At 38.6% G+C, this 115,343-nt stretch carries 110 protein-coding genes (1 of these 110 running past the window's edge); 44 read left to right on the forward strand and 66 right to left on the reverse strand.

The window, feature by feature from the left end; genetic code table 11:
- Window positions 1-47 precede the first annotated feature (47 nt).
- The 19 genes from AC1DDK_RS16780 to AC1DDK_RS16870 form a co-directional block, all read right to left on the reverse strand.
- Window positions 48-1,421, reverse strand: a complete 1,374-nt coding sequence (locus tag AC1DDK_RS16780; protein ID WP_337716214.1) for an ATP-binding protein — start codon at window positions 1,419-1,421, stop codon at window positions 48-50.
- Window positions 1,415-2,896, reverse strand: a complete 1,482-nt coding sequence (locus tag AC1DDK_RS16785; protein WP_337716212.1) for a contractile injection system tape measure protein — start codon at window positions 2,894-2,896, stop codon at window positions 1,415-1,417. The genes AC1DDK_RS16780 and AC1DDK_RS16785 overlap by 7 nt, the downstream gene beginning before the upstream one ends.
- A gap of 2 nt (window positions 2,897-2,898) precedes the next feature.
- Entirely contained in the window at window positions 2,899-5,748 is a 2,850-nt protein-coding gene (locus tag AC1DDK_RS16790) for a hypothetical protein (RefSeq protein WP_288879316.1), read from the reverse strand.
- 6 nt (window positions 5,749-5,754) lie between these two features.
- Entirely contained in the window at window positions 5,755-8,385 is a 2,631-nt protein-coding gene (locus AC1DDK_RS16795; protein WP_477633973.1) for a hypothetical protein, read from the reverse strand.
- A 23-nt stretch (window positions 8,386-8,408) separates the two neighbouring features.
- Window positions 8,409-11,627 (reverse strand): hypothetical protein, encoded by a 3,219-nt coding sequence (locus AC1DDK_RS16800; RefSeq protein ID WP_477633974.1) that lies wholly within the window; start codon window positions 11,625-11,627, stop codon window positions 8,409-8,411.
- Complete coding sequence (locus tag AC1DDK_RS16805; protein ID WP_172662901.1) at window positions 11,624-12,055, reverse strand: GPW/gp25 family protein; 432 nt, start codon at window positions 12,053-12,055, stop codon at window positions 11,624-11,626. The genes AC1DDK_RS16800 and AC1DDK_RS16805 overlap by 4 nt, the downstream gene beginning before the upstream one ends.
- A gap of 38 nt (window positions 12,056-12,093) precedes the next feature.
- A complete protein-coding gene (locus AC1DDK_RS16810; protein ID WP_172662900.1) occupies window positions 12,094-12,345 on the reverse strand; it encodes a hypothetical protein in 252 nt (83 codons plus the stop codon).
- Window positions 12,346-12,347: 2 nt separating this feature from the next.
- Window positions 12,348-14,225 carry a type VI secretion system tip protein VgrG gene (gene vgrG, locus AC1DDK_RS16815; RefSeq protein ID WP_172662899.1) on the reverse strand — a complete coding sequence of 626 codons (1,878 nt, stop codon included), beginning with the start codon at window positions 14,223-14,225 and terminating at the stop codon, window positions 12,348-12,350.
- 4 nt (window positions 14,226-14,229) lie between these two features.
- Window positions 14,230-14,949, reverse strand: a complete 720-nt coding sequence (locus AC1DDK_RS16820; protein ID WP_477633975.1) for a CIS tube protein — start codon at window positions 14,947-14,949, stop codon at window positions 14,230-14,232.
- A 2-nt stretch (window positions 14,950-14,951) separates the two neighbouring features.
- On the reverse strand, window positions 14,952-15,113 hold the full coding sequence (locus AC1DDK_RS16825) for a DUF5908 family protein (protein WP_172662897.1): 162 nt from the start codon (window positions 15,111-15,113) through the stop codon (window positions 14,952-14,954).
- A gap of 3 nt (window positions 15,114-15,116) precedes the next feature.
- Entirely contained in the window at window positions 15,117-15,662 is a 546-nt protein-coding gene (locus tag AC1DDK_RS16830) for a phage tail protein (protein WP_172662896.1), read from the reverse strand.
- An 11-nt stretch (window positions 15,663-15,673) separates the two neighbouring features.
- Entirely contained in the window at window positions 15,674-16,108 is a 435-nt protein-coding gene (locus tag AC1DDK_RS16835) for a phage tail protein (protein WP_048905512.1), read from the reverse strand.
- 37 nt (window positions 16,109-16,145) lie between these two features.
- Window positions 16,146-17,720 carry a phage tail sheath family protein gene (locus AC1DDK_RS16840; RefSeq protein ID WP_172662895.1) on the reverse strand — a complete coding sequence of 525 codons (1,575 nt, stop codon included), beginning with the start codon at window positions 17,718-17,720 and terminating at the stop codon, window positions 16,146-16,148.
- 16 nt (window positions 17,721-17,736) lie between these two features.
- Window positions 17,737-18,777 carry a hypothetical protein gene (locus tag AC1DDK_RS16845; protein ID WP_337716206.1) on the reverse strand — a complete coding sequence of 347 codons (1,041 nt, stop codon included), beginning with the start codon at window positions 18,775-18,777 and terminating at the stop codon, window positions 17,737-17,739.
- 22 nt (window positions 18,778-18,799) lie between these two features.
- Complete coding sequence (locus tag AC1DDK_RS16850; RefSeq protein WP_337716204.1) at window positions 18,800-19,411, reverse strand: Pvc16 family protein; 612 nt, start codon at window positions 19,409-19,411, stop codon at window positions 18,800-18,802.
- A gap of 21 nt (window positions 19,412-19,432) precedes the next feature.
- On the reverse strand, window positions 19,433-20,083 hold the full coding sequence (locus AC1DDK_RS16855) for an FkbM family methyltransferase (protein WP_337716202.1): 651 nt from the start codon (window positions 20,081-20,083) through the stop codon (window positions 19,433-19,435).
- Window positions 20,084-20,090: 7 nt separating this feature from the next.
- Window positions 20,091-20,840, reverse strand: coding sequence for a capsular polysaccharide synthesis protein (locus AC1DDK_RS16860; RefSeq protein WP_288879311.1), 750 nt, complete (start codon window positions 20,838-20,840; stop codon window positions 20,091-20,093).
- Window positions 20,841-20,855: 15 nt separating this feature from the next.
- A complete protein-coding gene (locus tag AC1DDK_RS16865) occupies window positions 20,856-23,039 on the reverse strand; it encodes a glycosyltransferase (RefSeq protein WP_477633976.1) in 2,184 nt (727 codons plus the stop codon).
- Window positions 23,040-23,192: 153 nt separating this feature from the next.
- Window positions 23,193-23,711 (reverse strand): UpxY family transcription antiterminator, encoded by a 519-nt coding sequence (locus AC1DDK_RS16870; protein ID WP_172662889.1) that lies wholly within the window; start codon window positions 23,709-23,711, stop codon window positions 23,193-23,195.
- 325 nt (window positions 23,712-24,036) lie between these two features.
- Here AC1DDK_RS16870 and AC1DDK_RS16875 point away from each other — a divergent pair, with 325 nt between their 5' ends.
- Entirely contained in the window at window positions 24,037-24,396 is a 360-nt protein-coding gene (locus tag AC1DDK_RS16875; protein WP_172662888.1) for a hypothetical protein, read from the forward strand.
- A 129-nt stretch (window positions 24,397-24,525) separates the two neighbouring features.
- Here AC1DDK_RS16875 and AC1DDK_RS16880 read toward each other — a convergent pair whose 3' ends face one another.
- From AC1DDK_RS16880 to ku, 3 genes are all read right to left on the reverse strand, one after another.
- On the reverse strand, window positions 24,526-25,068 hold the full coding sequence (locus AC1DDK_RS16880; protein WP_337716200.1) for a CHRD domain-containing protein: 543 nt from the start codon (window positions 25,066-25,068) through the stop codon (window positions 24,526-24,528).
- 156 nt (window positions 25,069-25,224) lie between these two features.
- The gene (locus tag AC1DDK_RS16885) at window positions 25,225-26,271 is read right to left on the reverse strand and encodes a DNA topoisomerase IB (protein ID WP_477633977.1); all 1,047 of its coding nucleotides are present in this window, start codon (window positions 26,269-26,271) and stop codon (window positions 25,225-25,227) included.
- Between the two features lie 13 nt (window positions 26,272-26,284).
- Window positions 26,285-27,055 carry a non-homologous end joining protein Ku gene (ku, locus tag AC1DDK_RS16890; protein ID WP_172662885.1) on the reverse strand — a complete coding sequence of 257 codons (771 nt, stop codon included), beginning with the start codon at window positions 27,053-27,055 and terminating at the stop codon, window positions 26,285-26,287.
- A 295-nt stretch (window positions 27,056-27,350) separates the two neighbouring features.
- Here ku and AC1DDK_RS16895 point away from each other — a divergent pair, with 295 nt between their 5' ends.
- Window positions 27,351-27,701, forward strand: coding sequence for a helix-turn-helix transcriptional regulator (locus AC1DDK_RS16895; RefSeq protein ID WP_172662884.1), 351 nt, complete (start codon window positions 27,351-27,353; stop codon window positions 27,699-27,701).
- A 58-nt stretch (window positions 27,702-27,759) separates the two neighbouring features.
- Here AC1DDK_RS16895 and AC1DDK_RS16900 read toward each other — a convergent pair whose 3' ends face one another.
- From AC1DDK_RS16900 to AC1DDK_RS16910, 3 genes are read right to left on the reverse strand one after another with little or no spacing between them, the layout of a single operon-like run.
- Window positions 27,760-28,437 (reverse strand): DUF3823 domain-containing protein, encoded by a 678-nt coding sequence (locus AC1DDK_RS16900; protein ID WP_477633978.1) that lies wholly within the window; start codon window positions 28,435-28,437, stop codon window positions 27,760-27,762.
- 13 nt (window positions 28,438-28,450) lie between these two features.
- Window positions 28,451-30,331: a RagB/SusD family nutrient uptake outer membrane protein gene (locus AC1DDK_RS16905; RefSeq protein ID WP_172662882.1), complete on the reverse strand. Its 1,881-nt coding sequence runs from the start codon at window positions 30,329-30,331 to the stop codon at window positions 28,451-28,453.
- Window positions 30,332-30,335: 4 nt separating this feature from the next.
- Complete coding sequence (locus AC1DDK_RS16910; RefSeq protein ID WP_477633979.1) at window positions 30,336-33,608, reverse strand: SusC/RagA family TonB-linked outer membrane protein; 3,273 nt, start codon at window positions 33,606-33,608, stop codon at window positions 30,336-30,338.
- A gap of 462 nt (window positions 33,609-34,070) precedes the next feature.
- Here AC1DDK_RS16910 and AC1DDK_RS16915 point away from each other — a divergent pair, with 462 nt between their 5' ends.
- A complete protein-coding gene (locus tag AC1DDK_RS16915) occupies window positions 34,071-34,295 on the forward strand; it encodes a hypothetical protein (RefSeq protein ID WP_337716199.1) in 225 nt (74 codons plus the stop codon).
- A 106-nt stretch (window positions 34,296-34,401) separates the two neighbouring features.
- Here the strand turns inward: AC1DDK_RS16915 and AC1DDK_RS16920 are convergent, their stop codons facing one another.
- On the reverse strand, window positions 34,402-35,025 hold the full coding sequence (locus AC1DDK_RS16920) for a GNAT family N-acetyltransferase (RefSeq protein ID WP_288879307.1): 624 nt from the start codon (window positions 35,023-35,025) through the stop codon (window positions 34,402-34,404).
- A gap of 15 nt (window positions 35,026-35,040) precedes the next feature.
- Entirely contained in the window at window positions 35,041-35,439 is a 399-nt protein-coding gene (locus AC1DDK_RS16925; protein ID WP_172662878.1) for a GNAT family N-acetyltransferase, read from the reverse strand.
- Between the two features lie 80 nt (window positions 35,440-35,519).
- Here AC1DDK_RS16925 and AC1DDK_RS16930 point away from each other — a divergent pair, with 80 nt between their 5' ends.
- The 4 genes from AC1DDK_RS16930 to AC1DDK_RS16945 all read left to right on the forward strand — a co-directional run bounded on the left by AC1DDK_RS16930 (window position 35,520) and on the right by AC1DDK_RS16945 (window position 40,135).
- Window positions 35,520-37,013, forward strand: a complete 1,494-nt coding sequence (locus AC1DDK_RS16930; protein ID WP_288879306.1) for an aminotransferase-like domain-containing protein — start codon at window positions 35,520-35,522, stop codon at window positions 37,011-37,013.
- A 90-nt stretch (window positions 37,014-37,103) separates the two neighbouring features.
- Window positions 37,104-38,135 carry an SDR family oxidoreductase gene (locus AC1DDK_RS16935; protein ID WP_288879305.1) on the forward strand — a complete coding sequence of 344 codons (1,032 nt, stop codon included), beginning with the start codon at window positions 37,104-37,106 and terminating at the stop codon, window positions 38,133-38,135.
- A 44-nt stretch (window positions 38,136-38,179) separates the two neighbouring features.
- Window positions 38,180-39,310, forward strand: coding sequence for an MBL fold metallo-hydrolase (locus AC1DDK_RS16940; protein WP_337716197.1), 1,131 nt, complete (start codon window positions 38,180-38,182; stop codon window positions 39,308-39,310).
- Window positions 39,311-39,331: 21 nt separating this feature from the next.
- Entirely contained in the window at window positions 39,332-40,135 is an 804-nt protein-coding gene (locus AC1DDK_RS16945) for a helix-turn-helix domain-containing protein (RefSeq protein WP_477633980.1), read from the forward strand.
- Window positions 40,136-40,140: 5 nt separating this feature from the next.
- Here AC1DDK_RS16945 and AC1DDK_RS16950 read toward each other — a convergent pair whose 3' ends face one another.
- From AC1DDK_RS16950 to AC1DDK_RS16960, 3 genes are all read right to left on the reverse strand, one after another.
- Complete coding sequence (locus AC1DDK_RS16950; protein WP_246269702.1) at window positions 40,141-40,473, reverse strand: DUF6686 family protein; 333 nt, start codon at window positions 40,471-40,473, stop codon at window positions 40,141-40,143.
- A 345-nt stretch (window positions 40,474-40,818) separates the two neighbouring features.
- Window positions 40,819-41,721 carry an alkaline phosphatase family protein gene (locus AC1DDK_RS16955; RefSeq protein WP_337716193.1) on the reverse strand — a complete coding sequence of 301 codons (903 nt, stop codon included), beginning with the start codon at window positions 41,719-41,721 and terminating at the stop codon, window positions 40,819-40,821.
- A 162-nt stretch (window positions 41,722-41,883) separates the two neighbouring features.
- A complete protein-coding gene (locus tag AC1DDK_RS16960; protein WP_288879303.1) occupies window positions 41,884-43,179 on the reverse strand; it encodes a hypothetical protein in 1,296 nt (431 codons plus the stop codon).
- 267 nt (window positions 43,180-43,446) lie between these two features.
- Here AC1DDK_RS16960 and AC1DDK_RS16965 point away from each other — a divergent pair, with 267 nt between their 5' ends.
- Window positions 43,447-45,597: an alpha-galactosidase gene (locus AC1DDK_RS16965; RefSeq protein ID WP_337716191.1), complete on the forward strand. Its 2,151-nt coding sequence runs from the start codon at window positions 43,447-43,449 to the stop codon at window positions 45,595-45,597.
- A gap of 103 nt (window positions 45,598-45,700) precedes the next feature.
- The gene (locus AC1DDK_RS16970) at window positions 45,701-46,777 is read left to right on the forward strand and encodes a zinc-binding dehydrogenase (protein ID WP_477633981.1); all 1,077 of its coding nucleotides are present in this window, start codon (window positions 45,701-45,703) and stop codon (window positions 46,775-46,777) included.
- 200 nt (window positions 46,778-46,977) lie between these two features.
- Here AC1DDK_RS16970 and AC1DDK_RS16975 read toward each other — a convergent pair whose 3' ends face one another.
- From AC1DDK_RS16975 to AC1DDK_RS16995, 5 genes are all read right to left on the reverse strand, one after another.
- On the reverse strand, window positions 46,978-47,868 hold the full coding sequence (locus tag AC1DDK_RS16975; protein ID WP_288879300.1) for an AraC family transcriptional regulator: 891 nt from the start codon (window positions 47,866-47,868) through the stop codon (window positions 46,978-46,980).
- 102 nt (window positions 47,869-47,970) lie between these two features.
- Window positions 47,971-49,212, reverse strand: a complete 1,242-nt coding sequence (locus AC1DDK_RS16980) for an NAD(P)/FAD-dependent oxidoreductase (protein ID WP_477633982.1) — start codon at window positions 49,210-49,212, stop codon at window positions 47,971-47,973.
- A gap of 14 nt (window positions 49,213-49,226) precedes the next feature.
- Window positions 49,227-50,228, reverse strand: a complete 1,002-nt coding sequence (locus AC1DDK_RS16985) for a 4-hydroxyproline epimerase (protein WP_172662869.1) — start codon at window positions 50,226-50,228, stop codon at window positions 49,227-49,229.
- A 2-nt stretch (window positions 50,229-50,230) separates the two neighbouring features.
- A complete protein-coding gene (locus AC1DDK_RS16990) occupies window positions 50,231-51,802 on the reverse strand; it encodes an aldehyde dehydrogenase (NADP(+)) (RefSeq protein WP_337716187.1) in 1,572 nt (523 codons plus the stop codon).
- Window positions 51,799-52,734 (reverse strand): dihydrodipicolinate synthase family protein, encoded by a 936-nt coding sequence (locus AC1DDK_RS16995; RefSeq protein ID WP_337716185.1) that lies wholly within the window; start codon window positions 52,732-52,734, stop codon window positions 51,799-51,801. The genes AC1DDK_RS16990 and AC1DDK_RS16995 overlap by 4 nt, the downstream gene beginning before the upstream one ends.
- Before the next feature lie 250 nt (window positions 52,735-52,984).
- Here AC1DDK_RS16995 and AC1DDK_RS17000 point away from each other — a divergent pair, with 250 nt between their 5' ends.
- A complete protein-coding gene (locus AC1DDK_RS17000) occupies window positions 52,985-53,233 on the forward strand; it encodes a hypothetical protein (protein ID WP_172662866.1) in 249 nt (82 codons plus the stop codon).
- On the forward strand, window positions 53,230-53,751 hold the full coding sequence (locus AC1DDK_RS17005) for a hypothetical protein (protein WP_288879296.1): 522 nt from the start codon (window positions 53,230-53,232) through the stop codon (window positions 53,749-53,751). The genes AC1DDK_RS17000 and AC1DDK_RS17005 overlap by 4 nt, the downstream gene beginning before the upstream one ends.
- A 9-nt stretch (window positions 53,752-53,760) precedes the next feature.
- Here the strand turns inward: AC1DDK_RS17005 and AC1DDK_RS17010 are convergent, their stop codons facing one another.
- The 3 genes from AC1DDK_RS17010 to AC1DDK_RS17020 form a co-directional block, all read right to left on the reverse strand.
- Window positions 53,761-55,782, reverse strand: a complete 2,022-nt coding sequence (locus AC1DDK_RS17010) for a plastocyanin/azurin family copper-binding protein (RefSeq protein WP_337716183.1) — start codon at window positions 55,780-55,782, stop codon at window positions 53,761-53,763.
- 7 nt (window positions 55,783-55,789) lie between these two features.
- Window positions 55,790-56,497, reverse strand: coding sequence for a hypothetical protein (locus AC1DDK_RS17015; RefSeq protein ID WP_477622081.1), 708 nt, complete (start codon window positions 56,495-56,497; stop codon window positions 55,790-55,792).
- A 126-nt stretch (window positions 56,498-56,623) separates the two neighbouring features.
- Window positions 56,624-57,976: an alpha-L-fucosidase gene (locus tag AC1DDK_RS17020; RefSeq protein WP_477633983.1), complete on the reverse strand. Its 1,353-nt coding sequence runs from the start codon at window positions 57,974-57,976 to the stop codon at window positions 56,624-56,626.
- Between the two features lie 227 nt (window positions 57,977-58,203).
- On the opposite strand from AC1DDK_RS17020, the gene AC1DDK_RS17025 reads away from it, so the two are divergent.
- Both AC1DDK_RS17025 and AC1DDK_RS17030 read left to right on the forward strand, forming a co-directional pair.
- Window positions 58,204-58,959 (forward strand): SDR family oxidoreductase, encoded by a 756-nt coding sequence (locus tag AC1DDK_RS17025; protein ID WP_337716179.1) that lies wholly within the window; start codon window positions 58,204-58,206, stop codon window positions 58,957-58,959.
- Between the two features lie 190 nt (window positions 58,960-59,149).
- On the forward strand, window positions 59,150-59,599 hold the full coding sequence (locus tag AC1DDK_RS17030; protein WP_172662860.1) for a DoxX family protein: 450 nt from the start codon (window positions 59,150-59,152) through the stop codon (window positions 59,597-59,599).
- On the opposite strand, the gene AC1DDK_RS17035 is transcribed toward AC1DDK_RS17030, so the two are convergent.
- Entirely contained in the window at window positions 59,596-60,828 is a 1,233-nt protein-coding gene (locus AC1DDK_RS17035; protein ID WP_337716177.1) for an RNA polymerase sigma factor, read from the reverse strand. The genes AC1DDK_RS17030 and AC1DDK_RS17035 overlap by 4 nt on opposite strands.
- 13 nt (window positions 60,829-60,841) lie before the next feature.
- A complete protein-coding gene (locus AC1DDK_RS17040) occupies window positions 60,842-61,192 on the reverse strand; it encodes a YciI family protein (protein ID WP_172662858.1) in 351 nt (116 codons plus the stop codon).
- A 205-nt stretch (window positions 61,193-61,397) separates the two neighbouring features.
- Here AC1DDK_RS17040 and AC1DDK_RS17045 point away from each other — a divergent pair, with 205 nt between their 5' ends.
- Window positions 61,398-61,916 carry a protease gene (locus tag AC1DDK_RS17045; protein WP_288879291.1) on the forward strand — a complete coding sequence of 173 codons (519 nt, stop codon included), beginning with the start codon at window positions 61,398-61,400 and terminating at the stop codon, window positions 61,914-61,916.
- A gap of 24 nt (window positions 61,917-61,940) precedes the next feature.
- Here AC1DDK_RS17045 and AC1DDK_RS17050 read toward each other — a convergent pair whose 3' ends face one another.
- Window positions 61,941-63,098, reverse strand: coding sequence for a sensor histidine kinase (locus tag AC1DDK_RS17050; protein ID WP_288879290.1), 1,158 nt, complete (start codon window positions 63,096-63,098; stop codon window positions 61,941-61,943).
- 314 nt (window positions 63,099-63,412) lie between these two features.
- Between AC1DDK_RS17050 and AC1DDK_RS17055 the strand changes: the two genes are divergently transcribed.
- The 3 genes from AC1DDK_RS17055 to AC1DDK_RS17065 all read left to right on the forward strand — a co-directional run bounded on the left by AC1DDK_RS17055 (window position 63,413) and on the right by AC1DDK_RS17065 (window position 64,655).
- Window positions 63,413-63,604 (forward strand): cold-shock protein, encoded by a 192-nt coding sequence (locus tag AC1DDK_RS17055; protein ID WP_048905563.1) that lies wholly within the window; start codon window positions 63,413-63,415, stop codon window positions 63,602-63,604.
- A gap of 149 nt (window positions 63,605-63,753) precedes the next feature.
- Window positions 63,754-64,425 carry a DUF6766 family protein gene (locus AC1DDK_RS17060; RefSeq protein ID WP_172662855.1) on the forward strand — a complete coding sequence of 224 codons (672 nt, stop codon included), beginning with the start codon at window positions 63,754-63,756 and terminating at the stop codon, window positions 64,423-64,425.
- A 26-nt stretch (window positions 64,426-64,451) separates the two neighbouring features.
- Window positions 64,452-64,655: a KTSC domain-containing protein gene (locus tag AC1DDK_RS17065; protein WP_288879289.1), complete on the forward strand. Its 204-nt coding sequence runs from the start codon at window positions 64,452-64,454 to the stop codon at window positions 64,653-64,655.
- Window positions 64,656-64,695: 40 nt separating this feature from the next.
- Here the strand turns inward: AC1DDK_RS17065 and AC1DDK_RS17070 are convergent, their stop codons facing one another.
- From AC1DDK_RS17070 to AC1DDK_RS17080, 3 genes are all read right to left on the reverse strand, one after another.
- Window positions 64,696-65,370, reverse strand: a complete 675-nt coding sequence (locus tag AC1DDK_RS17070; RefSeq protein WP_172662853.1) for a competence protein CoiA family protein — start codon at window positions 65,368-65,370, stop codon at window positions 64,696-64,698.
- A 137-nt stretch (window positions 65,371-65,507) separates the two neighbouring features.
- Complete coding sequence (gene ligD, locus AC1DDK_RS17075) at window positions 65,508-68,141, reverse strand: DNA ligase D (protein WP_337716175.1); 2,634 nt, start codon at window positions 68,139-68,141, stop codon at window positions 65,508-65,510.
- A gap of 76 nt (window positions 68,142-68,217) precedes the next feature.
- Window positions 68,218-71,004 (reverse strand): glycosyl hydrolase, encoded by a 2,787-nt coding sequence (locus AC1DDK_RS17080; protein WP_477633984.1) that lies wholly within the window; start codon window positions 71,002-71,004, stop codon window positions 68,218-68,220.
- 174 nt (window positions 71,005-71,178) lie between these two features.
- Between AC1DDK_RS17080 and AC1DDK_RS17085 the strand changes: the two genes are divergently transcribed.
- Window positions 71,179-71,577 (forward strand): VOC family protein, encoded by a 399-nt coding sequence (locus tag AC1DDK_RS17085; RefSeq protein ID WP_216854477.1) that lies wholly within the window; start codon window positions 71,179-71,181, stop codon window positions 71,575-71,577.
- A gap of 231 nt (window positions 71,578-71,808) precedes the next feature.
- On the opposite strand, the gene AC1DDK_RS17090 is transcribed toward AC1DDK_RS17085, so the two are convergent.
- The 3 genes from AC1DDK_RS17090 to AC1DDK_RS17100 form a co-directional block, all read right to left on the reverse strand.
- Window positions 71,809-71,937 carry a hypothetical protein gene (locus AC1DDK_RS17090; RefSeq protein ID WP_288879286.1) on the reverse strand — a complete coding sequence of 43 codons (129 nt, stop codon included), beginning with the start codon at window positions 71,935-71,937 and terminating at the stop codon, window positions 71,809-71,811.
- The gene (locus AC1DDK_RS17095; protein WP_477633985.1) at window positions 71,934-73,061 is read right to left on the reverse strand and encodes a redoxin domain-containing protein; all 1,128 of its coding nucleotides are present in this window, start codon (window positions 73,059-73,061) and stop codon (window positions 71,934-71,936) included. Before AC1DDK_RS17095 ends, AC1DDK_RS17090 begins: the two co-directional genes overlap by 4 nt.
- A gap of 115 nt (window positions 73,062-73,176) precedes the next feature.
- Complete coding sequence (locus AC1DDK_RS17100) at window positions 73,177-73,917, reverse strand: PRC-barrel domain-containing protein (RefSeq protein WP_172662848.1); 741 nt, start codon at window positions 73,915-73,917, stop codon at window positions 73,177-73,179.
- A gap of 119 nt (window positions 73,918-74,036) precedes the next feature.
- Between AC1DDK_RS17100 and AC1DDK_RS17105 the strand changes: the two genes are divergently transcribed.
- The 4 genes from AC1DDK_RS17105 to AC1DDK_RS17120 are packed head-to-tail and all read left to right on the forward strand — an operon-like array spanning window position 74,037 to window position 76,757.
- Window positions 74,037-74,876, forward strand: coding sequence for a 3-keto-disaccharide hydrolase (locus AC1DDK_RS17105; protein WP_477633986.1), 840 nt, complete (start codon window positions 74,037-74,039; stop codon window positions 74,874-74,876).
- A 32-nt stretch (window positions 74,877-74,908) separates the two neighbouring features.
- Window positions 74,909-75,508, forward strand: coding sequence for a Crp/Fnr family transcriptional regulator (locus AC1DDK_RS17110; protein WP_477633987.1), 600 nt, complete (start codon window positions 74,909-74,911; stop codon window positions 75,506-75,508).
- Window positions 75,509-75,561: 53 nt separating this feature from the next.
- Window positions 75,562-76,011, forward strand: a complete 450-nt coding sequence (locus tag AC1DDK_RS17115) for a DMT family transporter (RefSeq protein WP_172662846.1) — start codon at window positions 75,562-75,564, stop codon at window positions 76,009-76,011.
- Window positions 76,012-76,016: 5 nt separating this feature from the next.
- Window positions 76,017-76,757, forward strand: coding sequence for a GNAT family N-acetyltransferase (locus AC1DDK_RS17120; RefSeq protein ID WP_172662845.1), 741 nt, complete (start codon window positions 76,017-76,019; stop codon window positions 76,755-76,757).
- A gap of 15 nt (window positions 76,758-76,772) precedes the next feature.
- Here the strand turns inward: AC1DDK_RS17120 and AC1DDK_RS17125 are convergent, their stop codons facing one another.
- A complete protein-coding gene (locus AC1DDK_RS17125) occupies window positions 76,773-77,126 on the reverse strand; it encodes an META domain-containing protein (protein ID WP_246269700.1) in 354 nt (117 codons plus the stop codon).
- 265 nt (window positions 77,127-77,391) lie between these two features.
- Between AC1DDK_RS17125 and AC1DDK_RS17130 the strand changes: the two genes are divergently transcribed.
- The 3 genes from AC1DDK_RS17130 (at window position 77,392) to AC1DDK_RS17140 (ending at window position 79,725) form a co-directional block, all read left to right on the forward strand.
- Window positions 77,392-77,892: a GNAT family N-acetyltransferase gene (locus AC1DDK_RS17130; RefSeq protein ID WP_288879282.1), complete on the forward strand. Its 501-nt coding sequence runs from the start codon at window positions 77,392-77,394 to the stop codon at window positions 77,890-77,892.
- 91 nt (window positions 77,893-77,983) lie between these two features.
- Complete coding sequence (locus AC1DDK_RS17135) at window positions 77,984-78,748, forward strand: DNA alkylation repair protein (protein WP_288879281.1); 765 nt, start codon at window positions 77,984-77,986, stop codon at window positions 78,746-78,748.
- Between the two features lie 107 nt (window positions 78,749-78,855).
- Window positions 78,856-79,725, forward strand: coding sequence for a DUF808 domain-containing protein (locus AC1DDK_RS17140; RefSeq protein WP_172662841.1), 870 nt, complete (start codon window positions 78,856-78,858; stop codon window positions 79,723-79,725).
- Window positions 79,726-79,742: 17 nt separating this feature from the next.
- On the opposite strand, the gene AC1DDK_RS17145 is transcribed toward AC1DDK_RS17140, so the two are convergent.
- Window positions 79,743-80,372: a class I SAM-dependent methyltransferase gene (locus AC1DDK_RS17145; RefSeq protein ID WP_337716166.1), complete on the reverse strand. Its 630-nt coding sequence runs from the start codon at window positions 80,370-80,372 to the stop codon at window positions 79,743-79,745.
- A 143-nt stretch (window positions 80,373-80,515) separates the two neighbouring features.
- Between AC1DDK_RS17145 and AC1DDK_RS17150 the strand changes: the two genes are divergently transcribed.
- The 5 genes from AC1DDK_RS17150 to AC1DDK_RS17170 all read left to right on the forward strand — a co-directional run bounded on the left by AC1DDK_RS17150 (window position 80,516) and on the right by AC1DDK_RS17170 (window position 85,845).
- The gene (locus AC1DDK_RS17150; protein WP_477633988.1) at window positions 80,516-82,231 is read left to right on the forward strand and encodes a hypothetical protein; all 1,716 of its coding nucleotides are present in this window, start codon (window positions 80,516-80,518) and stop codon (window positions 82,229-82,231) included.
- Between the two features lie 77 nt (window positions 82,232-82,308).
- Window positions 82,309-82,488, forward strand: coding sequence for a hypothetical protein (locus AC1DDK_RS17155; RefSeq protein WP_172662838.1), 180 nt, complete (start codon window positions 82,309-82,311; stop codon window positions 82,486-82,488).
- 119 nt (window positions 82,489-82,607) lie between these two features.
- Window positions 82,608-82,835: a hypothetical protein gene (locus AC1DDK_RS17160; RefSeq protein ID WP_172662837.1), complete on the forward strand. Its 228-nt coding sequence runs from the start codon at window positions 82,608-82,610 to the stop codon at window positions 82,833-82,835.
- Between the two features lie 145 nt (window positions 82,836-82,980).
- Complete coding sequence (locus tag AC1DDK_RS17165) at window positions 82,981-83,874, forward strand: PhzF family phenazine biosynthesis protein (protein ID WP_337716161.1); 894 nt, start codon at window positions 82,981-82,983, stop codon at window positions 83,872-83,874.
- 93 nt (window positions 83,875-83,967) lie between these two features.
- Window positions 83,968-85,845, forward strand: coding sequence for a heparinase II/III domain-containing protein (locus AC1DDK_RS17170; RefSeq protein ID WP_477633989.1), 1,878 nt, complete (start codon window positions 83,968-83,970; stop codon window positions 85,843-85,845).
- A 13-nt stretch (window positions 85,846-85,858) separates the two neighbouring features.
- On the opposite strand, the gene AC1DDK_RS17175 is transcribed toward AC1DDK_RS17170, so the two are convergent.
- The 3 genes from AC1DDK_RS17175 to AC1DDK_RS17185 all read right to left on the reverse strand — a co-directional run bounded on the left by AC1DDK_RS17175 (window position 85,859) and on the right by AC1DDK_RS17185 (window position 90,625).
- A complete protein-coding gene (locus AC1DDK_RS17175; RefSeq protein WP_337716158.1) occupies window positions 85,859-87,484 on the reverse strand; it encodes a glycoside hydrolase family 43 protein in 1,626 nt (541 codons plus the stop codon).
- 40 nt (window positions 87,485-87,524) lie between these two features.
- Window positions 87,525-88,172 (reverse strand): carbonic anhydrase family protein, encoded by a 648-nt coding sequence (locus AC1DDK_RS17180; RefSeq protein ID WP_477633990.1) that lies wholly within the window; start codon window positions 88,170-88,172, stop codon window positions 87,525-87,527.
- A 62-nt stretch (window positions 88,173-88,234) separates the two neighbouring features.
- Window positions 88,235-90,625 (reverse strand): TonB-dependent receptor, encoded by a 2,391-nt coding sequence (locus tag AC1DDK_RS17185; protein WP_337716156.1) that lies wholly within the window; start codon window positions 90,623-90,625, stop codon window positions 88,235-88,237.
- Between the two features lie 147 nt (window positions 90,626-90,772).
- On the opposite strand from AC1DDK_RS17185, the gene AC1DDK_RS17190 reads away from it, so the two are divergent.
- Complete coding sequence (locus tag AC1DDK_RS17190; protein WP_337716154.1) at window positions 90,773-92,407, forward strand: histidine kinase; 1,635 nt, start codon at window positions 90,773-90,775, stop codon at window positions 92,405-92,407.
- Window positions 92,407-93,105: a LytR/AlgR family response regulator transcription factor gene (locus tag AC1DDK_RS17195; protein WP_337716152.1), complete on the forward strand. Its 699-nt coding sequence runs from the start codon at window positions 92,407-92,409 to the stop codon at window positions 93,103-93,105. Before AC1DDK_RS17190 ends, AC1DDK_RS17195 begins: the two co-directional genes overlap by 1 nt.
- Window positions 93,106-93,133: 28 nt before the next feature.
- Here AC1DDK_RS17195 and AC1DDK_RS17200 read toward each other — a convergent pair whose 3' ends face one another.
- Window positions 93,134-93,592: a DinB family protein gene (locus AC1DDK_RS17200; RefSeq protein WP_288879270.1), complete on the reverse strand. Its 459-nt coding sequence runs from the start codon at window positions 93,590-93,592 to the stop codon at window positions 93,134-93,136.
- Window positions 93,593-93,763: 171 nt separating this feature from the next.
- Here AC1DDK_RS17200 and AC1DDK_RS17205 point away from each other — a divergent pair, with 171 nt between their 5' ends.
- From AC1DDK_RS17205 to AC1DDK_RS17215, 3 genes are all read left to right on the forward strand, one after another.
- Window positions 93,764-94,735, forward strand: coding sequence for an aldo/keto reductase (locus AC1DDK_RS17205; protein WP_288879269.1), 972 nt, complete (start codon window positions 93,764-93,766; stop codon window positions 94,733-94,735).
- A 44-nt stretch (window positions 94,736-94,779) separates the two neighbouring features.
- Complete coding sequence (locus AC1DDK_RS17210; RefSeq protein WP_337716150.1) at window positions 94,780-95,598, forward strand: helix-turn-helix domain-containing protein; 819 nt, start codon at window positions 94,780-94,782, stop codon at window positions 95,596-95,598.
- Between the two features lie 127 nt (window positions 95,599-95,725).
- Window positions 95,726-96,511, forward strand: coding sequence for a hypothetical protein (locus AC1DDK_RS17215; protein WP_477633991.1), 786 nt, complete (start codon window positions 95,726-95,728; stop codon window positions 96,509-96,511).
- 96 nt (window positions 96,512-96,607) lie between these two features.
- Here AC1DDK_RS17215 and AC1DDK_RS17220 read toward each other — a convergent pair whose 3' ends face one another.
- The 3 genes from AC1DDK_RS17220 to AC1DDK_RS17230 all read right to left on the reverse strand — a co-directional run bounded on the left by AC1DDK_RS17220 (window position 96,608) and on the right by AC1DDK_RS17230 (window position 100,035).
- Window positions 96,608-96,985, reverse strand: coding sequence for a hypothetical protein (locus tag AC1DDK_RS17220; RefSeq protein ID WP_172662826.1), 378 nt, complete (start codon window positions 96,983-96,985; stop codon window positions 96,608-96,610).
- A 556-nt stretch (window positions 96,986-97,541) separates the two neighbouring features.
- Entirely contained in the window at window positions 97,542-98,021 is a 480-nt protein-coding gene (locus AC1DDK_RS17225; protein ID WP_477633992.1) for a hypothetical protein, read from the reverse strand.
- Between the two features lie 151 nt (window positions 98,022-98,172).
- Complete coding sequence (locus tag AC1DDK_RS17230; protein ID WP_477633993.1) at window positions 98,173-100,035, reverse strand: LuxR family transcriptional regulator; 1,863 nt, start codon at window positions 100,033-100,035, stop codon at window positions 98,173-98,175.
- 212 nt (window positions 100,036-100,247) lie between these two features.
- Between AC1DDK_RS17230 and AC1DDK_RS17235 the strand changes: the two genes are divergently transcribed.
- A complete protein-coding gene (locus tag AC1DDK_RS17235; protein WP_172662823.1) occupies window positions 100,248-100,580 on the forward strand; it encodes a magnetosome magnetite crystal formation protein family in 333 nt (110 codons plus the stop codon).
- Between the two features lie 15 nt (window positions 100,581-100,595).
- Here the strand turns inward: AC1DDK_RS17235 and AC1DDK_RS17240 are convergent, their stop codons facing one another.
- Window positions 100,596-101,612 (reverse strand): LLM class flavin-dependent oxidoreductase, encoded by a 1,017-nt coding sequence (locus AC1DDK_RS17240; protein WP_477633994.1) that lies wholly within the window; start codon window positions 101,610-101,612, stop codon window positions 100,596-100,598.
- Window positions 101,613-101,961: 349 nt separating this feature from the next.
- Between AC1DDK_RS17240 and AC1DDK_RS17245 the strand changes: the two genes are divergently transcribed.
- The gene (locus AC1DDK_RS17245) at window positions 101,962-102,864 is read left to right on the forward strand and encodes a DMT family transporter (protein WP_477633995.1); all 903 of its coding nucleotides are present in this window, start codon (window positions 101,962-101,964) and stop codon (window positions 102,862-102,864) included.
- A 45-nt stretch (window positions 102,865-102,909) separates the two neighbouring features.
- On the opposite strand, the gene AC1DDK_RS17250 is transcribed toward AC1DDK_RS17245, so the two are convergent.
- On the reverse strand, window positions 102,910-103,278 hold the full coding sequence (locus AC1DDK_RS17250) for a hypothetical protein (RefSeq protein ID WP_172662820.1): 369 nt from the start codon (window positions 103,276-103,278) through the stop codon (window positions 102,910-102,912).
- A gap of 236 nt (window positions 103,279-103,514) precedes the next feature.
- Here AC1DDK_RS17250 and AC1DDK_RS17255 point away from each other — a divergent pair, with 236 nt between their 5' ends.
- Window positions 103,515-103,892, forward strand: a complete 378-nt coding sequence (locus AC1DDK_RS17255; RefSeq protein WP_477633996.1) for a hypothetical protein — start codon at window positions 103,515-103,517, stop codon at window positions 103,890-103,892.
- A gap of 18 nt (window positions 103,893-103,910) precedes the next feature.
- On the opposite strand, the gene AC1DDK_RS17260 is transcribed toward AC1DDK_RS17255, so the two are convergent.
- The 3 genes from AC1DDK_RS17260 to AC1DDK_RS17270 form a co-directional block, all read right to left on the reverse strand.
- Complete coding sequence (locus tag AC1DDK_RS17260) at window positions 103,911-104,141, reverse strand: hypothetical protein (RefSeq protein ID WP_448104042.1); 231 nt, start codon at window positions 104,139-104,141, stop codon at window positions 103,911-103,913.
- A gap of 468 nt (window positions 104,142-104,609) precedes the next feature.
- Entirely contained in the window at window positions 104,610-105,449 is an 840-nt protein-coding gene (locus AC1DDK_RS17265) for an SDR family NAD(P)-dependent oxidoreductase (RefSeq protein ID WP_337716144.1), read from the reverse strand.
- An 81-nt stretch (window positions 105,450-105,530) separates the two neighbouring features.
- A complete protein-coding gene (locus AC1DDK_RS17270; RefSeq protein WP_172662816.1) occupies window positions 105,531-106,433 on the reverse strand; it encodes a helix-turn-helix domain-containing protein in 903 nt (300 codons plus the stop codon).
- A gap of 339 nt (window positions 106,434-106,772) precedes the next feature.
- Between AC1DDK_RS17270 and AC1DDK_RS17275 the strand changes: the two genes are divergently transcribed.
- Window positions 106,773-108,143, forward strand: a complete 1,371-nt coding sequence (locus AC1DDK_RS17275) for an alpha-L-fucosidase (RefSeq protein WP_288884310.1) — start codon at window positions 106,773-106,775, stop codon at window positions 108,141-108,143.
- A 96-nt stretch (window positions 108,144-108,239) separates the two neighbouring features.
- Here AC1DDK_RS17275 and AC1DDK_RS17280 read toward each other — a convergent pair whose 3' ends face one another.
- Window positions 108,240-109,388 carry a hypothetical protein gene (locus AC1DDK_RS17280; protein ID WP_172662815.1) on the reverse strand — a complete coding sequence of 383 codons (1,149 nt, stop codon included), beginning with the start codon at window positions 109,386-109,388 and terminating at the stop codon, window positions 108,240-108,242.
- 346 nt (window positions 109,389-109,734) lie between these two features.
- Here AC1DDK_RS17280 and AC1DDK_RS17285 point away from each other — a divergent pair, with 346 nt between their 5' ends.
- From AC1DDK_RS17285 to AC1DDK_RS17300, 4 genes are all read left to right on the forward strand, one after another.
- Window positions 109,735-110,643 (forward strand): hypothetical protein, encoded by a 909-nt coding sequence (locus AC1DDK_RS17285; protein WP_172662814.1) that lies wholly within the window; start codon window positions 109,735-109,737, stop codon window positions 110,641-110,643.
- A gap of 128 nt (window positions 110,644-110,771) precedes the next feature.
- A complete protein-coding gene (locus AC1DDK_RS17290; RefSeq protein WP_288884315.1) occupies window positions 110,772-111,308 on the forward strand; it encodes a putative antibiotic biosynthesis monooxygenase in 537 nt (178 codons plus the stop codon).
- Window positions 111,309-111,343: 35 nt separating this feature from the next.
- Window positions 111,344-111,739 carry a hypothetical protein gene (locus tag AC1DDK_RS17295; protein ID WP_172662812.1) on the forward strand — a complete coding sequence of 132 codons (396 nt, stop codon included), beginning with the start codon at window positions 111,344-111,346 and terminating at the stop codon, window positions 111,737-111,739.
- Window positions 111,740-112,014: 275 nt separating this feature from the next.
- Complete coding sequence (locus AC1DDK_RS17300) at window positions 112,015-112,167, forward strand: hypothetical protein (protein ID WP_216854471.1); 153 nt, start codon at window positions 112,015-112,017, stop codon at window positions 112,165-112,167.
- Between the two features lie 46 nt (window positions 112,168-112,213).
- Here AC1DDK_RS17300 and AC1DDK_RS17305 read toward each other — a convergent pair whose 3' ends face one another.
- From AC1DDK_RS17305 to AC1DDK_RS17315, 3 genes are all read right to left on the reverse strand, one after another.
- Window positions 112,214-112,561 carry a hypothetical protein gene (locus AC1DDK_RS17305; protein WP_172662810.1) on the reverse strand — a complete coding sequence of 116 codons (348 nt, stop codon included), beginning with the start codon at window positions 112,559-112,561 and terminating at the stop codon, window positions 112,214-112,216.
- The gene (locus tag AC1DDK_RS17310) at window positions 112,561-112,902 is read right to left on the reverse strand and encodes an immunity protein YezG family protein (RefSeq protein WP_172662809.1); all 342 of its coding nucleotides are present in this window, start codon (window positions 112,900-112,902) and stop codon (window positions 112,561-112,563) included. Before AC1DDK_RS17310 ends, AC1DDK_RS17305 begins: the two co-directional genes overlap by 1 nt.
- Before the next feature lie 184 nt (window positions 112,903-113,086).
- Window positions 113,087-113,605, reverse strand: a complete 519-nt coding sequence (locus AC1DDK_RS17315; RefSeq protein WP_172662808.1) for a hypothetical protein — start codon at window positions 113,603-113,605, stop codon at window positions 113,087-113,089.
- Between the two features lie 253 nt (window positions 113,606-113,858).
- Between AC1DDK_RS17315 and AC1DDK_RS17320 the strand changes: the two genes are divergently transcribed.
- Window positions 113,859-115,307: a rhomboid family intramembrane serine protease gene (locus AC1DDK_RS17320; protein ID WP_337716142.1), complete on the forward strand. Its 1,449-nt coding sequence runs from the start codon at window positions 113,859-113,861 to the stop codon at window positions 115,305-115,307.
- A gap of 34 nt (window positions 115,308-115,341) precedes the next feature.
- On the opposite strand, the gene AC1DDK_RS17325 is transcribed toward AC1DDK_RS17320, so the two are convergent.
- A protein-coding gene (locus AC1DDK_RS17325; protein WP_337716140.1) for a hypothetical protein crosses the window boundary here: on the reverse strand, window positions 115,342-115,343 show a 2-nt sliver of it. The gene runs 463 nt beyond the window's last position; only 2 of the gene's 465 nt are visible here; its start codon lies beyond the right edge, outside the window — the gene reads right to left on this strand; the stop codon is cut by the window's right edge — 2 of its three bases fall inside, at window positions 115,342-115,343.

Genomic DNA, 115,343 nt, shown 5'->3' on the forward strand with positions numbered 1-115,343 from the left:
CTCTGATACGGCAACATCTTTCATAGCCTAATATTTTGGACCTCGATCTAAATAGTTTTTCCCTCTTTTCTGAATTCTTTTTTTATACCTTCTAAAAGGTCTTTTTCCCTAATGATATTTTCTTTGCGGTGAAGTGCCATTAAAGAAGCGTATTGAACAACATTTATTATCGAACCACCAGCGAGTTCATATTTTTCTGCAATGCTATCAATATCCAAGTCCTCTTCAAGCTGTACTTTATTACTAAATGTTTGGCGCCATAATATAGATCGTTCGTTACTTTTGGGCACAGGAAAATAGATAATAGACTGTAACCGCCTACCGAATGCTTCATCCACGTTGTTGCGCATGTTGGAGCTTAAAATTACCAAACCGTTGTAATCTTCAAGTCGCTGTAACAGGTATGCAATCTCTTGATTTGCATATTTATCGTGCGCATCAGAAATTGATGTTCTTTTGCCAAATAGCGAATCGGCTTCATCAAAAAACAAGATCCAGTTTTTGTGTTCAGCTTTTGCGAATACTTTTTCCAGATTTTTCTCGGTTTCTCCTATGTATTTTGAAATAACCATTGATAAATCAACTCGGTATACATCTACACCTGCCAGTTTTCCAAAAAGTCCGGCAGTTAGCGTTTTTCCTGTCCCTGGAGGCCCGTGAAATAATGCTTTATAACCAGGTTTCAGTGTTTTTTTCATCCCCCATTCGTTCATTAACACAGGGCCATGTTCTAACCATATTTTAATTTCACCTAACTGTTGCATTGTGTGCCTGTCTAGCACCAAATTATCCCATTCCAGCTGGGTGTTTATTCTTTTGGCAGGAAATTCCATACTAAAGGAAGGCTTGCGCAACTTGCCACCAGTAAAAAGGTCTATATACTCATCGTTAATTAACAGTTGTCCGCTTAAAATGGGTTCGTTTGCAGGAGATGACCCAAGCCAGAGGATATTATGAATTTTAAATAAGTGATCGGCATCAAAGAACTGTTGTACCCAAAAGCGTTTACTTAAATCACTACCTGCGAGTAAAAAAGAAGCGGTTTCGCCTGTTGGCAGAAAACCGCTGTGAAATGCCCCCCTTAAGCCTCCATACTCTGTTACACCGCGATCTTTTAATGTTGTTTTGATGAAAAAAACATCAAGTAATTGGGGAGCAATATGTGGAAGCAAAGCTAAAACTAAAATTAACCGTTCAGAAAAAGACAGTTGATAGAATTGGATAAATTCAGAGAATACAGAATTTTTATGATCAGATTGAGGTGGTTCTACGTCATAAATAGATTCATACTCACATTCTTCTCCAAAATGTAACTTTAATCTTGTTTGAAGTACTTTTTCAAACCAGTTAATTTCATCAAGCAGATCTAATGCATTTAAATGAAATGCATCTTTTTTTAAAACTTGTTCATCCGTTACCATTCTGTATGTATAATTTCTTTTAACCAGGGAAGTTTAATGGTACCAATGCTCCAGGGCAAACGATCAAGAAGAATATCAACTCCGGTACGTTCAATCTGGATTAGCCAGGAATTATCTTTGGGCGTTATTTTGCCCTGACGCTGGAAAAATGTATTCTGAAGTGCTTCAATACTTGATCCTTTTAAGGCATCCCAGTAGCTTACAACTGTTTGAAGCAGTAGTTTTGATTCTTCCTTTTCTTTTTTTTTGAGTTTAATGCCATTTGGAATTAAGTCGATATGCTGCATGCCACACAGAATTTTGTTCAATGGCATTTCCCATTCATTATATTTTTCGTTTCCGCATTGCAAATAATAGAGCAGAACCGCTGCACGCACATGAGAATCGGGAGATATAAATCGATTTTCATTATTAATGATCTCTAAATCTTTAAAGTAAGCTGGCAGAAATGGATGTAGCAGGATTAATCCTGCATTTTCTATATATACACGCTCTTTAAGTTGATGGTTGTTGACAGATTCTTTTATCTGTTCTTTTTTAGGATCGTCTGCTAAGTTTATTGTATTAGCCTCAATCAAATCATCGTAAACATGTTTTCTTAAGTTGGAGCTGGCTTGGCTAAGCGTAGCATCTTTTAGTCTATTTTTAAGTTCTTCAGTTGAGGCAGGAAAGGATTTTTTTAAATAGATCAGGAAGTTTTTGATGAGATCTGTTTCATCAACGTTTAGTATAGTAAAAGCTAACAGTTGCTTTAAGAATATCTTTTTCGGAATATTAAAAAGCTTCGCTATTTGATTTTTCTCCCATAGAAGTGTGTTGATGTTTATTTTAATAGAATTATCCGGATACAGATTTATAAGATGGTTGATGTAGATCTCAAGATCAGTACTTGTCATATAATCTGTAAACCTGCTGAATGTTCGTTCTGCTTCGAGGATGGATAGTGCTTTGATTTTAGTTAATAACTTAAGAAAGAATTCTTTTTGTTCTTGCTCATCAAAAGCTTTAAGAACTTCGGACGGTGATTTTCTAAGCTGTTTTTCGTACCACCAGGGATAGGTTCCATTTTCAAGAAAATACAATAAGGCAATTTTTTTCTGGTTCTTCTCGCTATTATATTCTATCGAGGATGATGATGTATTGGGTGCAGGATTAAAATTATCATCTACAGAGAAATCTCTATTGTATGGGTTTTCTTCGAACTGTTTTTTAAGCTCGCTAACAATCTTCTCTTCTACAATTTGTACAAATCTGGTTTTGAAGTCGCTTACCTGTAGATTACCTAGATCAACCTGAATTGAGTTAATGCTTACATAACTATCCTGATGTATGTTTTGGTGAAAAATCCGTTCATAAATTTCAGGTAGTTTGCTGGTTATTATTTCATTTAAATATTGTTTGCAATCAAACGCAAGTTTTTCATCACTGGCCTGGAGCCTGATTTTTTGCCTGCGGATAATTACATCACCATTCACAATTAGCGATTAAGTTTAAAACCTCTGGTAATAACATTTGCTTTACCTACAGTAACGGCTCCTTCTTTTCTTATGGCTTCATCTTTAATTAAGCTGATGCCTCCCTGTACTTCTGCTAAGGCAGCATTTACATCTCTGGCGTTTGTTACATCGCCGGTTATTGCCGTATTTCCCAGTTTTTCGGTAATTACATTGGCATTTTTAATGTAATCTTTTTCAGCAGCAATTCTTTCCGGAGTTCCGGCGGCAAGGCGTTCCATCTTATCTTGAGCAGCTCTTAAAGCATCTAAGTCTGCTGTTATTCCTAAATCTTTACCAGGAACTGTAAATTTTGTTGGTGTAAGTACTGTGGTAAATAAAGACGAATTCTCGTTTAAACGTTTATCAAATCCGTCGAGTTTAATATTCAACCCCTTAATGCTTTCCTCTACTCCTTTATTAACCCTTACATTGATCCTATCATCTAAATCTATATCCTTGATATAAGGAACAAGCTTCAGATTAAGGTCTTTAGTGTAATTAGGTATAATTTCGAAAACATGATCTATTGGGAATTTCGGAATTATTGGCGTTCCCGGAGGCAATGGTAAAGGAAGTGGAGTATATATTGGTGGGTTGTTTATCACATCCTTATCAATACTGGCGTAAGGAAGCATAAAATCAGCCACTACTGTCTTATCATCTGCAGTGTAAACAATTACAAATGTTCCCCCCCGTAATACACCACCGGCATGTTCCAAGCCAGGATTTTCTTTCATAAAGTTGCCGAGCATTAACCCGGTTTTCTTTTTGATTATTGTGTTTTGATAGATACTTGAAATAACATCCGTTTTTCTGAGGATGTCGGAATTTAGTATGAAATCGTGTGGAATGGCCGTATTTGAAAACGTAAACTGTTTGGTTTGTGCTTTAACATTGCTGGCTGCAGTAATGATGTTTGATACTGCAGAACGGTACTTTACATAATCAAACCTTGCGTCACCAATGTCTACAGCATTATCATACACATTTTGCCTGGCAGTTTTAAATTCAGTTGCAGGAATTAATGTGGTAGCTGCATCTGTTACTTTTACAAGATCATCGTTAACTGAGTCAGCATCATCCATTCTATCAAAAAATGTGCTCTTTATCGATTTTTCATACATATATAAATGGGGAAAAAACCATGGCCTTGGAGGAATTGTTTCTAATTTCTTCTCAACCTGAACAGATATAATATTTATCGGCAAATTATTTTCCAGAATAATTTTGTTAAGCGAGGCTTCAACATCAGCAAGTTTAAACCCTATGTGCCCTTCTACCCTGAAAAAAGTGTATTTAAGGATGTTATATTTTAAGGGGGTAATTGTAGCGCCAACATTGGAGTATTGATTTGAATTATAAGATAGAATCTGGCTCTCTTTTTTGCGGTTGTTCGCATTAAAATTCCAGTATAGATTTATAGGAAAGCTTGCATTATAACTATAATAGAAAGGTATACTTCGTTCGCCAAGTGGTGCATCTTCAAAAAGACTTGGTATTATTTTAAGGCCAGTATCTACAGAACGGAAATCCTCAGCTTTTGGAACTTTAAAACTGTTTATCATACTATGAATACGCATGAAATTGAATCGTGTTACTTCATCTGAATCATTAGAGCTGTTCAATATCGGCGATTCGTAAAAATGATGGCGATATTCCAAATCTATATGTATTTTATTGAACCGCTTGATCAATATGCCAAAATTGAACCGGATATTACTTGGTTTTAAAATATTTGCGCGAAGCAAACTAGATATTGGTCTGGCTTCGAGTACTGGTCGTTCTCCTATAGGCGGAATTCTTAAATCTGGAAAAATTACTGGTATTGGATTTTTTAAGGTTGCATCCCTAACCAAACCAATCAACACATGTTTAGGAAATAAATCAACATCTGGTGAGGCCAGCATATCATCTGAAAATAAGCTTTCTCTAAGCTCGTTATATGCATAACTAATGTCGCGGGCATAATCATATACATATTGACCGTAAAAGGACTCACTAAGCTTAAATTGTTCCTCCAGTAAGCTTTTCCACTTCTCTGTTGGATCGCCACCTTCAAAATCATCTTCAACCACCAGCTTGCAAACCTGGTAAGCTTTAGTAAGCTTGGCTATAATATCGTCCTTTACAACTAAAGCATTATTAAATGATGCGTTAAGCTCTTTATACGTGTCCAGGTCGGTATTAACCATAACCCTGGGGATGTTGAGGTCGTCAAGTGAAAAATAATCTTTATTCATTGAAGGCATGCTTTGAAGCAAAGCGCCAATATTATTTTTATGGATAAGCAAAATCTTTAGCTCTTTTACGGCGATAACGCCTTTATTGTCACAATCTGTTCCGGTACATAAATCGGGATCATTGTTGTAATCTTCCAGGTATAAAATACCTGCATAATCTTTTAGTGCAGTACCGGTTGTTGCCTCCAGCGTTGCTAAATCTTTTCCTGGTATAGCTCCTACCAACCGGCTATCTCTTAATTCGAACATCGGTAAGGGCTGATCACTATCATTAAGAAAATAAGGATATTTGGCGTTTAGATCTTCAAAAACATCATACTGATCAAACTCCTGATCGTAATCGAAATACAATAGATCGCCATCGGTAGTAATTGCGGCGCCTTTTGAAACTACAAGATGTTTGTTATCTATTACCCCTATTTCCAGTCCATAAATAATCCCGACACCAATTGCTTTGGTTCGTGTTAATTTGTTCTGTACGTCCAGATAGTTGAATAAATCATTCAACTGATCTGCCGTTAATACCTGATCATTTTCGAAAATAGTAAAGCGGGTATTGTCTTTACTAATTTGGTCGAGCACATTACCCATAATATTTTATGTTTTAAGAGTTCCCAATGCGTTTTGATTTAGCATAAAGAGCGTCCGCTCTTCACTACTACTACAATCTTCGAGTCTGGCCACCGGATAAATAGACCTTAATGCGGTTAAAATGGTTACAAACTCGTTTAATTTTGTATTTGTTGTGTCTTCTGTTTTCCCTGATTTTACATCCAGCCATTCTTTGTACGCATTTTCGAATGTGATTAATTGCTCATTGCTTACCCAGCAAATCTTTACAAAAGTGTGTGCCGGGGCTTCCATTCTGATTGTTCTTTCGGCATATTGCCTAAAAGCGATGTTGAGAAAACGCGGCGTATATGCAGGTAAGATAATGCTGATCCGAAATGAATAAGGGTCTTTATCTTCACAGTCTTTACAGCCATCATCAACACAAATTGGCATAAAGCCGGCTTCATCGTCAGGGATTAATTCTGGTGCTTCGGTTGAAGGGTCGTTTATTATTTTGACCTGAGGAGGCAACAAAAGCATGTGTTCTATTAAGAACATACCTTCATCAGCTCTGTTTTTAGTAACCAGTAAAACCAGTTGTTGCAGATCCAAACTTGCATCATTCATGGAGGAATAAAGCTTGGTACTGGTGMCTATTACTTTATTTGCGTTTAAAACCTGATAATAAAATGTACCATCGCCATTATCTATTGTTTTCAAATTCTGAGCGTGGTAAATCAGACTGATCGAATCTTCAAGTGCAAAACGAGCCCCTTCTTCTCCAGGGAATTTCTCGGAACCTTCCAACAGAATAGTTCCATTTTTGAAATCTGTTATCCTGTACCAATATTCGTCATTACCTGATCCGTTAAGCCCATGCTGAATCTCTGTATTCAGGTTAACAAGATTACGCCTATTCAGGTTGTCGAATCCAAGCAAGCGCTGCAATCTTTTTTCAAGACCGCTTATATTATTACTATCCCATAATTGATCCTGTTTAGCATAATTATAGCTGGAGAATCGTTTTGAGCTATATTCAGGATAATTTTTTAAGAAATTGGCCTTATCCTGAACAATATCTTCGGGATTTATGACAGATGGAATAATTACATCTTTAGGGTTTGAGGTAAAGCCCGAATAAAGCACGTTTACATACTCAGAGAATGATTCAGAAAACCTGGAGAGCAAATGATCAAGAAACAAGTTGCGACGCTTGTAGTATGTAATTTTATCCTCTGCAGCAGTCTGTACTTTTGTATCTATAGTAGCATTATCTACAAAAATCTCGTCAGCGTCTTTAAAACTCCTTACCGTATTTGCGAAATAGGTGTTTTTCTGGATGTCAGTGGAGAATAGATTGCCCAGATTTGAAAGTTGTGAGAAAGAATTGGCCAAATGCTGATCAAAAAAGTACAGATATCCTTGCAGTTGTTTTGCCTGGGCAACACGTTCTGCGGTTGCATTTTCTGGTAGGCCCCAGTGGCTTATTCCATAGTTTTTTGGAAAGTGATTTTGAATAGAATAATAGTTCCCTATGTCTTCAAAAGTACCTGTGTMAAATTGTATATCTTCAGTTCTTACCAGATCATTACCAGTAATATAATCGTTCATCGATTTGTCGAACCTGCTCTTTATGATATTCATATCAGGCCTTAATGGAATGCCATTTTTATAAATCAGGACATTTGAATCCAAAATGTTTATGATTGGTTGTTTACCTCGTTTAACTGGAATTATCCATTTGTTGCTGAGTTCTTTAGTTTGATCAGTTGGGTTAAATATAATATCAAGGATATTGCTTACTCCAGATGCATTAAGCATTTGCTGCATAATGTCTGAAAGATGGATTTCCTTTTTCAGATCGGAAGCTAAAAGTTCTTCCTCTTTTATAAAACCATGAATCAGTAACGGTCCTTCAAATATCACATCCGAAGTGTAGCCGCTATCAATGAGATCATTTAACCAATAAAATTTTATAAGCGGTGTCAGGTAGAGCTGAATATTAAAAAATAGTTCTGCAAGGGTCTCAAACGGATCAGCATCAGATTTTATTTCAATCTCACTGCAAAGCCTGAACTCTTGCGTAGTTATTTCATTAATGGTTAAAAAATCTTCACAAAGGTTCCTGTTCTGCATTACCAGTTCCAATACTTCTGTTTTTATCAGTTCTTTACTATCATTAGCAACATTGGTATCAAACTCTATTAGTACATCATAATAGCCCAACACATCAACAGGTTCCCATTTAAGGCTTTCTGGCTGTGTGAATTGAAGTTTTTTAAGGGTAATGTCGGCAAACATACCAAGGCTCCTTTTCTGCAACCAGGCATTTTTTACGCCTTCAATATCGATAATCAGCTTGCGGTAATCGTTAATGGTTACTGCCTTGTTCGGAAATATTTTTGAAGCTGAAAAAAAGTGCTTTAGAATATTTTCCCTTGCATCTTTAGATGTGGCAAGCAGATCAGGAATGGTGTTGTTTGTTCTATAACTTAAATCAGTAATTGCATAGCAAAGCAACTCGAGTATGGTAATGCCCGGATCATGAACATTGTAATCTGTCCAGATATCAGAGCCTGTTTTTTCAATAGATCCAATACCCGTTTTTCGTAGTTCTTCATAATCAAAAGCATCGCTTTGCGGTTTTTTCGACGAAATACTTAGTGCTTCACTCATGTGAATTAGAGGTTTATTTTAGTTCAGATTAATAATTTCATTGTTCTGGGAAGTGCTATAGAAGAACTTGATGAATCGCTTACAATGTTATGCTGAGTATGTGACACCAAAATAGATGCGGGATTAGAGGCTTCTGCAACTTCTACATTTCTTCCGAAGGCTCTTTTATTTGGAGAAAATTTATAAAGAGAAAAATCAGTCAGATAGTCAATGTACTCGAGGTCTTCTAAAAATTTAATGACCATCGACTTTGTAATTTTACCCCCAAAATGAATGTCATTTCCTGTATTGTTCATCCAGGGGGATAAAAATTCCTGTAATTTCAGATTGATTACCTTTTGATAATAGTTAAACTCATAGCCCTTTTTTAATTTTAAACTAACCGATACTTTTACTGGCTCATAACTTGGATTCACCACCTGGTAAGATGCCMAGGCAGATGAATGCTTACTTAAAAAAGTATTGATTTCATCAAGCGTATTTTTATCAACCTTTGGTTTAAAAGGGTCAATAGCATTGTGGTTGGTTAAATCAGGAACTACCACAATTAATGTATTTCCAGGTGAATAAAATGAACCTATAGTTGCATGGTTAATGCATTTAACTTTGTGAATCGTTGGAAAATGCTGCAGAATAAGACGCTCGTAATCCCAAATGGCAACGGTTCTTTCTTTATGGCGCAAACGTTCACTTGCACGAGTATAATACGCAGCATCATTTTCTTTTACCGCACCGCCAAAGGAAGAATAAGGCTGGGTAATTTTTTTAATTGCCGCAGTTTCAATCTTTAGTTTGGTAATTGTATTGGCTGGCAGCGCTTTGGCCAAACGCAATGGATCATTATTCTGATCATCAAAAATGACAATTCCGGCATTTGCCTGCACATCAATCAGGTTGCAAACGCTATCAGTATCTTTTATTATCGCTGCTTTTATCCAAAGTAAATTGCCAGGTAGAATTGTGTTAGATGTTGTAGCTTCTTTTGGTATGACTATTTTTATAACTCCACTGGCAAGTAAGCCGTTAGTGGTATCAAAAATAAAATCATCGTTTGTAAGTGTTTTCCAATAGTTATCGCAGAGCACACTCCATTCTAAAGTTATTTTCGGTTTTTCTGGATTTGCGCTTCCCTCAGCTATCTGGAATAAAATACTTGCGGAATCTTCTGCATATAAATCACTCAAACCAATTAGTAACTCGCCTTCTGTGTTATACTGTGGTACCAGTTTTACTAAAGTATTGTTTAGAAACGAGTGTTTGCTTCGGGTATAAGCATGTTCCCTTGCCTGCCCGAAGGCACCATAATGAAATAATTCAATCTCTTCATCAACATAATCATTTAATGAGGTTCCACTAAAATTAATTTTGGCTGTTGTTGCCGTATAATTTAAAGAAATTGATTGAATTTCAGGCGAGAATGGTTCTGCAGGGAGCTTAAGTTCTCCTCCGCTAAGACTATATCTTAAAATTTCAGCGGTATATTTTTCCCTGTAATCTTTAAACAAAAAACTATTGTCAAGTTTAAGATGTAACTGGCCTTTGCGGATGTCTTTGTAGAGATTAAGAATTAGCTGTAGTGCGGGCTTATATAATTGAAGCGTTTGGGCTGATTTAGCATTTACGAAATTGACCTTTTGCTGAATGTTGGAGAATCCCGGTAACAGATAAGACATTTTACTGCTTACTGTTTGCAATACCGATTGCCCCGGATTAATGTAATATGGGGTATAAAACTGTGGAAGTATAAAAAATGGAAATAAAATGGCGTAATCGGGATTAGTAAATTTCCAACTGGTTTGTAACTGAGCGTTTGATACATTGAAGAGCTTTACCGGTTCGTAACTTTTTTTCCAGGAATAACCATCTTTAAATGCAGCAGACGCACTGAAATAACTATTATTTATGTTTGAATTGCCGTAATTTGCAAAATAAGTTTTAAGGTTGGAATCTGGAATATTTTTCCAATCTACATCAAGGGAAAAGCTTTTTAGGCGCTTTGAGAAGGTTTCTTCATGAAGAATATAAAAATTAGAATTTTMTTCTGATAAAGGCCCGAATGGTTTAAAAGGTTTTTTAGGATTTAATGTTCCAAAATCGTTTTCGAGTTCTATTGAAGAAATACCCTGAACATCAACCTCTATAGTTGCATCTACAAGTTCGGCATTCATGAGATTCTGATAACCGAAATCTGTTTTTTCATTGTTTACAATAATCTGTAATATTGGATTGGTCGTATCAAATTCTCCACCGTGTGCAGCCTTATCGTAAACAATTACTGCAGGCTCATCTTTGCTTATATTTAAAGTAAATTCTATTCTATAATTGAGATTGTCTGATGATGTTATTACTGCTGAAGTAAGTTTTGGTCCTATCCATCCCTTTTCTCCGGTAATACTTACTTTAAAAAGATTGGAGGTGAGTACACTATTTTTTGCAGATGCATCAAGCCCTCTTAGCGTTAGGTATATTTTAATGCTCCTGGTGCCCTCTTTCATTTTCAAGATGCTACTCGACAGGCAAAAGCCAATCTGCGCCAGTGGCATTGAGGAATTACCGAAACCACTCCATTTTGGATTTCCGGGGTCTAGAATAGCGCCTAGCCCATCCTTGGAATTTGCTATTGGAGCGTGAAATACAACATTTCGGTTAACAGGGTTAACATAAAGGGATTTAAGCTGAGCCACCTTTGATGGGTTTACCACCATATCTTGCTCAAGTTTATATCCAATGTCTCTCTTTGTATTGTCTTTACCCGCTAAAAGTAATGTGCCAGCGGTTAATAAAGTATTTTCAGTATTTTTTTTAAGTTCAAAAATTACGTGTGCTTTATCTGCTATTGGTGGCGCTTGGTTTAGTTTTAAAACATCGTGGTAGTAAAAGTCCAGGTGGCGCTGTGTAAGGGTATTCATCAAAGCCTTTGGTTTTTCCATCAGCTCGATAAAAGTGTTCCATAAAGCGAGGTGTGGAGGCAATGATTTGTTGTTTGCCATTGCATTTATCTCTTCGATACTTAAATCGAAAAAGCTATCCCATTGGCCACTTTCTGTTAGGTTTTTGTTAACAGCATCAATATCAAAAAACTTGACATGTTTTGAAACCTCCTGTACAAACTTATAGTAATCTGCTTTTGTACGTTGATCGACGGGCGCAATTGCAGGATCTAATAACGCTGACATTCGTTCTTGTTGCGTTTGCCCGTCGCGTTTAAGAATAACTTTATAATCTATTGCTTTAGCGCTCATGCCAATTTATTATTAGCCTCGTTAAGATAAAACGGATAAACAAGATTGAAACGGGTATTGGTGTTGATTACCTCATAATCAACAGAAATATCGATTCTGCCCTCAGTAATGAAATCATCAAGAAGATTTACAAGTAGTAACTTAATTCTTGGTTCAAACATTAGAATGGCGTTTTTTACAGTTATTTTTATTGAAGTTTCTGTTGAAGTACTCATTGCTTCGAACACATAGTTTTCAAGATTACAACCGTATAAAGGTTGTAGAAATCTTTCTCCAATGGTTGTCGACAATAAAATTTCCAAACTCTTATTTATATCTTCCTCGTCGGAGGTCATTAAAACCCGGTTAGTTTGCTTAGAGAAAGTTGGAGGAAAACTCCATCCTCTTCCAAGAAATGAAAGTTCGGATACATCTTTAAGCTTATCCATAATTTTTTAATATTTGGTACTTGCTTTATGTTTATGGGTCAAATAATTTCAACTACCGCGTTATATAGCGTATCATCATTGAACTTTGTTTTTATTACAAAAGCTTCAGGATGAGCTTTTAAATGATTAATTACCCCTATGGCTACTGCCACACATAAAAGCGTCATCTGTTTATTTGTTTCTGGAGGATTTTTCCCCATTACTTCTGGATAATGCTCATTGAATGCAGCCTGAATTGCTTCTGCCATGCTTCCGGCAAGATCTGAGGGGGTTCCTGGAATTAAGGCCATAATTATCCTGTTTTAACTTTTACTGATAATAGACTTGGTGTAGCTGGTGGCATTGGAGGAACGGGTGGTGCAGGACTCACAGGTAATCCCAGCGCGGTCTCACCAGGGTGCATATGTGTAGCGTATATGTTTACAATTTGGTTTAGGTAAGTAAGTAATTCATCTCCAAATACAAGTGGATGAGAAGCACCGTCAACAAGTTCTATCTGAGGGGCATCCACCACTACTTTTGTATTTCCATGTACTTTTATCAGTCCTCCATTGATATCTATATTTATTTCATTACCGTTGGCATCTTTTACTGTAATAGCCGAAGGCTCAGTAATGATTTTATTTCCACTCTGATCTTCAACACTAAAGCCTTGTTTATCATCGCTAATGAATACTTTGTTTTCTCCAGGGGTTTCAATTTTAATTTCTTTGATGTCATCATCAAAAGTCAATTTCAATTTTTCGCGGGAAGTGTAACCCTTTTTATGGTTGTCATTTGAAGGTTGTATCGGTGGAACTTTATTGGAACTGTGAAGCATGCCCAAAATAACAGGCTGACGAGGGTCATCGTACAAAAAACCAAGAAGCACTTCATCGTCAAGCTCTGGTCTGAAGAACATTCCTCTTTCATTTCCCGCATCTGTTAGGGCTATCCTTGCCCATACTCCATCATCATTCGCATTAATATAAGGCATTTTTACCCTAACACGTTGTTCTCCATCAGGGTCCTCATTATCGGTAACAATGCCGGTATGTAACCCAATTACGCCTGGTAATAATCCGCCGGCTTTTGGTGCAACAATATGGTTTTCTTCCATAAACGAATCAGGACTATGACCAAACTGAACATGTGTTTTCCATCCGTTTGACAGGGTATAATCGTGTCTTACACCGCTTACAAAAGCCTTTCCATTAAATCGTTGGCCTAGCCCATTCAATTCCACCACATCGCCCGGATTAATGTTAGCAATACCTTGAAATTTCACTTTGCCTCTTATTTTCGATAATCTGGATTTCAACAACTCTGCATCGGCCCAGGCTTGAGTTTCCTGTGGATCTATTGAACCCGAATGGTTTAGCGATATTTCAGCGGGGCTGGCAACTGAAGCTAACTCTGTTGTTGTAAAGCTCCCCTGCTCTTCTAAATCAGAAGGGTCGTTGGCTGTGGATTCAGCTATTTCCTGGTTGGCCATATCCCATGCTTTACCAATTACTGAAGTATATTGATTTCTGCTATCCATCTCTGCATCGAGTTCTATAATTGTTGCTCCATGTAAAAGCGAGAGAATGGCCTCGCCGGTAACCGTGGGTTTTTTAATAACGATGTTTTCGTCGTTTGTCAATATGATATTACCATTTGCTTCTGCCCTGCTTAAAATGAAGTCCCAATCAGTAGAATTGTATTGAACCATTTCTTTGTAAGTTACATCGGTAGATTCAACGTTGATATCCGTAAAACCCGCATCTTCTAAAATCTGGGTGATAATATCCGAATCAGGGAGATCATGAAAATAGGCATTCTTACGACCGATCGTTGTTTTTATTGCTTTGTGCCTACATTCTACTGTAAGCAACGGTGCCATACCCGTTCTTATCTTGAGTGATTGTTTAATTATAATTCCTTTGAATATATTTACAGTAGTGTCTGAATCCCCTGCTTCAATTTCTATTTCGTTGCCTGGGCTGAATAAATCTCCATCAGTTAATGGAAATATCCCGTCAGAAGCATCTCCATCCTGAAAAACTAAAATGGCAGAAGATATCTTATTGACCACCTTGGTAACAAAAACAGATTGCTTAGCTACCGATTGAGGTACATCTTCGCCGTTTATTTTGAGTTTGAATTCAGCAACCGACTCAACTTCAGGAATCATTCTTTCTTCAGCCATTGCCTTACGATTTTACATTCTTATCAAAAGGTGGAAAAACCAATTTCTGTCCGGGTATCAAATCCCTGAAATTTTTCAAATTATTAACCTTTGCTATTTCCAGATAATATTTAAAATTGCCGTAAATTTTATGAACCATTGCTGGTAATGTATCCCCCTCTTTTACAATTCGGATATGGGTAAGGTCTGCGGATTTTTTATCTTCTTCGGCTTCAATTTGCTCCTTGGCTCTTTTTTCAATGAAAGTTGCTGTAATAATTGCCCGAAGTGGTTTGCCTCCGTTATTAAATAGTTTGTATTGGATATTTGCTGTTTTTAAGATACAATCAAATGCAAACTGGTTGGCCCTGTACCAAATTAAACCTGGCCAATTTATACGAAGAAATCTAGTCCTATGCCCTTTACCATCATACCCTGTAGTTTGATAAAATTCAATAATCTTATCCTTAACATCCAATGGAACTCCTGTGGCATTTGTACCATCTAAAAAAAACTTTAATGTAACTTCAAATGGTGTAGTGCCAAGAAATGGCCCTGCATTACCTGTTGCTCCACTTGCAGGATTCTGCTCTGATAAAACAGTGTAATTAAKCGTAATTTCATCAGGATTAATAAAAGTAGAAAATGTTTTCTCCGAGTCTCCTGCCCGATCAATTTTCTCCCATGACTCAATTTTAAGCTTATCAGCAGGCTTAAAGGGATTTAAGGCATCAAGAATTCCCATGGTCACCGTTCATTTTTTTGTTTAAGGATTTCCATAACCTGCTCTACGCATTCTTTAATGATGTCTTCTTTTGAAGGAGTATTGCTGCCCTGATGAGCCCCTGAAGAAGAAGCATCATCAGACACAGATACAGCGATTTCGATTTCGTTTATTATAATCGGCATAATCTAAAAACTTACAGATCCAGAGACACCTCCGCTTATTGCGCCCCCAACGGCGCCTACAGCCCCCATTAACAAATCATCGAGCCCCATAGGTTTAAAATACTGGTAGGTTAACTCTAATGTTTCTACTACCATTGTATTTTGCTCTGCATTGAATTCGGAGACGTCAATTTTAGTTGGGTAGGCATTAAAAACATGCCATACGTTTAGCGGAATGTGACTGTCGTTCAATAAACTCACAAGGATGTTTTTGGGCTGAAAATTAAAATTTTCGATACTGTCCCGACACCAGTGACTTACAAAAGACCCTAGAAACAATCCGCGTTTCAGTACCAGTTTGTTGTACTGAGGAACGCCGGGAAACTGGTGTTTAAACCTGTTCTCCCCGCCTTCGGCCACAGTTTCTGTTGTAATACTTGCACTTAATCCGCTTACACTTTGGAAACGCACATCCTGAGGCGTTTGCGGGAACATTTCAAATACAACAAGAAAATGAAAGCCAACAGGTGGATAGATTAATCCATCAATGATACCACTGATTAAACTCATAATATTATAGGTTAATCACCATTTTGTATAGTAAGCCCTTCATGGGCCAGGTCAAGTTGTTCAATAGCAACTTCACTTCCGTCAGCCTTTAGATCTGTACTTTGTATTTTAATTGGAAAGGCGTTCTTAATTTTCCAGGTTACTACAGGTTCATGATTTTCATTAAGTAGTTTTATAACTACATCCCGCCTTTCAACAGTATTAAGGCTTATGGTATTTAACCATTGATAGAACTCATTATCTGCAGCAAAAACCCCTCGTTTTAGTGTGATGTTGCTAAATTCCCTCATACCGGGCATTTTAATTTTACTGAATTCTGGCGATGCTCCGTCACGATATTCAATCAGTTTGTTTTCGATATTTAATCCGCTTACTTCCGTAAAGCCAATTTTGGTTCCGCCCCAGTCAACCTGGAAATGAAACTTTGGTAGTGGATAAGTTGCCATTTTATTTTGTTTTAGATGAGCTTTTAAAGCTGATTAATTAAGATTCCTGAAGTTTATGAGAGAATTTGAGAATGATAAACTCTGCCGGACGTACTACTGCCATGCCAATTTCAATATTCATTCTGCCCTCCAATATGTCAAGCGCGGTCATAGTTACACCTAAACCAACCCTAACAAAGAATGCGTGTTCCGGTTTAGCACCTGCAAGCGCTCCTGCCCTCCATTGTTTAATCAGGAAGTTTTCGATCATGGCCCTTACCCTCACCCAGGTATTGGCGTCGTTTGGCTCAAAAACAACCCATTCGGTTCCTTTTTTGATAGATTCTTCTGCAAAAATGAAGAACCTACGCACTGGGACATAACGCCATTCATTGTCATTTCCGGCCAGTGTCCTGGCTCCCCATACCATCACTCCCTTACCCGTAAAATACCTTATCGCATTTATTGATTTACCTGAAGTTGGATCTACATTTAATGACATTTGATCCTGATGAGAAATTTTTAACGATGCCGCATTTACATAAGATAGTGAGACATTGGCAGGTGCTTTCCAAACACCTCTTGAACTATCAACAGCAGCATAAATACCTGCAACTGCTGATGAAGGTGGCATAACAATCGTTATTTTTTGAAGCTGGAGCTTGATAACATTATATAGCTCCGTATTGCCAGTAACTGCTGGTGGGGTAACAGGTGATGTTGGTACGGTTGCAGGAGGTTTCTGAAGATTCAGACCTGTTTTTATTGATTCTTTTAAAGTAGACAGCGGATTTAGAATACTTGCCAGACTAATATTTCCCGGATCACTAGCAGGAGTTTCGACAGTTTGGGTGGTTGTTACTCCTCCAACAACTGTTTTGTAAATTACGTTTACGTCATTGTCTTCAAATCGATAGTTTAATATAGTTTCCAGATAAGGGAAATAAGCAGCTCCATATTTTATCAAATCCAGGTTGCTACCCAGGGTTGCAGCATTTCTAAAATCATCCGCTGAGCTGTTAATGTCGTTAGGCGTGCCCTTTTGTTGTATTACATCAATAATGGTAAATCTGTCCTGAAGCAGAAAACATTGATTTAGTGCCTGATTAATCAGTGAATAATAGCTTGATGAATCTAAAGAAGGCCCATCCGGGAAAAGCAGTAAGGTAGGCTCATCAACTTTCGCTATTGCAGCTAAACCATCTTGCAGTTTTTGTGATGCAATGTCAGTATCAGAAGGAGCTGAAGAAGGATATTGGCCGACTGACACTATGTAACACGGACCTCCTCCATTGGCGAAATACATCTGCAGCCCATAGTATAGTTTGAACCTTGAACTCGTTGCGGCTGCCTTATCAATTGAGATTGTTCTTGCAACTGAAGAATCACTATTGGTAGTGTCTGTAATGGTTACAGTAAATGCTGTTTCCTTCTGGGCCAGACCAAACAATTGTTCATATTCTAGCAATGAACTAATTCGCTGGGGTAACAGCGTAAGATCTTTACCGTTAAAAGTTGCTTTCTCAGTATAACCGATGAATGCAGGAATAGCAGTTTCCACTTCAGCTACGGAAGGTGGAAACGTTGGGATCTCACGTATATAGACCCCGGGGGTTTTAAATACATCTGCCATGTTGGTAGGTTTTTAATTAGATTGTGATTAAAATATCTGAGAAAGTATCAGAACCTTCTGTTCTTATGAGATTTAAAGGAGGATTTGGTAAATTGGCTATAATCACTTTATTTGTACTGTCTGTCAATTTAATCCCCGCAATTGGATCTTGTTTAAGTGGTAATACATTGTTGGACGTAAAAATAAATTTCCCTGGTGGTGAGCTTCCCAGCAATGTAAAATCTATTGATGAACCATTCGTTTTAGCTACATTTATTGTTGTTATCGACGAGTTAAATTGTTTGGTAATGATATATCTCCATTTTGTTGAGCGATTTGTAAACGGAATTTTATATTTTTTTGTGCTGATCGAATGATCATTATTTTGAAATTGATAGGCTGAACTCAAATTGCTTTTATAAAAAATTTCGATTACTCCAAATACATCAGAAATTTCATGGGGATTGATTGAATAAAAAGATGCCTTCTCGGTTCCTTCAATTAAAAAGCGCGTCCGGCCTCCTGTTGATTTATTAAGATCAAAAGAAAAATTATATACGTTATTGGAGTTATCCAATAGCTGCTGTAAACTCTCTCCGCTGTCTATAAATTCTAGTTTTCCGGTTTGAGTTGCAAGGTTACTGTTATGTGCAAAAGAAAAGGCATTACTTACAAAGGGAATTAAATCTGCCTCAGACACGGTTTTCTTGGTTTTGTTTGCAACAAGCAGTGGCTCGCCCGCTAATAGATTTGAACTCAGGTTATTGAAATAATAACGGCTGCTAGCTGGCTTACTGGTATTTAGATCGGTGATGTTTTCAAAGAAACTGTTTTTCAGCTTGAGTAGAAAAGTAAATTTTGTTCCCTCTGTTAAAGGATTTCTAATTACATCCAGACTATTCACTTTTGCATATAATTTTCCGCCGAAATCACTTGGCAGAAAACGTAATCCCAGTGATTTCATAAGAACGTTACAGTCTTCAGATGGCTGCAAAGCTATATCAGGACATTTACCCGAACTGTAAAATGTATGGGGAAACTCCACTGAAAAAAGTGCTTTATATTTTATTTTTATCATTACAAAAAGATTGGAGGTTAACTTAATTGTCGCTAATGGTAACTTCTGTAATTGGAGGTGCTTCCATTTTAGGTTCAAGATCAATGAAACTCATGGTTCGGATTTTATAAATTACGTTAGGCATGTACTTTGCACCAAGTGCTGCCCAAAGGTTATTTTGTTGTTCAAAAGTGATGGGATGTAAATTGACCAGCAAACGACCCACCTTTTGCCATGGTTTGTCGTTATCAACTTTTGCATTGATCCCAGGATACTTATCGCTATCAAAGACCTGATTGCCTTGAAAGAATGAAATTACGTAAGATAGTAGTCTTAATGCGGTAGAGTAGTTATTAGCAAAGACAGAAAAAATAACAAATACATTCAGGTTAACCGGGGGATTAATTATTTGAATCTTGTCATCTGTTTTCCGATAGTTGTATTGAGCATCAGAAACGCGATCTTCCTCCAGGTTTACCAGCGTTAAAATTATTTTAGATACCTCACCGCCGTCTGATACAACAGCAAATGTTCCATCAGGAGTCATCAGTGAAGAGATCATTACAATATCTTCATTTCCGAAGTTTGTGGCGTCCTTGCGTTTAAGATAAGCGTTGAGCTCATCTGATAAAAATTCAAGTGCTGTGCGTAACATGTGTTTAAATAAAGTGTAATCTTAATTCTTTGAATAAACAAACTGCCTTGCGGCAGAGATATCCGGATTAAATAGTAAATTATACCCGTAGTCTTTTAACTTCTGATGATTAAAATTATCTGTATGTGTTTCAATAATAATCGCATGTATCTTTCTTAGATCCTCTTCTTTTGATGCCTCAATTAGAAATTCTTCGTAACCTTCAATATCTAACTTCAGTATGAAAACGTCCCTGTCAAGTTCGTTGATGAAAGAAAATAACCCAACAGATTCAACAGATAAAAAGTCATTGGAATTTGGTATCGACGTCCATCGCCCACTCCAATCACTTTGATCTGGTGAATAAAGATTTAATGTCCCGTTGGTTACTGAAACTGCCTTGTTCAATGCCTTTATTTTTCCAAACCTTTTAGCGTTTTCATTTAAATACCAGAAGCTATCGGGGTTTGGTTCAAAGGAAATMACATCAACGTTTTTTAGATGCCTGGCACACATTATCGAAAATGCACCAATATGAGCACCACAATCAATCACATAACTTTGAGTTAAAGGTTCAATGTGCGCAAATCGGCTTTTAATACAGTACATGTCCTGGTTAATAACTTCAGGAATAACCCAACGATCATCATCAGTATCTTTCCTGTAAACAATATTTAAAAGATCATTCATCATTTATCTATTAAGCAAAGGTTGATTTGGTCTTCTTATTGGTCTCTGACGTTCTTAATAAGTAGCTAAAAAAAGTATCCTCATCAAGAATATTCGGGTATTGATTTTCCTCTAAATAACCCCTAACCATGTTAGCAGAAACCATATAACAATAGGAATTGGGATTGAGCATTTGTTGATGCACGTCATCACTAGCCTTTTGAAAAAATGCCGCCGGATTGCTCCAGCAAATAGGCTGGATCTGTTCAACCTTTAATTCATACCATGAGGTTTTGCCCTCATTTAAGGTTGCTGTTAAGGCTTGTGAGCCAATTGTTAGCCACTCTATTGGTTGTCCGGACCGTAAAATTTGGCAAACACGATTATAATAACCAGAGGCAATATTACTGTTCAATGATGCTCCCATAAAATTATTTGTAACCTCTCCAGAACGTTCCCGGTACCCCATAAACTCATACATATTCAAAATATCCATCAAGGGCTGGATTGATTTGATAACAACACAATCAGAATCAATCCATAGCCCACCAAATTTTTTAAGCAAAAATGCCCGTATAAAATCTGCCCGATGAGCTACATATAAATCATTAAGTTTGATGTCGAGGTCAGAATCCCGCAATTCATTAAAGCGTTCAGGGGTTAGCAGTTGTACATTTTCTACATGTGCAAATACTGTTTTCTGGCATGCCCGAATCCATTCCGGAAGGTCGCCTTCCCAATATAGCCATACTGGTAAGTTTTTCTTTTTAAGATTAGCCATCTTTGCTGTAATGCTTTAATTCAATTTCTTTAAAACCAGTAGGGAATCTGTTAGCTGGATTTTCTGGTAATTCTTTTTTGAAATAAGTTCATTTGCAAATGCAATTACGTCGGGGAAGTAATCAGCAAAGTCATGGAACGCGAGGTAACCTCCAATTTCTATCCAGGATGCAAACTGTCTGAAGTCATTAGAAATATTTAAATAATCATGTAAGCCATCTAATAACAATAATGATATTGGGTGATTCCATTTTACATTTTTGGATTCATCAACTATTGACATCACTGTTTCAGATAAATTGGCTCTTTCAATATTTTTTTTGAAATGAGCTAAAGATGGTTCAAACTGTTGCAATCCCTGATCTGTAGAACCTAATATTCCATTGTGCGGATCAATTGAATAAACTTTTATCCCATCTGATACCGACTTAGCCAGCTTTCCAAGCAGAATTGTTGCTTTGCCGTGATAGCTGCCAACTTCAACTAAATGTCCATTTGGGAATTGAGTGCATGCTTTTAGTCCAAAAGCAATTAACAATTCGGCTTCTCCTTCACTTAACCACCCATCAATTTGTTTAATTTCATTTAAAACTTGGACAGGTAAAAACAATGACTGTTTATCGTCTTCTTTATGTGTTTCTTCGGGTTTTTGTATGTAGTTATTTAAATGCCTACGGGTATATTTCCTAAGCGTATCGTCGTAATTACGATTTATTGGATGTACCCAAAACGCATTGGGATCATTAAAAGCACAGTCTAATTCTTGTGTTGTATATGCTTTTTTGTATTTAACAAAGTCATGGCAACAGGGATTCAATTCAATATCATAGCCAAGCAAACTCACCATAGTTGGCAATATGATCTCTTCTGTCGCCCATATTTTTGTATGCTTCATTATATTTTGAAGAATATTGTTCGTTTTGAAGAGCTTAACCAGATCCTTTACGGCATCGTAAGTGAATACAGTTGAGGGCCAAAAAGACCAGTGAACAAATTTGCTTTCACCATCTTTAAAAGTTTTAAGCAGTGGTTTCCATAAATCATATTCTTTAAATGCCTGAATGGAGGTAAAAACGTCAGTATTGTTTACAGTTATATGCTCAGGTCGGTTAGATAAAAGTCCGATATTGCTTTTTTGCGAAAAGAAATCCCACATGAAAGTAGAATATGCTGGCTGTAGACTTAATTGATCGGAATCTACAATAGTTAAAATGTCAAAAGAAAAATTATCGAGTGCAAATTGCATACATTCAAGCGCAAAATTGTGCAGGTAGCCATGTGCTACCGGTATAACAGTGGGGTTTACTACAGCTCCAAATTCTTCAAAAGGAAATGAGCAGGAGTTTAATTTAAGATCGGCGTTACTGTTAAAAATAACGATACTTGAGGAAGGGTCTTGAAAATGTAGATTGCGAACCATATCAATTACACAATCTAAGCTTTCATGCACCAGGCAAGCATAAACATTCTTTAACTGTTTTCTAACATTCTTTAAATTCCATTTATCTGAAGCAGTTTGAGCATGTTTAGGATAATATTTTAAATCAAAGTTCATTATCCGCTCTATATCCATTACCGGGTATGGGTGCCACCAATCGCCTGAAGTTTTTTTCAGGCTAATGTTCTGATCATGTATCATGTGGACAGACATCTTTGAATCTGTAAGTGCGGTTACTTTTTCGGGTGAGGCAGCCCAAACAAATAAGCMATMAACACCTACATTTATATCTTTATACTGATTTTTTTCCCAGTAAGATCGCTGATAACAAAGCGAACTTCCCAGCAACCATTTACGCTGATCTGGAGGATATCTATATTGAAAGGCTTCTTTTTTTAGCAGGTCGTAATAAAGTAAATTATTTATCCCACAAATATCAGCATTACGCTCTTTCAACTCCTCTACCTGATATTTTATCCGATAGTTAGCATACCAATCATCATCGTCCCAATTAACTATTATGCTCCCCGAGGCATGCTTACAAGCTATATTAAGTTTTGCACCCAAAGATATTTGATGATCAAGTCTTATGTATTTTATATTATCAACCTCTGGAACCAAGTCCCGGATACAATCAGAACCGTCATCAATTATAATTAGCTCTTTATTTTGGTACTCTTGCCTGTGGAAATATTTAATAGCGTGCGGAATAAAATATCTCCTGTTAAAGGTTGGCATTACACAAGAAACCAGAGGAAGCATATTAAAGAAGTTTTGCAGGCTAACCAGTGTAAATTGTAAAGCTTCGCTAGAGGTTTGTCACAATAACACCCTGATAATAAATTAAGTAAATTCTGAAAATCATTTAATTTATATACTCATAAAGCTAGTCCCTTTGTGAACCAACATCAATAGTTAGTTATAACTATTTTTATTGATCACCTTCCTTAAACTAGTTGAACAAACTTCAATTGAAAGTGATTGGTTTATGGAACTTAAGTGAACGCCAAGACGCTCCTTACCCCTTTTAAAAAATAATTTCCCCTGTAAGCCGGTGAAAGGCCCGTCAACAATAATCACTTCATCACCACTAACAAGATTGGACTCTATTTCAAAAACCATTGTTTCGAACTTCATTATGTTGGATATTTCATCCTCAGATACCATTGCCGGTTTACCTTCAAAAGTTATAAATTTTAATACCCCTCCTATTTTTAATAGTTTGAAGCGCTCCCTTTCTGTTGAATTAATAAAAACATAATTTGGAAACATAGGCACTTTTATTTCTTTTTTACGATCGCTCCATTGCCTTATTACATTTTGTAAAGGCAAATAAGCTTTTATCTTCTTTTTGGTAAGTTCGTTATAGATTTTCTTTTCGAGATTTGGAAAGGTATAAACGATATACCAGTTGCTTTTTAGTACATTTTCCATAGCATAGTATATTAGGGATATATTTTTGATGGTAGAGATAATAATTAACTCATATAATAAAATTGATCATATTTAATTGATGATGAAATAGTTATTTATAATCATTTATAAGGATTACATGAACACTAAAAGTGTTTTTTTGACTACTAGCAGGTCTATATATTTCTTTTTGTTAAATATCTTTGATTAGAAGATGCCTAAAATTTCATGACGCTGCTCCGATTAATTCTAATTCTTCGATTTTATTAACCCTTAAAATACCATATGCTATTATATTGAAACGTCCCTAACGTTCAACCAAATATTATCTAAAACGACTAAAGTTATGGAACATAACGCAGGAGAAATCGTTGAACTAGCTGTTCGACGACAAAATGTGAATATTAGCGAATTATCCAAGCGCTTAAATGTAAACAGAAGGACCTTGTATAATTGGTTTAGACAAAAGAAATTGCATACAGATGTAATTTTAGAAATAGGTAAGGCTATCAATTATGACTTTTCAAGTGATTTTGAAGGAGAATTAAAACAATTAAATCATAATGAGGATCTAAGGTCTTTTAAAAAGGACTCTAATTCTGAACATCCTGATTCCGTCTATTATTGGATGGAAAAATACATAGCCTTACTTGAGGATTATAAACGGTTGGTTAGAAAGGATTCAACCCATAACATGCTATCGTAACAGTGCTATATCTTAAGGAACATATTCAGGGCAGCTGTCTGATGGGATAGATGCCTGATATGAATTAGGGAAAGTTCTTCAATTTTAAAAAAGAAACTGCCCTGATTATGCTCCGGGCAGTTTCTTTTTTTAGTATCCACCTCCACCGCCATTGTTTCCTCCATTGCCCGTACTTGCGGCAACCAGAACAATGTTGCCTCTTATCTCGCCACTTGTAAAATCAGAACTATGGATATTAACATACCATTTTCCTGATAAAAGCTGACTGATCTCTGCAGCGTTCAATACTCTGGTAGTTCCTGTAAGAGTACCTGAGCTGGCAGTGGTAAAGCCAGGTATTTCAATTACAATTGGTGAACTGGTTAAGTTTGATCCATTTTCTGCACCGTGAAAGTGCATTCCTGTCGTTGTTGCAGCAGCAGATCCAAGCTGCCATGTAATGGTATAAGCAATCGTTTTGGACTGTTCATTATAAGTGATGTTTGCCGTGCCTGTTCCAGTTGTTGTAACTACCGGAACTTCATTAGAGCCATTTAACTGGACCATAGCTGTATAAGTTCTGTAGGTAACATCAGGTCCGTTGCTTTTCTTTTTACACCCTGAATAAAGAACCAGCAGGATGACTGCCATAGCAAGTATGGCAGAAAAGAATTTTACAGAATAAGTTTTCATAGTAAGTAATTTAAATGATTAATTAATTACTCCGATTGACAGTACAGCAGAGGGCGATAAGTTTGATGAGCGTTTGGAATTTGTCCTGTCATCATCGCTTCACTATCTAATACGCAACTATTTGTAAATGGTTGCCTGATGTTTTGCTTATTTCAGCTAATTCTGTTCTTTTGAATATTTAAGGAAAGACAATAAAACTTTCTMATCCTTTTCCAATAGCTTATTTGTTGGATTAGCTAATATGCTTACCCGCTTTAACCACTTATGAAGTGCATCATTTTTATGTGCTTCCAGAAGTAAAGGATATACATATGAACTTTTGCAAACAGCTCTGGTGTTTCCCAATTTTTTAGCAACAGAATCTAAAACTTGTATTTCAGTTTTCGCTTTAGAACAACCCTCCTGAGTTTTCAGACAAGTTGCAAACTGCCTCAACGCTTCCAAAGTTCCGCCCCAGGTCCTAAAATCCTTGGCAGTAAAATCATTGCCAGTAATTTCTTTAATGTATTGATTGATTTGGCCCGACTCAATACTTCTACGCATCCCATCGTCAGTATAAAATTGAAAAAGTTCCTGTCCGGGGATATCTCTGCACTTTTTTACAAGCCTTGATAAATGCCGGTCTGTTAAAGCCATTGTATGCCTTACCCCTTTCTTGCCTACAAAACTTAAATGTAATGAGTTCCCTTTAATTTTAACGTGCTTATCTTTCAGGGTACTTAAACCGAAACTGCCATATTTCTGCATATAACTTTTTCCACCCACTCTCAATAATGTCTTTTGTAATAGATCAACACAAATAGCAAGCACTTTTTGTTCATCGAGGTGCTTACGTTTTAAATCTCTTTTAATCTTTTTCCTGGCTTCAGGCAATGCTTTGCCAAATTCCAGCAGCCTAAAATACTTATGTTCAGATCGTCTTTTGGTCCATTTACTATGATACCTATATTGTTTCCTATTAGCTGCATCAATACCCGTAGCCTGCAAATAACCATTAGATTTAGGACTTATCCAAACTGATGTCCAGGCTGGAGGTAAAACAAGTGATTTTATTCGTTGTAATTGATTTTCATCTGTAATTCTGTTGCCGTCCTTATCTTCATAATAAAATTTACCCGACTTCCCTTTTCTATAAATTCCGGGCATGGTATCAATAATGTATACCAGTCCGTTTTCCTTAATTACTTTTTTAGTTTCCTCCATAACTTATTATTAACTAGGCTCTTTTTTTCTTAGTAAGGCTTTCCATTAATTGGCTGTAAAGATCATCGCTACTAGCTGTTTTAGGCTGCATTTTCTTAATAATAGGTTGTTTTCCCTTAGCTTTTGCTTTTATAATAGCTAAAAGTTCAACCCGATGTTCATCCTTAAATGAACTGATGTCAAAGTCACCACTATATTGAGCTATTAAAGCCATACCAATCTCCAACTCTTTGCTGCTTATCGTTTTTTCTCCCTTAAGCTTAACTTCTGTTGTGCTTCTAATTTCTTCCTCGAACCGGATTTTAGTAATAACCAGTACCTCATCCATGGGATGGATAACGCATAGGTTCTCCGTATTTCTGAATACGAAACGGGCTACTCCTACCTTTTTTGATTTAACAAGTGCACGTAGAAGTAAGGCATATGCTTTTTTTCCCTGGTTTTCAGGCTGTGTATAGTATGAGGTTTCGTAATAAATGGGATTGATTTCACTGATATCAACAAAACGCTCCAGCTCAACGACCTTGGTCTTTTCCGGACTAGCCTCCTCAAAATCTTTGTCATTAAGTACAATATATTTTTCATCAAGCTGATACCCCTTTACTATTTTTTCATAAGGAACTTCTTTACCGGTATTTTCATTAACTCGTTTATATTTTATCCTGGCATGATCTCTTTCATCCAGCATATCGAAATCAAGATTGCTGTTCTGTACGGCCGAGTATAGCTTAACAGGGATATTAACCAAGCCAAACCCAATAGCGCCTTTCCAAATAGATTTCATAATGCATGTATTTTAATCTTTAACTTTCTGGTTAACAACTTTGAGATAGGAATGTTTAGATTGTCCACATAAAACAAATAATCCTAATTACTGTTGTGGAAATTTGAACATCAAAAGGGAGTTTTTGACAATCAACAGGTTGCCTGCGTGTCTGTTCATTCGATACTTTTGATTCAAAGATGCCTAATTCTTTCATATTGCCGCTCTAACTATCTCAACCCGTTTCCCAAAACATTTAGGCTCCTTCCATTAAAACGTCCCTAGCGTTTAGTCTGACTTATCTAAAAACGATGTTATGGAACATAATGCAGGAGAAATTATTGAACTCGCAGTACGGAGACAAAATGTAAACATTAGTGACCTTTCCAGACGTATGCACGTTAATAGAAGGACGCTATATAACTGGTTTAAACAACGAAAGTTGCATACCGATGTAATCATCGAGATAGGAAAAGCCATTAATCATGATTTTTCAGCCGATTTTCAAAGTGACTATATGGATTTGGGCGGGTTCTCTGTTTACAAAGATGAATCTTCGTTAAATCACTCAGATTCTGTTTATTACTGGATGGAAAAATACATTTCACTTCTGGAAGATTATAAGAAATTAGTACAAAAGGGAAGTCATCACAAGACATTGTCATAACATAAAGTTGAAGTAAAAAGTAGCGACGTATTAGGACGCTACTTTTTACTAATTATAATTATTTAAGCTGGATTTTTTCTGCCATTGAATAGGCAAGTTCCCCAACTCCTGCTGTTTTTACACCTACCCGAACATATACCGCATCAGCAATTGATAATGAAGCCGGAATCACAATATTCATTGTAAGTGGCTGATTAATATTTGGAATAGCCGAAGCAGCAATTGTAGTAACAGCACTTTKATTAGCATCATCAATAAGGGCTGTTTTGAAGACATATAATTTGACCGATTCGAGCAAATTCGTAGTGTTTACAGTTTGTAAATTTACTGTAGCTGTTACCGTTGTACCAGCTCTCTGATATGAAACGGTTTTAACAAATGTATAAGGCGTTACAGGAACATCAACAATTGTATTGCCGCTTACTTTAACATCAATTGAATCCGTATTGTTAATCCATGGCCCTACTCCTCTTAATCTGGTTAATTTATAATTGCCATCAAAAAGTAAGGCAGAAAAAGTACCATCTTGTGCAACATAAACTGGAATTTTTGTAAAGAAATCATAGCCGTGTTGCCATAATTCCAGCTGTACGCCATTTGATCTGACGCCAATGGCCTGACCTTCATACACCACCCTACCTGTAAGTAATGATTTTGGTGCGGTGTAATTATCTTTCTTACATCCTGCAATCCCTGCTGCAAGGATAAACAACAATGAATATATATATGCTTTCATTTTCATAACCTGATTAATTAAATGGATTTTGAACAATTTTAGGATTGTTGTTTATTACATTCTGATCAAAAGATGAGTAGTAATTAAAAATTTGAAAAAACCTTGGCGATCTAAATCTGGGAGCTGTCATTTTAACAAATATATATTTCCCATCGCGGGCTGCATCTCCAGGACGAATTACGCGGTATGGATATAAGGCTGATACTACTGCATCAGGACTATCTGAATTACCGGTCCAAACTTTATCTGCCTGTCTCCAGCGCTTTAAATCCCATAAACGATGATCCTCAAACGCCAATTCGTTTCTACGCTCATTTCTGATTTTACTAATGGTTAAGGTTGCGCTTGTCAGGCTATTTGCACCGAAACCAGCACGCTGCCGAATTAAATTTGCATAGGTTAAGGCATCGTTTGTTTGTCCGAGTTCAAATGCGGCTTCAGACGCATTCAGATATATCTCTCCTAAACGGAACCATACCCACCAAACGTCACTTTGAATCCCCCTTGTAGAGGCTCCGCCATTTGCATCTATATACTTGCGAAGATAGAAGCCTGTGTTTGATACCTCTTGTATAGACCGATGAGGGCCAGAAGCAGCTATTAGTGGTTTGTTATCTGTATAGTTTGTTCCAAGATCAGGGCCTTCAACTGTTTGATATGAATTTGTTGCAGCATTCCATACCATAACGCCAGCCTGCATATCAACTGTTAAACCTTTAAATGGTGCGCCGGGGAAAATTATTGTTCCATATAGCCTTGCATCTTTACCGGCAAATATATCGGTGGTATGATCATAATAGATATAATCAGTGTTGCCGGCATTTCTGGTTTTAAGTTTCCCCTCGGACCCATCGAGATATTCATAATTTTCCACCAGATTTAATGAAGGCGTAATGTTGGACGAACTTAAGTTGTCTTCTCGTATGCCCCGGGCAATGTTATCGTACGTAAATCCGTGTTTTTTAGCTTTAGTTGTCAGGAAATCACGTACAAAGATCACCTCTGGATTATTTGTTTTCTTTACAACAGCTTCATAAAAGTTCTCGCCCAGATTCGGGTTGCTTGTGTATAAGGCATATGGACCTGCTATGACTTCCTTAGAAGCTTCTAATGATTTTTGAAAGTATTCATCAGCTCTGGATGCTGGTATACCCACCTCTCCTCCGGTTGTAGTTATAGTTGGGGTTAGCAAGGCATTATATTTGGCAATTGAGCCAGCATATAACATGGCTCTGCTTTTCAGTGCCATGCATGTGTATTTATTTGCCCTCCCTTTACTGCCATCATTAGCGATATCATTTTTAACTGCATCAAGCTCAGAAGCAATGAAATCATATACTTCTGCTTCTTTTGCACGGGGTTGTTGCAGGTAGGTAGGATCTCCTTCAAAATTGTAGATTAATTGAGTGGTAATTAATGGTACCCCTCCCATCCTTTTTACCATTTCGAAATAAAGATAAGCTCTGATAAATCTGAATTCTGCTTTCAATTGGGTTCTTTGAACCTCACTAAGCGTTGCAGCACCAAATTTATCTACATTCTCTATAGCTAGATTTAGATCTCGAACAAAGCCATAATCGTATAGCCTCCAACGGCCTCTGTCGTAGCTCACAATATTATTCCGTCCCTCTTCATTGGAAAATCCCGACCACATAGCATCATCATAATCAGCCATATTTCTCCATTGTGAACCTGCCTGATCGGTTAAACCCATGTCAGTAGGAATCCGGTTATAATAATTTGCAAGTAGTCCTATTATTAGTTTTGGATCTTTCCATAATTGATCGTCAGTGACAATCGTAGTTGGCTCCCTTTCCAAGAAATTCTTTTTACAGGAGCTAAAACTTAGCAGGAGAACTAAGCTGAATATTATATATTTTGATATGTTTTTCATGATGCTATAGTGTTAAATTAAGCCCTAGTGTATAGATCTTTTGTTGAGGATAAACCAATCCATTACCCGCTGAAATCTCAGGATCAATTTCATATTCCTTTACATTGTCGAAAGAAAACAGATTTGAGCCATTAACATAGATTCTTAAGGCGGAGATATTTACCTTTTGCAATAGGGTTTTTGAGAAAGAATAACCCAATTCCAGGTTTTTCAGCCTCAGATAACGAATATTGGTCGTCCAGAAATCATTTCGGTTATTGCCACTAAGCGGACTGGTAAACACAGATAGTCCAGTGTTGTCCTTCCTTAATGCAGGATATGTTCCTGGGATCCATTGACTATTAGGGTTATATGGATCTGCTCTGTGCCAGCGATCTGTTAGCATATAAGCAGGTGAGTTTCCATTATTTTGAAATGGAAATTTCAATTCCCAATCTCTAAAGTAGGTCTGCATCCCCGCGCCCATCAGATCAAATGCAAGTGAAATACCTTTCCAGGTAACCCGGCCATTTATGCCGTAATTAAAATAAGGCAAAGCCCCTTCTGCATACCCAATTGGTTTTATGTCCATGGCGTTGATAATTCCATCACCATTTAAATCCTCATAAATTAAATCACCGGGTAAAAGCGTTCTGTTACCTTGTCCGTCTATGTTAACCGGGTAGTCATTAATTTGTTGTTCAGATTGGAACCTTCCTAAAATATGATGGCCCCAGTTCACATTTTGCCAACGGCCAGTTCTATCATTTCTGTACTGATCGTAAGAATTTCCAAAACGTGGTTTGTATATATAATCATCTTTAGTTCTGCCGAATGTTGCATTACCGCCGATTGAAAAATCCACCTTACCAATTGAGCTACTATAGGTAATTAAACCATCAAATCCCTGTGTAACATCTGAATTTAAATTTTCTGGTGGCAAACTATACCCTACCTCGTTTGGCAATACTACATCATAGCGTGGCGCAGGAAAGCCAGAACGTTTACGCCTGAATAGATCAAACTGTCCTGTGAAATGTTTGAATATGGTAAAGTCCACACCTACGTTCGATGTTTTATTGGTTAACCATGAAATAACGGTAGTAGGCAATCCTCTTGGTGCTACACCATTATAAAACGTACCATCAAATACAGCATTTCCGGCATTAACATTATACCCGCCCAAATACGCAAAAGGATTTGGCGAATAATAATTACCACCACCATCTTGTAAAGATGTTCCGGTTTCGCCATAAGAGGCTCTGAATTTTAAGTCATTAATGCTTTTAGAAAAGATCTTCTTAAAAAAACCTTCTTCCGAAATACGCCAGCCTACAGACACGCCAGGAAAAAATCCGAAACGACTGCCAGAACGATAAAGAAATGAACCATCATATCTGCCAACGGCTTCAATAAGGTATTTTTTCTTATAATCGTAATTTAACCTCATGGCATATCCTTCAAAAGCCTCTTCATAATGTGAATCACCTATGTAATCCAAATCAGCAAATACCTGTGTAGGAATAATATTGTTTGGCGGAACAGAGTGTAATGCCAGGTAATCATTAGTAGCATCTTTGCGTTCAAAAGCAACTAAAGCCGCTATGGAATGATCTTTTATTTGCTTGGTATAGTTTAATTGAAACTGTGCAAACGTGGCTACGATATTTCTTTTATGCCTTTCTCTCCATGGGTTTTGGTTGCCATATAATGCACCATTTGGGGCTCTGTCATTGTAGGTATCAGTAGCCGCATCATAAATATATGCAGGATAGGTATATTCAAACCCATCAAAGTCTTCATTACTATAATCATATGAATACAATGCCTTTGCAGTTAAGCCAAAACCAAATTCGTACTGTGCATTTAATTTCGCACCGGCTCCTCGGGTAATGTTGTCAATATAACCGGTTATATCCTTTGAATAAGTTGCCGGGTTAACGTTTACATTGTGCGTTTGGTTAATATACAAAGGGTTGTTGTTAGCATAGGCGGTTTCTGTAGGCCACATACTGCCAATACTAAGTAAAGGGTTAAAGTAATCGTCCAATCCCGGAACCCCTACATTATGCCTGTTTTCTATCCTGCCACTAATTTGGGCACCAACGGTAAAACCTTTTAAGACAGTACTGGAAATATTAGCCTGAAGGTTTGTGCGGTTAAAATTGAAATCTTTAAGTGCAGCTTCCTGATTAATATGACCCAGGGATAAATAATAGGTGGATTTATCAGAGCCGCCTGAAGCATTTGCTGTTATAAATTGTTGCGGAACGTTGTCCCTTACAATAAAAGCATAATAATCGTTATTTTGATAGCCGGGTTCTGTTCCTGCTTCCCATTTGGCCAATTCTTGTGGAGAATAGAGGTCTGCCGGATTACGGCCAAGATTTTGTTCAGATTCTAAACGGCCTCTTACGTATTGTCCTGCATTTCCAGGATATGGATAACGGGAGAAATTTTGAAAACCATAATAGCTGGAAAGTCCGAAGGAAGGCTTATCACCTCTTCTTCCCTTTTTAGTCGTTACCAATACCACACCATTTCCCGCCGCCAAACCATATATAGAAGCAGAGGCATCTTTAAGCACCGTTATGCTCTCAATATCATCTATTCCTAGCTGGTTAAATGCATTAACCCCAGAAATACCTGTATTAAAGCCAAACCCATCGCTACCATTACTGGTGCTATATGCTACTCCATCTATAACATACAAGGGGTTTCCGAGGTTTCTGATCTGTAAATTGGCCCCATTTCCCGGTCGGGCATCTGTGGTACGTGCGGTTACACCAGGAATTTTACCCGCCAAAGCACTTGTAGCGGCTACAGAAGGCGATCGGACAATATCTGAAGCCTGTAACGTGCTGATCGCTCCAGACACAGTTGCTTTCTTTTGTGTACCATAAGCAACAACAACAACTTCATCCAGGTCTTCTCCACCAGCAGCAACCATACGGACATTAATAACTTTGCGATCGTTTACCGTGAATTCCTGATTTTTAAATCCAATGTATCGAAAAATAAGTATTKAACTTGGTGTCGGCGCATTTATAGTATAATTTCCATTAGCGTCGGTCTGGGTACCCGAATTGCCCCCTTTTAAAGTGACCGTTACGGAAACTAAAGGTTTATTTTCATCATCGGTGACCTTACCAGATATCATGATTTGAGAGAAGGCATTTGCCGATGTAAAAAGGGCCATCATTGCCAATAGAAATTTTAATTTTGGTTCAGGGTACCAACGTATACCCTTAGCCTGGATTCCAATTCCATGGAATACCTTAAGTAGTTTTCTGTGCATGATTTTTTTGGTTAGAGATTTATAGATTTAAAGGTTAATTAAATTGCAATGCGTAATTCATTACCCAGAAATAGAATCTTAGCCTTTTGAGGAGTTATTTTGAATGCATTTCTGCCTATTACCCTCGCTTTATTTGAATAATTTTGAAACAGGGTACTACTTAGTACGATTAGGTAAATAATCATTCTCATTTTAGCCGTTCTTATATTTGGTAAGACAAATAAGCCACTTTTTATATCATTATTCTATCTTGATGTTGTCAGTTTCTGAGCTTATTTTGTCATTAAAGCTCTTTTTGTATTTTCACGTCAGAATAAAAATATTTTTGATACTTATTCTTGGTTATCAGTTGATTACTGAGATACCGCGGTCCAGAATGTGTAAAACATAAAGAATGTTTAAAAAATGCACCAAACAATTTCGATCATTTTGGCTTTTAGAATACATTTAAACGTAAGATTTATGCGAAAAACAGAGACCAAAACAGACCTTCAAAAGTTCATAGAAAAATTTGAACCTAATAAATTTAAAATGTTGACCAGAGGGATTGAAATCAGAGGAAATAGTGACCTGCACCGAAGCATTACTTTTGCCAAGGAGCTAATTGAAAGAATGAAATTGAAGCTCACAATTAATCATTCCGCCGAAATGGCGATGTATGGAGGATTTGAAGTAGTATATGCTTAATGAAAATCCTGCATGAGAATAAAATAAAAAGGTCAGCTATCAAAAATAGCTGACCTTTTTATTGGATGTTCTAGAGTCCGGAAATTATTCTTTGATTAATTGCGTGTTAATTATTCATTAACATATATCCTTGGAGCAGCTCCTTTACATCAGGCCATTCGTCCGAGATTATAGAAAAACGAGCAGAATCCCTTATGGTAAAATCTGCTCCCATTCGTTCAGCACGAATTATCCCTTCAAATTTAGCACCCAGACGTTCAATAGCCGCTCTTGATCGTTCATTACGTACATCAGTCGTGAAATTAACCCGCCATACTTTCCAGTGCTCAAAAGCGTATTTGAGCATCAAGAATTTAGCTTCCGTATTTATACCTGTTCTGGTAGCAGACCCGGTGAGCCATGTATACCCTATTTCGCAAACATCGGGAGCAATTCTTCCATATCCACACGTATGTTCAGGCCACTGCCAGTAGGCAATATTCCAAAAACGTGTGGATCCTTTTATAATACCGTCTTCATTGCCGACGATGACAAAAGGCATCGCTGTTCCCCTATCGCGCTGCTCAAGTGCCGTTTTAATATACCTGGTCATTGCATTTTTTTCCTGAGGCACAACAGTCCACTTAAATAGCTGCTCATTTCCTGCTGCGGCCTTAGTTAATCCTTCTAAATGAAAAAGTTCCAGAGGCTCTAACCTCACGTAGTTTCCAACTAGTATGTTGTTTTCCATTTGCCTTTTTCTCGTCTATTTTACGCGGTTAATGATAAAGCCATTGTTCACCACATCCATACCGATTTTTGGATAATACTCAATAGCCGTTGGTGCTGCAAGTAGTAAAAGCATACTCTTATCGCCAATTGTAGCTTTTGTAAGTTTTACCAATTCTTTGCCAATACCCGATTTTTGATAAGTTGCACTTACGGCCAGGTCAGCAAGATAGCAACAGTGACAAAAATCAGTTAATGATCGGGCAATGCCGACTAGCTGATCATCATGCCAGGCCGTAACCACAAGGTTAGAATGTTTATACATCTCTGCTATCCTGTTTTTATCAGCTGTAGGACGGTTGAGACCAGAACTGTCGTATACACTGATGATTTCTTCTAATAATGGTAACACATTTGTTTTGTAGGTAATGTTCATATTTAATAAAATTGATATTCAAAAGTATATTATTAAAGGACTATCTTTATCATCCAGAAACAAGAAGTTAAGTAGTCCAGATGTTGCCATTTGATACCCTTATAACAATCGATAAAACACTAAGCGTGTCCGTTTATCAGCAGATTGCAAACCAAATACTTATGCTGATAAAAAATGGAATTGTAAAGTCAGGGTCTTATCTGCCTGGTACGCGCGAACTGGCTAGAATGGTTGTTGTTCACCGTAAAACAATTATTGCTGCATATAACGAATTAAGCGCTCAGGGATGGATCACTGTGATACCACAGAAAGGGTTTATTGTGGTTCCTAATCTTCCAGAAGTACAGCCACAGCAATGGGACCAGCAGAAAGCAGGTTTTGCATATGAAAGTTCAATGCCCAGCCCCTTTTATAAAACAAACCAATATGGAGTGATTCCTTTGGCTAGTGATACCATGGTGCATGAATTAATAATAGACGATGGCCACCCAGATATGCGGCTAGCGCCAATGGACCTGCTAAACAGGGAATACAGGAGCCGTCTTAAAAAGGTCCAAACATTTAAACGGGTTTCGGCAACGCTGGCCGCAGGCTCGTTTAACCTAAGAGAAACAATGATAAGCCATATGGCGCAAACCAGGGGGTTGCAAGCCCAGGCATCAAACATCATGATGACTCATGGCGCTCAAATGAGTATTTATATAGCAGCAAGCTTATTGTTAAAACCCGGCGATAATGTAATTGTAGGAGAACCGGGCTATTTTGTTGCTAACCAGGTTTTCGAATCTTTAGGAGCCAATGTAATTCGTATGCCTGTAGATCAGGATGGAATAAATACAGATTTGATAGCTACAGCCTGCCAGAAGTTAAACATACGGATGCTGTACCTCGTTCCCCACCATCATCATCCTACCACAGTAACTTTAAGCCCGCAACGGCGTATGCGTATACTGGAATTAGCTGAAGAACATAACTTTACAATTGTAGAGGATGATTACGATTATGATTTTCACTACAGCTCCTCTCCGTACCTGCCCCTTGCCTCCGGAAATCATCAAAATCGGGTGGTTTATATTGGCTCCTTTTCCAAATCTCTTTCCACATCTATACGAATTGGTTTCATGATCGCCTCAGCAGATTTTATTGCCCACGCGGTTCATATCAGAAGACTTATCGATTTGAAAGGAGACCATATTATGGAAGATAGTCTGGCTGCACTTATCGAAAACGGTGATATTAACAGATACCTCAAAAAGAACAATAAGATTTACAAGGAAAGAAGGGATCATTTAATCAAGATGTTGGACACTTACCTGAAAGGTATAGTTAGTTACGAAAAACCCGATGGAGGTATGGCCATTTGGGTTAAATTTGATCCTAACTATCCTATTGAACAGATCTCAATTAAAGCAGCCAAGCAGGGTCTTTATATGAATAATGGGAAGTTATTTGATAACAATGGAGTCAGCTATAATGCCATTCGATTTGGGTTTGCTTCATTAACTTTGCCGGAAATAACCAAAGCTGTTCAAATCATTTCATCCAGTTTGGTACTAACCTTGCAACCAAAATAAACTGAACCTTTAAACAAAGTGAAATTGGACTTTTCAACAAAACAAGATTGCTCTTTAATCTGCAATTTTGTTCTATCAATTTGAAAGCAAATGACAAATTCAATTCATACAGTATTGGTAACAGGCGGATCAGGCTTTGTCGCTGTTCATTGCATCCAGCAATTATTGGATAAAGACTACCTGGTAAGAACCACCCTGCGCGATTTAAATAAACAGGATAAAGTGATAGCCATGCTTAAAAAAGGCGGAATCACTGACTTCAGTAATCTTTCTTTTGTAAAAGCAGATCTCACCAGTGATGACAATTGGAGCACGGCTGTAAAAGATTGTGACTACGTTTTGCATGTAGCTTCTCCCATTTTCTTAAAACTGCCAAGGCATGAAGACGAAATGATACGTCCCGCAGTTGACGGAACTATACGCGTACTTAAAGCAGCAAGAGATGCAGGTGCTAAGCGCGTTGTTATGACGTCGAATTTTGGGGCAGTTGGCTATAGTCATAAGGATAAAACTACTTTGATTACAGAAGAAAGCTGGACAGACCCAAATGAGAAAGGGCTCTCTGCTTATAACAAATCAAAAGTATTGGCCGAAAGAGCAGCCTGGGATTTTATGGAACAGGAAGGTGGTAGTCTTGAATTGTCAGTGATCAATCCGATGGGTATTTTTGGTCCTTCCTTCACTAAAGACCTGTCCAGTGGTTTTGAGTTGCTACAAAAAGTAATAGATGGTAGCATGAAAGCGCTGCCTAACATCAGCCTCGGTATTGTAGACGTGCGTGATGTTGCTGATCTGCACATCCGGGCAATGACCAATCCCCAGGCAAAAGGACAACGATTTTTGGCCTTAAGCGGTGGTACAATGTCACTTTTAGAAATAGCAGATTTCCTTAAAAATGAAATGCCTGAGGCAGCTGCAAACGCATCCACCAAAACAATCCCAAACTGGTCGATCCGCATTGCCGCGTTATTTAATGCACAAGCAAAAGCCATTGCTCCTCTGGTGGGCATTTACCGCAATGCAAGTAATGAAAAGGCCAGAACCCTATTAGGATGGACACCCCGCAGTAACCAGGAAGCCATATTAGCAACGGCCAAAAGTTTGGTGGAATTTGCATCATAAACATTAAAGCCTCATCATTACTTAAACCTAAATCACTAACCCGTATGAAACGGTTTTTAAAAATAATTAAACGAACTATGATTATCCTGCTTAGCACAGCGATGCTTTTATCCATCGCTACTTTTTTTTATATCCGTCAGGCAAAATTTGGGCAGGCTCCTACCGCCCAGCGATTGGAACTGATAAAAAATTCGCCTCGTTATAAGGACGGCAAATTTCAGAATACTCATCATACACCCGACCTTACCGAAGGCTACAGCATTAGCGGTATCCTTTACGACCAGTTGTTCGGCGACCATCCCAGAAGAAGTCCCACTGCAATCATACCTTCTAAAAAAACCGATTTGCACAGCCTTCCTCCCGATTCAAACGTCCTGGTGTGGTTTGGTCACTCCTCTTATTTCATGCAGATAGACGGGAAGCGCTTTCTGGTAGATCCTGTTTTAAGTGGCAGCGCATCTCCAGTGCCATGGACAGTAAAAGCCTATAAAGGTACAGACCGATATACGGTTGATGATCTGCCTCCTATTGACTACCTGCTGATCAGTCATGACCACTATGATCACCTGGACTACGAAACAATTACCAAGCTAAAAGATAAAGTAAAAACAGTTATCTGCGGACTTGGTGTAGGTGCTCATTTCGAACATTGGGGATATGCTGCTGATAAAATCATTGAAAGTGACTGGAACAACAGCATATCATTGGATGTTGGATTTAAAGTACACACCACCCCTGCAAGACATTTTTCGGGCAGAGGTTTTACAAGAAATAATACATTGTGGATGTCTTATGTGCTGCAAACACCAGGCACAAAAATCTATATTGGCGGAGACAGCGGTTATGACACACACTTTGCAGAAATTGGTAAACAGTTTGGGCCAATTGATCTTGCGATATTAGAGAATGGGCAATACAACGTAGCCTGGAAGGCAATCCATATGCTGCCAGAACAGGTGCTGCAGGCCGCAGAAGATTTAAAAGCTAAAAGACTGTTTCCGGTGCACTCTTCTAAATTTACCCTGGCAATGCACTCATGGGACGAGCCTCTTATCAAAGTTACAGAACTAGCCAAAATACAGCACTTACCCTTGGTTACACCGGTTATTGGTGAAATGGTAGACCTAAACGATACCACACAAGTTTTTCCAGAATGGTGGAAAGGTGTAAATTAGTAAACCATAAAAGATAAGGCCATGCGCTATACTGAAATCAAATCCTGCTACCTCGGCCCGGAGATATCTCCCGAACAGTTCGTCCCTGAGCATTTCTTTTTGTTTTTGGCCAAAGGTTTGATAACAGGATACGACGGCAGTAAAAAATATGAACTGAAATCAGGAGAATCTTGCATTGTCAAAAAAAATCATCTGGCCAGGTATCACAAGCAAAAATACAATGGAGACTTTGAGAAAGTAGTGGTGATTTTTGACAAAGCTTTCCTGAAAACCTTTCAGGATAAGCACCAAATCAAAATAAGTACTTCTGAGGAAGAAGATGCCTTTATCCTTTTAAAAAAGGATTCTATGATCACCAATTTCATCAGTTCACTTTCTGCTTATTACAATGATGAGGGTAAAATAGACGAGAAATTTTCCAATATCAAAAGAGAAGAACTTCTATTGATCCTTTTGCAAAAGCAACCTGAGTTGTATCCTATTTTCTTTGATTTTGGACATCCGGAAAAAATAAACCTCGAAGAATTTATGAATCGCAATTATAAATTCAATGTAAGCATTGAACGTTTTGCTTACCTTACAGGAAGAAGTATCTCTGCATTTAAAAGGGATTTTAAAGATATTTTCMATGACACGCCTAGCCGATGGCTGGTTAAGAAACGCCTGGAAGAAGCTTACTTTCTGATAGAAAGAAAGGGAAAGAAACCTACTGATATTTATATTGATCTTGGATTCGAGGACTTGTCGCATTTCTCCTTTGCTTTTAAAAAGAAATACGGATTGGTTCCTTCTCTTCTGAAAAATCAGGTGTTAAGCAGAGGATAACATGGTTAATGTCCTGTATCTCTTTCCATCAACATATAAACTTCATTCATATATGTTGCTTCTGAAAGTGCTGCCCTAAAGTCTTCCAGCTCTTCTGGATCAAAAGTAAAACTGATATCATCATTTGGAGTATGTAAAATTATTCGGTCTTCTCCATCAGGGAAAGGCAATGAATTGCTTTCAAAACAGATCGTGTCAACAACTTCTTTAAAGGAAGTAAATCCTATTGCCGGGAAATTGAGCACAAGGTTGTGGTGCCATATGTAATACATCTTGCATCCAGCGCAGCAGCTGATGACTGTTTTTCCTCTGGTTGTTAATACTCTTGTCTGGCACATGTTACTTGTTTGTGCCTGAATTACCCATGCCCATTAACATGGGTAACCAGGACTTGATACATTATCAAATTAACTAACTAAACTAAGATCAGCGGGGCGCTGATCTGCACCAAAGGTATAACAATTTTTCATTATTTATAATTATTCTAAATAAAGAATTATTTTAAAAGAGTATAGCCTTATTGGGGACCCTATGTCAATAGCACACGATAGTAATGCCCTTGCTCTGCCTCAGCTGTACTTGAGGAATGCTTCAGACTTGCTTCATCGAAGTTGATACTGAAGCAAGCCTCAAGGAGAGCTAAACCATGGCTGAAGGATAGGAAGGTAACAGAGAAGATATTCCTACTTAAATATCGCATTTGGTACAACCCCTGTCCAGGCAGCAGGTAGCTTGCTTACTCCAAAAATCTTTGCCAATACCAAAGCTGTATTTTTATTGCTGTTGAATTCGGTAATCAGACCACGTTTCCTGATTTGAGGTCCGGTAATGGCCCATGGCACCTGCATTTCCGACATTGACACACCACCATGTCCCTGGTTAATGCCACCATGGTCTGTAATTAGCAGAAAGTGCGTATCTTTATAAATTCCAGCTGTTTTTAGTTTGTTCAGCAATATGCCAATTTCAACATCTGCATCCTCAATAGCCTTAATATATTCAGGAGACATCCACTTGAAGCTGTGACCAGCATGATCAGTATGTACGCTGTATAAAAATACAAGTGTAGGGCTTTGTTTATTTTTTAATAGAAAATCGTATGCTTTGCTATAGTTTTCCTGATAACGATCATTCTCTTCAAAATTAACCTCATCAAGGTATTTTTTATTAATAGGATTGATCAGTTCTTTCCAGTTATAGTAGTAGGCAATTTTTGACGAGGGTACTTCATCCTTCAAAACCTTAAATATTGAAGGGTAATATCCCTCTTTATCTGTCGCAATTGGAGTAAGTGGATGTTTTTCCATTGTCCAGTCATTACTGGTTATTCCATGCTCTTCCGGGCCTGAGCCAGTCATGTGGCTGGTCCAATTTGGAAGTGTAATGGATGGCATTACCGGCCTGGTAGTTAGCGAAAGTACGCCATCAGCGACCATCTTGTCCAGATTAGGATGTTTTGCTGTTTTAAATCCCTCGGAACTAAAACCATCCAATCCAATAATAAGAACACGAGCAGGCGTCTTTTGTGCATTTGCAGAAAAGGAGATTACGGATAAAATAAGTGCTTTGAAAAAAAAAGATCTCATGTGTATACTTGTTTGATATATAACAAAGTTAAATCTGTTTAATTTAAGTATGCGTATTTGTTTGTACAAATCAAAAACAAAAAAATGTATACGTAAAGTATTTAAGGTTAATTGATTAAAAGATAATTTGAATTCAAATGGATGTATGATTCGAGGTTTTTTTTAGAAAGTTTCATGTGTACTCAGATCATGTAGCTCAGGTGAAACTGCTTTACCAATGCCATTAAATAATATCTTAATTCCCATTACCTTGCCTATTGATCGCTGATATTTAGTAAAAAGTACTTTTTTACCGTTTAAAACGACTGATGCCTGCTTATTTTCTACTTTAATCATTACCTCGCCGCCATTTTCAGGATTAAAAGCGAGGGCGCCCAAAAATTGTTCAGAGCCTAATACCCTGACTTCCGAAAATTTGTATTCAGAGAAAGCCACACAGCTCCGTCTGTTTAACTTTAACAGGTGTCTGTGCTTTTCACCTAAAATGATAATTGTAGTTTCAACACATTGAGTGCCTGGTCTGCTTTGTTCGGCAAATATTTTACAGGAGAAAGAAAAATTATCTCCGTTAATATGTGATGGCTTGATGTTGCTAAAGCCAACCACAAAGGGCTTATGCGTGTCAAGTCCTGCTGAGTCGAGTTGTTTTGGCGATACATAAATGTTTTTTGGATCCAGTGATTTTAACCCTGCAATGGGGAATGCCCTGGAGGTATCGTTACCAGAATTGGCTACCCAGCCCTTGGTTTGCATATAGGCCGAGGCTGTATCTATTGGCTTATTGTGATATAACAATGTTGCATACACCACTCCTGGGTTTCTAAAGAATTTTGTGATCTTGTTTTTACCCTTAATGGAAGACACCAATGCTTCATCCATAAAATCTACCTGATATTCTTCATTTTCATCAAAAGAAACCTTTGAGTTTAGTTTAAATACAGCGGTATGTGGTACACTGCCGAAAGGATTTTCGCACACCAGTTTTACCTGCATAGACTCGGCTGTATTTTTCCAAAAGAAGACAATGGCTAATATAACCAAAACCAATGCTGCAAAAATAGCAACAACAAGTCGCGGTACTTTAGTGTCTTTAGGTACTTCAATATCATTTTCCTGATCAGTAGAGATGGATGTAACATTCTCGATCTTTAAAGTTGCGAAAACCAGTTCAAATTCCTGCCAATCGCGATAACCAATGAATTGCGATAATGCATCTCTGGTAGCTTTTTGGGGAAAATAGCGTTGGGGAGTTTTCAATCGGCCAAATATCCTTTTAAGTGTATTTACACTTAAATACACACCCGTTTGTTTGCCCAATTGACTACTTAATCTATTGTAATCTTCAATCCGCCATTCAGTAATGGCTTTGTCTCCCATCTTTTCTGTTATTTTCTGGCAGCAAAGATCTAATGCTTTAAAAAAAGATTGATTTACCGGCCGTACAGAATTAGAATCCATTTAAGAGTATCTCCTTAATAATTAAGCAATTATAACTACAAAACACTGCTTTCTCTTTGTATGGCCATTTGCATCTTTTTTACACCTTTTAGAAATAGATTTACGATCACAATTAACACATCCTTGTACAAACATATAAAATAACCGACCAATCAGGTATGTATTTTCTGTTAAACTTTTACCAGAAATGAAAAACATGCAGACTAAATTGTTTTACTTAGACAAAAAATGATATTCAAAAAATCTTTAAAACTTTTCTTAATATTTATGACCATAGGACAAAGTAACTTTGCTCAGAAAACATTTGAGATCACTACAAAAAACAATGTACTTGTTTTGGAAACGGATAAGGACAATTCATTGCTTTTGAGTTACATCGGCAAAAAGCTAAAGAACACTGCAGAGTATTCCAGCATTCAATCTCTGGATAAATACAAACCTGGTTCTGACGACCTCTTTAACAAACGCGAAGCATACATTGCCTCGGGTTCTTTGAATTTATTGGAACCTGCCTTAACAGTAACCCATGCTGATGGAAACAAATCTACCGAACTTACATTTTCCAGAGTCGAAGAAAAGCAGATCGATCAAAATAGAAAACTGACCAGTATTGTACTCAAAGATGCAAAATACAATTTTGAGGTTAGCTTACACTATTTATCTTACTTTAATGAAGATGTAATAGAACAATGGGTACAAATTGTACACAAGGAAAAAGGGGATGTTGTTTTAAATAAATATGCCTCAGCAAATCTTACCCTTAGTGGTAAGAAATTCTTTCTAAAAAACCACTATAGCGGTTGGGGCCGTGAAATGCGCTCTGAGGAACAACAGCTTTTGCATGGAATAAAAACAATTGATTCGAAACTTGGAACCAGAAATAACCTGCTAAACTCCTCTTCTTTCATGATTTCTATTGATCAGCCGGCCACAGAAGATTTAGGAGAAGTTGTTGCTGGCTCATTGGAATGGACAGGAAACTTCAGGCTGGATTTTGAGACTTTTGATGAATATTACTTAAGGCTAACTGCTGGAATCAATAACTTTTCTGGGAATTACACGCTAAAACCAGGAGAAGAATTTATAACCCCCCGTTTTGTTTATACCTATTCGGCAAATGGAAAAGGCATTGCGAGCAGAAACCTGCAAAACTGGGCAAGAAATTACCAGTTACTGGAAGGTATGGGCGAGCGATCAACGTTGTTGAATAACTGGGAAACTACATATTTCGATTTTAACGATGAGAAATTGAATCACCTTATTCAAGATACCAAAAAACTGGGTGTAGATGTATTTTTACTGGATGATGGTTGGTTCGGTAACAAGTTCCCTCGAAATAATGCCACAGCAGGTTTGGGTGATTGGCAATTTAATAAACAGAAACTAGCCAATGGCATTAGTGCTTTGGGCAAGGAGGCGACAGCAAATGGTGTAAAATTCGGTATTTGGCTGGAGCCGGAAATGGTTAATCCAAAAAGTGAACTTTATGAGAACCATCCCGATTGGATTATCAGACAACCAGAAAGAAAGGAATACTACATGCGCAATCAATTGGTTCTGGACCTTAGTAATCCAAAAGTTCAGGATTTTGTATTCAATACTGTAGATGAGGTTTTTAAGGAAGTACCCGATTTGGCTTTTATCAAATGGGACTGCAATTCACTGATCTATAATGCCAACTCCCCTACTTTAAAAAACCAGGATCATTTTTATCTGGAATATGTAAAGGGCTTGAACAGTGTACTTGAGCGAATAAGAAAAAAATATCCAAAAATACCCATGATGCTTTGCGCTGGTGGCGGTACAAGAGTAGACTATGCAGCACTAAAATATTTTACTGAATTCTGGCCAAGCGATAATACCAACCCTTTTGACCGCATTTTTATTCAGTGGGAATATTCTTATTATTTCCCTTCGGTAGCTGTTGATAATCATGTTACAGATATGGGTAAGCAGCCAATCAAATTTAAAACTGATGTAGCCATGATGGGTAAACTGGGCTATGATGTGAAGGTAAATGAGCTGGACGAGAAAGAGCTTCTGTTTAGTCAAAATGCCGTTAAAATATACAATAGCATTAAAGACATTGTGTGGCACGGGCAGCAGTACCGGCTTCAGGATCCCTATGAAAACAAAGTAGCTGCCATATCATATGTTAGTGAGACCAGAGATACAGCTATAATCTTCAATTATTATGTCTCTACGCTTTACAATGCTAAAAACGCCATTCCTATAAAGCTTAAAGGCCTTGATCCTGACAAAATGTATAAGATTGAGGAAGTCAACCTTTACCCGGGTACAACCTCCCCAATTGATAGCCAAAGGTCTTATTCCGGAGACTTCCTTATGACTGTAGGTATTAATCCGGAAGCAGATGCAGGCCGAACCAGTGTTGTTTTAAAAGTTATGACGCTATAATATTATTAATAGATACTTGCCAGTATATTAACAATTTCATAATATAGTGTTTAATTATGCTAAACATAAGTTTAGTAATTGTGCACTCAAATAGATCGTTATTATGAAAGGAAATATCGTGGTTTTTGAGGGTGCCGGCAAAAAACTGCAGTTGCAAGAGAGAGAAATACCCACACTTAAATCGGGTGAAATATTAATCAAGAATCTTTATACCACCATTTGCGGAAGTGATCTCTATACTTTCAGTGGCATCCGAAGTGAAAAGACACCAACTGTATTGGGCCATGAGATTGTAGGTAGGATTGTTAGACTGGATGCAGATCATCCACGTATTGATCAGGCAGGTAACAAATTACTGGAGGGTGATCTGGTAACCTGGGCAATATTCTGTTCACATCCTCAACAAGAATGGCTGGATAAAGGTATGCCCCAAAAATCGGAGCATCTTTTTAAATACGGCCATGCACAGGTTCTGGAAGAAGACGCCTTTCATGGTGGTTTAAGCGAATATTGTATTTTGCGGGCTCATACATGTGTCCTTAAATTACCTAATGAATTACCCCTGCCTATTGCAGCAACCATTAATTGTGCACTGGCAACTRTGGCCGGAGCGATTAGACTGGCCGGGCCTTTGGAGAAAAAAAATGTGCTTATTACAGGTCTGGGCCTTCTGGGAAATGTTACTGCCGCAATGAGTAAGGTTGCAGGGGCTACACGGATTATTGCAGTGGATGTGAATAGTGAACGTTTACAAGGATCAAAGGCATTTGGCGCTGATTTCTCTTATAATTCTAATGATGAAACAAATTTGCCGGAGATCTTAGCTGAACACAAAATTGATGTTGTATTTGATATGAGTGGTTCGCCAGACGCGATAGAATTGGGAATTGCATCATTAAGAACCGGTGGAACTGCTATTTGGGCCGGCGCAGTTTTTAAAACCAGGAAGATTGGCATTGATGCTGAGCAAATCATAAGAAAACTGCTTACCATTAAAGGTTTGCATAACTATAATTTCGAGGACCTTCAATACGCCCTCAACTTTATAAAAGAACAGCATCTGAATTTTCCGTTTTTGGATATAGTGTCGAAAGAATTTTCTTTAACTGAGGCTCAGGAAGCCTTTGAGTATGCAATTGCACACAGACCATTGCGGGTAGGTGTAAAAATGGATCTGTAACCTCACCTTACTCAAAATCATAATGTCTTTTAGAACTAAGCAATGGAAAATGTTGCTGGTAACGACTTAAACTTTTTTATCATTTTTATGGCTAATAGAGGGGATATTTAGCATATATAATTGTAAGGCCATAACTTACATAGAATTACAAATCGTTCGAATCAGATCAATCAGATAGGTTGATCTTAGTGGAAAGGGGTTTAATTTATGTTGCTGACCTTATTATACGCATCCATGTATTCGCTAGGGGTTTTACCTTTCACACTCTTGAAAACCCGGTTAAAATTATTTACACTATTGAACCCTACCTTATAGGCTACGTTTGCAATAGACTCTGGATTTCCTTCAGAAAGCAGCTTTTTACAAGCGTCATTTACTCTTACTTCATTTAGAAACGAAACAAACGTGTGACCGGTATGTTTCTTGAAGTATCGGCAAAATGCATGCGGATTCATATATGCAGTATTAGAGATGTCTTCCAGATCGATCTTGTTATGATAATTTTTCATGATGAAGTTGATAATCCGGCTCAATCGCATACCTTCATTTTCGGTAAGACTTGCAGAATAAACCTCCGGACATAAAACTTCAACATCGTTGTCTATAGATTGGATCATATTCATTAAGCTCAGGAAATTAGACAACAATACCATACCAGCAGAATGATGTATTTGTTTAATTTGTGCAGCAATCTTTGTGCATTGATTGGCTGGAATCTTAAATCCGTGCTTATAGTTGTCTAGAAAGGAATTAGCGGCTTTCAATTCGGGAAGGTCAAATAAGCCGGAAAGTGTATTTTTAGTGTTGAAATAGATAGAATGGGCCTTAACCGATTTGCCGCTCTCAGTGCTGAAATAATCAGGATTACTTTTAAATAAATGTGGCAGATTGGCTCCTACAAGAAAAATATCCCCTGAAGAAAAGACATGCATGTTGTTCCCTGCAATTAGGGTTCCTTCTCCTTGCTCCACCCAGGTAAGCTGCCACTCTTCATGTCGGTGAAGATATGGGTAAAAGTATGGTAATTCGATCTCTTCACTGACAACACTTCTATCAGCAGGTACTAAAATGGTAAAAGGTAAAACTTTCATACGCTCCCGTTTATTGATACCCAATTTACACAATCTTAACCAAAAGAGTGCTACCTATAGCTTAAGTATGCTAATATTMGGCTATAGGTAGCTAAAATCGTATTATCTGTTGGGATGGAAAGCTGAAATTTCTATTTCTGTTTTTTCCTGATCGATTAGTTGACTTACTAGTAAACCTGTTGCCGGACCAAGACTTAAGCCCATCATTCCATGACCGGTAGCAATAACCAAATTAGCTGTGCCGGAGCCGTAACCGATATAAGGTAATCCATCAGGAGATGAGGGTCTGAAGCCATACCAGATATGATCAATACGGGGCAATTTAGGTGCTAACCCAGGAAAGTATTTAGGCACGGATTCTAAAATTCCCTGGACCCTGTTCATGTTTATTTTGTTGTTAATTTTTGCAATTTCCATTGTTCCACCAAACCTGAGTTGTCCATTCATTGGGGTAATGGCAACTCTTGCTTCACACAGTAATGCCGGAATGKTCATTCTTTGTTCCGGTTCATCCTCCATAAATGAATATCCTTTTCCCGGCATCAGGGATAAATTCAGATTTAACATTTTTGCTAGTGAAGGTGACCAGGCTCCTGCTGCCAATACATATTGGTCGGCGTTCCACTTTGTTGCGCCGGTATAGATAGCGCTAATATTCTTGCCGGAGCGTTCGATATTAGTAACCTCTAGATTTCGCAAAATCTCTACTCCCTGTCTTTCCAAATGCAGGGTTAACAATTCCATTAATTTAGCTGGATCAAGGTGCGCATCGCATCGATAGTGAGCCGCTCCAAGTACATCCAGATCCAGTTTTGGCTGGAGTGCTTTACATTCATCGGAATTTAATATAGCTATATCCAATCCAAGTTCCTTTGCTTTAAGTGCCAGGTGCAATTCTTCTTCTGCAGCAGCTTCGGTTTTATAGTAAGCTAAAATTCCATTTTTGGTGAGGTCAAAATCCAGTGCAGGATTGCTATAAAGTCCTTCGTATAATTTTTTGCTGAGCAGTGAGATGTTCCGTAGTGGCTCTGCGGATTCTGTAACATGCTTTTTATTTGCCTTTCGAAGAAATTTGATGCCCCAGGCAGGCAGTCCGGAACTTAGGGATGGCTTTACATAAAATGGGCTGCTGCTATTGAACATCCATCTAAACCCCTGACTAATCATTCCGGGTGCTGCAAGCGGGATAAAATGACTGGGAACGATCATACCCGCATTGCCAAATGAGCAACTGTCTTTAATACTGCCTTTGTCGATTACGGTTACCTGATGTCCCTTTTTGCTTAGGTAATAAGCAGAACTTAGTCCGACAATTCCAGCACCTATTATTATAATTTTCTGCATTTGTTTCTTATATCTTATATCACCTGAAATCCATGAGCATACGGGTCTCTGTCATCTATTTTAATGGTGTTGTATCCATATACTTCGGCCCAGCCTTCGATGCTTGGAATAATAGCATCGTATTTATCCATCGTAACAACATCCTCAATCCTACCTGTGAATTTGCTTCCTATGATGCTTTCATGAATAAAAACATCTCCTTTTTTCAATTTTCCCTTTGCATGCCACTGCGCCATTCTAGCTGATGTACCCGTGCCGCAAGGTGAACGATCTATAGCTTTGTCGCCATAAAATACCGCATTTCGAGCGGTAGCGGTAGGATCAATCGTATCTCCCGCCCAAAGAATATGGCTGCAGCCATTAATTGTAGGATCTTGCGGGTGCACAAAACTATACCTTTCATTGATTTGCTTTCGGATATCTCGACTCCAGCTAATAAGCTGACCGGCGGTATGCTCCTGTATGCCTTTAAAATTCTTCTGAGGATCAATAATGGCGTAGAAATTACCGCCATAGGCAACATCAATAAAGAACTCTCCCAATTCCGGACATTCAATCGAAAGATTTTCAGCGGCGAGGTACGCAGGCACATTTCGAAGTTTAACAGAAATCACCTTTCCAGCTGTTTCTTTATATTCAATTAAAACCAGACCGGCAGGCGCCTCCATGCGTACAAGTCCTGGGATTTTTGGTTTTATTAATCCTTCTTCAATGGCTATAGTGATGGTGCCAATTGTACCATGTCCGCACATTGGAAGGCAGCCACTCGTTTCTATAAATAATACTGCAACATCATTTGCAGGATCATGAGGAGGATAAAGTATACTGCCCGACATCATATCATGGCCCCGGGGTTCAAACATTAACCCTTTGCGGATCCAATCAAATTCTTTCAAAAAATGTTGCCGTTTCTCACTCATATTTTTCCCGTTTAGGACGGGTCCTCCTCCGGCGACAAGCCTTACCGGGTTACCGCAGGTATGTGCATCTACACAAAAAAAAGTTTTGCTATTCATGGCTATTTAGTCCATTTGTTATTTATCAATCTGAAAATATTGAGTGGATTCTTTTCTTTTAATTCATCAGGAAGCATTTCATCAGGCCAGTTTTGCCAGGCTAATGGTCGACAAAAACGAAGCACAGCGGTTGATCCAACAGAAGTAAAACGTGAATCATTTGTAGCCGGGAAAGGTCCGCCATGTTGCATGGCTGCGCAAACCTCTACCCCTGTTGGTGGATTGTTGAGGATTAAACGGCCCGTTTTATCTTTTAACTTCTCGATCAGCAAATGATATTCAGCCAGTTCCGATGGTTCAGCCATCATTGTAATGGTCAATTGCCCCTGCAGGATATCGGCTATATCAGTAAGCTGCCTGGTGTCGTCGGCTATAACAAGCATAGAGTATGGCCCAAAAATTTCTTCCTGAAGCACTGGGTTTTGGAGAAATTCGTTCCCCGAAATTGTTGATACAATAGATAGTGCCTGACAGCTGGCATCAGCATTTAAAACCAGGGAAGCCGCTAAAACTTCTGTATTTGGTTGTTTAAGCACCTCTGTGGTTCGTTTTTTATAATTGTTGTAGATGCCAACTGTAAGCATGGTAGCAGAAGCTACACGCTCTATTTCTATTTTTAAGTGTTCTATAAAAATATCAAGCTCCTTTGATTTAACAGCAATCAGCAAACCTGGGTTTGTACAAAATTGTCCTGCGCCCATGGTAATTGATCCTGCATAAGTGGAAGCAATTTGCCCTGCCCTGCTTTTTAATGCCTGTGGCAACAGAAATATGGGATTTATGCTTCCCATTTCTGCAAAAAATGGAATCGGATTTTTCCTCTGCTGCACCATTTTGAGTAAAGCCATTCCTCCTTGATATGAACCTGTGAAAGTGACCGCTCTGGTTTCTGAATGCTTAACAAGCATTTCTCCTATTTCATAGCCCTCATCAAATAACATTGAAAAAAAACCATGATGTACTCCAGATTTGTGTAGGGCGCGCATGATCGCCTGACCAGCAAGCGCACTGGTGCCAGGGTGGGCAGCATGGGCTTTCACAATAACTGGGCAACCGGCAGCAAATGCAGAAGCCGTATCTCCTCCGGCAACAGAAAATGCAAGCGGGAAATTACTCGCACCGAATACAACCACTGGCCCCAAGGGCACCAGCATTCGCCTGATGTCGGGTTTAGGAATTGGTTGTCGATCTGGAATAGCAGTATCAATGATGGCATTCAGCCATGAACCTTCTTCAACCTGGTCTGCAAAGAGCCTGAGTTGTCCGGTAGTTCTTGCCAATTCGCCTGTTAAGCGTACTTTAGTTAAACCACTTTCCAACTGCGCACGCGCTACCAACTCTTCACCKATAAACTCAAGTTCCTCTGCTATACTTCTAAGGAAGGCAACCCTGATACTTTTAGGGAGTTGTTTGTAGTGCGCTTCTGTCGCTGCAGTCATTGCCTCATTTAAATCTTCGACAACAGCATTGAAAAATTCCTCTTTAAGTAGCTCACCTGATGCAGGATTACTCGCATAGAAGACTTTGGCTGTCCTTTTGGAATATTGGGATGCAATTATGCTCCTTCCGTTCATACAGCTGGTGATTCTAACACTCCCCAGCTGTTTTCTGGTAATACAGGTCTTGCCACCAATGCATCGTTAATAATCTTAAGGACACGCTCGCGTTCTTTACCTTTAATTTTTAATCGCGGTGCTCTTACGTTTTCTGTTCCTATACCGGTACCCACCTCAGCGAGTTTTATATATTGTACAAGTTTAGGATGAATATCCAATTCAAGAACCGGAAGGAACCACCTGTAAATTGTTAAAGCTTCCTGTATCCTGTTAGATTTTACCAAGCGGTAAATTGCTACTGTTTCTTTAGGAAAGGCATCTACAAGTCCTGCTACCCATCCATGTGCTCCCATTACCAGACTTTCCATAGCGATAGGATCTACTCCCGTAAAGATTTTAAACCGGTCTCCAAATCTGTTGATCATTCTTGTAATGTTCGAAATGTTCCTTGTCGATTCTTTGACAGCCTGAATGTTTTCATAGTTAGCAAGTTCTGCGAACATATCCAATGTTACCTCAATTTTATAATCTACTGGATTGTTGTAAATCATGATTGGTAAGTCTGTACTTTCAGCAACTGATTTAAAAAAAGCAAGTGTTTCTTCATCATCGGCATAATAACGCATTGGTGGTAAAAGCATTAAGCCGCTAGCCCCTAATTCCTTAGCTGTTTTTGCGACTTGTACTGCTGCTTTGGTAGTTGATTCTGCAATATTGAGTAAAACCGGTACCCTTCCATTTACCAATTTTATGGTATGAGACAGTAACCCAAATTTTTCTTCGTTTGTAAGTGAGCTTGCTTCGCCCAGAGATCCCCCAAGGATTAGTCCATCAACACCCGCCTCGAGCTGGGCATAGATATTTTCGTCAAATGCATTGAAATCTAACTCATCATTATCCGTAAACTTGGTTGTTACGGCTGGAAATACGCCCGACCATTTTATTTTCATAGTTTATTTTTTTTAACAAAAATAGCCCATAGAAAGACATGAAGAGATGCAGAATTTAGCTAGCTTTTCTAATAAATTGACAATATTGAGAAAAGACAGTGATGCCGCACGACCAGATGTTTTTTTATCTTCCTAGTTCTCAATTAAAACCGTAAATTTAAAGTAATTAAGGTTTTATATTTTTTAGGGTATACCTTAATACTTTGGACGAGCGTATTGGTAAAATTTGAAAACTAATCAAAACAGCTTTATGGAAACCAAAATAAAAGAAAAGCAGACAGCGATCATGGATCCAGCTTTAACAGCAGAAACTGATAATTGGAATTCATTATTGAATGGCCCACCAGAAGACGACGATATCCAATTTGAAGATGATGATCTTGAGGATGATGAATTCCCAATTGAGGAAGATCTTGATAATCTCGATTTTGATGAAGAAGATGAACTCGGGTTTGATGAAGAGGAGGATCTAGATTTTCTAGAAGCCGTATTGCATTGAAACCGTTATTCTACTCAAAAGACAGCGGACATCCGGATGATATCTATCATTATCGACCTGGAAAACCCTGGGTTAAAACCGCTGAACTTTTCTTTATCCAACCCGAAGGTAAACACCTGAGGGTGGAAAATAAAAATGTCAATTGTTTATTTAACAATCTGACCAGGGAATTATTTGACGTCCATTATAATCATTTTATACAGTTCCTGAACATAGATTTTAGTCCTATTGCTGTACAAGAAAGAAATTATGAGTTACTTGTTTCAGAGCAAGAATTCCTGATACAAAAGATCATTACGAGTTGGATCTATTATTATACCATTAATAACCTTGAAGTAAAAGTACAAAGGGATGATTTTACTCATCCCTATATGACAGATTATATTTTAAGCTTGCTGGATAAAAAATATGGCATCGATACTCTTGCGAGCCTGGCACTCGGCGCTCATCTATTGCGAATGAACTTATACGATTATTGTAACACTGTTAAAGGAAGAAGAACATATTACAATCGCTAGGTTCATGATCTATTTAATCACTTTGATCTGTCCCTTCATTACCGTGTAGTGGCCAGGATAAGAACAGATAAAAGGATATATCCCAGGTGTTTTTGGTACAGTAAAATAAATAGTATCTGATTTTCCCGGTTGCAATAATGTGGTATGTGCAAGTACCTTAGCACTATTAGGAACAAAATCATACTTTTCACCATCAAGCCCCATCTTCATCACCATTTCTCCGACAACATTACCCGCTCCTGGAGTTGTGAGCACAAAATTGTGCAGCATATCATCTGTATTGGCAAAGGTTAGCTTCACTTTCGTTCCTGCTTTTAAAGTCAAATTTGTAATGTCAAATTTCAATCCCGGTTTGGTTCCTAATAAAATGGTTTTATCCGGCCCGTTCTTCCAGCTTATTGGCTGTTTGGTAATGTGTTTCCCTGCTGCAGTACTACCAGTAATTTTGCTGTTGTTGGCTGTCATATTCCCCATGTGATGATGATCCATACCTTGTGCTGCGTTTGAAGTCTGCATGCTACCAGTTGGTTTGTTTTCGGCCGTTGCCACTACTTTTTCTCCATCCGGAATCTTATTTAAAGTATAATATCCATAATTGTGGAGCAGAGGGGTATTGTCGCCTTCTGAGCGTAGTCCTTCAGTTCTGATCTCATGAATATACCCTTCTTTTAAACTATCCAGTACTAATCGTACGCGTTTATGATCTGGAGAGATTACGATTGCTTTAATGTTGCGGGGAGATTGGTTTATCACCGGACTTCCGTAAATATGATGGTACTTATAAGTAAAAGTCGATAATTTATAAGAGCCAGCATTACGGGCAGTTTTTTCATCTACTGGCATGGTAAATTCCAGCTCGAAACCGTCGGGCTGAGCCTTTACGGTTTGCACCTCAAAAGGCATGATGCCAGACCAAGTCAAACGCTGCAGTCCATATTCTTCTTTTCCGGTTGAAGACCATCCTCTTGAAGTCATACCTACAAGCATACTGCCATCAGAACCCCAGTTCATTCTTAATATACCCGAAGAAAATCCTTCACGAAAAGGAAATACCATCCCCTGGTAAACCCCTTTAACCTTTTCAAGGAATACCCTACTGATTTTACTCTGGGCCTGGTCGCCTACAAACAGCTGTCCTTTAAAAGGGCCCATATTTCCATTATCTGAATAATTAAGGATTCCGGAAGTTGAATTACCCATGATAGAATGTGGGATCCATACAGAAGGAGTTTTTAATCCGGGTACCCTTTTGGCTACATCGTACTTGGGTTCACCTGTATCCGGAATATCTTTTTTCCGAAGCTTTACTGGAGAGCCAGGCTGATCAGCCCAGATCAAGCCTGCAGGGTTGCCTAAAAAGTCGCCCTCTTCAACATGAGTGATGCTACCTGAGCCTACCCAATCGCCCTGATTCTCTGCATAAAATACATCACCATTGTTATTCAGAGCGAAAGCCGCAGGTGAACGGAAGCCAGTAGCAAAGGGCTTCATGGTAAAATCGGGAGTGAATTTGAGCATCCAGCCATGCCATTTGGACATGCTTTCTCCAAATCCTATCCACCCTAAATTTAGGGTAACTACCATGTTGCCATCCTTGTCTAGCATAGGGCCATAGGCATACTCATGATAATTGCCGGATAATGGCCAGGAATACATTGTTCGGTATTCATCGGCTTCACCATCACCATCCAGATCCCGGAGGCGTGTAAGCTCAGCGCGCTGAGTCAGATAAATATCCCCCTTAATATAGTTTAAGCCTAATATTTCATGCATACCATGCGCAAATAGGCGATATTTAGGTTGCTCCCCATCTTTCATATATGGATTTGTGATAATCCATACCTCGCCACGGCGTGTAGCCACAGCCAATTCATCGTTGGGTAAAAAGGTCATTCCACCAACTTCAAGTGCTATTTCTTTGGGAATTGGAACAGTAACAATTGGAAATATTTGACTTTCTGTTTGTGCATTTGAGTTTACAATACCAGCACCCAGTAATAAAAGAGACAATAAGTATTTTGAATTTTTCATTCTTTGATTACCAGATTAGAGAATAGGTTAATGAATCAGTTCCATTGGCCAATTGAGCAAGCAGTTCCTGACCATTTTTTGTTTTCCTTATAAAAGTCTTTGTTTCAGCGGATACTTTTATAGTATATGCTTTATTTCCAATGCTATAAGTGTTGTCTTTCAATGCAGTGATAGTTTGTGCGGCAGCAATCCTGCAATAAAGAGGTCCCTTGCTATTGCTAATGCTTATTGTACGGTCTATACCACTACCTCCGCTTTGCACTACTATTTTATCACTTATATCAGCACCATTTGAGGAATATAAAAACGTTGGCATCTTGCTCTTATCTAATACATATCCCTTATTTTGGAGATCATCAAAGCTTATAGAATCAGGCCATACTGCATTTTGATCAGTCAGTGCTGTAATTGCAGGAGCTGCAGAAAGGGGTAACACAGTACCTAAAGGTTTGGCTAGTTGAGGCTCTCCTCTATCCTTCCACATTTCAGTCACATCAAGAAATTGCCCACGCCATACCTGCAATAATGCTCCCTGTTTCAAATCATAAGAATAGTTCAGTTTCTCAGAAGTGCCTACAGAAATTACGTGTGTACGTTTCTTTCCATCGAACATGAGATAACTACGCAATAAATAAGGTTTAGTTCCTGCGTTTAGGACATAAGGGTTGGCGCTTTGGGCCCAGGTATAAGTTGCACAGCAGGTGAAAAATGCCACGCAACACATAACTCGTTTACAGATCGTCATACTTTTATTTGGTTATTAAACAACGAAACAATCGATTGCCTAACAAATATAGAAAATTATTGTCTCACAGAAATAGCTGCGAGACAATAAAATGAATTATTTCAAACTCAATTCAATAACCGGAATTTGAAAGTTTGGTTTTTGGGTTGGTAATTTCAAGACAAGACTACCGGAAGTCGATTTGTCTTTATCAGTTAAGAGTTCTGAATTATCATGTAAAAACTGGGCATAAACGACGTCTTCACCATATCCATCCAGCACTATTTTGCCATCTTTAGGATATTCAAAAAGATGAACATACAGTTTTTTGCCAGCTTTGTTGTAGGTAAGCTGGGTTCCCGGAGCAGGTTTAAATTTATCTGGTGCAAAAGTGCATCCGTAAATTGACTTAGAATTAGCATGCATCCAAAGTCCAAGACTATCCAGTGCGGTATTTGCCCGGTTATCAAATTCGCCCCTGGCTGTTGGACCAACGTTTAACAATAAATTACCACCATTGGCAACTGAGGTAACTAATAAGCTCAGCAATTGTTTATTAGTTTTCCAGGTATTTTCATCTCTGTAATAGCCCCAGKAACCTGAAAAAGTCTGGCATGTTTCCCATGTCTTACCTTTAAATTTTGCCAAAGCTTCGGTACTAACCTGTTCTGGTGTTTCAAAATCTGCACCGTCTGTGTAGTCATCTAGATCCAGTCTGTTATCTACAATTATACCCGGCTGTAATTTTCTGATCTGCTTTAACAGGTCAACAGATGCCCAGTCTTCTTTGCCCTTGCCATGCTTACCTGGATATGAGAAATCAAGCCAGAGTATATCAATTTTTCCATACTTAGTTAAAATCTCATTAACCTGATTGCTTAAATATTTACGGTAATTAGCCATATTCCTACCTTTATTCAATGCTAAATATTGATTTTCATCATTGTTTGCCGGTTTTAAAGGATGATATTCATCAACTGTGAAATCTGGGTGATGCCAATCTATCAGTGAGTAATAGAAACCAATTTTTAAGCCTTCTGCTCTAAAAGCATCAACAAACTCTTTTACTAAATCTCTTTTAGCCAAAGTATTGGTTGCTTTGTAATCGGTGAACTTGCTATCAAACAATGTAAAACCTTCATGGTGTTTAGTGGTTAATACAACATATTTCATTCCTGCTGCTTTCGCTTTTTTTGCCCATAGTTTAGGCTGGAACTGATCAGGATTAAATTGATCGAAATATTTCTGGTAATTTTCGTTAGTAATGTGTTCATTACTTTTTACCCATTCGTGGCGGGCAGGTAAAGCGTATAAGCCCCAATGGATAAACATCCCAAATCTGGCATCTTTCCACCATTCCATTCTTTTGTCTTTTTGCTCTGGGGTTTCATTACCAATCTTCTTTTGCGCCTGTAAGGCAGAGGTTGTGAGCAGGATTAACATCAAGCCCAACAATAGTCTTCTGTTCATGTGATATCTGGTTTTTCGGTTATGTGTATAACAAATTTAGAAGATAAACAGTAGCAGAAATAAATAATATTGGCAATTGATTAAGCTTTTTTGTATAAAAAATAATTTCTATCAGTGCATTAAGGCTGATCTTGATTTAACCAACAAGAGTTAAGACTTGCTGATTTGTCCAATTTTAAAATGACGATTGTTATCATCATAAACAATCAAAATTTTAAAATTAACATATGAAAATTGTCGTAATCGGAGGCTCTGGCCTCATTGGAACAAAACTGGTAAACACTTTAAGCGAAGCGGGTCATGAAGTATTGGCGGCTTCGCCGGGAACTGGAGTAAACGCTGTTACCGGAGAAGGACTGGCAGAAGCTTTAACAGACGCAGAAGTAGTAGTTGATGTAGCCAACTCTCCATCATTTGAACAAAAGGCAGTATTGGATTTCTTCGAAACTTCTGGACGCAACCTGATTGCTGCAGAAAAAATTGCCGGCGTAAAACACCATGTTGCGCTATCGGTTGTTGGCACCGATCGTCCGAACGCCAACACTTATTTTTTGGCCAAACTTGCCCAAGAGAAACTAATTAAAGAATCCGGAATTCCTTATTCTATCCTTCATGCCACACAATTCTTTGAATTTGTAGGAGGTATTGCACAGGCTGGGACTCAAGGAGATCAGATCCATGTTTCGTCAGCTAAGTTCCAACCCATCGCATCAGATGATGTTGTTGAAGCTCTGGCTGATATTGCTGTGGGAACTCCCTTAAATGGCGCAGCAGAAGTTGCGGGGCCAGAAAAAATTGGGCTTGATGAAATCGTAAGGCAATACCTTAGCCTTAAAAATGACAACAGAGAAGTGATCTCAGATGTCCATGCTCCATATTTTGGTACAGAAATTAACGATCAGTCTCTTGTGCCCGGGGATAACGCCCGTATTGGTAAGCAAACTTATAGTAACTGGATTCGCAAACCAGGTAATTTAAGATAAGGTTAGCAGGAATACTTCACAAAATGAGGGTGGTCGTTATGCTAATGGCATCATGCCACATCGTCATCTCGACAATAGAAGAGATGACGACCTCACTTTTTCGGACACCCTCATTTATCTTTTCTAAGAAGGCTTTTTAGTACATTTAGCCTAGGTTAATAACAAAGCATTATAAATAAAGAATATATTGATGAAAAAATATACGGATACAGCCCAACTATTTCTGCGTATTGCATTAGGACTTGGTTTTTTCTCTGCAGTCCTGGACAGAATTGGCTGGCTGGGTGCCGCAGGACAAACTAATATTGCCTGGGGCAACTGGGAGTCTTTTCAGGAATACACCCACACTCTACTCCCATTTTTATCCAAATCGATTTCAGATATCATGGGTTTTATTGCAACTGCAGGTGAAGCGCTATTTGGGCTATTGCTCATTATCGGTTATAGAACCAGGCAATCCGCTATTGGAAGTTTCCTGCTGCTGTTGTCATTTGCATTCGTGATGACCATTACGCTAGGGTTAAAAGCACCTTTAAATTATTCCGTTTTTAGCGCAAGTGCTGGTGCATTTATATTGGCTACCCTATCGTCTTATCGTTGGAGCCTTGATAATTATCTGGGCAAAGTACCTAAGAATTAAACGGTCAAGTGCCGAATGTATTTGGTGATAATTGTCTTGTCGGCGTTCGAACTGGCGAGTAAAAGTGCCTGTCTATAATGCTGCAAAGCAACTGTATCATCAATATCTGTGTACAGGTTACCCAGCAGTGAATAATAAAAAAGATTATCTGTAAGTTTCAACTTTTCTGCTTCCACAATAGCTATCGCCTTCCCATAAGCCTTGGCAAGGGCAAAAGTCCTGTTCAAAGCAACAATTGGCGAATATTCTATAATCAGAAGGTTATTATATAGCTCAAGAATTTGTAACCATTTTTCTGGCGTGTCCTCTTTGTGGGTATGCCAATATGCGATACCAGCTTCCAAATGATATTTGGTTAACTGATTGCCATTGGCAGATAAACCTAAATAGTACTTGCCCTGATCAATCAATTCCTTATTCCAAAGGCTTTCATCCTGATCGTGGTACAATATAGTTTCTCCGTCCTGATTTGCGCGGGCATCAAAGCGAGAAACATGAAAACACATCAATGAAAACAATGCATTTACTTCGGGAAGATTGGTTCTCTCCTGAGCGGTTAATAAATAGGTCAGACGCATCGCTTCCGCGCAAAAATCTCTTCGGAGAGTTGTGTTCTGCGTTGTCGAATAATAACCTTCAGAGAACAAAAGATACAGGGTGATTAGCACAGTATCTACACGTTTGCTGATTTCAGTTAAATCCGGCTGTTCAATCCTGACATTTACTTCCTTTAACTTCTCCTTCGCTCTTTGAAGTCTTTTATAGACCACTTCTTTATTGGTCAGATAAGCATCAGCAATCTCCTGGATACCAAATCCACAAAGTAAATTCAATGCCAGTGCCACCTGAGATTCGGTGGATATCTCAGGGTTACATATGGTAAAGATCATGGCAAGCTGGCTATCCCCGATATTTTTCACAGACAGATCAAGCTCAAATTCTTCCATTTTAGCGGCATGGTACTGAATCTCTGGAGATAGTTTCTGCTGGAAGAGGTTATCTCGCTTTAAATAATTTTTAGTTTTATTTTTAGCAACGGTGTACAACCATGCCGTTGGGTTTTCTGGTATACCTTTGGTGCTCCATATTTCGGTAGCAGCAAGGAAAGTCTCACTCACAATATCCTCCGCTATTTCCATATGCGCGATACCAAACAAGCGGCAAAGTACAGAAACCATCTTTTGATATTCGCTCCTGAATAGATGTGGTATCAGTTCTTGTTGTTTCATTACATAACTATGATTATCCCTCGGGATCACTAGCCATCCTTATTTCTACATTTCCGCCGAGTTCGAGGATTGGGCAACTCTGTGCAATTTCAACCGCCTCTTCATAATTTTCTGCCCTGACAATAATTAGTCCGCCAATAGACTCTTTAATTTCCACAAAAGGACCGTTTATCACATGCTTGTTTGACTTCACAACTTTACCAGCGATATCCCAGCGTTGTAATGGCCTGGAAAGTTTGTTCTGTGCAGCAATGCCGCCAAACCAGTTTTGCCACGCTTTAATGGAATTTTGCAATTCCTCTGGAGAAGGTTGAGCATCCTTATTGGTAAAATCTCTTCTGAAAATCAATAAAAAATCATTCATATTCTTTAATTTTAATTATAATGTAATACAAGCCAATGACAACCGAATGAGTAAAGTTGGACAATTTTCAGTAATTTCGGAATGCTTATGACATGACAAACGAAAATTGATAATTAGACATTGTGGAAGATTTTTTTTATTTATAAAGTTTGTAGCGTTAAGCAATCATTAAACGTTTGTGGTTAGGTAAAGCAATATCATATATATGAAACAAATACACCTACTGCTGTCTACAAGTCTACTGCTACTGGCTTCATGTGGCACGAATAAAGAACAAAGCAATGGAACAGCTTCAACAGCAGATACTATTAATAAAATAGACACAGTTGCCAATACACAAATGACTGCCCGCATGAGCATGAAGCCAGTTATTAAGGCTGGCGACTCTCTTGAGCTTCGGTTCACGGTTTATAACCCCTCTGTTAAGCCACAATCGTTCTGTAAATGGCATACTCCTTTTGAACCACCAATGAGCAAATATCTAGATATTAAAGACGATAAGGGCGCTGAAGCCAGGTATCAGGGAGCAATGGCCAAACGCATCATGCCGCCTCCTGCCGATAGTTACATTGAAGTTAAACCCGGTGATAGTCTTAGTGTAAAGGTAAATATCAGTAAAGCTTATTTGCTAGATAAACCGGGTACCTATATTGTTAGCTACAACGCGCAGGAAATCAGTGGACTTGCTGTTAAAGATTCGCTTACTTTCATTTATAAAAAATAAAAACCTGAAGTTCGGCGGTGACGTTTAATCAATATAAACAGGTAGTATAAAATAAAATGTGGATCCTTTACCGGGCTGACTCTTCACTCTGATTTCACTGCCGTGCAGTTTCAGTATTTCTGATACCAGATGAAGCCCGATTCCGAAACCCGAAACATTCTTCATCTGCTCATTTTTTACACGATAGAAGCGCTCAAACAATCGAGGCTGGTCAAGTAGATCAATACCCACCCCCTGATCGGTAAAATTGATTGAAACGTTGTTTTGTTCACGTGTGCAATCAATGCGTACAAAAGTTCCTGCCAGAGAGTATTTAACAGCATTGCTTAGCAAATTACTTAAAACCTGGCTGATTTTCTCCCGGTCTGCATACATCTCCAGGTTAGTACATCCCTGGTATGTTATGATGTGACCGGGGGCGAGAATCTTAGCTTCTGCCATTAAATCATCCATCAACTGGACCAGCGTAAATCTGGAAAGGTTGAGTGACATTTTACCGTCCTCCAGCCTGGAAAGATCTAAAAAATCATGGATCATTGCGACCATTCTTGTTGTTTGCACTTCTGCCCTGGAAAGTATGTTTTCCGTAAATGCATCAGACGAATTCCTGGCTTTGGCCAAAGCCAGTTGTATATAAGATCGCACCGAAGTTAATGGGGTTTTAAGTTCATGGCTGGCAATGGCAATAAAATCATTCTTACGCTGTTCTTCTAGCTTTTTATCGGTAATGTCACGGGCAATTTTAGATAAGCCAATTATTTTTCCAGTAGTATTTTTAACAGGTGATATGGTTAAGGAAACATCTATCAGCCGCCCCTGTTTCGTAACTCTTTGGGTTTCGAAATGATCTACACGCTGACCGCTTTTGAGCACACTTAAGATTTTTGGCTCTTCTTCTGCCCTATCTTTTGGAATTAATTTCATTATCGATTCACCAATCATTTCTTCGGCACTATAGCCAAAGATACGTTGGGCGGAGAGGTTCCAACTGGTTACAACTCCATTAAGATTTTTACTAATAATTGCATCATCAGAGGAGTCAACGATGGCGGCAAGCATCGCACTTCGTTCCTCTGCAAGTTGCAAAGCAGCCAGCAATGATTTCTGTTCCTGAATATTGGTACTCAATTCAGTTGGTCCAAGCTCATTGGTACTACTGTCCGCTGCCTTAAAGTTACGCATAGTGATCCTTCATGTTCAAACACCTTGCCAGCTTATAAAGAAACTTCAGTAGAGGTTTGCCTGATTGAATGGATCAGGTATCCATAAGTTCTAAAGCGCTTTTTTGACAAAATGAAACTCCCCATAAGGTATGAATTTTTTCAATTGTCTTAGCAAAATAAAAATGAATCAAAAAGCAGTCATTCAGACACCAGTTTTAAGCGTTTAGTTTATTTTTGTTTAAAATTTGTTAAACAATTTGAGCTCCAGCATGTTTACAGAAATTACAAAGCAATCAGATTATTAATAAATTATCAACCTAATTACAAAACAACATGTCAGAAGGAACAGTAAAATTTTTCAATGAGTCGAAAGGATTTGGCTTTATCGTACCGGACAACGGGGATCCGGAAATCTTTGTCCATGTCACTGGTCTGATTAGCCCGGTAAGAGAAAAAGACAGGGTCAGCTTTGAGGTTGAAAACGGAAAGAAAGGAATCAACGCAGTCAAAGTAAAGAAAATCTGAAACCTGAAAAAACAAAAAAGCATCTTCAAATCAAGATGCTTTTTTGTTACGCTTTCTGTTAAGCTCTGTTTTGTTTATAGATTTATGATATTATATAAACAAAATGTCCTGCCAATGGTTATACCATTTTACTTATTTTCAACCACAAGATGAACAAAGTATTTAAAAAACCTTCGTATTTATATCGCAACGGGCTAACTATTGTTTTCCTCTTCTTGTTTGTAATTACCCTTTGTGCGCAGGCATTAACCGGCTGGAGGCAACACAACCGGGACTTGAAGGAAGAGCACGCCCCACAGCTCAATATAGGCACTTATCTCAAAAGTGGGCACTTCATATCAGCAACCTTTGAGAATTTTGAAAGTGAATTTCTGCAGATGGGAATGTATGTAGTGCTTACCATATTTCTGCGTCAGATTGGCTCAGCAGAATCCAAAAAACTTGATGAAAAAGAAGAGGTGGACCGGGAACCCTTTCCTCATCCGGATGCGCCATGGGCAGTAAGAAAGGGAGGATGGATACTCAAACTTTACAGTAATTCCCTATCTATTTGTTTTTCAATGCTGTTCTTTTTGAGTTGGGGTTTCCACCTGTATGGTAGTTGGAAGAACCATAATGTAGAACAGGTTTTTAAGCATCTCCCTGAAGATACCGTCTGGTCCTATCTGGCTGAACCGGAATTTTGGTTTGAAACTTTTCAGAACTGGCAGAGTGAGTTTCTTTCAGTAGCTTCAATAGTATTTTTAACGATTTATTTGCGCCAGAAAGGATCTTCTGAATCTAAGCCTGTGGATGCCCCTGATAGGCAAACAGGAAAATAGCACTCTGCTACTTAAAGAAATAAATTATGCCATCAAGTGTGATTCGATATTTTACCTATGACATGGAAGCCACTACATTATGTATCACTTTTGTATCCGGAATGTGCTATAAATATAAAAATGTTCCTCCTGAAATTTATCATATGCTAAAAGCGGCCGGGTCAAAAGGCCGATATTTTAATCAACACATCAGAAATAAATTCAAATACAAAAAAATAAAGAATTTTTAGTGTTAGATACGTTAGCAGCCCTACGGCCCTTATAGATGGACTATTTAACTATGAACCTGGCAATGAATTCCTTTCGCGGGATCATATGTAGGTAAGGATAGTTTCCCGATAGCTGCTTTCGTTGTTTGAGCTGATAAAGAAAGTGTCCTCCCAGATCAACAATAATGGGACATTTTGCTTGATACCATACCCGATGGGGATGTTTCCAGCAAAAGGAATAATAGTGGCTGGTTAGCTGTATATTCTTCAGTTCAGGATGATAGAAATTTAATATTTTAGGATGCCCTTTTCTTCCTAGCAAGTCAGACTTTCTGATCATAGAAAGATGATCGCTATGGCAAAACTCAAAGTCGGCAAGTTTGGGGTGATCCACATCTGGTAAATGCTTCAAAATACGGAAGCCTTTAAATTTTTTTCCGTTCAATATCCATATCAGTTTCGGATAAAAAGCTTCCCTGCTTTCCAGCTCTTCAATACAAATAGGTGAATTTTGGAACTCAAGGGTTGTTCCGCATGGAGTGTATACATCAGCCCGATGTTGTTGTTCTGTAACCTCGTCCCAAAAGCAGACTTCTCTGAATGAGGGAGGAAAAGCCATTTTCCAGCCCCTATGCCAAGGCGTTTCCCCGTACAACCTCAATTGCTGTGTTTCCTGATGGATAATAACAGGTTGGGATGTAACTTTCTCAGGAAATACTAAAGCATTAAAATCCATAAAAAACAAATGCCTTGAATTTTAGCAGGCATTCAAACTTAAGCTAATAATATTAGTATTCAAAAAATTAAATAAAGAATCAGAAGTTTTAAAAAGATCAAGTAATCCTGACTTAAGTATAAGGATGGCCTAATAAGTTATCCAAACACGTTTTTCGCTTTGTTAATCGCAGCCGTTAAATCAATACCTTTTCCCAAAGCACCTTTAAAGAGATCACCAGTTTCTTTTATCCTATCCACAGCATTGAAGATCGTAAAATCATCCATGGTCATTCCAGGTTTAACTTCATCCCATGCCAGAGGCATGGAAACAGTTGCCCCTGGCTTCGGCCTAAGCGAATACGGACAGGCAATGGTGGCCCCTGGTCTGTTCTGCAGAAAATCCAAATACATTTTTCCTTTACGGTTAGCGACCATTCTTTCTAATGTAGTAAACTCAGGGACCTGCTGATGCACCAAATTGACAATAATCTTGGCAAACATTTGCGACTGATCATAGTCATACTTTGCCGCAAGAGGAATATAAATATGCATACCAGTAGAACCAGATGTCTTCGCGTAACATGGTATTTTAATCTGGTCCAGAACTTCTTTCACCATTTGTGCCACCTGAATCACCTGATCGAATGTATTCTTATCAGGATCCAGATCAATCACACAATAGTCTGGATTGTCTGGAGATTGACTCCTGGAAAACCACGGATTCATTTCTATACACCCTAACGATGCCATCCAAAGTAAGGCGGCTTCATCGTTGCCCAATAGGTATTCCTTATGTTCGCCATCACCTGTGGTATAAGGAAATGTATCGGCCCAATCAGGTGCAATCTCTCTAACATCTTTCTGGTAAAAACCCTTGCTATGAATTCCACCCGGAAAACGATTTAATGACATAGGCCTATCTTTCAAATAGGGAAGAATATAATCGGCCACCTGATAATAGTAATTAAACATCTCTCTTTTGGATACCCCATCTTCAGGCCAGTAAAGCTTGCTTAAATGTGTAAACTTCAATTCATGACCTTTAATTTTTCGTACCTGCGTTTCATCTTTGGGATTAAGCAACGTTTTACGCCCTGTAGCCTTTGGAGGCTTGATAGTATTATCTTTCATATCATTCTCTACTATAGCTTTCGTCTCTATCTCGGTTTCTCTGATCACATCTTTAGCTTTTTTATCAACGCGCATGCCTTGGAAAGATGGATGGCGAAATACACCGTCATCTGTCACCTCTGCAAAGGCGACCTCACAAACCAGTTCCGGCTTAAGCCAGGTTACTTTGGTTTTTGGTGGATTGGGCCTGAAGCGAGAAGGTTTATTGACATCAGGGATTTCCGAAAATGGACTTTTATTGGTAATTAATGGCCGGAATTGGGCCATCATTTCTTTTTGCGCCAGATCATTGAAGCCTGTCCCCACCTTGCCAACGTAGTGCAAATGACCGTTTTCATACACTCCTAACAACAGAGAACTAAATTCCCTGGGTGTATCATCATTTTTTGTGAACCCGACAACCACCACCTCCTGGCGTTTATTGGCTTTGATCTTTAGCCAATCTTTAGAACGGTTATTCTTAGTATACAGACTGTCTGCTTTTTTAGCAATAATGCCTTCCAAACCCATTTTTATGGCCGCCTTAAAGAACTCAGTACCGCTTGCCTTAAAGATCTGACTTAGCCTTACCCGATCGTCATTTTGAGGCAAAACCTCTGCTAATATCTCCTGGCGTTTACTAAGTGGAAGATCAGTTAAATCCCTGCCGTCATACCATATCAGATCAAACACATAATAAACCAATTCACCATCGGCTTCACTACGCCAGTTCTGAAGCGCTCCAAAATTAGAAATTCCTTTATCGTTAATCACCAGAATTTCCCCATCAACTACCATGTTCTGTTTCCAGCTTTGTAATATTTGGAAAATAGGATAAAACTTCTCATTGAATTGCTTATTGTTCCTTGAAAGCAGTTGTACATCCCCATTCTTCAGGCAATACCCCAATGATCGATAACCATCCCATTTGACCTCATAAATCCAATTGGGATCATCAAAAGGCTCATCTACTAGTGTAGCAAGCATTGGCTTCATACCAATCGGGATTTTAGATTTCTTGGCTTTTTTCAATAAAGTTTTGACGTCAGTAGAGATTTCAATGGACTCTACCTGTTCATGGCCATTTTGCCAGACCTTATCGCTCGTCTTTTCGACTTGTTTAATCGTCTTTTCCGAAAGTACGGATTTGTCTTTTTTAGTAATATCAGTTGTAGAAGCATAATCGTCTTTATGCTTAATTAGCAGCCAGCCATTCTCTCCCATCCCGTTTGTCTTCACCAGAGCATATTCTCCTTTTAATTTGCTGCCATGAAGTATTATTTTGAGCGAGCCGGAATGCAACTGTTCCAGTAAATATTTCTCCTGCGCCTTTTTACCCCTGATCTTTTCAATGGGTTCATAAGTTCCCTGATCCCAGACAATTACGGTACCCCCTCCATACTCCCCTTTCGGGATAATGCCTTCGAAATTTTTGTAGTCAAAAGGATGATCTTCTACCATCATTGCCAGACGCTTGGTTTTTGGGTCTGTTGAGGGACCTTTGGGAATAGCCCAGCTTTTCAGCACGCCATTCATTTCCAACCGGAAGTCATAGTGCAGGCGAGTAGCATCATGTTTTTGAATTACAAACTGAAGTTTTCCCGATGTTTTTGCTTTACCCGAGTTAGGCTCGGATGTTTTATTAAAATCACGTTTTTTATGATACTGTTTTAAGCTCATGATCTAAGGTTTGCCAATATTTAACACTTATAGCGAACCAAAGTTTTTAATCATATGAATACAACTGTTTTTATAACTAATAATAAGGTGTTATTGAAACAGGACCAGTAAGTCCAGAAGGCATAACCTTCCAGGATGAAGCGTCAAAATCCTTATAATTAATATTCACAAAGTTAATCTCATGATAATTCTTCCATTTGATTTTCTTAATATCCATATCTCTAATGCGGTTAGCCATCAAATTCACAACTTCTATTTTAATCGTATTTTTGCCAGGGATCAGAAATTTTCCTATCCGGGCCTGAAAGGGAATACTCCATATAATGCCAACTTCCTTTCCGTTTATCCATACCCTGGCACTTTCGTTTACCTTACCTAAATCCAAGACATATTCCTTTGCAGACTTTGATTCTATGTTAAAGGTAGATGAATATACCCCCGTTCCCGCAAATGCAATTGACTTTGGGTCGCCTGAATCAGTCCAGGAGCGTAAAGTGTTTAATGTTTGATCTGGAGGCAATTCAGGGCCTCCCTTAGTAAAATGGAGAATCCATTGCTTATTAAGGGCTATTGCTTTTTCTGGCTTGTCCAAATATACCCAATAGCTAGCCGTTGTTTTAGGGCTCTTATCAACTCTTAAAAAAAGAGTTTGGCCTGAGCTTATCTGAATCCGTACTTTGTTTTCTTTTTTAGTTGCGGTCCCGATAACTTCTGTCTGTGGATCAAGGATAGTGACATACCCTTTTTCATTGAGTGAAAGGGTTGTATCAATCAATTTGGAACTGTGATTTACCAAATAATAATATTTTCCGGATGCAATTTGTCTTCTGGTAAACTCCAGACCTGAATCGACAAGCGTTTCTCTTTTGATTCTATTGAAGTTTAAAATTTCTTCAATATTATTTCCAAGAAAGATAATGCCTTTTCCAGTAACATATTGTTTAAAACCGGGGGCTGAATTCTTGAATGTTAGTTTTGAAAGGCTTGCTTTCAACATTTTTCTTCGCTCTTCCAAATCAGATAAACCGGGAACATCCTTGGGCAACTGCTGAAAAATCACAATAGCTCCATTGTAAGCTAACCCGATAATTTTGTCTAGCGTCTCAGGATTTATCATTTCACATTCAGGAACGATTAATGTTTTATAGGCTGTTCCATTTTCTGATGTGCTGAGTAGCTTATTGTTGACCGTTGTTTTCCTTAATAGCCTGTCTGAGGCAAAGTCAAATGAATAGCCGATTTTTGAAAGCTGCTTACACAGCTTGTAAAATGAGGTTGGATGTAACCATTTATCTACATCATGAACTTTTAAGGTCATTTCCATACCTTTTGAATTATTCCAGACATCATAAATGGGCCAATAGATAAGTAACTCATTGTCTGGTTTTCCAMTTTGTAATATGGACTGACATCTGGCTATATAATCGTTCAAACCTTTGGCTTGCGGCCACAGGCTATTATTTGGATTCATTTCTACCGAGGCATAGAATAACCATCCAGGCCAAGGAATATTCGATGGTGAGTTTGTTGTTCCATGATAAAATATATGGTTGATACCCGAAAGAAATAGTTGCTCAACCTCGGGTTTGCACTGCGAAAAAGAAGTTTTGAAATGCTCGGTAAGCCATGTGAACGTTTCTGAGGAAATTAATGTTTTGCCACCTGTATTCGCTGCTGAGGAAGCAAATTTGCTCATTATTGGATCTGGGTCAACATTTCTAATGTCGCCAGAATCTCTGCGGAGGCCCACGATGGGAAAATAGCTGGAGCCGAAGATTTCTGTTTCTGGAATATCAACCGCACCATAAAGATCAAGAAGATTTCCAGGGGAACCATGAGATTGATTTTTTGTTAAGGATTTGAGGTTATGGGCCCAGTTTGTCCAGTTTTGAGTGAAATTTTCAAGTAAAAGTTCATCCATCGTCTCACGGTAATCCGACTTCAGACGTGCTACGATTTCTCTTGTGCTGTCATTATTTCCACTGTCTGCAAGTTCGCGAATGTAATTTTCCAGATCATATCCCCGGGCTTTCTTGAAATGAGCTAAGAATGTTGGCGTCCAGCTAGCACCATATACTTCATAGCTATCATTAAAAAAAGCCCTCACTCCCTGTGGTCTTTTCCCAAAAGCATCCGCAAATCTTTTGAGGTAAACATTAACTGAATTGCTGTCGAGATGATCTAAGGTGAATCCCTCGCCTCCTGGTGCTGCACGCTTAACTTTTTGATGTGTTTTACCTGCAAAAGCGGCGTAAATTTCCCAACGTCCAGATGTTGGAGACCAGTTTAGTAGTTTGCTGACTTGTACAAGAGGAAAGAGATTCAATACCTCTCCGCTTTCGCCATAAGCCGTTAAGGCTTGCAGTTCTGCAAGGTCCTGTCCATCTTCTTTAACCGTAATCGGCTCATTTAGCTTTTCTCCTGCATTTAAGGTGAACTTACGGGTAATGAGTTTTGTAGCTGCATTTTCAGGCTTTATGTGGGGTCCTCCGAAAGGCCAGCCAGTACCGGTATTCATATCTACTTCCATTCCCAGTGAATTTGCTCTGGTAACTGTGAAATGAAGTGCTGATAGCCATTCAGGGGAAAGAAAATTGATATACTTGTTCTCATATCCCACTGCTCCGTAAATAGGCGTAATTTCTACACCTCCAAGTCCTGCCTGACTATACTGTTGCAAAACCAATTCAAGATCTTTATCGTTTACTGCATTCCCCATCCACCACCATCTTGTCCATGGTTTCATTTGATTTTCTATAATGGGCCAACCGGCAGGTTTTTCAATTCCAGAAGTTTGGGCGTCTGCAAGATTGAAATTCAGCGAATATAAAAAAGTAAAAAGAATAAATATTTTGGTTTGCATTTGATGGTAATTTGATTAAAAAACTTGTTAAAAAAAACATTTATTCCAAAACTCTTTATCTATGCCTCCAGTAATTACACTTCGTTAAAGTAAAAATTTTACACAAAATCATCAAAATAACTGGTTTCTTTTGTCACATATCCATAAGTTTGGTTAACCAAAGAATATACCTTAATGATGAGAACACAGATCAATGCAGTTACTATTGCAGCTCAAGACTTGCTTAAACTTAAAACATTTTACATAGATACTTTTGGCTGGGAAATCCAGTCTGAAAGCACGGATATTGTTATGTTTAGGCTCAAGCATGGTTTGTTGCTAAGCATTTACCAAGCGGAAGACCATGCTCGTTATTTAGGTAGTGAACCAGTTACAACGGAAATCCTACCTAAAGTTTACCTAACTATCTATACCGGATCTTTAAAAGAAACAGATGAGCTGTTTATGGAGCTGGAAAGTAAACAAGTTAATATTATTAAAAAACCAGCAAAAGTATTTTGGGGTGGGTATGCTGGAATAATAGCCGACCCGGAGCACAATTACTGGGAGATTTGCTTTAACCCATTCATTTAATAGTGGCGTCATTATTAACTTTAATGATATACTCAATATTTTATGGGTTTCCTTAAAAAATGGCTAAAATGAATGTTAATCTAATTCTTTCATGAAAGTGTATTAAATAGTTGATATAAAAATAATTAAATATATTTAATAGAAGTGATTGTAGAGGTGAATTGGAAAACCTTACTTCTTTGTGGTTAGTCAGATATTGAGATAAAAATTATCGTTATTGAGTATGTGAGACTAACAGTAAGCATCTAGCATATTGATATGAAACTCCTGATACCATTTGTCTTTATGAGGTGTAGAGGCCTCATCAATGCCATCTGGAGTTCCCATTAAGAAGAACTTAATTAAAATATTCAGTATCATTTGGTTTTTGAATCCAGCAACTCCAGCAACTTATTCTGCAAATCAGCACCTCGCAAACCTTTGGCAACTATCTTTCCTGAGGGATMTAATAAAAAATTACCGGGTATAGACCTTACACCATATAATTTAGCGACTTCATTATCCCAATACTTAAGATCTGAAACATGTGTCCATGTCAATTTATCATCTTCAATTGCTTTTAACCACGCATCCTTTTTACCTGGCTGATCTAATGAAATACCCAACACAGTAAATCCTTTGTCTTTAAATTTTTCGTAAGCTGCAACCACATTAGGATTTTCGCGGCGGCAGGGCCCACACCATGAAGCCCAGAAGTCTAACAAAACATATTTCCCTTTAAAGTCCGAGAGCTTCACCGGGTTATCATAGATATTATTCTGGGTGAAGTCAGGCGCTTGTGAACCAATTTTAGTCCTTTTTGCAGCAGCAAATAGAACTCCAACTTGCTGGCCGTAGTAAGTTTGACGAATTCCAGACGAGAGATTTTGATACACTTTTTCCGCATCACTTTGTAATGTTTCATCAGAAGCCAACTGTGAAAGCACTGTTAGACTAACGAATGAATTTGGATGCCTACTTGCAAAGTCCAGATATATAGGAAATAACTCAGCGGAAGTGTTGTCATAACGCTTATAGAATCCTTCAAGGAAGGGTTCATCTTTTTTCTGTTCAACAGTGAATTTTGCATATTCTTCTCCAAGCGAAGTAAGTTTATCCTGTACCTTTTTTGACGCCGCTTTAAGCAAATAATTATCTGCATTAACTTTTGATCCATTGATCAGGGAATGTTTTAATGAGTCAGTGCCGGTAAGTTTTATGTTTCCAGGTTCGATATAAAATGATAGTACGTCTACCCTATTTCCCTTAATCGCATCTTTTCTGTAAAGAGTACTTTTTAATGGATCTTTAATGCTCCCATTAAAGTTAAATTTTCCATCAGTAACTATTGCTGAGTCTGCTTTGTTTTTCCCTTCTACACTGTAAGTAAGAAAAAGTTTTTCTCCTGTTCGGAGTCCTTTGATCTCTCCACTAAATGTAAATGGTTGCTGAGCAACAGCTATCAGAGGTAACATGCCGCCAATAAATGATAGTATTTTTTTCATATTAATTGTTCAACTAAATTTGATACAAAACAAATATAAATAAATACTACTAAATTAATAGACTTTATTGAAACTTCCCTTTGAATAGAAAATTTTGGCGTAAAGTAATCTTAACCTATTTATCGTAATGCCGGAAAAGGTCTGTTTCATAATTTTCAGCCATGGGTTGGTCAGGGTCATACTTCGGGCTATTTTTTACCGCTTCCACCGAAACATCTACTTCCACAGACGAGTCTGCCCAACTAACCTCTTTTATCCATTCGGGCGAAAGCAGAACTTTTTTCCCCGGAAACCAGCTACCGGTATCGACAATCAGAAAACGGATTCTCCAATACTCATCGACAATAATATCAGCTACTTTGCCTATCTCTCCATTCGTGGCGTGGATGTGATACCTTTTAACTTCGCTGATGCTGCGCAAATGAGGATCTCCAGGCTCTTTTTTATTACGCGCTGCGATGGACGCCTCTAAAGGCACTCTCGATTCAATCATTCCTGCCATACCCAGTTGCCCATAAAATCCTCCGCCTGTAGGATCGCCGTATGGCCATTCGTAATGGCTGTATAAGGCGAGCTCTTGCTGGCGGGATACAGGCTTTTCTGTATCTATGTCGGGACTCTCTTTAATTTGTTGCTTGGTGAGTTTAATCGGAAAGGACTTGTTTTTCCAATCAGGATCCTTCAAGGCTCCCGGAGAAATAAGTACTTTACGGTCCATTAGCCAACCGCCTGTTTTTACAATGAGGTAACGTATGGTCCAAGTTTCATCATCAAAATAAAACTCATCAACTTTCCCAATTTCTCCGTCGGTAGCACCCATAGTGAAACCGATCAGACTTTTTATATTATGTAGCATAATTTTAGTAATTAGGATTCAATAACTATCTCATTTCATAAAACAATCCAGGTTTGGATTTGTTCATCCACTTTGAATCATAAAAATCTGTATCTTGAATAGATTTAAAATAACCTGATATGAAACTTTTAAAACTCCTGCCGATACTTTTGTTAGGGATATCAGCCCTGGGCTTTACCACGCAAAAGACCCCATCCTGGCAAACGMTTTTTAATGGAAAAGATCTGAAAGAATGGGATACCTACCTGGCTCCCGATTATGATGACTCAGGTAAACCCCTTACAGGTATACCCATTGGTTTAAATAATGACCCTAAGAAGGTATTTACAGTGATAAAACAAGGCGAAGAAAATATCATCCGCATCTCGGGTGAAAGCTGGGGTGCAATCTCTACCAAAAAAGAATATGAGAATTACCATTTACAACTACAGTTTAAATGGGGAAATCTGAAATGGGGACAAAAGAAGAATTCGAACAAAGACAGTGGGTTGCTATATCATTCGGTAGGTAAATATGGGGCTGATTATGGGTCATGGATGCGTTCACAAGAATTTCAGATTGATGAAGGTAACTGTGGCGATTATTGGGGAGTTGCTGGTGGTGCAGCAGATATTCCTGCAATTAAAGAAGGGAAAAACTATACTTATCGTCCGGAAGGAAAGCTTATTAGCTTCCGAGAAGACAGCCAGATCGGTAGATTCTGTAAAAAAATGAGTGATGCAGAAAGACCATCTGGTGAATGGAATACAGTTGATTTATACTGTTATGGAGATACTAGTGTCCATGTGATGAATGGCAAAGTAATGATGGTCCTTTACCGCAACAAGCAAATCGATGACGGAAATGAATCACCACTAAGAAAAGGGAAAATTCAAATACAATCGGAAGGTGCAGAAGTCTATTATAAAGGAATAAAGATTCAGCAAATAACCAGTTTACCTGCAACTCTCTTGAAATAACACGCACTATGGCTAAATTTTAAAACATAAAAGTGATTAACGAAGAACTATACCTATCAACATTTAAGACTATCATAGGGAATTACCATACAATTTCTGAAGAATCATTTTCATTACTCGTATCTCTGATCCGTATACAGACCATTAAAAAAAATGAATTCTTATTAAAAGAAGGACAGATATCCAAGTCATTATACTTTGTCTGTAAAGGAGCGCTTATCGCGTATTTTAGTGATGTGCAGGGAAATACCTATAATAAAAATATTTTCCTGGAGCGGCAATTTGCAGGTTCTACCGTTTCCGCATTGCTGAAAATTCCATCCCAATTTACGTTACAGGCAATAGAAGACAGTACAGTTATTACGATCAATMATGAAAAATACAAGGAACTTATCGACCAGCGGGACGATTTGAAAAATTTCTATATTGCTTATCTCGAAAAAAATTGGGTTATAGATAAAGAACAGCGAGAAATATCTATCGTAATGGAAACCGCCAGTATCCGCTACTTAAAAATGCTGGCAAAACATCCGGGTATCGACAAAAGGATTCCATTACAGCATATCGCTTCCCATTTAGGAATTACGGCAACGCAGCTAAGCAGAATCAGAAGGGAAATAAAAAATAAATAGACCAATCAACATATGTAAAGTGAAATTGAAAAACATCAATCTAACTTCGCTATATGAATCAACAATTAGTATCCATAGCCGCATTTTTGGGCGGTATCTTTTTAGCTATTCAGGCAGGGTTTAATGCACATCTGGGTGTTTTGCTTAAAAAACCGCTACTTGCTACTATAGCCACATCCTTCAGTAGTCTGCTTTTTGCCTCGGTTTTTGTTTTGTTGATTTCAAGCGAAATACCAAACACTAGCCTGATTAAAAAAGTTCCCTGGTATTTATGGTTTACAGGGGGACTTTTCAGTGTTGTCGGAATTAGCCTTTATTTTTATAGCATTCCTAAGCTAGGGCTTTCTAAAATGATCTCATTAGGATTATGCGGCCAACTTATTTTTTCGGCTATCGCCACACACTTTGGTTGGTTAAATTTGCCATTAGAACCAATAACCGTAAAAAAGATAATAGGAATTATGGCCATGATGGCTGGAATACTACTCATAAATTCAAAATAAGCACTATGAATGAACATGCCTTGCTAAACATCAAAAACTTAATTACGCTCTGGGAAAAAGCCAGTAGTCCGTTCAATGGATTTTTTACCGATGAACAACTTAGTTATGTCCGCATTCCAAATTCGGACTGGCCAAATCGTCTCTGGCTGAAGCAACAATTAGATGAATCAGCCTTAAAGGAAATTCTGGAAATTATCAACTCCTCTCCCATTAGTTTATCGTTTTCGTATTGGGATGATACAGAAAGCACCAGGTATAAACTAATTGAATATAGCGGATTTGAGCAAAAATCAGCACAAATTGGCATGTCCATGCACCTTGACCAAAAATTTAACCAAGAACAGCGGTTAACTTTTGAGCAGGTATATCAGCCTGAACAGGCAAAAACCTGGACAGATTTATATCCGGAATCTTTTAAGTATAATATTAATCCTGAAATACTAATCAAAACATGCAATCAAATAACCTATTATACCATTTATTTGGATAAAACACCAATAGGAACAGTCCTTACCATGCAGACCGAAAATGCAATTGGCATACACGGACTGGGAATTATTCCACAAATGAGGAAAAGAGGATTTGCTGAAGAAACGATGGCATACATCTTAAATAAAGCCATAGATAATCAGTTAACATATGCCTACTTGCAAGCTTCAGAATTAGGTAAAAATATCTATCTGAACATGGGGTTTACGGTAGATTTCACAATGAGAAATTACATTAAGCAATTTTCCGCAATCTGAATATAGATCTTTAAATTACTTAACGGCCTTAAAGCGAGCCAGGGGTGCCATTCTGGCTTTATTTAAAGATAAATCATCTCCGTTAATACTGTAATTATCAGCGGCAATCAAGGCTTTAGTTAAACCATTTTCAATCTCCATGTTTTCACAAGCCATCATAGTGGACATTCCCTGTGAAAATTTTATCCTTCCATTCTCTTGTAATTTAAACTCACCACCTATCCCATTACAGCCTCCAGAAGCAGAATAACGGCTGTCACTTTTTTGAAGCAAAAGAAATGGTTCTTTACCATTTATCTTATCTGCCACCGGTTTACCTGCAAGTTCAACTAACTTCCACTTACGATCTGTAATTTGACTGGTTTCCATAGTGTCTTTGCTTGTTTGTGGTACAGAAGTCTTTTTAAAAATATTACATGCAGCTAGACACAAAAGGCATAAAAAGAGGAACGAATATTGAGTAGGTTTCATACGACTTGGATTTTTGAATTGCAACAAATATACCTTAGCAAATGTTTATTTAAAAGAGAATTATTTTAAAACGCCTTTACAACGTCGAGCCCGTTCCAAAATCTGGTGAATAATCTTCATCAAAGCAAATGATAGGTTCTATATCTTTGTATAAAATTTATGTATGACTATTCTTTATCAAAGCCAAAATATCATTATTCGTGAGTTTGTACCTGAAGACAAGCAATTGTTCGTTCTGCTTTTTGAAGATGAAGAAGTTGCCCGGTACATTCCTCAACGCTCGACGGCACAATACCTGGAATTGTTTGACAGCACGATAGCAGATTACAGCAAAGGCCCGCTAGGCCGATGGGGAATATTTGATATCCATACCCTGGATTTTATAGGCATGTATCTTACAAGACATTTTGAATATGTGCCGGATCAGGTTGAGATTGGATATGTTTTGGCTAAAAAATATTGGGGGAAAGGTATAGCCAGCGAAGCGAGCAGCGCTTTAATTGACTACTGCTTTACACATACAGATACCAATCAGGTAGTTGCTGTAACCGATCTGGACAATATAGGTTCACAAAAGGTTCTTGAAAAAGCAGGCCTTAGACGGTTAAATAACCTCAAGAGAGATGAACAAGAGTTGGCTTATTTTATGATCGAACGCACATAGCAAATATGATTCTCTGTGATTACCGGGAAGTATCTTTCCAGGATGACAAAGCTAATTAACAAAAAAAATACCTGAAATTGATAAACATCAAATGATATCTACATCAAAATACTTATCCGAAATCATAAACAGGTTAATCGAAAAACAACCTTATGATAAAGTCTCCGGACATACAGATCTCAAAAGTTATATTGGAACCCAATATGAAGTCATCGGCCTTTCAGTACCTATGCAGCGGTCAATACTAAAAACGGGCTACACTTTCAGTACACTAACTCTTCAGGATCAGCTTCCCGTTTGGGATGCAATATGGAAAAATGCAGATGTTTACGAAGTGCTAAGCCAATGCATCTACTTTGTTGAAAGGAACTTGTTAAAACTCGATGCGAATGAACTCTGGGAGGTCGTACGCTTATGGGTAAAAAAGATTGACAACTGGGCGCATTCTGACGGACTATCCGATATCTATGCACATTTAATGGAAAAGATGCCGGAGAAGATATACGGCCAGTATAAGCTATGGAACAAATCCGAAAACCCTTGGGAGCGTAGGCAGTCATTGGTTGGGATGCTGCTATACAGTAAGAAGCGTAAAACCCTTCTCCCTGCGGCAAAATTGCTAGATATGGTGGGGCCATTAATTGCTGATAAAGATTACTTTGTTCAGAAAGGATTAGGATGGGCGCTTCGGGAGATTGGCAATATTTATCCTGAAGAGACAATGGCTTTTTTGAACAAACATTGTACAATTCTTCATTCAGTAGCTTTTACTACCGCTGTAGAGAAAATAGACGCTCAGATTAAAGAAATGCTGAAAGCCCGACGAAAAGAACAAAGACATAAACGTAAAATGTAATCCGGACTTTACTATGCATTGGGGTATGTGAAAAATATTATCATCTTTTTATTTTCAAAATCACGTTTTTAAAGATATTTTGCAACCTAATTATTAATGAGATCGATATGGCTTCAGGTTTTTTTGCGATTTTAGATGATATTGCTGCTTTAATGGATGATGTCTCTGTGGCAGCTAAAATAGCAACGAGAAAAACTGCAGGGATCCTTGGGGATGATTTAGCCGTGAATGCGGAAAAGGCAACGGGGTTTCTGGCTTCAAGAGAGATACCAGTGCTTTGGGCAATTACCAAGGGGTCCTTCGTTAACAAAATTATTATTGTTCCGATTGCATTATTGCTCAATGCATTTTTTCCTATAGCGATAAAGATTATTTTAATTTTAGGTGGTTTTTTCCTMGCTTATGAGGGCGTTGAAAAAATAATCGAATACTTTTTTCATCGCAAGAAGGCGGATCATGAAGTAATTACAGCGGTAAAACAAGATGGTATCGAAGCAGAAAAAGCAAAGGTCAAGTCTGCTGTGATGACTGATTTCATCCTGTCCATAGAAATTGTAATTATTGCACTGGGAAGTGTCTTGGAAAAAAGCCTCCCTATTCAGATTTTAACGGTTTCGGTAGTTGCATTACTGGCTACCGTAGGTGTTTATGGTATCGTTGCCATCATAGTTAGAATGGATGATGCTGGGCACAAATTGATCAAGCGTTCCAGTGACAAGGGCTTTGTTGCACTAATTGGTCATTTACTTGTTAAATCACTGCCTGTTATCATCAGAATTCTGGGCGTGGTAGGAACAATTGCATTGATCTTAGTTTCGGGCGGTATTTTCGTTCATAACATTGAATTTCTACACCATTTGCTGCCAAGTATTCCCTTGATCATTAAGGAGTTCGGGATTGGGGTTCTCGCCGGATTGATCGTCTTCGCAGTTGTAAAACTTTGCAAAGTAATTTTAAGTAGCCTAAAATCGCTTTAATAAGTCAGCGCATACACCTACAATTTCCCCATCAATATCAAATCAGTAATCATTAGACCATCCTTATCAGGAGAAGTAAAATGTTTTAAATTGATTATTTCAAAGTTATTTTCCTGGAAGGCTTGAGTTAAATAACGCTCATGATGATAATTTACCCATACCTTATCACCTGTACTTGATATTTGATATCGCGATTTATTAACATCATCCTCCTCCATCGTGCTCAAATAAAACACACCACCTGGATTTAATAATCCAGGAACACTAGCGATTAGCGCAATAGCTTCCTTACGCGTCAAATAAGGTAGGCAAAAGCCACACGTGATTCCATCAAATTTCTCTTCGATCGTATCAATCTCCCGGCAATCCATGAGCTCAAATTTAGCTGTCGGGTTATTAGCTTGGGCTAGTTCGAGCATTTTCGAGGACAAGTCAATTCCTAAGACTTTATAGTCAGGTCTCCTGTTTAGCAAGTATTTGGTGATATTTCCAGGGCCACAGGCAATGTCTAAAATGCTGGCATTATCGGCTGTTATATTATCACAAAAGATATTGAGTAAGTCACCATAGGAACTAACATCCATAAACTTATCCTGATATATTTTTGCCGATTTGTTAAATGCATCAGCCGCCTTTAATATTTTCATATCCTTATCGTCTAAATTGGTCTTCGCTCATTACCGGAAATTCTTTTCATGATTTTAAATGCTTAAAGCTATAAAATATATATATAAAAGACCCCCTAAAAATGGTATATTTAATTGAGCTTTAATTAATTGTAAGAATCCTTATGAAAACAATATTGCTGCTTTTTATATGCTGTCTCTTTTTTTCTAGTGGTGATAAAGATATCCAAAAGCCATTGTACCTATTGGATTATAGTAAGGCAATTGTAGCAACATGTGGTTCTTTGTCTTTCACAGAAAATATTGATACTGTCGATAATGGCAAATTTATGATGTACCTGCCGGGCTGGGGGCACTATTCTTATAAAATATCGACGGTTAGCGACAGCGCTCAGGTTTATTTTGATCAGGGATTAACCATGTATTATAGTTACCATATGAAGGAGGCCCTCGCTTCCTTTAAAGAAGCTGCCAGATTTGATCCTAACAGTGCTATGGCCTATTGGGGACAAGCATTAGCAATGGGTCCTTACTATAATTCTGCCCACAATTATACCATTCCTAAAAACATATCAGAAGTTTTAAAGCTGATGAACCAATCTGCAGATAAGGCATCAGCAAAAGAGCGCGATCTGCTGAAAGTAATGAATCTCAGGTATCCATTGTCGGATGCCGATACTCTAAAAACGAAGCTGAACATGGCCTATGCACAAGGTATGAAATCGCTTATTTCCATATATCCTCAGGATGCAGACATCAAGACGCTATTTATAGATGCGGTTATGTTGAGCCATMCCTGGGATTTCTGGAATAACGACGGATCTGCGAAAGAATGGACGCCTGAATTAGTGGGCTTATGCGAGAGCGTATTACAGGAAAATCCCCAACATCCTGCTGCTTTACACTATTATATACATTTAACGGAAGCTTCTCGTAAGCCTGATCGTGCCTTGGACAATGCAAGGCTGCTTAAAGATCTTTTTCCTGGCGTGGCTCACATGGTTCACATGTCTAGCCACGTGTATCAAAGAAACGGTTTGTATGMATTAGGTGTAGAAGCCAATGACAGTGCAGATGTAAGCCTTGTGCGTTATGATTCGCTGGCCAGGCATCTTTCCCTTAGCAAGCATTCCTCGCATTATTTTGCGGTACAGGCTTTTTGCGGGTTAACAGGTGGAATGTACACCAAAGGAATGCAGGATGCCATAAGGTGCAGAAAAAGTGTTATGCCAACTTATGAGGATACCTATGCCCAATATTTGTACATGATGCCAAAGTTTATCTTGGTAAGACTTGGTAAGTGGGATGAGATATTAAAGGATACAGTTCAGCCGGATGCCCGTTGGACATATGCCGGAATATTGGATAATTTTGCCAAAGGGTTGGCATATGTGTATACAGGTAAACCGGATTTGGCAAAAGTGCAACTTATTCAGTTGCGCAGTAAAATAACTGATCCTGTTTTAAAAAAGAGGCGTATCCCCTTTAATACAGCACTGCAAGGCGCACAGATTGCAGAGAATATTTTAAATGCTGTGATTCTATTAGATCAGAGAAAGAATACAGCTGGCATTAACACCCTCCAAGAGGCCATAAAAATAGAAGACGAAATGATCTATGCTGAGCCAATGGACTGGCCGATTCCTGTAAGACAATTTTTAGGAGCCTATCTTTTAAAGCAAGGGAATCCCGCCAATGCAGCACAGGTTTACAAAATGGATCTGGAACTAAACCCTGGAAATGGCTGGTCATTAATTGGGCTATATCATAGTTTAAGTGCCCTGAATAAAGTTGTGGGGATGGCCGAGTATAAAACCGCTTACCTGAGGGCATTCTCTGATGCAGAGCATATTCCCCCGGCTTCGGCTTACGGTAAATAGCAATTTATATTTCAAAATTAGGCCATTAAATCAAAACCATTTGAATTTTTAAACTGTTTACCTCTTAAAATATAAACATGAATAAATTTTTCAGAGCAATTATAGCTGGCTGGGGAGCTAAAAAGTTAGGTGGGGGCTGTTTGTCTACCATAATCATATTTATTGTAATTTATTCGCTCCTGGGTAAATGCAATCAGAAAACACAGGCAAACTCGCAATCGAAAAAAGTACAGACTGCTATTCCTGTATTCAAATAAGAATTCAGGATAACAAAAAAAAACTTGCTATCTGCAAACTTCTTGTTTTTTATTTTGTTGCTATTTAGGATTACTTAAATCCTGAAAACCATTAAAACAGTTAATTTAAAAGGAGGCTCATGAAATTTACTATAGTCAACCCCACAGATCACACGCCCGTTAGACTCAGGACAGCACCTGAAGATTATAACGGGGAGCAAGGACTCCGTATCATTTTTCCGGAAAACGATTCTTTAGTTATGGTCGAAAAAAACGGACAATGGAATGTAATGGATGAAACGGATATAAATCCTAAACTTATTGAGGCGATAGCTAAAGAGTTGAAACCGATTGCCCGATACACCTGAAGAAGTTCAGTATTCGTAGATAGCAAATGGCATCTGGACGTATTCTGAAATCCTGTTAGTTACCTCAAGGTTACCGGTTACCCATTGTTAACCGATAGCAAAAAAAGATCTGTAATTTCTAGTTTTGAGCTATTAATCATCAACAATGAAAAATATGAAAAAACTGGATTATTATGTACTGGACGTTTTTACAGATCAGCGGTTTAAGGGAAACCAACTGTCAGTTGTTTATATAGAAGATGAGCTTAACCTTAGTCAGTACCACGATATATCCAGGGAATTCGGCTATTCTGAAACTTCTTTTGTTAGCTATTCAGAGAAAGAAGGCGTTTTCAAAGTACGGTCTTTCACCCCGGCAAAATTTGAGGTAGCAGGCGCCGGACACAACCTTTTGGGCGCCGTCTGTTTGGCATTATTAAAAAAATGGGATATCTTTAAAAATCAACAAGGGAGACCCTGGGTATTGATAAAGGATACCCCTATTCCTTTAAAAGTCACTGAGGAATCAGGACTACCTTATGTTGCAATGAAACAGCGCCCTTCTAAAATAATCAACAAAGTACCAGTCAACCTCTTAACCGAGGCCCTGGGTTTAAAGACTACCGACTTTGATTTGAATGGTTGGGACATCAATATTGTACAAACAGAAGTTCCTCATTTAATGGTTCCTGTAAAAGATCTGGGAACACTTAAAAATGCTGTTTCCAATAAACCCATATTGAAAGGCTTATCTGAAAAATTTGATTTTGAAGGTTGTTATTTATTTACTGTAAATGGTATTGAAAACAATTATCTCGCAGAGACAAGGTTTTTTAATCCAGGCATTGGAATCGACGAAGATCCCGCCACAGGAACAGCTGCAGGACCACTGGCCGGCTATCTTGAAACGCTTGGATACATTAAAAAAAACAGGGACTATAAGATCCTGCAAGGAAAATATATAGAACATCCATCTACAATCAGCGTAAATGTAGCTAATGATGGCATATGGGTTAGCGGCTCCTCTGCGATTGTGATGGAAGGTCAGCTTTATTTATAAAAGGGTCATTGGGGATTTAGATTATATTGACCTTGAGAATACCAACTTCCGGTAATTGAGTGCGATTGTCAACAGAAAAATGTAATTTGGAACATGAAATCGATCCTCGCACTTCTTCTTCTAACCCTGAGCATTTCATTGGCAAGTGTCGCTCAAAAACCTGTTAGCGAAACCAGGGACGTAACAGTAACATGGGTAAAACAAAACCTCCGAAATAACGGTCCGAAACTGATCCTGACTGCTGAAAGTTTAGCGCAGATCAAAAAGGTCGTAAAAAAGGATGAAACTGCAAAAGCTTATTATGGATATCTTTATAAAAATGCAGTTGCTCTGCTGGATGTCGCAGTTCTGGAAAGAAAGCTGGAAGGGAGGAGATTGCTTGGAGTATCCAGGCAAGCAATTGCACGAATCKGCACACTCGCTGCAGTTTATGCCATATCAAAAGAAAAGCGGTTCTTGGATCGGGTAAATACCGAATTGCTAAATGTTTGCAATTTTTCAGATTGGAACCCTAGCCATTTTCTGGATGTTGGAGAAATGGCCTATGGGGTTTCTATTGGGCTGGATTGGACTCTGGGCGACCTACCGGAATCTACTATACGACTGGTAAAGGATGCCCTGATCAGCAAAGCCATAGAGCCCAGTTTGAATGAAAAATTCAACGGATGGGTAAAAGTGGACAACAATTGGAACCAGGTATGTCATGGCGGTATTACTTCGGCGGCTGTAATGATTGCAGATCAGGATCCTGCTTTAGCCGCACAATTGATTTCCCGAATGATCCAGAACATTCCAAGAGCACTGAGGGCATACGGGCCAGACGGGGCCTATCCTGAAGGGGCATCTTACTGGTCCTATGGAACCAGTTATACATTAATCACTATCAATGTACTTGAAAGCGCTTTTGGAACGGATTTTGGTATTTCCAACACATCCGGATTTGTCAATAGTGCGCTTTTTGTGAAGAAACTGGTGGGTTCAAGTGGGCTTTATTTCAATTATTTTGATTCTGGCAGCAGTGGAGATGATGGTCTGGAAAACCAGGAATTGCTGTTGTGGTTTGCAAATAGGACAAACAATGATGTCTATTTTAATAAGGAAAAATTTCTAGGAGCCCTAGCAAGGTCAGATACCAGCGGTTATAACAGTTCCAAATTTAATGGGATGGTTCTGGCCTGGCTGGCAAAACATAAAAAATCTATGGTGAATCAATTACCTGCAAATTACAAAGGTGATGGAATCAACCCAATTGTTGTATTTGGTGGTGGAAAAACTGATCCCAATGGGTATTTTCTTGGGGCCAAAGGCGGTGCAGCAAATTTAAACCATGGCAACATGGATGCTGGTTCTTTTGTATTTGACCTATATGGCGTCAGGTGGTCTGTAGATCTGGGGATGCAGAATTACTTTGAGCTGGAGCAAGCTATAGGTGTTAATGGCTTATGGGACAGCAACCAGCAAAGCAAGCGCTGGACCCTGCTGAGCAAGAACAATTTCGGGCACAGTACGCTGACGGTCAATGATGAACTGCACTTGGCCAAGGGTTTTGCACCATTAAGCTACTATAAAGAAAAAGGTAACCGTCCTCAGGCAGGTTTTGACCTTTCTGCGGTATTTAAGGGACAGCTAAAAAGMGCTAAAAGAGATTTTAAACGGACGGGAGACCAAAGCCTTGAAATCACTGATATACTGGAGCTTTCTGAACAGACAAAAAGCGTAACCTGGGCGATGATGACCCAGGCAGATGCCGAAATCATAGAAGGTGGAGTTCTGCTAAAGCAAAAAGGAAAAAACCTAAAAGTTATGATCAAGCAACCTGAGGGCGTCTTGATCATGGTGGTTTCCGAAAATCCTCCCCCATTAGACTATGATATGAAAGTAGAGAATCTGAAAAGAGTGGAATTTAAGTTTCCTGTCGAACTCCTTAAAAACAAAGGACAAAAGATCGTTGTAGAGTTAAAGGGCCCATAAATGGCATTACCCTTTAATTATTTTTCAATTCGAAAGAATTGAAAAACGCTTTCTGACCTGAACCTTTAGCTACAATACCAGCCCTATACCCCATTCCCCATGGTGCATATTTTGGCGCATCAAATGTTGCAGTGTGGAATTTCACCCATTCCAACTGAGGCTTTTTATAAAAGAAATCTATTAGTTTTCCACCTCCGCTGATCTGCATTTTCAATTCAATTAATCCATGAGATTGCTCTTTGACTTGTTTGAGTACAAGGTATTTTCCCTCAAGATTATTATATACTGTTATACCATCTTCAGCAGCTGTTATTCCAATTCCTCCTAACTCACCTGGCCACTTACTTTTGAAAATGGCTCCTGCGAAACAGACCCCACTTTGTGCCTCCGTAAGCGTCACTTTCGTGCTAATGCTGAAATTCACGGTTTTAATATATTGCCCTAAAAATGTTCCCAACTCATGATTCTGGTTCGTAGATACCAGATGAAGCCCCTTATTGAAGTTCACATCCGGCTTTGGCAATTTCGATGGCCATTGCCAGGCTAGGTTCAGTTTATTGTCCTTTTTAAAATCGTCATAAAAATCCAGTTCTGCTTTTGGTCGATTTGGAATGGTCGCATTATGAAGAACCGGCCAGCCATCCGGCCCCGTTTTTAATTCTTCAAGTATACCTTCTCTGCCTACAAATACATCATAGTTTTTATTGAACGCATGATAAAGCATAAAAAATCGGTGGTCTGCAGATTCAACCACAGTGCCGTGACCAGGGCAGTTCCATCGTTCATTGCTAACCATTACAGGGTTTTTATCATACTTCTCCCATTTTCCTCCTGCTAGATCTTTTGTCCGGGCAATTCCCGTCTTATAATTACACTTAGCATCACAACACCCTCCTACCGCATATAAACTATAGATGTACTCACCCATTCTGAAAAAACAAGCACCTTCTACCAGAGAGGTCTCCCAAGGTTGGCTGTTTGTGTATACTTTTCTTTTCTCACCCAGCAATTTGGTACGGCTTTCATTGATTTCCTGCACCCAAATCCAGCTTTCCTTCCCACAACCATTTCCGTCATTTTTCCAGAAGGCATAAATTTTTCCCTTGTCCTGAAATTCGAAAGCGTCAATTGCTCCACAATCATCTTCTATGATTACAGGACCATTGTCTGTGAATTTGCCCGTTTCGATTTTATTGGCATCTATCCAGGCTACACCACACTGCAAGCCCGGGTTTCCTTTGACTTTCCTGTTATGCGCAGTATAATAGGCATAAATTCTATGCTGCTTTGCATCATAGGCCAGTTCGGAAGCCCAGAAATTATTTTCTCCCCATTGATCCTTCATATCCTTGAACCCCTCCGGGAAAACATGGTTAACCAATACCCAGTTCTTCAAATCTACCGATTTATAGATGGTAAAATAAGGTGCCCATTCATTAGTAGTTGACGTAGCATAATAAACTTTGCCTATCCTTATAATTGAAGGATCCGGATTGTCGCCAGGTAATGCAGGGTTTACCAATTGAACATCGGCAGGAGCAACATTTTTATCTGCATCTCTTCTTTTAACGCCACATGATAGCAATACACACATGAAAACAGCACATATTACTGTAGTATTAATATACCTTATATCCATAAAACGGCCATTTATCATTTCACAAATCTATATTTATTTTTCACTTTTTACCCAAATCTATCGTTCCCGGATAAAATGTAACTACTCCTGTGGTAATATCGTGAAGGCCCCCGATGATTCCGATTTGACCTCCTTCTACCATTTCTTTGAGAATGGKACTTCGCTCCAGTATCGATTTAACAGACCTATTAACATTTATAGCGGCTACCTTTTCAACAAATTCGCTGTTGTTAGAATTKCGGTTCTCTTTTATGGTCAGCTCATCATCCACAGCAGGCCTGATTTTCGAGAGCAAAGAAGTAAGGTTGCCCATCTCCACATGATCGCAGGCACCTTTAATTGCTCCGCACCTGGTATGGCCCAGAACAACGATAATTTTTGCACCTGCAAGCCTGCAGCCAAATTCCATGCTTCCTAAAACGTCCTCATTAATAATGTTACCTGCAATCCGGATACTGAAAATATCACCCAAACCCTGGTCAAAAATTAATTCCGCAGATGTGCGACTGTCTATGCAACTTAAAATTATAGCGAACGGATGTTGACCATCTGAGGTTTCATTTGCTTGCTGTAAAAGATTTCGGTTGATTTTCAGGTTATTAACAAATCGTTTATTTCCCTCTTCCAATAAATTTAGCGCCATTATTGGTGTTATAGCTTCCTGATCTTCTTTTGTTAAAGTTTTCATGCACGACAATTTTGTGATGCAATCTAAGAAAAAGTCAAAAAAAATGAGTCCTTACGGTTTTTTTAGTTTCTATTTCCGCTTTTTGCCTGTCTAATCGATTGGCTATCCTTAAGATTAAAGCGATAAACCATAGTTAAACGATAACGTGAAGCATTAGGGTTACTTAGCTGATTATAAATATAATTATCGCCAGTGGTTAAAGTTTTAGTTTTGCGCGTATTGAGTACATTACTTCCATCTAGTGTAATTGTCATTTTTTCCTTCAGCGCATTCCTGCTTAGTCCGAAATCCAGATAGTGAACGGACCAGGTATGACTTTGTGCATTGGTTGTTGCACCTGTATAATTGTAACGCAACTGTAAATTCATCATCGTTGATATTTTTGCCTGAGTGCTAAACCTTCCTGTTGTGGCATTTCCATTAAAATCAAAATCCTGACCCAGATAAAACCCCTTTTGCTGGAACTCATAACCATTTAATTCGGCATTCAACTGTAACCATTTCCATGGATTATAAAGTAAAGAAAGCTCAAGCCCCTGTCTGATCTCACCGTCAATATTAACCGGAATAGTATAAAATATATCGTTGTTCCGATAGGTGTACATTTGGATAATATCAGAGTTATTTTGGTAGTAGACAGAAGGATTAAAGGTTAAATCTCCCCAATGCTTCAATAAGCCAAGTTCCAGCACATCCGCATACGAAGGGTTTAGAGCAGGATTGCCAATAAATTGAGAGTTAAGATCTGTAAGTTCATTAAATGGATACAACATCCATAATGATGGGCGATTAATTCTTTTGCTATAGCTAAACTGTGTCGTCGTTTCTTCATTGAGCTGATAGCTCAGGTTAAGCGTAGGAAATATGCGGATGTAATTTTTTTTATTTTGGTAGTCACCTAGTCGATCTTCAATACTAATTTTGGTAAGTTCTGAACGCAAACCCAACATATAAGAAAACCTCTTACCTTTATTGCTGAATTGAGCATAGGCACTGCTAATCAGTTCATTGTACTGAAGTTTATTGTTGATATTGTAATAAATAACCCATTGATCTCCTTGTTGTTGTTCTGCATAAAAATCACTTGTTACTTTTCTGTTCTCGAGTTTTAGCCCCAGTTCAAGCATCGATTTTTCGGTTAGTGGTTGTTCTAAATCGCTTTGAAGTAAGAAATCCTTACTACTGCCAATAGAACTGGTCCTGATACCCGGCAAAGTTTCGGGATGTGGAAAGTGTTTCTCAGTGGTCAACGCCCATGTTTTGTCGCTATTCCAAAAATCATATTGCATATCAAGTGTATATTTTTTTTGTGCATTTTCGAATGTGCGCGTATAGTTAAATTCTAATTGATTGTAATCTCTTTTCTCTCGGGATTCACCATTTCTGATTAAGTTGCTATCCAGAGTACTGCTACTATATTGATAATCGAACCAGGTTTTGTCATGATCTTTAGTCGCATTTTTAAAGTAGGCTGCAGTCATTGTATTGTGTGCATTAATGAGATAGTCAGCACCGAGATATATCAATTTACCGTCATCATGTCGGTCTTCATCCTGTGTTTGAGTTAAGAAACGCTGCTGTTCATTATCCAACACGCTTTGATTACTGCTGTAAAAACCTTTATAATCCGATAAACGGATGCCCAGCGTAGAGAACAGGTTAATTTTATCTGACTTATAATTCAAACTGGGATTTATACGGTTATCATTAGGAAGCCCTCCTACCACCTTTAGCTGGCCATTTAGCCCACCAATTTTATTCTTTTTAAGGATGATGTTAATGATTCCGGCAGATCCTCCGGCATCGTAACGGGAAGAGGGATTGGAAATAACCTCAATCTTATCAATTAGACCGGCAGGGATCTGATCGAGTAAATTGCTTTGCGTTAATCCCGAACGCCGACCATTAATTAAAACCATCACATTGCTATTGCCTCTTAGCCTTACTGCGCCTTCAGGATTTATCGCTACAGATGGTACGCTGTTTAATATATCGTTAACTGAACCGCTTTGAGATAAGATGTCTTTTCCAACCTCAAAGACCTTTTTATCCAGTTTTAAACTAATCATACTTTTTTCTGCAGTGATCGAAACTTCTTTTAGAACGGTTGTATCTTGCATAAGGCTAATATTTCCAATATCCAGTTTATAGGCTGAAGGACTTAGCTCAACGTTTCGACTTAAGGTTTTATAACCTATTAGGCTAAATTCCAATATGACATTTTCTTCAGGCAATCCTTCTAAAAGAAATTCTCCTTTCTCATCACTAATGGTGCTTAAAATAAGTTTCCCAAGGATATTTTTAACTTGAATAGTTACGTAAGGCAGTGCGAGTTGTGCTTGGTCAGTTAATTTGCCATTTACCAATCCCTTTGATGGTATTTGATTGTTTTGCTGTGCATTAATCGTAGAGCCTATAACACAGACCATGATAGTGATGAGTAGTTTTTTCATGAGGCAAGATTAAGACTGCGGCCGTTCAAAACACAATAAAACATGCCAACGGCTCTATATCCTTTTGAAATACATTTTTCTGTCTTATATTCAGTTTAGCTTTACATCATGGTTAAATTTCGCTTCTTATTCTTTCTAACCCTCTTTTTGTCATCCTGTAAACAGGATCTCCATTATGAATATACAGACGCCGTCTATAAAAACGGCGACGATTTGAACTGGGCAAAAAAGAACTATGATACCAGCGGCTGGGAGAAGGAACGGGATCCAAAAACTGCCGTTTTTTGGTCCAGAGTTAACGTACGCATCACAAACAGAGATCCTAAAGACAGTATTTCTGTGGGTTTAGGGATTCACAGTTTTGGTTCCTTCGATGTCTACTGGGATGGTGTATTCGTTGGTAAAAACGGTGAGTTTGCAAAAGATAAAATCCATGAGGTACCAGGTACCGAAATGAGCGATTTTTTGTTGCCTGATTCACTGGCCAGATCCGGTTTACACACATTAGCGTTAAGAACTGCACAACATTTTAATACAGGAGAATTAAGAGGTGTTGATGTTAAACTACAATATTATAAGGCATTGATTCAAAGACCTCTAGTTGCCACTTCATATATGAATTTAATGGCAGGTGCTTTTCTTGTTGCAGCTTTCTATTATTTCTTCCTGTACATTAACAGCAGTCGTAAAGAGTTGGATGTTCTAATTTTTGGAATCATTTGTCTGCTTTTCTTTGCTCTGCTGGGGGTTGAGCATGTGAAGTTTTACATTACCATTCCTTACAGCCACTTTTACACACGGTTGGAAATTGTTGGCTGGCTTACCTTTGCCATTTCCCTTCTTGTCCCTTTCTATTTTACCATTCAGTTTTACTTTAAAAAGAAGTTCTGGCTTTTAGGTCTGCAATTACTGATTCTGATCTGGATTTACATCGATAATTTCAGGCATTACGACTGGACAGCCATGTTGTTTAGTTACACCATGTGGTTTTTCTCGCTCATTATTGTAGTAAATGCGTTATTTAGAAATGTAAAAGGTGCCTGGGTAGTATTTGTTGGTTTACTGATGAGTGCAGTAGCGAGTGCATTTATCGTTTATGATTTTTTTCTTTTCATATGTTATACCCTAATTGTACTATCTATGCTTTATTTACACACTATAAGAGCCAAACTACTCGAGAAAGAACACCAGTCTTCTTTAATACTTTCTTCGAGGTTAAAATTGGAGTTGCTAAAGAAAAATATTCAACCCCATTTTATAAAAAATACGCTGACTTCTATGATCGACTGGATAGAGGAATCGCCAAAAGATGGCATTGTTTTTATTCAAGCACTGGCAAAAGAGTTTGATATTTTAAATCAAATAGGAGAAGAAACTTTAATCCCGGTCGCCAAAGAAATAGCGCTTTGTAAAGCACATTTAAAGGTTATGCAGTTTAGAAAGGAAATTAATTATGTATGGGAACAGTCAGGTATTGATGAACTGGATTTGATTCCCCCAGCAATTATCCATACCATTTTGGAGAATGGCATTACCCATAGTATGCCCAGCATTGATAAGATCATTACTTTTAAGCTGAGCTTTGAAAAGCAAGGCGGGAACAAGCAATATAAGCTGCTAACCATCGCCAGGAACAGAGAAAACAGAATTGAAAAAAAAACAGGGACAGGTTTTCAATACATTGCTGCACGGTTAACCGAAAGCTATGGTGATCAATGGACTTTTGAATCGCAGGCCGTACCCGAAGGTTGGCTTACATGCATAAAAATACATGCTGGATAATGAATATACTACTTGTTGAAGATGAGGCAAGGATTGCCAAAAGGGTAGCGCGGATGAGTCGGGAATTCTTTGGATCAACGATTCAAAATCTTGTGGTTTGTGAATCCGTTAATGGTGGCATTAAATACTTGAGTGAACATACACCCGATCTGTTATTGCTGGATCTGAATTTAAATGGTGAGGATGGATTCGATTTGCTTAAAAGTGTTGCCGCCAGCGCTTTTCATACGATCATTATATCGGCTTATACAGAAAAAGCGATTACGGCTTTTGCTTACGGCGTGTTGGATTTTGTTCCTAAACCCTTTGATCAGGAGCGCCTCAACCTTGCATTCAGACGTTTATCTACATCGGGGCCAAAATCTGAAGGCAAACTTGAATACCTGGCTGTTAAAAAGGCCGGTTCCATCGTATTGATTGATATTAAAGAAGTCCGGTACATCAAAGGCGCCGGTATTTACACMGAATTGCATTTACTGAATGGAAAGAAAGCACTTCATGATAAATCACTCGAAAAACTAGAACAGTTGCTTCCTGCCTCTTTTGAGCGCATTCATAAATCTTATATTGTACCGATTAATCAAACAAAAGAAATCATTGTTCATACCGGCAGTAAATATCTTCTTGAACTTAAAAATGGGGAAATACTACCTATTGGGAGGTCAAGGTATAAAGAACTAAAACGGAGGATTATATAATACCATTAGACACCACTTTACATCTTGATTAAATCTCATTACATTTTTGTAACCTCATAAATTGTATGTAATCCGTATTAACCGGTTTAATGTTATGCATCGTCATTTCTTTAGCTATTTGCGCACGGTGATAGGTGCCATGATTAAAAACGTGCAGCAAAATATCATTAACGGATGTTTCAAAATAGCCAGCAGTTGAGGTTGTATACTTTATAATCGGTGAGTCTGCCGTTTCCAGGTATTCTATCTTTGACAAAGCATTTGCACTTTCTTCGAGCAGCACGCTGCATATTTCAAGATCGTTTACTTGCCAAACACCAATATTGGGTGCAACGCCGTTAATTCTGGAAACCCATATCTTTTGCGCATTTACGATGTGACTGAACAGTGTAATACATGATTCGGGAAGCAATTGAGAATTTGTCTGTAAGGCATCCAGCAAAAGTGAATTTGCCCAATTGTTGTATTTGCAGAATTGCTTTAACATAGCAGCGATTGTTTTATTTATCAATTTAAGATTTTTATGGGAATTTTTATTTTAAATGTAATTACACTAATGATAAGTTGAGCCTCACAGACAAGTAAAATGAGCCATATGGGAAATAGCAGGTGAACAAAAGTGATGATCTTTKATTCGTTAATACGTAAATTATCAGTTATGGAACAAATAACAAAAATAAACCTCGGCAAAAATGGTCCGCTGGTATCTAAACTTGGATTAGGCTGCATGCGGATGTCGTCGGTTTGGGGCGGCCCGGTAAATGACGAAAACGAAAGTATCGCTACCATTCAGGAAGCATTAGATAAAGGCATCAATTTTTTAAATACAGGAGACTTTTATGGCAGCGGACACAACGAGCTGCTGATCGGCAAAGCCATCAAAAACAGAAGGGATGATGCTTTCATCAGTGTAAAGTTTGGTGCGATCTTTTACAATGGCCAGTGGCTTGGCTTGGACCTGCGTCCAATGGCCATCAAGAATTTTATCAATTATTCTTTGGTACGCTTGGGTATCGATACCATTGATCTTTATCAACCATGCAGAATTGACGATAGTGTACCAATTGAAGACATCATAGGGACTGTCGCTGACTTAATCAAGGAAGGAAAGGTGCGCCACCTTGGCGTTTCTGAAATTACCCCAACGCAACTGCGTGAGGCGAATAGCATATACCCTGTAACTGCATTGGAAATCGGGTATTCACTGGCCGATCGCCAGATAGAAAGCGACCTGCTTCCAACAGCCAAAGAATTGGGTATCGGTGTAGTTGCGTTTGCCAACACCGCCGAAGGCTTGCTTACAGGGGAGATGACCGCACCACTCCCAGCTAATGATCATCATAATCATTTCACACGTTTTCAAGGAGAGAATCTCATTAAAAATCTGGAAAAAGTTGAAGTATTAAGGCAAATCGCAAAAGAAAAAGGATATACCCCGACACAACTGGCTATTGCTTGGGTCAACACTCAGGGCGAACATATTATGCCATTGGTAAGCATGAGCCGCAGATCAAGACTACCGGAGAATATGCAAGCAATGGAGATAATTTTCAGTCCGGAAGAGGCTAACGCCCTTAACGCACAATTTTCGCCAGGAGCGATCCTTGGTGGCACCTACCTGCAACGATAATGGCCGGGGCTAAAAAGCCCCGGCTATTTTAATATCTTTACATCATGACCAATCCAACTGAAATAATTCCTGGAGTGATCTTTTATTCATATTTCTCTGCTCAGAGAAAAGAGAAAGTGGGTTTTTTTGAGCACAGTACATTAGTGTTACAGGTTTCGGGACAGTTTACTCTGGAGACCACCAGCCAAAAGGTTTCGATGAAAGGTGGCCAGATGCTGCTGATACGGAAAAATCAGTTGGGAGAAATTACCAAAACACCGCTGGAAGGTCAGGATTATCAAACAATTATCATTTGCCTAAAGGATGACTTGCTCCGGCAGGTTGCCCTGGAGCAGCAAATAGATACCAGGCGCAAATATACTGGTTCGTCCAATGTTCTTATTCCGGAAAATGATTTTCTACATGGCTTTTTCCAATCCATAATACCCTATGTGCGCCATTCAGATGAAAAAATCACCAGGGATATGGGGATGCTTAAGGTGAGAGAAGCAGTTCAGCTGCTACTGTATACGCTTCCCGAACTCAAGGATTTTCTATTCGATTTCTCAGAGCCGTACAAGATGGATCTGGAAAAATTCATGCTAGGCAACTTTCATTTCAATGTTCCCGTTGAAAAATTCGCACAACTAACCGGAAGAAGTCTTGCTGGCTTCAAGCGTGATTTTCAAAAAGTATTCAATATGTCACCCCGACACTGGCTACAGGAAAAACGGTTGACAGAGGCCCGGCATCTTATAGAGAATAAGCAAAGGAAGCCATCTTCTATCTACCTTGAACTTGGATTTGAAAGCCTTTCTCATTTCTCTCATTCCTTTAAAAAGAAATTCGGAAAGGCACCTACTGAGGTAATTAGTACTTTATAAAATATTATAATTGATAAACTTAAAGTCTGAGCTATCAATAGATAGATAGTCTCATTAAGTCAGCGTAATAATTGTTTTAATTACGCTAAATTATCCTTAAATTAGGTAATGATGACAAGGATCTATCATGTCGAAAATAAATTACAATCCGGCGCTCAGGGCGCAGTATCAATATCTTTTTGATACCTGCATTATTAAGTCAGAGAAATATGTCACTGTAGATGCAGTGATAAGTAAGATTCTGACTGGTAAAAACCGTTATGAGACAGTGGGATTTCCATTAAATATACCGTGGTATTTCATTGGCATTATACATTATATGGAAGGCAGCTGTAATTTCAAAACCCACCTTCATAACGGTGATCCGTTAACAGCTAAAACTATCCATGTTCCCGCAGGCCGGCCCGTTGGTGGCTCAGCGCCTTACACATGGGAATTTAGTGCGCAGGATGCGCTTAAGCTTAAAAAGCTGGAACAATGGCCTGATTGGGATATTGCTGGCATCCTTTATAAGCTGGAACAATACAACGGGTTTGGCTACAGAAATTTAGAGCACCCTATTCCTAGTCCATACCTCTGGAGCTTCAGCAATCACTATGATAAAGGAAAATATGTGTCAGATGGACACTATGATCCTAATGCGGTATCCGCCCAATGCGGTGCAGCAGTTATCTTAAGACGCTTTATTGAAAGGCAGCTGATCACTGGTATTATTGATAGGATTAGTCTAACCAGGCAATTAGGACAGGAAGTGATCTTTTCACCATCAAAATATGCTACTAAAGCAGAACAGCTACAGCGCTGGCTGGTAAAATTAGGTGCCATTATAAAAATTGATGGCAAAGCTGGCCMTTTCACGAGTGATGCTTACAAAAATATAACAGGCGAATATCTTTCAGGGGACCCTAGATGATCGTTAAAGCCTATAAATATTGAAGATGCATCTTTAAAGGGACAGTGTTGAAATACAAGACTGTCCCTCAATGATAATTCGAGATTGGCTATATTGCTAGTTAACAATAACGCTCAGGCTATAATCAACTACAACATTTTCAAAATAAGCCAAAGTGCTGCCATATTTAGAGGCCGAGCCGCAATAGAAGTTATAATTGTAGGTATGATAAGGTGTATCATACGGAGCGGCAACCTCTACCCTAACATTATAAGTTCCCTGAGGTACATATAAACTCGCATAACTATGCGGGTTGGCGGTTACAGAGCTATAATAGCCCGAAGAATTACTTACTGTCACCGTTGCATTGTAATAAGTGCCATTTCCAAAGGACACGGTAACGTCAGAGAATGGCACTTTGGCTGTCTTGTTGGTCCATGAGCCACATAAAATAATTGTGCAAAAAATCAGGGATAATTGAATTGCTTTTTTCATAATGGTTTAAAATTTAAGGATTAATGATTGTTATAAAAGGTTTGATATAAAAATTAACGCCATTGTGGAAAGTTCATCAGCACGCATTACCAGCGTGCGGTCAGGCTTATTGTTTAATGCTTTTTAGCTCGATGCTGACTTTCCGGAATTCATATCTTTGTTCTTGATGATCGGTTATAGTTCGTTTCGGTATTACAAGTTAATTTTTATTGATGTAAAATCCCTGTAACATGTTGTCTGATTATGACTATATTGTATCATCAAAATCCTCCATTTACAATCAAAGGATTCTTCGGTTATGGCTTTTTATGAGCAGGCCCAACACTCAGATATCACGGCAGCTAAACTCAGGTTTAACTGGAGCACAGACCTGTTACACACCTGTAAGGTACCTGTTGATATTATACCGTGACCGAACCATTTGTATACCCTGATGCTAGGAGAGCAAGTATCCCGCTAAATTTTATAGCTTGTATTGAATTACCTGGACGTGCGGGACACACAGAGTGGTATCCCGCCGCTTACCCCAGGTACCGAGCGCTACACAATATCTTATTTATTTTTTCTGTTCGGTATAAATTGCAACTCCATCAATAATGAGCGATCTAACATACAGAGACATCTGGATGTACGAAGTCCTGTCGCTGGCCATAAAGCTCTCAGCAACATTACCGCTTGTACCCCCCTTAAAAGCTATTGTTCTGGCGGGCTTTCCAATCTCTGTTGCTTCCATACTTATCGATCCATCGGCCTCTTTAATTTCCCCGGCAATCCATTTTAAAAGAAATGGATCCATATCCTGCTTAAAATCGATACTAACAGCACAAGTGCCTGGATCTTGGGCTAAACCACCTATCTCCTGGGATTTTGTGTAGGAATACACTACATTATTTAGCAGATAGGTCTGAGATGTTTTGGTTTCAGGATCAGTCAGCTTTAATTTTATTACTCTTTCTGCTTGCTRCTGACCAAAGACATGAAGATTAAATGCCAGGCAAGTCAATATTAATAATCCAAATACATTTATTTTTTTCATAGGTAGATATTTACTTAATACAAAAGTATTTTTCTATCCACCCTGAACCTAGAATTTGGAGACTACATACAGACTACTACATCTAATACTGCGTCTACAATACATCTACAGGAGCTAATGACCCTCCAGTAATACACGAGTTCCATCTATATTATTCCTGGGACCTGATAAAATTATCGAGATTAGCTTCTTTATCAAGGCCAAACTTTTGTTTGATTCTGTAACGCGCCATACGGATACTTTTGGGCTCGATACCCAATCTTATTGCTATTTCTTTATTTGATAACCCCATCAGGATATAAGCACAATACTTCAAATCCAGACGGGTAAGAACTTGATTCGCTTTCTTTTGAAGTCTTTCAAAGAAAACCGGATTACTTTCAAAAAAATCAGTTTTTAGCTCCTCAAAATCTTTGTCTATCCTTTTCTGCTGATGTATAATTCGCTTGATTTGTTCATCCAGTGTAAGGTGGCTATCAGTGCTTACCTTTCCCGATAGTAATTCCAGCAATTCATTTTTTTGTTCCATCTGAAGGTTGCCTGCCAATACCTCTTTCTGCAAACGTTCCTGGCGTTCCTTAAGTAAAACCTGTTCTGTCTGGAGTTGCATTGCTTCTGCTTCGTTCAATTGCGCCCGTAATTCTGCAGCTCCTTTTTCTTTGTCGACTAGTTCTTGTTTTCTGATTGATGCTTTGAGTTTATAATTATATGACCTAAGCAAAAAGAGTAATGCTGTAATTCCTGTTAATGCCAACAGGATATAAAAAATATTCCGCTTTTTGTTAAAGGCAGCTTCTTGCTGTAAATACGCAATTTTCTGTTCCTTTTTTTCGGATTGATATTGTGCTTCAACCCTTTGGATGCTATTGATCTTCTCTTCATCAAAAGCCTCCTTGTTAAACTTAATATACTCTTTTAAATAATTTAATGCCCCTTGCTGATCTCCTCTCTTTTCAGCAATATGAGAAAGACCAAGGAACATTCTGGCCTTGGTTAATGGCATTTTTATAACACCACCTGCTACTGCGCTCAATCCTGTTAGCAACATCTTTTCGGCTTCATTGTAATTTCCATCCCGTAAGGCATATTCGCTCTTTAAGCCATAGCAGTTTACCAAAACTTCCTGCAAGTTGGTGTTTGTTGCAATTCGCATTGCGATATCAGTATATTTCTCAGCACTGTCTCTATGGGTATTAGGAAAATACTGGAAATAAATATTGGCAGTATTTAGTGCAATCGCTGCAGTATTGCTACGGATAAGTAATCTGCCACTTTGTTTTTCAGCAAGTAAGAGTGATTTCTTATAAATGTTTAACGCCGAATCTAATAAATTTCGTTTGCTGGTGTCCAGCTTAAAACGATCAAAGTAAGTTTGTCCAATGGTAAAATATGCTGTGTTTAATGCATCTATTTGTTTACTTTTCAATGCGRTTTCATAACTCAGATCCGCATACTTTCGTTGTTTGCCCGGGTCATTTCCATAACCATAAAAGCTCGCCAGGTAATGATACACAGTACTTTCATATTCATAGGCCGCCTGGCCTTTAAAAAAATCAAGTGCTTTCAGAAATTTTGTTATTGCTTTATCATTCTCATCATTTACAAGGTCTAGCCAGCCATTTCTAAGCCATACAAAACCTTGGGTTTCCTGATCTTTGGTCTTTCCTGCATAATACAGGGCACTATCGCGGCTTTCATAAGCATGTTTCAGATCCTTTTTCCAGACGTAAAGATGGATCAACGTAGCAAAAGCCATGGCTTTGCCCCTGCCATCTTTCATTCGGGCACCTATTTGGAGGGCTTCATTAGCAAGTTTAAATGACAATGGCAGGTCTTTCTCAAAATTAGCCTTTGCCAGTTTACAGTGAATATTTACCCGCTCCGCTTCAGAAAGACTAGTTTGTGCCAGTAAGTGATTCAGCGAATCGGTATATATTTTTTGTGCCGTTGTATCTTTCAAAAAAACAAGACAGAAAACTGTGGTAATCAGTAATGGTTTCAGTGGTAGCTGCATATTCAAAAATATAAAAAAGAAATCCTTCTGAAAACCGGAAATAACTCTAAATAGCTGAATTAAAATCTTTTAACTGTTTTATGTAGTTGCATTGTAGACGCGCTATCGAAAGTAGTAGTCGGTGTGTAGTCCACCATTTCTTGGTTTAGGGTGGGCTGGAGGGTAATTTTGGAGCCAATAAGTATCTATTAATGAAACTAAATTATATTTCGATGAAAACTAAAACAATGGCGATTGTAGCCTATTTCACCATCATTGGATGGATCGTTTCTTACCTGGAATTTAAAAAAACCTCCGAAAAGAGCAGTCTGGTTAATTATCATTTAGGACAGGCCCTGGGAGTAATAATCACTTCCATTCTATTGAGTATCATTTGCAGCATCATTCTGGCAGTGATTCCGACATTGGGAATCATTTTTTATTTAATTATGCTGGTTCCATTAATCCTTCTGTTATTTGGTGCTATCGCGGCCTCTAACGAGGTTGAAAAACCTGTACCCTTGATTGGAAAAGTATTTGAGGGAAAATTCAATTTCGGTTCCTAGAAGAACCGATTTGAATTATTTAGTCAATAGTGGAATAACTTTTTCGCCAATTAACGCTATGGATCTCAATAACTGCTCATGGCTCAACCCTGCATTATCCATCTGAAAAGTAAACCTGTCAACGCCCCCTAAGGATTCACTATGTTTCAGCAGTTTCTCTGCAACCTGCTCGGGACCACCTAGTACCAACACTCCTTTTGGGCCAGCCAAATGATCAAACTGTGTTTTGGTAACTGGAGGCCATCCACGCTCCCTGCCAAGTTTGGTCCACAGTTCTGCATATCCCGGATAATATTCTGCAATGGCCTGCTCATTACTTGCGGCAACATAGCCTGGTGAGTGCAAACCGACTTTTAAATTCTCAGGGGCAAAACCTGCGCGGTGACCTGCCTMACGGTACAAATCGATCAAAGGGCGAAAGCGCTCGGTTTCACCGCCAATTATCGCTACCATAAGTGGTAAACCTAATGATCCAGCTCGCGCAAAGGATTCGGGCGTACCACCTACGCCTAACCAAACTGGCAATTTATCCTGAAAAGCACGTGGATATACAGGCTGGTTCTGCAATGCAGGCCTGAATCTGCCCGACCAGCTCACAAATTCCTGATCCCTAATACGCAAAAGGAGATCCAGTTTCTCTGCAAAAAGTGCGTCATAATCGTTGAGATCAAATCCAAACAGCGGATAGGCTTCTATTGCCGAGCCACGACCAACAACAAGCTCCGCCCTGCCTTTGGAGATCAGATCCAGTGTAGCGAAATTTTGATAGACACGCACAGGGTCGGAGGTGCTTAACACCGTAACCGCACTGGTAAGCCGAATCCGTTTGGTCCTTGCTGCAGCTGCAGATAGAATCACTGCCGGGGCAGAATCCAAAAACTCCTTTTTGTGATGTTCGCCAATACCAAAAACATCTAATCCGGCATCATCAGCCATAGATATCCTGTCCAACAACTGTTCCATTGCCGCTACACTACTTAGTGTTTTGCTACCGTACATTGCCGACGCAAAGCTGTCTATTCCTATTTCCATTTTATCCGCCTAGTTTTAATTCACTCAAATTTACGTCTCCGAAAACTAAGGTATATTAACCTATGATAAGAAAAGTCATTTCCTTTACAGTAGCAGATTCGCCTTCCTCGCGCACAACCTATCTTTCCAAATCTGTTATGACTTCAAAATATTTTGATTAGTTTCGTTTAAAATTATCGATATGAACAGAAAGAGTTGTCTTCCTCCTCCTACACCTTAATAATTAACATGCACTGTGAACTTACGGTTCTGCGGATCAGTTGATCAGCACGTTGAATCCTGGGTTACGCATTTCGTTTATTTATTAATCTTTAGTTCCTGTTTTTAAGAACAGACAGACAATTCTTTTATGAAAAAATCATATTTGGTATTACACTTTGCTGTACTACTCGCGGGTTTCACCGGCATATTCGGTAAACTCATTTCCCTTAACGAAGGACTCCTGGTTTGGTACAGGGTATTTTTCTCCTCTATTATCCTGTTACTGGTTTTAAAATTGTTTAAAACAAAGACCAGCGTGACTTCTAAACAGAAGTTTGATATTGCAAAAATCGGGCTTTTTATTACCATACACTGGGTATTCTTTTACGCCAGTGTCAAGTACGCCAATGTGTCCATAGGTGTAGTCTGTTACTGTCTAACCAGCTTTTTCACCGCTGTTTTCAGTCCGATAATTAACCGGCAGAAGTTCAATCTAACTGAGCTTTTATTAAGTCTGCTCACATTGGCTGGCATTGCCCTGATCTTCCATTTCGATTCYTCTTATCAGCTAGGAATAGGACTGGGTGTTCTCTCTTCTGCTTTCGCTGCCATTTACACCATTTATAACGAGCGGCTAGTTAGAAAATACGACAGCAGGATCATCAATTATTACCAGATGATTGGGGGTACCATTGCTTTAGGTATAGCACTTCCCTTTTACCTACACTATTTTCCAGCACCATCCCTCCTTCCGAGCTTAAAAGATACCGGGTACTTGTTGTTACTTGCTTCTTTTTGTACGGTAGGACTTTATGTGCTTTTTGCAGAATCTTTAAAACGCATCTCGGCATTTACAGTAAATTTAAGTTTTAACCTTGAGCCCGTATACGCAATCATACTTGCCTTTCTGTTCTTTAACGAAAGCAAAGAGCTAAGCGTTTCCTTTTATATTGGCTTACTGTTCGTGATGGCTTCAGTTGTTTTGCAGACCATATTTTMGCTTAAACGGTCGTCGGGAACACCTGATGACATTAAAGGTTGTCCCGTATAACTGTTAAGCCTTATGAATTGGATTATCCAGGTAATAGTTATACATTTATTGCAGTGCGGCTGATACTATAAAAAGGATAAAAGATCCTGCCCAGATTGCCCAGCAGATTGCCCTGTTTGTTTGGTTATTTAGCTGATGACTTTTAAATTCCTGAAATATCAGCTCGCTCCTGCCCTTATTCATTAAATACCGCTGAAGGATAATCAGGATGATGATATTTACGCCCAGTACAAGTGGCTTGGTCCAGGATCCCATTGACCAGAATCCAGGATCGGCTAATAGCCAGAGGCTCAATATCAGCCAGCATATACTGAGTTCTACCAATAGCACACTTCTGAAGTCACCAACCCAGCTTTCAGGCTTATTCCGGTAGTGGTAAAGGAATGTAAAATAATAGAATCTTAGGAGTTTCATATCTGGTTAATTGTTTTAAAACAAACTCAAGATAGTTTTTTTTGGCGGTTTCACATATTTTTTGATAAACTCAGTTATAGTGCGTGGTTTGGCTATTTACTTGCGGGAAATACGCGTGTTTAGTCTTGAAATCTCCGTATTTTCCGTATTGGCTGCTATTTGTTGAACATTTAACTTCGTAGAATAGGGAAAAAATCTATTCAAACAAAGATTATCTGATATAATGGTAGAAAAATATGGAATACAATGCCGGAGAGATCGTTGAATTGGCAATTCGACGACAAGAGATTAACATCACTGAGCTATCCAGACGCTTACATGTGAACAKACGCACCTTGTACAACTGGTTCACCAAGAATGACCTTCACCCAGATTTGATCCTACAAATAGGCAGGATTATAAATTATGACTTTCATCCCCATTTCGAAAGTGGATTCTTCGGTTTTGAACCTGAACAAGAATTAAATGCTCAGGTTCGAAACGCAGAGCAAATGCCTGCAGATCTGGCATTTTACTGGATGGGTAAGTATATTAATTTACTGGAGGAGTATAAGGGATTGTTAAGAAAAGAAAGTTTCAAAAAATCCGACACCTTTACCGCTGTAGATCAGTAAGTTTTTATTTGATACGGTTTATAGCCTATACCGAAGTTTGATATTTCTTCCTATAGCTTTGAGGAGTTCAGGATGATCGTTTACGGTCGCATCAACAACATCCCAATCTCCCTTTGAATTGCAAGCAAGTTGATACTCCATATCTTTTAAGTTAATCCTGATTGTATTAGTTTCTCTTGTTATTCCTTTCGTTAAAACAATATAGGTATAGTCCTTTTCATCAAAAGTGATGCGCATTTGTAAATTCATAATGCAAATATAGCGTGGAAAATGTGCTTTTATTGTGCTTACTTTTTATGATGGTCTATATTTGTATTTGTAATCTAAATAAATTCAGTATAAAGAGTAAGATTAAGGCGCCTAAAATATAGAGCTGAATTTTGTTTGATTTTTTTACGCCATATTTTTTCAAGCAAATTCTGTCAATAATTATGATCAAAATAGGGACTGGCAGCCAAAGCAAGTTTACCCAGCCCTGTAATCTTTCGTTCATTCCGTTTCGAGTTGTCAAGATTATTGAAGAAACAATTATTCCCAGCAATGATAGCAGACCTAAAGCAAAAAAAACTGTCATTTTATTTAGGAGCTGTATTTTCATAAAAACTAATGCAAAGTGGGATACATTTGATTCCGTGTCATTTTGATCACTTTTGGAAGTTATTAAAATAAAATTATAAATGGAAACTCTGCATCCACCCCCCCTTTATAATTAGCTGATCATCCATGGTAAGCCATAGCTTTCGATAGCTCTTCGTTGAGTAAATAATCCTTTTTCAGCTTTTCCAATTTAGTCATGGCACGATTGTAGGCATCTTCGCCAAGCAACAGGTAAAGCGGAGGGTTTTCTAAATGAGCTATCTCAATGATGGCTTCTGCTGCCTTTTCAGGGTCCCCAATTTGCTTTCCAGCTTTTTGCAGCATCATCTTCTGCGCGTTATGTACTTCAGTGTATTCCGGAATAGTATGTTGCGCGATATTGATTGAATCTTCATTTAGGAAATTAGTACGAAATGCACCAGGCGCCACCACTGTTACTTTAACTCCGAATTCAGCAACGTCCTGTGCAAGAACCTCGGACAATCCAACCACCGAAAATTTTGTAGCTGCGTAAACTGACCAGCCGCTTGTGCCCGTTATACCTGCTATCGAAGATATATTAATAATATGTCCCGACTTTTGAATGCGCATGTAAGGCATTACCATTCGGATAACGTTCAACGTTCCAAAGACATTTATTTCAAAGCTATTTCGGGTTTCACGATCACTTAATTCTTCGATACTTCCTCCAATACCATAGCCTGCATTATTTATTACAACATCAATACTACTAAAGGCTACATTTGTCTGATGGATGGCGCAACCAACATTGTCTTCATTACTCAGTTCTACTTGCAGCGGTAGAAAGTTTGGTGCGGTAACACCGACGGCATCTACCAATGCCTTTAAATCGCGGGAGGTAGCTGCAACATTCTGACCCGCTTGAAGTAATTGTTTTACCAGGCTTAACCCAAATCCTTTGGAAGCTCCTGTAATAAACCAAGTTCTGATTTTCTCCATATTTCGTTTGTTTTTACGATACAAATATATAGCGAAACATCACCTGAGCGTATACGTCGATCAAACCGATCATTACGAAATTCAAACATGTCGGAATGCCGAAGGGGTAGTACTGGTCTGCTTTTTGAAAAAGTTATTGAAATGTGTGGGTGCTTCGAATCCAAGACAGTAGCTTATCTCGGAAACATTCCAGTTCGTGTGGCGCAAAAGTGCCCTGGCCTCGCTGGTCAGTCGCTCCATAATATGATCCGTAGTTGTTTTTCCAGTCGTCTGACGGACAGCCCGATTAAGATGATTAACATGTACGGATAGTTGATCAGCAAAATCTTTAGCAGAGCGCAGACCAAATCTTTGTGATGGCGATTCGATGGGAAACTGTCGTTCAAGAAGCTCTGTAAATATAGCGGTGATACGTGAATTGGCATCCGGGTGTTGATAGAGGCGGTTAGAAGGCTGTATCTTCAAAGCGTAGTGAATCAACTCAGTGACGTAATTACGTAGTAAGTCATATTTAAAAATATAGTCGGAATTAAATTCTGCCAACATCTTATCAAATAAAGCTAATACAACTGTTTCCTGTTCAGCGTTAAGTACATAAACAGGATTCGCTCCAGGAGAAAACATCGGCAATTGATGAACATTGCTGCGCAACATCTCAGTAAAAAAAGACTCCTTATAAATACAAAATCTGCCCGAATGCTTGTCATTTAGATTTTCAAAAGTATAAGGAACAACTGGGTTAAAGAAGACCAATGCACTTCCATCCATTTCTATGCTTTTATCGGCATAGTGAATAACCCCCTTACCCTTGAAAAGGCTGATCTTGTAGAAGTCCCGGCGACTATATTGAACAGGCTTGGCGCCGGGGAGGTAACAGTCCTCTGATCTGAATACATTAAAGTGTCCGATATCCTGACTGAGATTATCTGGTAACCAATTAAACTTTTTCTTGTAGAAATCCTCAAGTGTCTCCGTATGTGCCATAATACAAAGTTACATAATTCAAACCAAATCTATTATCCTATTTCTATAGGTAAGCACATCTGATTAGTTTTAAAAATCCATGTCAAAGGKGGCTACTCCTATTCAAGATGCTAACGTGTCATTTAACAAAAAAAAATAGTATTTTAGAAAATGCTCCATAACCGTCTATTTAATCCATCTATTTTTTATCTCATTATATTGGTGGTGGTAGTTTTAGGTGCGTTAATGAGCATTTTAAGGATTTTATAAAAAATACACGTAGGCTGGTTAAATCATCTTTCCAGTCTGGAACTGTAATAAATTTATTGGTTAAACTAATGACGTCACAAGCCCAACTAAATGAAAAATGAAACCATGATAAAGCATTTGCTGAAAGCAACAATGCTTGGCTTTGCTACCTTCAGTAGTATTATTGTTGCGGCTCAGGACAAGTTAGCTTTACCAACTCTCGCGCATCAGGAGTGGTCGGATGCAGAGATTGGTGCAATCTTCCACTTCGATATGCCCACTTTTAAGCCCAACTACAATTGGCGGGTTTACGGTTCGCATCCTCCAGCATCGGTTTTTAACCCTTCGAAAGTAAATACAGATCAGTGGATTGCCGCGGCTAAGGCTGGGGGCGCAAAATACGCGGTGCTTGTAGCAAAGCATGGGTCAGGTTTTAGCTTATGGCCCACAGCTGCTCACGCCTACAGTGTAAAAAATAGTTCCTGGAAAAGTGGTAAGGGGGATTTGGTGAAGGATTTCGTCGAGTCCTGTAAGAAATATGGCGTGCGTCCGGGTATTTATGCTAGTGCATCGACCAATGGTTATCTATGGGCCGATAATCCCGGTGTTGTTCAGAAGGGCGGACCAGTTGACCAAAAAACATATAATGAGATTGTAATACAGCAGCTAACGGAATTATGGACTAATTATGGGAAGCTCTTCGAAATTTGGTTCGATGGAGGAGTGATACCAGTTAGTGAAGGTGGTCCTGATGTAGACGCTTTGCTTAAAAAACTCCAGCCTGATGCGGTTGTCTTTCAGGGTCCAGCCTCCGCTAAAAACCTGATAAGGTGGATTGGAAACGAAGATGGATTAGCGCCATATCCCAATTGGAGTACCACCAACGGTATTGATGCCACTAAAGGATTTAAGGAGAATGATTTCTCCGGTGTTCCGGGAGGTAAAATCTGGTGTCCGGGTGAAACTGATTTTCCATTGAGAACTGGTGGTTTCCAGGGTGGGTGGTTCTGGGTGGACGACACTCAGGACATGATTAGTAAAGAAAAGTTCCTGGATAATTATATAACGAGTGTAGGTCGTAATTCCAACATGCTAATTGGGATTGTAGTGGATAGCAGCGGACTGGTTCCTCTGAAAGATATAGCATTGCTAAAAGATTTTGGTGATGCAGTAAAAGTGAAATATCGCCCAATTGCAACATCCTCAGGACGCGGGAAGGAGATTTTACTGGATCTTGGCAAGAAACAGTTGTTGAAAGGGGTGGTGATTAAAGAAGACATCGCAAAAGGGGAAAGAATCCGGAAATACCGCTTAGAAGGGTTTAACGGGCAAAACTGGAAAACAATTGGCGGCGGTAGTTCGGTTGGGCATAAAAGAATTGAAATGTTGACTAAGCCTTCCAGGTTTTCTAAGATTAAACTCATTTTGCTGAACTCGGAAGGTACACCGGTCATTAAAGAACTTGGGGCAATTGGGGAATAGTTATTAGACCACAAAAACAGTCTCAGGGCTATACGGCAGTTTTAAAGGAGGACCCGAAGCAAGGTATAAATAGCTATTCACCATAAATACAACAGATTATTCTTTCTTTAGAACATACATACTCGAAAATAATTTATTATCATCAAATATTAAATTGATCTTATAAGCTGGGTTTTTAATCTCGATAGTATTGGAATATTTTAACTCTATATCTCCAATTAGATCCTTCTTATCGATGACCTTTAAGACATCTTCTCCTTTCATCCCTTTTTTTAATTGATTTTCAAATGAGACTTCTACGCCATCAAAGTCATTAATAGAATAGCCTTTTAATAAATTGCTCTTCAGATCATTYTCCCCGTTTTTCCCTGCTATAAAGTAGAAATAGAAATTATTGTATTTATTTTCATGCATAACTTCCTGTAAAACTCCATTGGGATCCGATGTGATCACTCTTTCAAAATTTTTGCTGGTGGCAGACTTAAGGAAATCAGCTTCAGTTGAAGTCCCTAAGTTAAGGTCATTGATATTCCAGTTTTTGTCAATTTTTAAGACCGGCTTGTTTTTAATGTCCTTTGGATCTGTTCTGTTCTTCGTTAAGTCTTTCGTGTACGCTTCATTATCACACCCTCCAAAATCTATAAGGCCATTCATACTGTCCCAGTAACACTTTTTTGATAAATCAGAACTGTTTAAAACAATAAGCCTGTCATAGTCTGGAGCATAAAAAACATATTTATTTTCCTTCTTTACATTCCAATATAATCCATGATCTGTATTAGGATTCTTAGTTCCCTTTCCATATCGGATCTCAAGTTTTTTCAGGATCTCTTTTTTTAGATCTGGAGTCTTCATTTCCAATCTGAATCCATATATAACATCGTCAGCTTTATATTCTGTTAAAATTTTAGAAAGCTCTGTTTTGTCTTTAAATCCCTGCATTGCAAAATGACCACCTCCAAACTTGGTAATACTATCTGTTTTCAATCGTTCAGCATTAACCTGAAAAAATACTTTGTGCCCTTTTAAATCAATTCCATCAAATATGAATTTTCCTAAATTTTTCCCTTCAATCAGAAAGCAAAATGGGTACTCCACGGTGTTTACTTCAAGTGCATTTCTATCCTTAAAGTCAATCACATTTTCAATGGGTTCATCCAGGTTTAGTCTTGATAGATCTATTTTTTCCTGTCTATTGCAGGCAATCGTTAAAAATGAAAAAAAGATAAAACATAAATACTTCATGGTGTTCGCTAATTAAAATTACTAGATCACCAATATAAGAAGAAATAATGATGAGATCTTTGAAGTCAGGCATTGCACTGACCCTGATGATAGATAAGAAGATTTCAAAAATTATAAAAAAATCTAAAGACTTTTAAGACGGGATTGAGACTGATAGAAACCAAGAGGAAGTTAAACGAAATGATCTTAATGAATAATGCCCTCAGCAAGCCTTTGACAGCGTGCCAATTGAAATAATATCTTTAATTAAGCTATTTGTGTCAAATGGAGGCAGCCTGTCAAAAAAATCATTGTTAAGTAATTTAAATAACTTTCTTTATCTTCCAGTTGAATATTGAGATACCTCATGATAAGAACCTGCTGTCTGCTTTCCTTGATTTGTTCTGCTAGTATTTACTTTGCACAGGCAAAGGACGCTTATTACGGAGAAGTAATTACCAAAATTGACAATACCGATGAAGGTTCCGATACCAGCCGTCTGTTGTATTGCAGAAATACAGTTGGTAACCGTCTTTCCGTTTACGCAGTTAGAGACGGTGTAATCTCCGAAGCTGCATCTTACCGTTTTACCGAAACCAGCAGTGGGTTGTTCTGCGAGCGTAGATCGCTGATCTCTAGCGGGCAAATGAAAGAAAGTCTGCGCATAGAATTTGAAGACAAATTATCTACGGTAGTGATAAACAAGACCGACCGGTATACGCTTTTTCCCGCTTACTACCTTACCTTTAAACAAGAAGTCAAAGCCAGACACTCGATCATGGCTATGTTAAATTTGCTTTCGGATGCCATAGGCGATTATCCGATTGCTGATGCGCTCCCTTTGTTGAATTATACGCCTAAATTAACTAAAAAAATTTCCCAGGCCAGGATCGTTACGCAGCGCAGCCAGGCAGATATAAAAGATACCTGGACCTGCAAATATTATTACAATAAGCATAATTGGCTGGATTCAGTCAGGGCATTCTCGCCGGAAGAGATCCGGTTTAGCAAAAAGATCCATTACAGCCGGTCCAATGTTAGCTCGATCATTACCTACCTCAATATTGAGAGCCGGCAGACAACCAAAAGATCTATTACCTATGATATGACCAATGGTTCCACGCTCCAATGGCAAGAACAAGTATTTGAAACAGGTAAGAACCAAGAAACACTTTCCTCGATCACCCTAATTAAGAATGACCTAGGTATGCTGAGAAAAATGGAACCATCAAAGATAGAAGTTCTTGAGCTAATTAAAGCGGCTAAAAAACGATGAATCCACAGAGAAACATATCTATTAGCTTAACCATGGTCTTCCTTCCAAACCAGCTTATTAACACAGTCTAACAAAATTAGACTTGTTGAATAAAAGTAAATCTTTAAATTAGTAACCTATCAGAAACTATGGCCATACATGTTGCAATTACCCGAAAAATCCTTCCTGGAAAAGAACAGGAATTTAAAGAATCTCTGCGGAATTTTCTTGGGCAATCGTTTATTCACGATGGCGTGCAAGGAGCCGCAGTCATCTCCTCCTTTCCAGGAGCGTATAGTAATGAAATTGGTATATTAAGAACATTTAAAGACGAAAAAGAACGTGACGCATTCTATAATTCAGAGCAGTTCAACAAGTGGGAAGCTTATGCTTCCACCCTTACCGAACCAGCTGTCTACAGACAATTGACGGGTCTGGAGGCTTGGTTTCGTTCACCAAATCCACCACCAAGATGGAAGATGGCCATTGCTACTCTGTGCGGTGTATTTCCAACGAGCCTTTTTCTGTATTACGCTACTGGTTGGTTACTTATAGGTCTGCCCGCTCCATTCCGGTTGCTGCTAACCGCAACGCTCATGGTCGGCATATTGACATGGGTGGTGATGCCAGTGGTTATTAAAATTATGAAAAGCTGGCTAACCGGTAACATTAATTTCACAAACTAAGTTAGAAACAGTGTAGTCTACTAAAGAAAAATCAGATGGCAATATATATCAATTCCTTTGTCCTTTTCGTGGTCCTGTTACTAGCAAACGGGAACAGCCCGGCACAGTCCTCCAAATCGAAGCAGGCGGGAAAGCATTTCGAAGGGTTATGGCTGGATAAAAAAACGAGCAGGCATTTGGAGATATCTTTTAAAGACGGTTATGCAACAATTATTGACTGGACGGGCAAGTTCCAAAAGCGGGAAAGCGGTGATAGCTATAAGGCATTCCTAAAAAATGGAAAACTCATCATGCCGGAAGACATAGGACATCATGCAGCCTACGGTGAAATCATATCAAACGATCAAACGCTGATATACCTAACTAAATCGATTGGAGCAGGAAAAGCATCCGCCTGGGATAGACAGATCTTTACCAAAGCCCGCAGATAAAACCATTCACCTGCTCCTTGCGATTTCTTTGTTCCACTAAATCATCGGTAAGAGGAATGCAGTAGTTTTTAGTGATTACTTACCAATACACAAATTATAAGACACTATAAAACAACAACTTATTAAAAATAAGTAACATTTCAGATTTGTCGAAAATCATCGGTAGTAATTTAGACTGTAATGTTGACAACTAATATAATATATTTCTATTTACCCATGTCGAATTAATCAATTGTTCGGAAATATAACCTAGCTTTATGCATCAACCCATTGATATGAGAGCTGGAATTTTTATTGATAATTCGGGTAATCCCGGTACTAAGACTGAAAACAGATATGACTCTACGGACAGGAAAAGTTGGTATGCGCTGTTGTTATTTGCAAAAAATGGAAAAGAATTGCCGGTGTTTTTTATACCATTTCAGTAGTTGCTAACGCTATTGGCAACCAAACAAAACATGCAACCACGTGAAATCATGACTTTGCTAAACGTTCGATTTCATCGTGCAGATCCTGATCCCAAATAAATTCAATATTGAATTTACCATCTGGTGTTAATGAAAAGATAGCCCTGTTCCATTTATTATTGCCACCACTCGTTGTTACGCTGTGTAATTCCCTGAGCCAATTTCTGACATCCCGTGGAATTTTTCTGACAGAAAGATCAATTGTTGTGTTATTAACCTGATAGTCGCCTGTATAAGCGACAACTCCATTTGCGACAACTTCAATATCTAATTTTGCCTCTGCCCAATTAGCATCCTCGATAGCATTTGAAATGCTTTGTGCTATGTTTAAATAAATTTCGTCTATGGTCATCATCAATCTTTTGCTAAACGTTCGACTTCGTCCTGAAAATCCTGATCCCATATAAACTCCATATCGAATTTGCCCTCAGAAGATAATTCATAAACTGCCCCGTTCCACTTGCTACCGTTACCTTCTGTCGTGATTTGGTGGAGCTCCAGGATGTCGAATGTCAATTGGAAATCAAACTCCTCGACATCCAATTGCTTTTCATGGCCTTTTGCATCATAATAAACACCGGTGTTGCTGACCATGCCGTCCAGCACCTCCAGTCGTAGGACCGCATTTTGCCAATCCTCTTTAATAACGCCGCTTATGTTTTTTGCAATGCTTTGGTAAATTTCATCTACTGTCATAATTTGTTGCTTTACTTAGCATTAAAGTTTATCCTAAATTCCTGATCCTGATAGATTCCATATCAAATTTGTCATCTTGGTGTCTATGCCTATCCAAGATGTTAAATGACTCCAGCAAGAGCACTATGAGGCAATTTAGTGATTATTTATCTAACTGTAATGTCCTAGAGATGCTAAAAACAGGCTACTTTCTAGACTTAAGATACTCCGAAATATCAAAAATCCAATCTCCACCTTTGTCAAATAAAAAAGAAACGATACCTAAAATCACCAAGTAGGAAATCAACCTTTTAAAGAATAATCTATATCGGTTTTCATCTTTTATGAACTCAAAATTTAATAGCAGAAATAATAGTCCGGCTATAACCCCGGATGGAATGCCTCCCCAAACCGCCACTACAGGTGAGAGCCATCCCGCTGGATATAAGAAAAACCAAACGATAAAACTGAATAAGGCACTGCAGATTAGAAAAAGTAATCCTTTATAAAAATGCTTTCCCATTAAGCCAAACATTAATGTAAACATGGCTACAGTCAGGGATAAAAAAGTAAATTTCAGATCTGTTATGTAGTTTGTTCGATTGTACTCGAATGGGAAAATGAAGCATAAGCAGATGGTTAAAATAACCACGCCAGCAATTAAGATTGGCTTTCTGGCTTTAATTCCCTCGTTCATGCTATTTCTTCGTATATTTTCTTTCAAACTCTTGTCTAAGATAGACTTCTTTTCTCCGTTTTTATGTGAAACATATCACCTTCAATAGAAATAAATATGAGAGCGCTCCCACTGTTCTGCCCGGACTAGCAGCTGATCAGCCTTGGTGGCTATGCCCCAAAAAATTATTATATYTCGCCCAACGTATAATATGCAGGACTTTAATACCTGTCATGATACCTTTGATCAAACAACCGGGGAGTTATTTTGAACTGGCCGGCAGAAAAACTACCACCGAAATATGAAAATTGAGCAACACTTATCTAAGAATGAGCTGACTGACAAGCAATTTTTGGTGATTGCACTTGAAACGGTTAAATATCTCGGTTGGCGCATCAGATTTATCTCAGATGCCGGTGTCATTGCTTACACCGATAATGGCGAGCATTCCTGGAACGGAGAAATCACTGTTAAATTAAACGAGTCTGGTGCCATGGTGCAATGTGTCACCATATCCAATCTGCTGAATGACTACGGACGCAGCGAAGCCGCGGTACATGCATTTATTTTCTCATTTGAAAAGTTGAAATCAGAGATCAGCGAAGATGAAGTGCGTGAAAAATATAAAATCTATAAAAAAGATTTTGTTCCCGCTTACGAAGATACTTTAAAGCCTGATATCAGACCGAAATTTCATTTTTTCGGCGGGTTGCTATCCTTTTTTAAACCGGCAAAAGGCTATTTCTTTACCCCTATTCTAATTGTACTCAATATTTTAATCTACCTCATCATGGTATGTTCGGGTGTAGCTGTATTCGAACCTGATGCTGCCAGCATGACCACATGGGGAGCGAACGCAACCATTTATACGCTCGGGGGTCAGTGGTGGAGATTAATTACGAGCTGCTTTATTCACTTCGGTTTCATCCACTTGCTACTAAATACGTACGCGCTTGCTTTTGTAGGGTTATTTTTAGAACCGTTTCTGGGAAGGGTAAAATTCATCACAGCATACCTCCTGGCCGGCATTTTTGCAAGTGTGATCAGCCTTTGGTGGCATGACAATACTGTGAGTGCTGGCGCCTCAGGCGCTATCTTCGGATTATATGGGGTATTCCTTGCGCTGTTAAGCACAAATCACATCGAGAGTTCCATGCGTAAAGGTTTGCTAACAAACATCGGCCTATTTGTGGTTTACAATTTAGTATTCGGCAGTTTCAAAGGCGGAATAGATAACGCAGCACACCTGGGGGGACTACTTGCCGGCCTGATGATCGGATACGCTTATTACCCGGCTTTGCAGAAACCAGGTGAAGTCTTGTTAAAATGGCTTACACCGATATTGTCGGTAACTGTTGTCATGCTTGTTTCAGCGGTAATTTACGTTAACCTAGCCAATAGTGACAAGGTCACCTATCAGAAGCAGATCCAGGAATTTTATAAAATCGATACCGATGCATTAAAAGTACTAAGGGGACAGGAAAACAATACGGGGGAAGAACTAGTTCGGGCACTGCAACACGGAAAATCAGCATGGAGCAATGGTATTGAATTGATCACCGAATTGGATAAAATGAACCTCTCTAACCGGTTACACCTGCGTAACCAAACGCTCATCAAATATTGCAGACTAAGAATAAAAACTTGTGAACTAATCGCTCAGAACCCGGAGCAAGGAATAAATAGCTATTCACCACAAATGCAACAGATTAATACGCGAATAGGGAAAGTCCTTGACGATCTGAAATAAGACTAAGGGTATAAATAGACCAAGCAGCCAATTATC

The organism is Pedobacter sp. 05T44 (assembly GCF_056395985.1).

Coding starts and splice junctions, on each gene's coding strand:
- AC1DDK_RS17010 (WP_337716183.1), bottom strand. CDS start 55,782: ATGAAAAATTCAAAATACTTATTGTCTCTTTTATTACTGGGTGCTGGT.
- AC1DDK_RS17055 (WP_048905563.1), top strand. CDS start 63,413: ATGTCAGAAGGAACAGTAAAATTTTTCAATGAGTCGAAAGGATTTGGC.
- AC1DDK_RS16780 (WP_337716214.1), bottom strand. CDS start 1,421: ATGGTAACGGATGAACAAGTTTTAAAAAAAGATGCATTTCATTTAAAT.
- AC1DDK_RS16955 (WP_337716193.1), bottom strand. CDS start 41,721: ATGAGATCTTTTTTTTTCAAAGCACTTATTTTATCCGTAATCTCCTTT.
- AC1DDK_RS16830 (WP_172662896.1), bottom strand. CDS start 15,662: ATGAGTTTAATCAGTGGTATCATTGATGGATTAATCTATCCACCTGTT.
- AC1DDK_RS17035 (WP_337716177.1), bottom strand. CDS start 60,828: ATGAAACAACAAGAACTGATACCACATCTATTCAGGAGCGAATATCAA.
- AC1DDK_RS17250 (WP_172662820.1), bottom strand. CDS start 103,278: ATGAAACTCCTAAGATTCTATTATTTTACATTCCTTTACCACTACCGG.
- AC1DDK_RS16905 (WP_172662882.1), bottom strand. CDS start 30,331: ATGAAAAACATATCAAAATATATAATATTCAGCTTAGTTCTCCTGCTA.
- AC1DDK_RS16805 (WP_172662901.1), bottom strand. CDS start 12,055: ATGGATAAGCTTAAAGATGTATCCGAACTTTCATTTCTTGGAAGAGGA.
- AC1DDK_RS17100 (WP_172662848.1), bottom strand. CDS start 73,917: ATGCTACATAATATAAAAAGTCTGATCGGTTTCACTATGGGTGCTACC.
- AC1DDK_RS17040 (WP_172662858.1), bottom strand. CDS start 61,192: ATGAATGATTTTTTATTGATTTTCAGAAGAGATTTTACCAATAAGGAT.
- AC1DDK_RS16875 (WP_172662888.1), top strand. CDS start 24,037: ATGGAACATAACGCAGGAGAAATCGTTGAACTAGCTGTTCGACGACAA.
- AC1DDK_RS17320 (WP_337716142.1), top strand. CDS start 113,859: ATGAAAATTGAGCAACACTTATCTAAGAATGAGCTGACTGACAAGCAA.
- AC1DDK_RS16960 (WP_288879303.1), bottom strand. CDS start 43,179: ATGGATTCTAATTCTGTACGGCCGGTAAATCAATCTTTTTTTAAAGCA.
- AC1DDK_RS16835 (WP_048905512.1), bottom strand. CDS start 16,108: ATGGCAACTTATCCACTACCAAAGTTTCATTTCCAGGTTGACTGGGGC.
- AC1DDK_RS17305 (WP_172662810.1), bottom strand. CDS start 112,561: ATGATGACCATAGACGAAATTTATTTAAACATAGCACAAAGCATTTCA.
- AC1DDK_RS16860 (WP_288879311.1), bottom strand. CDS start 20,840: ATGGCTAATCTTAAAAAGAAAAACTTACCAGTATGGCTATATTGGGAA.
- AC1DDK_RS16950 (WP_246269702.1), bottom strand. CDS start 40,473: ATGTGCCAGACAAGAGTATTAACAACCAGAGGAAAAACAGTCATCAGC.
- AC1DDK_RS17265 (WP_337716144.1), bottom strand. CDS start 105,449: ATGGAGAAAATCAGAACTTGGTTTATTACAGGAGCTTCCAAAGGATTT.
- AC1DDK_RS16840 (WP_172662895.1), bottom strand. CDS start 17,720: ATGGCAGATGTATTTAAAACCCCCGGGGTCTATATACGTGAGATCCCA.
- AC1DDK_RS17275 (WP_288884310.1), top strand. CDS start 106,773: ATGAAAAATGAAACCATGATAAAGCATTTGCTGAAAGCAACAATGCTT.
- vgrG (WP_172662899.1), bottom strand. CDS start 14,225: ATGGCTGAAGAAAGAATGATTCCTGAAGTTGAGTCGGTTGCTGAATTC.
- AC1DDK_RS17200 (WP_288879270.1), bottom strand. CDS start 93,592: ATGTTAAAGCAATTCTGCAAATACAACAATTGGGCAAATTCACTTTTG.
- AC1DDK_RS17070 (WP_172662853.1), bottom strand. CDS start 65,370: ATGGATTTTAATGCTTTAGTATTTCCTGAGAAAGTTACATCCCAACCT.
- AC1DDK_RS17285 (WP_172662814.1), top strand. CDS start 109,735: ATGATAAGAACCTGCTGTCTGCTTTCCTTGATTTGTTCTGCTAGTATT.
- AC1DDK_RS17130 (WP_288879282.1), top strand. CDS start 77,392: ATGACTATTCTTTATCAAAGCCAAAATATCATTATTCGTGAGTTTGTA.
- AC1DDK_RS16995 (WP_337716185.1), bottom strand. CDS start 52,734: ATGAAAATAAAATGGTCGGGCGTATTTCCAGCCGTAACAACCAAGTTT.
- AC1DDK_RS16825 (WP_172662897.1), bottom strand. CDS start 15,113: ATGCCGATTATAATAAACGAAATCGAAATCGCTGTATCTGTGTCTGAT.
- AC1DDK_RS16930 (WP_288879306.1), top strand. CDS start 35,520: ATGTTGCCATTTGATACCCTTATAACAATCGATAAAACACTAAGCGTG.
- AC1DDK_RS17120 (WP_172662845.1), top strand. CDS start 76,017: ATGAATGAACATGCCTTGCTAAACATCAAAAACTTAATTACGCTCTGG.
- AC1DDK_RS16920 (WP_288879307.1), bottom strand. CDS start 35,025: ATGGAAAACAACATACTAGTTGGAAACTACGTGAGGTTAGAGCCTCTG.
- ligD (WP_337716175.1), bottom strand. CDS start 68,141: ATGAGCTTAAAACAGTATCATAAAAAACGTGATTTTAATAAAACATCC.
- AC1DDK_RS16915 (WP_337716199.1), top strand. CDS start 34,071: ATGCGAAAAACAGAGACCAAAACAGACCTTCAAAAGTTCATAGAAAAA.
- AC1DDK_RS16880 (WP_337716200.1), bottom strand. CDS start 25,068: ATGAAAACTTATTCTGTAAAATTCTTTTCTGCCATACTTGCTATGGCA.
- AC1DDK_RS17295 (WP_172662812.1), top strand. CDS start 111,344: ATGGCAATATATATCAATTCCTTTGTCCTTTTCGTGGTCCTGTTACTA.
- ku (WP_172662885.1), bottom strand. CDS start 27,055: ATGAAATCTATTTGGAAAGGCGCTATTGGGTTTGGCTTGGTTAATATC.
- AC1DDK_RS17125 (WP_246269700.1), bottom strand. CDS start 77,126: ATGGAAACCAGTCAAATTACAGATCGTAAGTGGAAGTTAGTTGAACTT.
- AC1DDK_RS16810 (WP_172662900.1), bottom strand. CDS start 12,345: ATGGCCTTAATTCCAGGAACCCCCTCAGATCTTGCCGGAAGCATGGCA.
- AC1DDK_RS16935 (WP_288879305.1), top strand. CDS start 37,104: ATGACAAATTCAATTCATACAGTATTGGTAACAGGCGGATCAGGCTTT.
- AC1DDK_RS17160 (WP_172662837.1), top strand. CDS start 82,608: ATGAAATTTACTATAGTCAACCCCACAGATCACACGCCCGTTAGACTC.
- AC1DDK_RS17145 (WP_337716166.1), bottom strand. CDS start 80,372: ATGAAAATATTAAAGGCGGCTGATGCATTTAACAAATCGGCAAAAATA.
- AC1DDK_RS16895 (WP_172662884.1), top strand. CDS start 27,351: ATGGAACATAATGCAGGAGAAATTATTGAACTCGCAGTACGGAGACAA.
- AC1DDK_RS16870 (WP_172662889.1), bottom strand. CDS start 23,711: ATGGAAAATGTACTAAAAAGCAACTGGTATATCGTTTATACCTTTCCA.
- AC1DDK_RS16975 (WP_288879300.1), bottom strand. CDS start 47,868: ATGAAAGTTTTACCTTTTACCATTTTAGTACCTGCTGATAGAAGTGTT.
- AC1DDK_RS17065 (WP_288879289.1), top strand. CDS start 64,452: ATGCCATCAAGTGTGATTCGATATTTTACCTATGACATGGAAGCCACT.
- AC1DDK_RS17300 (WP_216854471.1), top strand. CDS start 112,015: ATGAGAGCTGGAATTTTTATTGATAATTCGGGTAATCCCGGTACTAAG.
- AC1DDK_RS17205 (WP_288879269.1), top strand. CDS start 93,764: ATGGAACAAATAACAAAAATAAACCTCGGCAAAAATGGTCCGCTGGTA.
- AC1DDK_RS16845 (WP_337716206.1), bottom strand. CDS start 18,777: ATGATAAAAATAAAATATAAAGCACTTTTTTCAGTGGAGTTTCCCCAT.
- AC1DDK_RS17175 (WP_337716158.1), bottom strand. CDS start 87,484: ATGGATATAAGGTATATTAATACTACAGTAATATGTGCTGTTTTCATG.
- AC1DDK_RS17135 (WP_288879281.1), top strand. CDS start 77,984: ATGATATCTACATCAAAATACTTATCCGAAATCATAAACAGGTTAATC.
- AC1DDK_RS17045 (WP_288879291.1), top strand. CDS start 61,398: ATGAAACAAATACACCTACTGCTGTCTACAAGTCTACTGCTACTGGCT.
- AC1DDK_RS17165 (WP_337716161.1), top strand. CDS start 82,981: ATGAAAAATATGAAAAAACTGGATTATTATGTACTGGACGTTTTTACA.
- AC1DDK_RS17050 (WP_288879290.1), bottom strand. CDS start 63,098: ATGCGTAACTTTAAGGCAGCGGACAGTAGTACCAATGAGCTTGGACCA.
- AC1DDK_RS17290 (WP_288884315.1), top strand. CDS start 110,772: ATGGCCATACATGTTGCAATTACCCGAAAAATCCTTCCTGGAAAAGAA.
- AC1DDK_RS17025 (WP_337716179.1), top strand. CDS start 58,204: ATGAAAATTGTCGTAATCGGAGGCTCTGGCCTCATTGGAACAAAACTG.
- AC1DDK_RS17210 (WP_337716150.1), top strand. CDS start 94,780: ATGACCAATCCAACTGAAATAATTCCTGGAGTGATCTTTTATTCATAT.
- AC1DDK_RS17090 (WP_288879286.1), bottom strand. CDS start 71,937: ATGATACTGAATATTTTAATTAAGTTCTTCTTAATGGGAACTCCAGAT.
- AC1DDK_RS17085 (WP_216854477.1), top strand. CDS start 71,179: ATGATGAGAACACAGATCAATGCAGTTACTATTGCAGCTCAAGACTTG.
- AC1DDK_RS17260 (WP_448104042.1), bottom strand. CDS start 104,141: ATGAATTTACAAATGCGCATCACTTTTGATGAAAAGGACTATACCTAT.
- AC1DDK_RS16790 (WP_288879316.1), bottom strand. CDS start 5,748: ATGGGTAATGTGCTCGACCAAATTAGTAAAGACAATACCCGCTTTACT.
- AC1DDK_RS17235 (WP_172662823.1), top strand. CDS start 100,248: ATGAAAACTAAAACAATGGCGATTGTAGCCTATTTCACCATCATTGGA.
- AC1DDK_RS17060 (WP_172662855.1), top strand. CDS start 63,754: ATGAACAAAGTATTTAAAAAACCTTCGTATTTATATCGCAACGGGCTA.
- AC1DDK_RS17185 (WP_337716156.1), bottom strand. CDS start 90,625: ATGAAAAAACTACTCATCACTATCATGGTCTGTGTTATAGGCTCTACG.
- AC1DDK_RS17000 (WP_172662866.1), top strand. CDS start 52,985: ATGGAAACCAAAATAAAAGAAAAGCAGACAGCGATCATGGATCCAGCT.
- AC1DDK_RS16925 (WP_172662878.1), bottom strand. CDS start 35,439: ATGAACATTACCTACAAAACAAATGTGTTACCATTATTAGAAGAAATC.
- AC1DDK_RS17310 (WP_172662809.1), bottom strand. CDS start 112,902: ATGACAGTAGATGAAATTTACCAAAGCATTGCAAAAAACATAAGCGGC.
- AC1DDK_RS16850 (WP_337716204.1), bottom strand. CDS start 19,411: ATGTTACGCACAGCACTTGAATTTTTATCAGATGAGCTCAACGCTTAT.
- AC1DDK_RS17220 (WP_172662826.1), bottom strand. CDS start 96,985: ATGAAAAAAGCAATTCAATTATCCCTGATTTTTTGCACAATTATTTTA.
- AC1DDK_RS16940 (WP_337716197.1), top strand. CDS start 38,180: ATGAAACGGTTTTTAAAAATAATTAAACGAACTATGATTATCCTGCTT.
- AC1DDK_RS16965 (WP_337716191.1), top strand. CDS start 43,447: ATGACCATAGGACAAAGTAACTTTGCTCAGAAAACATTTGAGATCACT.
- AC1DDK_RS17115 (WP_172662846.1), top strand. CDS start 75,562: ATGAATCAACAATTAGTATCCATAGCCGCATTTTTGGGCGGTATCTTT.
- AC1DDK_RS17155 (WP_172662838.1), top strand. CDS start 82,309: ATGAATAAATTTTTCAGAGCAATTATAGCTGGCTGGGGAGCTAAAAAG.
- AC1DDK_RS16985 (WP_172662869.1), bottom strand. CDS start 50,228: ATGAATAGCAAAACTTTTTTTTGTGTAGATGCACATACCTGCGGTAAC.
- AC1DDK_RS17030 (WP_172662860.1), top strand. CDS start 59,150: ATGAAAAAATATACGGATACAGCCCAACTATTTCTGCGTATTGCATTA.
- AC1DDK_RS17270 (WP_172662816.1), bottom strand. CDS start 106,433: ATGGCACATACGGAGACACTTGAGGATTTCTACAAGAAAAAGTTTAAT.